General features: G+C 63.0%; 101 protein-coding genes and 1 tRNA gene (1 of these 102 running past the window's edge). 72 read left to right on the top strand and 30 right to left on the bottom strand.

What is annotated here, in order from left to right:
• Positions 1 to 832 carry the 3' portion of a phosphoglucosamine mutase gene (gene glmM, locus PV760_RS00510; protein WP_026266997.1) on the top strand. Its footprint begins 533 nt before the window's first position, so only the last 832 of its 1365 coding nucleotides appear in the window; its start codon lies beyond the left edge, outside the window; the stop codon is at positions 830 to 832.
• Between the two features lie 8 nt (positions 833 to 840).
• Here glmM and PV760_RS00505 read toward each other — a convergent pair whose 3' ends face one another.
• On the bottom strand, positions 841 to 1707 hold the full coding sequence (locus PV760_RS00505) for a M15 family metallopeptidase (protein WP_502921413.1): 867 nt from the start codon (positions 1705 to 1707) through the stop codon (positions 841 to 843).
• Positions 1708 to 2679: a type I pantothenate kinase gene (coaA, locus tag PV760_RS00500; RefSeq protein ID WP_018776649.1), complete on the bottom strand. Its 972-nt coding sequence runs from the start codon at positions 2677 to 2679 to the stop codon at positions 1708 to 1710.
• A gap of 139 nt (positions 2680 to 2818) precedes the next feature.
• Between coaA and glmS the strand changes: the two genes are divergently transcribed.
• From glmS to PV760_RS00460, 8 genes are all read left to right on the top strand, one after another.
• Positions 2819 to 4702 (top strand): glutamine--fructose-6-phosphate transaminase (isomerizing), encoded by a 1884-nt coding sequence (glmS, locus tag PV760_RS00495; RefSeq protein ID WP_018776648.1) that lies wholly within the window; start codon positions 2819 to 2821, stop codon positions 4700 to 4702.
• 4 nt (positions 4703 to 4706) lie between these two features.
• Entirely contained in the window at positions 4707 to 5054 is a 348-nt protein-coding gene (locus tag PV760_RS00490) for a holo-ACP synthase (RefSeq protein ID WP_018776647.1), read from the top strand.
• 14 nt (positions 5055 to 5068) lie between these two features.
• Positions 5069 to 6646, top strand: a complete 1578-nt coding sequence (locus PV760_RS00485; RefSeq protein WP_354626912.1) for an NAD(P)H-hydrate dehydratase — start codon at positions 5069 to 5071, stop codon at positions 6644 to 6646.
• A gap of 68 nt (positions 6647 to 6714) precedes the next feature.
• Complete coding sequence (gene glgX / locus PV760_RS00480; RefSeq protein ID WP_039242365.1) at positions 6715 to 9027, top strand: glycogen debranching protein GlgX; 2313 nt, start codon at positions 6715 to 6717, stop codon at positions 9025 to 9027.
• Entirely contained in the window at positions 9024 to 11336 is a 2313-nt protein-coding gene (treY, locus tag PV760_RS00475) for a malto-oligosyltrehalose synthase (protein WP_354626911.1), read from the top strand. The genes glgX and treY overlap by 4 nt, the downstream gene beginning before the upstream one ends.
• A gap of 52 nt (positions 11337 to 11388) precedes the next feature.
• Entirely contained in the window at positions 11389 to 13161 is a 1773-nt protein-coding gene (gene treZ / locus PV760_RS00470) for a malto-oligosyltrehalose trehalohydrolase (protein ID WP_354626910.1), read from the top strand.
• A gap of 82 nt (positions 13162 to 13243) precedes the next feature.
• Positions 13244 to 14281 carry an L-glyceraldehyde 3-phosphate reductase gene (gene mgrA / locus PV760_RS00465; protein ID WP_018776642.1) on the top strand — a complete coding sequence of 346 codons (1038 nt, stop codon included), beginning with the start codon at positions 13244 to 13246 and terminating at the stop codon, positions 14279 to 14281.
• A gap of 168 nt (positions 14282 to 14449) precedes the next feature.
• Positions 14450 to 15535 carry an inositol-3-phosphate synthase gene (locus tag PV760_RS00460; protein ID WP_018776641.1) on the top strand — a complete coding sequence of 362 codons (1086 nt, stop codon included), beginning with the start codon at positions 14450 to 14452 and terminating at the stop codon, positions 15533 to 15535.
• Positions 15536 to 15925: 390 nt separating this feature from the next.
• Here PV760_RS00460 and PV760_RS00455 read toward each other — a convergent pair whose 3' ends face one another.
• Positions 15926 to 17614 carry a formate--tetrahydrofolate ligase gene (locus PV760_RS00455; protein ID WP_354626909.1) on the bottom strand — a complete coding sequence of 563 codons (1689 nt, stop codon included), beginning with the start codon at positions 17612 to 17614 and terminating at the stop codon, positions 15926 to 15928.
• A 103-nt stretch (positions 17615 to 17717) separates the two neighbouring features.
• Complete coding sequence (mshA, locus tag PV760_RS00450; RefSeq protein ID WP_064721605.1) at positions 17718 to 18962, bottom strand: D-inositol-3-phosphate glycosyltransferase; 1245 nt, start codon at positions 18960 to 18962, stop codon at positions 17718 to 17720.
• Between the two features lie 110 nt (positions 18963 to 19072).
• Between mshA and PV760_RS00445 the strand changes: the two genes are divergently transcribed.
• Positions 19073 to 19591, top strand: coding sequence for a GNAT family N-acetyltransferase (locus PV760_RS00445; RefSeq protein WP_039242338.1), 519 nt, complete (start codon positions 19073 to 19075; stop codon positions 19589 to 19591).
• Positions 19592 to 19604: 13 nt separating this feature from the next.
• Here PV760_RS00445 and PV760_RS00440 read toward each other — a convergent pair whose 3' ends face one another.
• Complete coding sequence (locus PV760_RS00440) at positions 19605 to 20984, bottom strand: family 4 glycosyl hydrolase (protein WP_354626908.1); 1380 nt, start codon at positions 20982 to 20984, stop codon at positions 19605 to 19607.
• Between the two features lie 47 nt (positions 20985 to 21031).
• Here PV760_RS00440 and PV760_RS00435 point away from each other — a divergent pair, with 47 nt between their 5' ends.
• From PV760_RS00435 to tsaD, 6 genes are read left to right on the top strand one after another with little or no spacing between them, the layout of a single operon-like run.
• On the top strand, positions 21032 to 22126 hold the full coding sequence (locus PV760_RS00435) for a carbohydrate kinase family protein (protein WP_354626907.1): 1095 nt from the start codon (positions 21032 to 21034) through the stop codon (positions 22124 to 22126).
• 57 nt (positions 22127 to 22183) lie between these two features.
• Positions 22184 to 23437: an alanine racemase gene (gene alr, locus PV760_RS00430; RefSeq protein ID WP_039242334.1), complete on the top strand. Its 1254-nt coding sequence runs from the start codon at positions 22184 to 22186 to the stop codon at positions 23435 to 23437.
• On the top strand, positions 23434 to 24045 hold the full coding sequence (tsaE, locus tag PV760_RS00425; protein ID WP_354626906.1) for a tRNA (adenosine(37)-N6)-threonylcarbamoyltransferase complex ATPase subunit type 1 TsaE: 612 nt from the start codon (positions 23434 to 23436) through the stop codon (positions 24043 to 24045). Before alr ends, tsaE begins: the two co-directional genes overlap by 4 nt.
• Positions 24045 to 24716: a tRNA (adenosine(37)-N6)-threonylcarbamoyltransferase complex dimerization subunit type 1 TsaB gene (gene tsaB, locus PV760_RS00420; protein ID WP_018776633.1), complete on the top strand. Its 672-nt coding sequence runs from the start codon at positions 24045 to 24047 to the stop codon at positions 24714 to 24716. Before tsaE ends, tsaB begins: the two co-directional genes overlap by 1 nt.
• A gap of 13 nt (positions 24717 to 24729) precedes the next feature.
• Complete coding sequence (gene rimI / locus PV760_RS00415; RefSeq protein ID WP_064721609.1) at positions 24730 to 25233, top strand: ribosomal protein S18-alanine N-acetyltransferase; 504 nt, start codon at positions 24730 to 24732, stop codon at positions 25231 to 25233.
• The gene (gene tsaD / locus PV760_RS00410; protein ID WP_354626905.1) at positions 25230 to 26387 is read left to right on the top strand and encodes a tRNA (adenosine(37)-N6)-threonylcarbamoyltransferase complex transferase subunit TsaD; all 1158 of its coding nucleotides are present in this window, start codon (positions 25230 to 25232) and stop codon (positions 26385 to 26387) included. The genes rimI and tsaD overlap by 4 nt, the downstream gene beginning before the upstream one ends.
• A gap of 11 nt (positions 26388 to 26398) precedes the next feature.
• On the opposite strand, the gene PV760_RS00405 is transcribed toward tsaD, so the two are convergent.
• Positions 26399 to 27550: a glutamate--cysteine ligase gene (locus PV760_RS00405; protein WP_026266994.1), complete on the bottom strand. Its 1152-nt coding sequence runs from the start codon at positions 27548 to 27550 to the stop codon at positions 26399 to 26401.
• A gap of 200 nt (positions 27551 to 27750) precedes the next feature.
• Between PV760_RS00405 and PV760_RS00400 the strand changes: the two genes are divergently transcribed.
• The 3 genes from PV760_RS00400 to PV760_RS00390 are packed head-to-tail and all read left to right on the top strand — an operon-like array spanning position 27751 to position 29909.
• Positions 27751 to 28905, top strand: coding sequence for a GTP-binding protein (locus tag PV760_RS00400; RefSeq protein WP_354626904.1), 1155 nt, complete (start codon positions 27751 to 27753; stop codon positions 28903 to 28905).
• 30 nt (positions 28906 to 28935) lie between these two features.
• The gene (ykgO, locus tag PV760_RS00395) at positions 28936 to 29058 is read left to right on the top strand and encodes a type B 50S ribosomal protein L36 (RefSeq protein WP_011775528.1); all 123 of its coding nucleotides are present in this window, start codon (positions 28936 to 28938) and stop codon (positions 29056 to 29058) included.
• 38 nt (positions 29059 to 29096) lie between these two features.
• Positions 29097 to 29909 (top strand): shikimate 5-dehydrogenase, encoded by an 813-nt coding sequence (locus tag PV760_RS00390; RefSeq protein WP_018776628.1) that lies wholly within the window; start codon positions 29097 to 29099, stop codon positions 29907 to 29909.
• Between the two features lie 13 nt (positions 29910 to 29922).
• On the opposite strand, the gene PV760_RS00385 is transcribed toward PV760_RS00390, so the two are convergent.
• A complete protein-coding gene (locus PV760_RS00385; RefSeq protein ID WP_064721611.1) occupies positions 29923 to 31158 on the bottom strand; it encodes a THUMP-like domain-containing protein in 1236 nt (411 codons plus the stop codon).
• A gap of 67 nt (positions 31159 to 31225) precedes the next feature.
• Here PV760_RS00385 and PV760_RS00380 point away from each other — a divergent pair, with 67 nt between their 5' ends.
• The 7 genes from PV760_RS00380 to PV760_RS00350 all read left to right on the top strand — a co-directional run bounded on the left by PV760_RS00380 (position 31226) and on the right by PV760_RS00350 (position 41934).
• Positions 31226 to 31588, top strand: a complete 363-nt coding sequence (locus PV760_RS00380) for a hypothetical protein (protein ID WP_018776626.1) — start codon at positions 31226 to 31228, stop codon at positions 31586 to 31588.
• Between the two features lie 191 nt (positions 31589 to 31779).
• Positions 31780 to 32076 (top strand): co-chaperone GroES, encoded by a 297-nt coding sequence (gene groES / locus PV760_RS00375; RefSeq protein WP_018776625.1) that lies wholly within the window; start codon positions 31780 to 31782, stop codon positions 32074 to 32076.
• A gap of 84 nt (positions 32077 to 32160) precedes the next feature.
• The gene (groL, locus tag PV760_RS00370; protein WP_354626903.1) at positions 32161 to 33774 is read left to right on the top strand and encodes a chaperonin GroEL; all 1614 of its coding nucleotides are present in this window, start codon (positions 32161 to 32163) and stop codon (positions 33772 to 33774) included.
• 253 nt (positions 33775 to 34027) lie between these two features.
• Entirely contained in the window at positions 34028 to 36127 is a 2100-nt protein-coding gene (locus tag PV760_RS00365) for an acyltransferase family protein (RefSeq protein ID WP_354626968.1), read from the top strand.
• Positions 36124 to 38199, top strand: coding sequence for an acyltransferase family protein (locus tag PV760_RS00360; RefSeq protein WP_502921412.1), 2076 nt, complete (start codon positions 36124 to 36126; stop codon positions 38197 to 38199). The genes PV760_RS00365 and PV760_RS00360 overlap by 4 nt, the downstream gene beginning before the upstream one ends.
• Positions 38200 to 38409: 210 nt before the next feature.
• Positions 38410 to 39921, top strand: a complete 1512-nt coding sequence (guaB, locus tag PV760_RS00355) for an IMP dehydrogenase (RefSeq protein WP_018776621.1) — start codon at positions 38410 to 38412, stop codon at positions 39919 to 39921.
• 114 nt (positions 39922 to 40035) lie between these two features.
• Positions 40036 to 41934: an ABC transporter ATP-binding protein gene (locus PV760_RS00350; protein ID WP_018776620.1), complete on the top strand. Its 1899-nt coding sequence runs from the start codon at positions 40036 to 40038 to the stop codon at positions 41932 to 41934.
• Here the strand turns inward: PV760_RS00350 and PV760_RS00345 are convergent.
• Genes PV760_RS00345 through PV760_RS00335 form a run of 3 tightly spaced genes read right to left on the bottom strand, consistent with a single transcriptional unit; the run spans position 41931 to position 44192 of the window.
• A complete protein-coding gene (locus PV760_RS00345; protein ID WP_052247246.1) occupies positions 41931 to 42581 on the bottom strand; it encodes a hypothetical protein in 651 nt (216 codons plus the stop codon). The genes PV760_RS00350 and PV760_RS00345 overlap by 4 nt on opposite strands.
• Positions 42578 to 43216 (bottom strand): hypothetical protein, encoded by a 639-nt coding sequence (locus PV760_RS00340; RefSeq protein WP_018776618.1) that lies wholly within the window; start codon positions 43214 to 43216, stop codon positions 42578 to 42580. Before PV760_RS00340 ends, PV760_RS00345 begins: the two co-directional genes overlap by 4 nt.
• A gap of 49 nt (positions 43217 to 43265) precedes the next feature.
• A complete protein-coding gene (locus tag PV760_RS00335) occupies positions 43266 to 44192 on the bottom strand; it encodes a WXG100 family type VII secretion target (protein WP_354626902.1) in 927 nt (308 codons plus the stop codon).
• Between the two features lie 223 nt (positions 44193 to 44415).
• Here PV760_RS00335 and PV760_RS00330 point away from each other — a divergent pair, with 223 nt between their 5' ends.
• The 7 genes from PV760_RS00330 (at position 44416) to PV760_RS00300 (ending at position 55459) form a co-directional block, all read left to right on the top strand.
• The gene (locus tag PV760_RS00330; protein WP_018776616.1) at positions 44416 to 45549 is read left to right on the top strand and encodes a GuaB3 family IMP dehydrogenase-related protein; all 1134 of its coding nucleotides are present in this window, start codon (positions 44416 to 44418) and stop codon (positions 45547 to 45549) included.
• A gap of 162 nt (positions 45550 to 45711) precedes the next feature.
• A complete protein-coding gene (locus PV760_RS00325; protein ID WP_018776615.1) occupies positions 45712 to 47466 on the top strand; it encodes a glycerol-3-phosphate dehydrogenase/oxidase in 1755 nt (584 codons plus the stop codon).
• A 47-nt stretch (positions 47467 to 47513) separates the two neighbouring features.
• Entirely contained in the window at positions 47514 to 48002 is a 489-nt protein-coding gene (locus PV760_RS00320) for a PTS sugar transporter subunit IIA (RefSeq protein WP_018776614.1), read from the top strand.
• A gap of 72 nt (positions 48003 to 48074) precedes the next feature.
• Entirely contained in the window at positions 48075 to 48941 is an 867-nt protein-coding gene (locus PV760_RS00315) for an SURF1 family protein (RefSeq protein ID WP_354626901.1), read from the top strand.
• Positions 48938 to 49438 (top strand): DUF3817 domain-containing protein, encoded by a 501-nt coding sequence (locus PV760_RS00310; RefSeq protein ID WP_018776612.1) that lies wholly within the window; start codon positions 48938 to 48940, stop codon positions 49436 to 49438. The genes PV760_RS00315 and PV760_RS00310 overlap by 4 nt, the downstream gene beginning before the upstream one ends.
• A gap of 109 nt (positions 49439 to 49547) precedes the next feature.
• The gene (gene guaA / locus PV760_RS00305) at positions 49548 to 51137 is read left to right on the top strand and encodes a glutamine-hydrolyzing GMP synthase (protein WP_026266989.1); all 1590 of its coding nucleotides are present in this window, start codon (positions 49548 to 49550) and stop codon (positions 51135 to 51137) included.
• Positions 51138 to 51298: 161 nt separating this feature from the next.
• A complete protein-coding gene (locus PV760_RS00300; RefSeq protein WP_354626900.1) occupies positions 51299 to 55459 on the top strand; it encodes a DUF4011 domain-containing protein in 4161 nt (1386 codons plus the stop codon).
• 14 nt (positions 55460 to 55473) lie between these two features.
• Here the strand turns inward: PV760_RS00300 and PV760_RS00295 are convergent, their stop codons facing one another.
• The 3 genes from PV760_RS00295 to PV760_RS00285 form a co-directional block, all read right to left on the bottom strand.
• Positions 55474 to 56010: an RcpC/CpaB family pilus assembly protein gene (locus PV760_RS00295; protein WP_018776609.1), complete on the bottom strand. Its 537-nt coding sequence runs from the start codon at positions 56008 to 56010 to the stop codon at positions 55474 to 55476.
• Between the two features lie 322 nt (positions 56011 to 56332).
• Positions 56333 to 56605 carry an FmdB family zinc ribbon protein gene (locus tag PV760_RS00290; protein ID WP_018776608.1) on the bottom strand — a complete coding sequence of 91 codons (273 nt, stop codon included), beginning with the start codon at positions 56603 to 56605 and terminating at the stop codon, positions 56333 to 56335.
• A gap of 167 nt (positions 56606 to 56772) precedes the next feature.
• A complete protein-coding gene (locus PV760_RS00285; RefSeq protein ID WP_018776607.1) occupies positions 56773 to 57387 on the bottom strand; it encodes a 5-formyltetrahydrofolate cyclo-ligase in 615 nt (204 codons plus the stop codon).
• Positions 57388 to 57486: 99 nt separating this feature from the next.
• On the opposite strand from PV760_RS00285, the gene galU reads away from it, so the two are divergent.
• The 5 genes from galU (at position 57487) to PV760_RS00260 (ending at position 60988) form a co-directional block, all read left to right on the top strand.
• Positions 57487 to 58422 (top strand): UTP--glucose-1-phosphate uridylyltransferase GalU, encoded by a 936-nt coding sequence (galU, locus tag PV760_RS00280; protein ID WP_018776606.1) that lies wholly within the window; start codon positions 57487 to 57489, stop codon positions 58420 to 58422.
• Positions 58423 to 58427: 5 nt separating this feature from the next.
• Positions 58428 to 59054, top strand: a complete 627-nt coding sequence (locus PV760_RS00275; RefSeq protein WP_018776605.1) for a GNAT family N-acetyltransferase — start codon at positions 58428 to 58430, stop codon at positions 59052 to 59054.
• 130 nt (positions 59055 to 59184) lie between these two features.
• Positions 59185 to 60072, top strand: a complete 888-nt coding sequence (locus PV760_RS00270; RefSeq protein ID WP_354626966.1) for a hypothetical protein — start codon at positions 59185 to 59187, stop codon at positions 60070 to 60072.
• Between the two features lie 6 nt (positions 60073 to 60078).
• Positions 60079 to 60879, top strand: a complete 801-nt coding sequence (locus tag PV760_RS00265) for an SDR family oxidoreductase (RefSeq protein ID WP_354626899.1) — start codon at positions 60079 to 60081, stop codon at positions 60877 to 60879.
• 36 nt (positions 60880 to 60915) lie between these two features.
• Positions 60916 to 60988, top strand: a tRNA-Ala gene (locus PV760_RS00260).
• 132 nt (positions 60989 to 61120) lie between these two features.
• Here the strand turns inward: PV760_RS00260 and PV760_RS00255 are convergent.
• On the bottom strand, positions 61121 to 62251 hold the full coding sequence (locus PV760_RS00255; protein ID WP_018776602.1) for a DUF8462 domain-containing protein: 1131 nt from the start codon (positions 62249 to 62251) through the stop codon (positions 61121 to 61123).
• 149 nt (positions 62252 to 62400) lie between these two features.
• On the opposite strand from PV760_RS00255, the gene PV760_RS00250 reads away from it, so the two are divergent.
• Positions 62401 to 64095 carry an FG-GAP-like repeat-containing protein gene (locus PV760_RS00250; RefSeq protein WP_354626898.1) on the top strand — a complete coding sequence of 565 codons (1695 nt, stop codon included), beginning with the start codon at positions 62401 to 62403 and terminating at the stop codon, positions 64093 to 64095.
• A gap of 598 nt (positions 64096 to 64693) precedes the next feature.
• Here the strand turns inward: PV760_RS00250 and PV760_RS00245 are convergent.
• A complete protein-coding gene (locus PV760_RS00245) occupies positions 64694 to 65578 on the bottom strand; it encodes a helix-turn-helix transcriptional regulator (RefSeq protein ID WP_354626897.1) in 885 nt (294 codons plus the stop codon).
• Between the two features lie 231 nt (positions 65579 to 65809).
• Here PV760_RS00245 and PV760_RS00240 point away from each other — a divergent pair, with 231 nt between their 5' ends.
• Positions 65810 to 67219 (top strand): MFS transporter, encoded by a 1410-nt coding sequence (locus PV760_RS00240; protein WP_354626965.1) that lies wholly within the window; start codon positions 65810 to 65812, stop codon positions 67217 to 67219.
• Here the strand turns inward: PV760_RS00240 and PV760_RS00235 are convergent.
• Positions 67202 to 67861 carry a DedA family protein gene (locus PV760_RS00235; protein WP_354626896.1) on the bottom strand — a complete coding sequence of 220 codons (660 nt, stop codon included), beginning with the start codon at positions 67859 to 67861 and terminating at the stop codon, positions 67202 to 67204. The two genes, PV760_RS00240 and PV760_RS00235, sit on opposite strands and share 18 nt — an antisense overlap.
• A 183-nt stretch (positions 67862 to 68044) precedes the next feature.
• Here PV760_RS00235 and PV760_RS00230 point away from each other — a divergent pair, with 183 nt between their 5' ends.
• From PV760_RS00230 to PV760_RS00200, 7 genes are all read left to right on the top strand, one after another.
• Positions 68045 to 68386: a YciI family protein gene (locus PV760_RS00230; protein WP_055971757.1), complete on the top strand. Its 342-nt coding sequence runs from the start codon at positions 68045 to 68047 to the stop codon at positions 68384 to 68386.
• 111 nt (positions 68387 to 68497) lie between these two features.
• Positions 68498 to 69010, top strand: a complete 513-nt coding sequence (locus PV760_RS00225) for a PadR family transcriptional regulator (protein WP_018776595.1) — start codon at positions 68498 to 68500, stop codon at positions 69008 to 69010.
• A gap of 4 nt (positions 69011 to 69014) precedes the next feature.
• Positions 69015 to 70727 (top strand): ABC1 kinase family protein, encoded by a 1713-nt coding sequence (locus PV760_RS00220; RefSeq protein WP_354626895.1) that lies wholly within the window; start codon positions 69015 to 69017, stop codon positions 70725 to 70727.
• A 39-nt stretch (positions 70728 to 70766) separates the two neighbouring features.
• Positions 70767 to 71291 carry a universal stress protein gene (locus tag PV760_RS00215; RefSeq protein ID WP_354626894.1) on the top strand — a complete coding sequence of 175 codons (525 nt, stop codon included), beginning with the start codon at positions 70767 to 70769 and terminating at the stop codon, positions 71289 to 71291.
• Complete coding sequence (locus tag PV760_RS00210) at positions 71278 to 71721, top strand: fluoride efflux transporter FluC (RefSeq protein WP_354626893.1); 444 nt, start codon at positions 71278 to 71280, stop codon at positions 71719 to 71721. Before PV760_RS00215 ends, PV760_RS00210 begins: the two co-directional genes overlap by 14 nt.
• Entirely contained in the window at positions 71718 to 72089 is a 372-nt protein-coding gene (gene crcB / locus PV760_RS00205) for a fluoride efflux transporter CrcB (RefSeq protein WP_354626892.1), read from the top strand. Before PV760_RS00210 ends, crcB begins: the two co-directional genes overlap by 4 nt.
• Before the next feature lie 53 nt (positions 72090 to 72142).
• On the top strand, positions 72143 to 72673 hold the full coding sequence (locus PV760_RS00200) for a ferritin (RefSeq protein WP_018776590.1): 531 nt from the start codon (positions 72143 to 72145) through the stop codon (positions 72671 to 72673).
• Between the two features lie 52 nt (positions 72674 to 72725).
• On the opposite strand, the gene zapE is transcribed toward PV760_RS00200, so the two are convergent.
• From zapE to PV760_RS00180, 4 genes are read right to left on the bottom strand one after another with little or no spacing between them, the layout of a single operon-like run.
• Positions 72726 to 73883 (bottom strand): cell division protein ZapE, encoded by a 1158-nt coding sequence (zapE, locus tag PV760_RS00195; protein ID WP_354626891.1) that lies wholly within the window; start codon positions 73881 to 73883, stop codon positions 72726 to 72728.
• The gene (gene corA / locus PV760_RS00190) at positions 73874 to 74869 is read right to left on the bottom strand and encodes a magnesium/cobalt transporter CorA (RefSeq protein ID WP_018776588.1); all 996 of its coding nucleotides are present in this window, start codon (positions 74867 to 74869) and stop codon (positions 73874 to 73876) included. The genes zapE and corA overlap by 10 nt, the downstream gene beginning before the upstream one ends.
• Positions 74870 to 74879: 10 nt before the next feature.
• Positions 74880 to 75305 carry a DUF1761 domain-containing protein gene (locus tag PV760_RS00185; protein ID WP_055971777.1) on the bottom strand — a complete coding sequence of 142 codons (426 nt, stop codon included), beginning with the start codon at positions 75303 to 75305 and terminating at the stop codon, positions 74880 to 74882.
• Positions 75306 to 75324: 19 nt separating this feature from the next.
• Positions 75325 to 75840: an Lrp/AsnC family transcriptional regulator gene (locus PV760_RS00180; RefSeq protein ID WP_026266981.1), complete on the bottom strand. Its 516-nt coding sequence runs from the start codon at positions 75838 to 75840 to the stop codon at positions 75325 to 75327.
• A 171-nt stretch (positions 75841 to 76011) separates the two neighbouring features.
• Here PV760_RS00180 and PV760_RS00175 point away from each other — a divergent pair, with 171 nt between their 5' ends.
• Entirely contained in the window at positions 76012 to 77247 is a 1236-nt protein-coding gene (locus PV760_RS00175) for an MFS transporter (protein ID WP_354626890.1), read from the top strand.
• A gap of 34 nt (positions 77248 to 77281) precedes the next feature.
• On the opposite strand, the gene PV760_RS00170 is transcribed toward PV760_RS00175, so the two are convergent.
• The 3 genes from PV760_RS00170 to PV760_RS00160 are packed head-to-tail and all read right to left on the bottom strand — an operon-like array spanning position 77282 to position 79745.
• The gene (locus PV760_RS00170) at positions 77282 to 77788 is read right to left on the bottom strand and encodes an Lrp/AsnC family transcriptional regulator (RefSeq protein WP_011775479.1); all 507 of its coding nucleotides are present in this window, start codon (positions 77786 to 77788) and stop codon (positions 77282 to 77284) included.
• 54 nt (positions 77789 to 77842) lie between these two features.
• A complete protein-coding gene (locus PV760_RS00165) occupies positions 77843 to 78484 on the bottom strand; it encodes a TMEM175 family protein (RefSeq protein ID WP_026266980.1) in 642 nt (213 codons plus the stop codon).
• A 31-nt stretch (positions 78485 to 78515) separates the two neighbouring features.
• On the bottom strand, positions 78516 to 79745 hold the full coding sequence (locus PV760_RS00160; RefSeq protein WP_354626889.1) for an MFS transporter: 1230 nt from the start codon (positions 79743 to 79745) through the stop codon (positions 78516 to 78518).
• 98 nt (positions 79746 to 79843) lie between these two features.
• Here PV760_RS00160 and PV760_RS00155 point away from each other — a divergent pair, with 98 nt between their 5' ends.
• Positions 79844 to 80818: a LysR family transcriptional regulator gene (locus PV760_RS00155; RefSeq protein ID WP_354626888.1), complete on the top strand. Its 975-nt coding sequence runs from the start codon at positions 79844 to 79846 to the stop codon at positions 80816 to 80818.
• On the opposite strand, the gene PV760_RS00150 is transcribed toward PV760_RS00155, so the two are convergent.
• Positions 80793 to 81827, bottom strand: a complete 1035-nt coding sequence (locus PV760_RS00150) for a nitronate monooxygenase (protein ID WP_354626887.1) — start codon at positions 81825 to 81827, stop codon at positions 80793 to 80795. The genes PV760_RS00155 and PV760_RS00150 overlap by 26 nt on opposite strands.
• A gap of 41 nt (positions 81828 to 81868) precedes the next feature.
• Between PV760_RS00150 and PV760_RS00145 the strand changes: the two genes are divergently transcribed.
• Positions 81869 to 82816 carry an N-acetylglucosamine kinase gene (locus PV760_RS00145; protein ID WP_064721632.1) on the top strand — a complete coding sequence of 316 codons (948 nt, stop codon included), beginning with the start codon at positions 81869 to 81871 and terminating at the stop codon, positions 82814 to 82816.
• Between the two features lie 3 nt (positions 82817 to 82819).
• On the opposite strand, the gene PV760_RS00140 is transcribed toward PV760_RS00145, so the two are convergent.
• Positions 82820 to 83851, bottom strand: coding sequence for a pirin family protein (locus tag PV760_RS00140; RefSeq protein ID WP_354626886.1), 1032 nt, complete (start codon positions 83849 to 83851; stop codon positions 82820 to 82822).
• 50 nt (positions 83852 to 83901) lie between these two features.
• On the opposite strand from PV760_RS00140, the gene PV760_RS00135 reads away from it, so the two are divergent.
• From PV760_RS00135 to PV760_RS00095, 9 genes are all read left to right on the top strand, one after another.
• Positions 83902 to 85698 carry a glycoside hydrolase family 35 protein gene (locus PV760_RS00135; protein ID WP_354626884.1) on the top strand — a complete coding sequence of 599 codons (1797 nt, stop codon included), beginning with the start codon at positions 83902 to 83904 and terminating at the stop codon, positions 85696 to 85698.
• 30 nt (positions 85699 to 85728) lie between these two features.
• Positions 85729 to 86190 (top strand): NUDIX hydrolase, encoded by a 462-nt coding sequence (locus PV760_RS00130; protein WP_018776577.1) that lies wholly within the window; start codon positions 85729 to 85731, stop codon positions 86188 to 86190.
• 269 nt (positions 86191 to 86459) lie between these two features.
• A complete protein-coding gene (gene rsgA, locus PV760_RS00125) occupies positions 86460 to 87584 on the top strand; it encodes a ribosome small subunit-dependent GTPase A (RefSeq protein ID WP_018776576.1) in 1125 nt (374 codons plus the stop codon).
• A 155-nt stretch (positions 87585 to 87739) separates the two neighbouring features.
• Positions 87740 to 88834 (top strand): ABC transporter ATP-binding protein, encoded by a 1095-nt coding sequence (locus PV760_RS00120; protein WP_039242277.1) that lies wholly within the window; start codon positions 87740 to 87742, stop codon positions 88832 to 88834.
• The gene (locus PV760_RS00115) at positions 88834 to 89574 is read left to right on the top strand and encodes an ABC transporter permease (RefSeq protein ID WP_018776574.1); all 741 of its coding nucleotides are present in this window, start codon (positions 88834 to 88836) and stop codon (positions 89572 to 89574) included. Before PV760_RS00120 ends, PV760_RS00115 begins: the two co-directional genes overlap by 1 nt.
• Positions 89571 to 90320 carry an ABC transporter permease gene (locus tag PV760_RS00110; RefSeq protein ID WP_354626883.1) on the top strand — a complete coding sequence of 250 codons (750 nt, stop codon included), beginning with the start codon at positions 89571 to 89573 and terminating at the stop codon, positions 90318 to 90320. The genes PV760_RS00115 and PV760_RS00110 overlap by 4 nt, the downstream gene beginning before the upstream one ends.
• A complete protein-coding gene (locus PV760_RS00105; protein ID WP_354626882.1) occupies positions 90317 to 91270 on the top strand; it encodes an ABC transporter substrate-binding protein in 954 nt (317 codons plus the stop codon). Before PV760_RS00110 ends, PV760_RS00105 begins: the two co-directional genes overlap by 4 nt.
• A 120-nt stretch (positions 91271 to 91390) precedes the next feature.
• A complete protein-coding gene (locus PV760_RS00100) occupies positions 91391 to 92611 on the top strand; it encodes a pyridoxal phosphate-dependent aminotransferase (protein ID WP_018776571.1) in 1221 nt (406 codons plus the stop codon).
• A gap of 55 nt (positions 92612 to 92666) precedes the next feature.
• The gene (locus tag PV760_RS00095; protein WP_018776570.1) at positions 92667 to 93521 is read left to right on the top strand and encodes a polyphosphate kinase 2 family protein; all 855 of its coding nucleotides are present in this window, start codon (positions 92667 to 92669) and stop codon (positions 93519 to 93521) included.
• Between the two features lie 20 nt (positions 93522 to 93541).
• On the opposite strand, the gene PV760_RS00090 is transcribed toward PV760_RS00095, so the two are convergent.
• Together PV760_RS00090 and xseA are read right to left on the bottom strand one after the other, a co-directional pair.
• Positions 93542 to 93799 (bottom strand): exodeoxyribonuclease VII small subunit, encoded by a 258-nt coding sequence (locus tag PV760_RS00090; protein WP_018776569.1) that lies wholly within the window; start codon positions 93797 to 93799, stop codon positions 93542 to 93544.
• Between the two features lie 37 nt (positions 93800 to 93836).
• A complete protein-coding gene (gene xseA / locus PV760_RS00085; RefSeq protein WP_354626881.1) occupies positions 93837 to 95114 on the bottom strand; it encodes an exodeoxyribonuclease VII large subunit in 1278 nt (425 codons plus the stop codon).
• Between the two features lie 181 nt (positions 95115 to 95295).
• On the opposite strand from xseA, the gene PV760_RS00080 reads away from it, so the two are divergent.
• Positions 95296 to 96159: a hypothetical protein gene (locus PV760_RS00080; RefSeq protein ID WP_026266975.1), complete on the top strand. Its 864-nt coding sequence runs from the start codon at positions 95296 to 95298 to the stop codon at positions 96157 to 96159.
• 24 nt (positions 96160 to 96183) lie between these two features.
• Positions 96184 to 97269, top strand: coding sequence for a 4-hydroxy-3-methylbut-2-enyl diphosphate reductase (locus PV760_RS00075; RefSeq protein ID WP_018776566.1), 1086 nt, complete (start codon positions 96184 to 96186; stop codon positions 97267 to 97269).
• Between the two features lie 80 nt (positions 97270 to 97349).
• On the opposite strand, the gene PV760_RS00070 is transcribed toward PV760_RS00075, so the two are convergent.
• Entirely contained in the window at positions 97350 to 98582 is a 1233-nt protein-coding gene (locus tag PV760_RS00070) for a DNA recombination protein RmuC (RefSeq protein WP_018776565.1), read from the bottom strand.
• Positions 98583 to 98694: 112 nt separating this feature from the next.
• On the opposite strand from PV760_RS00070, the gene ychF reads away from it, so the two are divergent.
• The 6 genes from ychF to PV760_RS00040 all read left to right on the top strand — a co-directional run bounded on the left by ychF (position 98695) and on the right by PV760_RS00040 (position 108385).
• Positions 98695 to 99780 (top strand): redox-regulated ATPase YchF, encoded by a 1086-nt coding sequence (gene ychF / locus PV760_RS00065; RefSeq protein WP_026266974.1) that lies wholly within the window; start codon positions 98695 to 98697, stop codon positions 99778 to 99780.
• Positions 99781 to 100088: 308 nt separating this feature from the next.
• Positions 100089 to 102485 carry a hypothetical protein gene (locus PV760_RS00060; protein ID WP_354626880.1) on the top strand — a complete coding sequence of 799 codons (2397 nt, stop codon included), beginning with the start codon at positions 100089 to 100091 and terminating at the stop codon, positions 102483 to 102485.
• A gap of 421 nt (positions 102486 to 102906) precedes the next feature.
• A complete protein-coding gene (locus PV760_RS00055; protein ID WP_354626879.1) occupies positions 102907 to 104544 on the top strand; it encodes a peptide ABC transporter substrate-binding protein in 1638 nt (545 codons plus the stop codon).
• A 211-nt stretch (positions 104545 to 104755) separates the two neighbouring features.
• Complete coding sequence (locus PV760_RS00050; RefSeq protein WP_018776561.1) at positions 104756 to 105685, top strand: ABC transporter permease; 930 nt, start codon at positions 104756 to 104758, stop codon at positions 105683 to 105685.
• On the top strand, positions 105675 to 106658 hold the full coding sequence (locus tag PV760_RS00045; protein ID WP_018776560.1) for an ABC transporter permease: 984 nt from the start codon (positions 105675 to 105677) through the stop codon (positions 106656 to 106658). Before PV760_RS00050 ends, PV760_RS00045 begins: the two co-directional genes overlap by 11 nt.
• 11 nt (positions 106659 to 106669) lie before the next feature.
• Complete coding sequence (locus tag PV760_RS00040; RefSeq protein ID WP_354626878.1) at positions 106670 to 108385, top strand: ABC transporter ATP-binding protein; 1716 nt, start codon at positions 106670 to 106672, stop codon at positions 108383 to 108385.
• 89 nt (positions 108386 to 108474) lie between these two features.
• On the opposite strand, the gene PV760_RS00035 is transcribed toward PV760_RS00040, so the two are convergent.
• Positions 108475 to 109356 (bottom strand): SGNH/GDSL hydrolase family protein, encoded by an 882-nt coding sequence (locus PV760_RS00035; RefSeq protein WP_370874698.1) that lies wholly within the window; start codon positions 109354 to 109356, stop codon positions 108475 to 108477.
• 244 nt (positions 109357 to 109600) lie between these two features.
• Here PV760_RS00035 and typA point away from each other — a divergent pair, with 244 nt between their 5' ends.
• Together typA and PV760_RS00025 are read left to right on the top strand one after the other, a co-directional pair.
• On the top strand, positions 109601 to 111517 hold the full coding sequence (typA, locus tag PV760_RS00030) for a translational GTPase TypA (protein ID WP_018776557.1): 1917 nt from the start codon (positions 109601 to 109603) through the stop codon (positions 111515 to 111517).
• A gap of 35 nt (positions 111518 to 111552) precedes the next feature.
• Positions 111553 to 111969, top strand: a complete 417-nt coding sequence (locus tag PV760_RS00025) for a hypothetical protein (protein WP_354626877.1) — start codon at positions 111553 to 111555, stop codon at positions 111967 to 111969.
• Here the strand turns inward: PV760_RS00025 and PV760_RS00020 are convergent.
• Positions 111917 to 112153: a putative acetyltransferase gene (locus PV760_RS00020; protein ID WP_082499713.1), complete on the bottom strand. Its 237-nt coding sequence runs from the start codon at positions 112151 to 112153 to the stop codon at positions 111917 to 111919. The two genes, PV760_RS00025 and PV760_RS00020, sit on opposite strands and share 53 nt — an antisense overlap.
• 134 nt (positions 112154 to 112287) lie before the next feature.
• Here PV760_RS00020 and fdxA point away from each other — a divergent pair, with 134 nt between their 5' ends.
• The 3 genes from fdxA (at position 112288) to PV760_RS00005 (ending at position 115293) form a co-directional block, all read left to right on the top strand.
• Positions 112288 to 112614 carry a ferredoxin gene (gene fdxA / locus PV760_RS00015; protein WP_018776555.1) on the top strand — a complete coding sequence of 109 codons (327 nt, stop codon included), beginning with the start codon at positions 112288 to 112290 and terminating at the stop codon, positions 112612 to 112614.
• A 14-nt stretch (positions 112615 to 112628) separates the two neighbouring features.
• A complete protein-coding gene (dapC, locus tag PV760_RS00010) occupies positions 112629 to 113777 on the top strand; it encodes a succinyldiaminopimelate transaminase (RefSeq protein ID WP_079580638.1) in 1149 nt (382 codons plus the stop codon).
• A 232-nt stretch (positions 113778 to 114009) separates the two neighbouring features.
• On the top strand, positions 114010 to 115293 hold the full coding sequence (locus tag PV760_RS00005; RefSeq protein ID WP_018776553.1) for a citrate synthase: 1284 nt from the start codon (positions 114010 to 114012) through the stop codon (positions 115291 to 115293).
• Positions 115294 to 115343: the final 50 nt, after the last annotated feature.

Here is a 115343-nt window from a genome sequence, read left to right as displayed (position 1 = left end):
GCTTGACTGCGCCCACGGTGCCGCGAGCGGATGCTCACCCCAGGTATTCAAGGACGCCGGCGCGGACGTGGTGGTCATCGGAGCAGAGCCTGACGGGCTGAACATCAACGAAGGCGTAGGTTCAACCCACCTGGGTCCGTTGAAGGAAGCCGTGGTCAAGCACGGCGCAGACCTTGGCGTGGCGCACGACGGCGACGCGGACCGCTGCCTGGCCGTCGACCACGAAGGCAACGAAGTGGACGGTGACCAGATCATGGCGATCCTGGCGCTGGCACTCAAGAAGGCCGGCAAACTCAAGGATGACATCCTGGTTGCCACGGTCATGAGCAACCTCGGGCTGAAGATCGCCCTTCGTGATGCCGGCATCACCATCCGGGAGACCGGCGTCGGCGACCGCTACGTGCTTGAAGAAATGCGCGACGGCGGTTACAACCTTGGCGGCGAACAGTCCGGCCATGTGATCTTCTCCGATTACGCAACCACAGGCGACGGCGTCCTGACCGGACTGCAGCTGGCAGCCCAAGTGGCCCTCACCGGCCGCACGCTCCAGGACCTTGCCGGTGCGATGACCAAGCTTCCGCAGCTCATGATCAACGTCAAGGGTGTCGACAAGGCGCGTGCCGCCACTGACGAAGGCGTTGCCGCGGCAGTGGCTGCAGCCGAGCTCGAACTCGGTGAGACCGGCAGGGTGCTCCTCCGCCCTTCAGGCACCGAGGCCCTGGTCCGCGTCATGGTGGAAGCGGCGGACATGGAAACGGCCGAGCGCATCTGCACCGAGCTCGCTGCCGTGGTCAAGGAGCGCCTGGGCGCCTCCAGCGAACTGGCTGTCTAAGAACCGGGCTACAGGTAGTCCGGAGCAGCTTCAAGCCCGAAGTACTCTTCGAGAGTCGTGATGCCGCGTGTGGCCATGTCCACCGCGGCATCCACTCCGATGTACCGGAGGTGCCAGGATTCGTAGAAGTAGCCTGTGGTGTCGTGGAACATCCAGGGGTACCTGACGACGAATCCGAACTTGCGCGCATTGGCTTTGGCCCAGACCGCTGCAGGCTGCTCGGCGAAGCATGGCTGGAAGCTGCAGGCTCCGCCTCCGTCGCCGATATCGAATGACCAGCCTGTCTGGTGTTCGGAGTGTCCGGGCCGCGCGGAGGCGCGATCGGCTGCGGCCTGCCCTGTGCTGGCAACATATCCGTTGTAGGTGGACACCTGCGTTGTGTAGGAACGGTAGCCCGAAGCCAGCGTCATGATGACGCCCTCCGATGCCGCTGCCCCGAACATCCTCTCTGCGGCAGCCGCCGTCGTGCTGTTCAAAAGGGCCGCTTCGCCGCTGACGGCGAGCCGGATGGCCGGCTGCACCAAGTCGGCCGGCACGAAGTCCTGAGGATTCAGCGGCCTGTGCTTGTTGACGATCACCCAGGGGCTGGTCGGATCCGTCAGGGAGTGCTGGGTCTTGATGGTGCTGGAAGGGGCCGGGCCCGGGCTGGTGGCTGCGGTGGGCTCTGCTGTGGCGGACGGCGTCGGCGTTGCGGCAGCGGCGCTTGAAGCAGGTGCAGGAGCCGCCACGTCGGTCTGGGCCGGCATGCTGGCGGCAGCAGGGGAGGGAGCCCCGTCCTGTGGCGTGCACGCCGTCAGGGCGGCGAGGCCGGCACTGACTGTGAGCAGCCCGGCGAAAGCCCGGCGGCTGGGCATCGGTGTGATTTCGTTCGGCAACTAGACCTTCCTCAGCAGCATGCGCCTGATGGAGTGGTCTGCATCCTTGGTGAGCACCAACTGTGCCCGACCACGTGTCGGCAGCACGTTTTCCTTGAGGTTGGGCTCGTTGATGCGCTTCCAGATACCCCGGGCGGTGGACTCGGCGTCGTCGTCCGACAATGTGGCGTAACGGTGGAAGTATGACTCGGGCTGGGCGAAAGCCGTACTGCGCAGCTTCCGGAAGCGGTCCACGTACCATTCCTCGATGTACGAGGTCTTGGCGTCGACGTAAATGGAGAAATCGAAGAAGTCGCTGACGGCCAGGCCCTGTTTACCGTCCATGCGGGGCCGTGCCGGTGCCAGCACATTCAAACCCTCGACGATCAGGACATCGGGGCGGCGCACAACGACTTCCTTGCCCGGCACGATGTCGTAGGTAACGTGCGAGTACCAGGGCGCCCGGACTTCCTCTGCGCCGCCTTTGACCTCCGAAACGAAGCGAAGGAGCCCCCGCCGGTCGTAGGACTCCGGAAAGCCCTTGCGCTCGAGCAGGTGCCGGCGTTTGAGCTCGGCCAGGGGGTAGAGGAAGCCGTCCGTCGTGATGAGCTCCACGTTCGGCGTTCCTGGCCAGCGGCGCAGCATCTCGCGGAGAACGCGGGCGATGGTGGACTTGCCTACTGCCACGGAACCGGCCACGCCGATCACGAATGGCGTGCGCTGGGTTTGCTCACCAAGGAAGGTGGTGGTTGCGGCGTGAAGCTGGTGGGATGCCTGGACGTAGAGGTGAAGGAGCCTTGAGAGGGGGAGGTAGACCTCCCGGACTTCCTTCATGTCCAGGGGATCGCCGAGCCCGCGCAGACGGAAGATGTCCTCTTCGTTGAGGGGCTGCTCCATCTGTGCTGCAAGCCTGGACCAGGTCTGGCGGTCCAGCTCGACAAACGGGGAAGCGCCGTCGCCATTAGCTTCGGTGCGTTGCAAAGTCACGATCATGATTCTGCCCTCCGCGCGGCTGATCAGGAAATGCGCGATGGCTGGGGGATGAATTATGGGTGCCGTAAAGGTCGCCAGGGACCCCATGAAATGGGATGTCCCACATCAGTTGTTTGCGTTAGCCGTTAGGCTTGTACCCATGTGTGGAATCGTAGGCTATGTTGGCAATTCGTCTCGCGAGGCAGCTGGTTACAGCGCCCTTGACGTCGTGGTGGAAGGGCTGCGCCGTCTGGAGTACCGCGGCTATGACTCCGCCGGCGTCGCAGTAGTGGCTGATGGGGCCATCTCATCCCGTAAAAAGTCCGGCAAGCTGAGCAACTTGATCGAGGAACTGGAAGCGCATCCCGTTCCCAAGTCCCTGACAGGCATTGGCCACACCCGGTGGGCCACGCACGGCGGCCCCACCGACCGCAACGCCCACCCGCACCTTTCCGACGGTGGGAGGTTGGCTGTCATTCACAACGGAATCATCGAGAACTTCGCCGAGCTCCGTCAGGAACTGCTCGCCAAGGGCGTCACGTTCGAGTCCGAAACGGACACCGAGGTCGCTGCGGCACTTCTGGGAGACATCTTCCGGAACCAGCTCAACGGCGACGGCGGCAACCTCACCGAAGCGATGCGCCTCGCCTGCCAGCGGCTCGAGGGTGCTTTCACGCTCTTGGCAGTGCACGCTGACCAGCCGGACGTAGTTGTTGCTGCCCGCCGTAACTCTCCCCTGGTCGTGGGATTGGGCGATGGCGAGAACTTCCTCGGCTCCGACGTCTCCGGCTTCATTGACTACACGCGCCGCGCTGTGGAACTGGGCCAGGACCAGATCGTCACCATCACCGCGGACAGCGTTGAGATCACCGACTTCTTCGGTGCACCGGCTGAAGGCAAGGAATACCACGTTGACTGGGACCCGGCTTCGGCTGAAAAGGGTGGCTTCAGCTCCTTCATGGAGAAGGAAATCAACGACCAGCCCGACGCTGTGGCACAGACCCTCCTGGGACGCTCCGACCTCAACGGCAAGCTGACGCTGGACGAACTCCGTATCGATCCCGAGCTCCTCAAGCAGGTGGACAAGATCATCGTCCTCGCCTGCGGTACGGCAGCCTATGCGGGCCTGGTGGCCAAGTACGCCATCGAGAACTGGTGCCGCATCCCCACCGAGGTGGAGCTCGCCCACGAGTTCCGTTACCGTGACCCGATCGTGGACTCCAACACCCTGGTGGTTTCCATCAGCCAGTCCGGCGAAACCATGGACACCCTCATGGCCGTCCGTTACGCCCGGGAACAGGGTGCCAAGACGATCTCGATCTGCAACACCAACGGTTCCACCATTCCGCGCGAGTCCGACGCCGTGCTCTACACGCACGCCGGTCCGGAAATCGCTGTCGCCTCCACCAAGGCGTTCCTTGCGCAGATCACGGCTGCCTACCTCCTGGGCCTCTACCTGGCCCAGCTGCGCGGCAACATCTTCTCCGGCCAGATCAAGGATGTCCTCGCCGACCTGAACAAGATCCCGGCCAAGATCCAGACAATCCTGGACAACGCAGGACCGCTGCGCGAGCTGGCCCGCAGCATGAAGGACGAAAAGTCCGTGCTGTTCCTCGGCCGTCACGTTGGCTACCCGGTTGCCCTCGAAGGCGCCCTGAAGCTCAAGGAAATCGCCTACATCCACGCAGAAGGCTTCGCCGCCGGCGAGCTCAAGCACGGGCCGATCGCCCTGATCGACGACGGCCAGCCGGTCTTCGTCGTCGTGCCGTCCCCGCGTGGCCGTGACTCCCTGCACTCCAAGGTGGTCAGCAACATCCAGGAAGTCCGCGCACGTGGTGCACGCACCCTGGTCATCGCCGAAGAGGGCGACGAGTCGGTCAAGGACTACGCAGAGCATGTCTTCTACGTACCGGAGACGCCCACGCTGCTCATGCCGCTGCTCACCACGGTTCCGTTGCAGATCTTTGCTGCCGAACTGGCCGGAGCGAAGGGATACGACGTCGATCAGCCGCGTAACCTCGCCAAGAGCGTGACCGTAGAATAACGGCATGATTGTTGGCATTGGCGTAGACGTCGTAGACATTGAGCGGTTTGGCCGGCAGCTTGAACGGACTCCCGGGCTGAGGGATCGCCTGTTTGTGCCCGCCGAGCGTGAACTCAACACACGGTCCCTGGCTGCCCGTTTCGCAGCCAAGGAAGCAGTGGCCAAGGTCCTGGGCGCACCGGCAGGCATGAACTGGCAGGATTGCTGGATCGGCCTTGACCAGAATGGTCCAACCATCCAGGTCAAGGGAACTGTGCTTGCCGTCGCTGAGGCCAAGGGCGTCAAGCGTTGGCACCTGTCGATGAGCCACGACGGCGGCATCGCCACGGCAACCGTCCTCGCTGAGGGCTAGACGGACACTTAACAATGATCAGCGCCTTCACCGGACAACAGATCAGGGACGCGGAACAGCCGCTCCTGGACTCCGGTGAGGGCGCTGTTCTTATGCAACGGGCAGCGTACGGCCTCGCCCAGGCCGTGATCCGTGAGCTGAAGAAAAAACGCCGGTTGGCCGGTGCATGCGTCACGGTTCTCGCCGGCAAAGGCAATAACGGCGGCGATGGCCTCTATGCTGCCGCGTATCTCGCCCGACGCGGAATGCGTGCGACGGCGGTACTCGCTGGCGATTCCGTCCACGCGGAAGCATTGGCTGCTCTTCTCGCCGCAGGTGGGCGGGTTTTGCAGCTCGGTCCTTCAAATGCCGAAGAGCTCGCGGTTCTGTGTGCCGGTGAGGACGTGATCATCGATGCTCTGCTGGGTACCGGCGCCCGCGGGGGATTGCGCGAAGCCCCGGCCGAGCTGATTGCCGCGCTGCAGGAACTCGGACCACGGCTGGTTGTCGCCTGTGACGTCCCAAGCGGGCTGGATGCAGGCACCGGGGAGGTCCACTGGCCCGTGCTGGATGCCGATGTAACGGTCACGTTCGGTGGTGTCAAGGCAGGGCTCCTGACCGATCCGGGTGAGGGCTGCGCGGGGCGGGTCGAACTGGTGCAGATCGGCATCGAGGCCGCGCTTCAGGACCAGGCGCCGGAGTTGCGCCGCCTAACCGACCCGGACCTTGGCGCCTTGCTGCCCCGCCCCGGCCGGAGGTCACATAAATACTCCCGCGGTGTCCTGGGAATTGTTGCAGGCTCGTCCCGTTTTGCCGGCGCCGCTGTCCTGGGTGTGCACGCCGCAGCCCTCGCCGGGGTGGGCATGGTGCGCTACGTCGGCCCCGGTTCCGCGGCGCGAATGGTTCTCTCCCGGACCCCGGAGGCCTTGTGGGAGGACAAGGATCCGGGCCGGGTCCAGGCATGGGTAGTGGGTCCGGGCGTCGACGGAGAAGAGCAATTGGGCCGTGCAGGGGCTGCCGTGGAGGCGGCCCTGGGCCATGACCTTCCGGTAGTGGTCGATGCCGGGGCGCTGAGCCTCCTCCCGGACCGTTGCCCGCCCCAATGGATCCTTACCCCGCACGCCGGCGAACTCGCGTCCTTGCTGGATTCGCTGCCGTCCACGGGCGAAGTTGCGGTGACCCGGGCCGACGTCGAATCCCGGCCCCTGCACTTCGTACGCCAGGCGGCCCAACAAACCGGAGCCACAGTGCTCCTGAAGGGTGCCACGACACTTGTGGCGTCGCCGTCGGGAATTGTTTTCAGCCAGTCGGAGGGCATCCCCTGGATGGCGACCGCCGGCAGCGGCGATGTCCTGGCCGGAGTGCTGGGAGCGTTGCTGGCTCAGGCCGCTGAAGAGATAGGCGGCGACGACGGCGCGTATGCCGGCCTGGGCCTGGACGCTGCGGACCGCTGGGCTGCTGTGGCGGCCGTAGCGGCGGGCATCCACGGCAGGGCAGGGGCCCTGGCGTCGGCGGATTGCGACGGTGGCCCCCTTACAGCCTCGGCAATTGCTGCGGCTGTGCCGCGCGTTATCGGTTCGCTCAGCGCGGAATACGACCGAACAATACCGTAAGGTTACTGTCGTTGTCAGGGTACTGAGTAGGCTTGCAACAGTTGTTCGCATCATCAAGAGGAGAACGCATGGAAGTCTGGCCTGGATCGGCTTATCCGCTGGGTGCCACCTTTGACGGCACCGGCACCAACTTCGCGCTATTCAGCGAGAAGGCCGAAAAAGTGGAGTTGTGTCTCTTTGACGACGACGGCGGCGAGGTCCGCGTAGACGTTACCGAGGTAGATGGTTACGTATGGCACTGCTACCTGCCGCAGGTGCAGCCGGGACAGAAGTACGGCTACCGGGTTCACGGGCCCTACGATCCCGATGCCGGTCAGCGTTTCAACCCCAACAAACTGCTGCTGGATCCGTACGCAAAGGCCATCCACCGGCAGATCGACTGGGATCCGTCCCTTTTCTCCTACAACCTGGGAGACCCCGATTCGCGGAACGATGAGGACTCAGCGCCGCACATGATGCTGGGCGTCGTCATCAACCCGTTCTTCGATTGGGACGGCGACAAGCTCCTGAGGATTCCCTACCACAAGTCGGTCATCTATGAGGCCCACGTCAAAGGCTTGACCCAGCTGCACCCGGAAGTCCCCGAAGAGCAGCGCGGCACCTACGCCGGCGTGGCACACCCTGCGGTCATCTCGCACCTGCAGAAGCTCGGGATCACCGCAATCGAACTGATGCCGGTGCACCAGTTCGTCAACGACGGCATCCTGCAGGATAAGGGCCTGAACAACTACTGGGGCTACAACACCATTGGTTTCTTCGCGCCCCACAACAGCTACAGCTCCAAGGGCGACACCGGCCAGCAGGTCCAGGACTTCAAAGCCATGGTCCGTGCGCTGCACACCGCGGGAATCGAAGTCATCCTGGACGTTGTGTACAACCACACCGCCGAAGGCAACCACCTGGGGCCCACGTTGTCGTTCAAGGGCATCGACAACTCCGCGTATTACCGCTTGGTGGAAGATGACCAGAAGTACTACATGGACTACACGGGTACGGGCAACTCGCTGAACGTCCGCAGCCCGCACTCCCTGCAGCTGCTGATGGACTCCCTCCGCTACTGGGTCACGGAAATGCACGTCGACGGCTTCCGCTTCGACCTCGCCTCCACCCTGGCACGCGAGTTCTACGACGTTGACAAACTCTCCACCTTCTTCGAACTCATCCAGCAGGATCCCGTGGTTTCGCAGGTAAAGCTCATTGCCGAACCGTGGGACGTTGGTCCCGGTGGTTACCAGGTTGGCAACTTCCCGCCGCAGTGGACGGAATGGAACGGCCAGTACCGCGATACCGTCCGTGACTTCTGGCGCGGGGAACCCTCGACTCTGGGCGAATTCGCTTCCCGGCTGACCGGGTCGGCTGACCTGTACGAACACTCAGGTCGGCGGCCGGTGGCATCGATCAACTTCGTTACCGCCCACGACGGCTTCACGCTGGCGGACCTCGTCTCCTACAACGAGAAACACAACGAGGCCAACGGCGAAGACAACAACGACGGCGAGTCCCACAACCGTTCATGGAACTGCGGCGAGGAGGGGCCGACAGACAACCCCATCGTCCTCGGCTTGCGGGCGCGTCAGCAGCGGAACTTCATTGCCTCCCTGTTCCTGTCGCAAGGCGTTCCCATGCTGCTGCACGGTGATGAACTTGGCAGGACGCAGAACGGCAACAACAACGGCTACTGCCAGGATTCCGAACTTACGTGGATCAACTGGGACAACGTGGACCAGCCCCTGATCGAATTCACCGCGGCCGTGAGCGCACTGCGTGCCAAGCACCCCAGTTTGCGGCGCAGCCGGTTCTTCGACGGACGCCCTGTCCTGCGTGGGGAGGGCGAGCGGCTCCCGGACATCGTATGGCTGGATGCTGACGCCAGCACCATGAGTCCCTCGGATTGGGATGAAGCCCTGGGCCGCTCCGTTGGCGTGTTCCTGAACGGTGACGGCATCCATGGCCGCGACAACCAGGGCCGCCGCATTACAGACGTCAACTTCCTGCTGTACTTCAACGCCGACCAGGAAGACGTCGACTTCCGGATTCCCTCGGATGAATACGCGCCAGCCTGGGATGTCATGATCGATACTGCCGGAGAGGGAGCCGAAGCGGGTGTCATCAAGCCCGACCAGATCCTTTCCGTTGGCGGTAAGTCGCTGGTGGTCCTCCGTGCGCACAGCACTCCCGAGATCGAGCCGGACCACTCCGTCGCTGCCTCGCTTGCAGCATTGACGCAGACGAGCACCCCTGAAACGGCCTCGATTACGGCTCCCGCCGTCACGTCGCTGCCGTATGACTACAAGGGCCCCGATGAAGGGGACGACGCCGGCGAAGCTGCGGAAGCGGGCGAGGTTACGGAAGCGGGCGAGGCGAAGGAGACCGAATCATGAGGACGCCGGTCTCCACCTACCGTCTCCAGATCCGTCCCGGCTTCACCTTGCAGGATGCCGCCGGACTCACGGGTTACCTGCACTCCCTGGGCGTCGATTGGGTGTACGTCTCGCCCATCCTGACCGCGGAGCAGGGCTCGGACCACGGCTATGACGTGACCGATCCCTCCACGGTGGACCCCTCCCGGGGTGGCCCCGAGGGTTTGGCTGCCCTGTCCAGGGCCGCCAAGGACAACGGCATGGGAATTCTTGCCGACATCGTGCCCAACCACATGGGTGTTGCCACTCCCAAGCAGAACGCCTGGTGGTGGAACCTCCTGAAAGACGGGCGGGATTCCAAATACGCCGAGGCCTTCGACGTGGACTGGGAATTCGGCGGCGGCAAGATCCGGATCCCGGTCCTGGGCAGCGACGACGACCTCGACCAGCTCAAGCTGGTGGACGGCGAACTGCACTACTACGACCACCGCTTCCCCTTGGCCGAAGGAACGTTCGCCTCAGGAGACAGCCCCAAGGATGTCCACTCGCGCCAGCATTACGAATTGATCGGATGGCGGCGGGCAGATGCGGATCTGAACTACCGCCGATTCTTCGCCGTGAATACCCTGGCCGGCATCCGGGTCGAAATTCCCTGGGTGTTCGACGAGTCGCACGCCGAGGTTGTCCGCTGGTTCCACGAAGGCCTGGTGGACGGACTCAGGATCGACCATCCGGATGGGCTTGCCGATCCGGAAGGCTACCTTGCCAGGCTTCGCGAGGCGACCGGGGGCGCTTACCTGCTTGTGGAGAAAATCCTCGAACCCGGCGAGCAACTTCCGGAGACGTTCAGCTGCGAAGGAACAACCGGTTATGACGCCCTCGCGGACGTAGACCGCCTGTTCGTGGATCCGACCGCCGAGGAATACCTCAATTCCTTGGACGCGCGGTTGCGGAACTCGGAGAAAGCGGCCGATTACGCCGAGATGATCCATGGGACCAAGCGGCGGATCGCTGACGGCATCCTGCGTTCAGAGATCCTGCGGCTTGCCCGCTTGGTACCGGTCTCCCTGGAACTGCCGTTCGCCAAGGTGGCCGACTCCCTTGCCGAGGTCATCTGCTGGTTCCCCATTTACCGGACATATTTGCCCTACGGCGGGAAAACCCTCGTGGAAGCAATCGAGCGGGCCGGCCGACACCGCCCCGAACTCGAACCCGTCCTTGGGAAGCTGCAGCCGCTCCTGCTGGATCCCGAAAGTGCTTTGGCGCGGCGGTTCCAGCAGACATCGGGAATGGTCATGGCCAAGGGCGTGGAGGACACGGCATTCTTCCGCTACACCCGATTGGGCTCTCTCACCGAAGTCGGCGCAGACCCCACGGAGTTCTCGTTGCCCAGCGGGGTCTTCCACGAACGGATGGCCCGGCGCCAGCAGCTCCTGCCGCTCTCCATGACCACCCTGAGCACGCACGACACAAAGCGGAGCGAGGACGCCAGGGCGCGGATATCGGTTATTTCCGAGGCCGTGCCGGAGTGGGAACTTTTCCTTGGAACAGTTCAGCAGCTCGCGCCGATTCCGGACGGACCGTTGGCGGCGCTGGTCTGGCAGTCGATCGTGGGTGCCTGGCCGGCAGACCGCGGGCGGCTTCAGTCATACGCGTTGAAGGCGGCGCGCGAGGCCGGCAACTCCACCAACTGGACCGACCCGAACCCGGAGTTCGAAAGGCAGCTTGCAGCCGCCGTCGACGCCGCGTTCGACGTTCCCGAGGTCGCGGCCGCCTTGAAGAACTTCGTGGCTGAGCTGGAACCATACGGGACCTCCAACTCGCTGTCCGCCAAGTTGATCCAGCTCACCATGCCCGGCGTCCCTGACGTTTACCAAGGCACGGAGTTCCGGGACGGATCACTGACCGATCCGGACAACCGACGGCCGGTGGACTTCAAGGCACGCAAAGAAGCTTTGGCAGCATTGGACCAGGGAGCGACACCGTCGTTCACGGAGGAATCGGCCAAGTTGCTGGTGCTCTCCCGGGCGTTGAGGTTGCGTAGGGACCGGCCCGAGCTGTTCGAAGGTTACTTGCCCGTCGCGGCGCAGGGAGCGGCAGCACCACATGTGGTGGCCTTCGACCGCGGGTCTGGTCGTCGTGGCGCGCTGACTGTCGCCACGCGCCTTCCCCGTCGTCTTGCACGGGAAGGCGGCTGGCGGGACACCGTCATCGAACTCACGGTGAACTGCAGGGACGAGCTCACAGGGGCGAGCTATGCCCCGGGTGCTGTCCAGTTGAGCACCCTGCTGGAGCGGTACCCTGTGGCGCTGCTGGTACCCACTGACTGACGCCACCACGAATCACGGCAACGCACGCTTAAGGAACGTACAGGGGAACATCATGCTGAAGCACGCTGCTGGAAAGAATCTCTTTGATGTCTGGGCGCCGAACGCAAAAACTGTTCGGCTGGTGGCCGGAGGCCACGAATACGGCATGGAGCAATACGACGACGCCGCTGCCCACGGCTGGTGGCACGCGCCGGCTGAGGCGGTGGCAGGGGGAGTCGACGGCGTGCCGTACGGCTATCTTGTGGATGGAGAAGGACCGTTCCCTGATCCGCGTTCGCGGCGGCAGCCGGACGGCGTCCATGGCCTGTCTTCAACGTTCGACCCGTCCATCCACGAATGGAAGGATTCCGGCTGGAAGGGACGGAACCTCAAGGGTTCCGTCATCTACGAACTGCACCTGGGCACGTTCACGCCGGAGGGCACACTGGATGCCGCCGCTGGAAAATTGGACTACTTGGTGGACCTCGGCGTCGATTTCATTGAACTCCTGCCGGTCAACGGGTTCAACGGTGTCCACAACTGGGGTTACGACGGCGTCCTTTGGTACGCCGTGCATGAACCCTATGGTGGTCCCGCCGCCTATCAGCGCTTTGTTGACGCGGCGCACGCTGCGGGGCTTGGCGTCATCCAGGACGTCGTCTACAACCACCTCGGTCCGAGCGGAAACTACCTGCCAAAGTACGGTCCTTACCTGAAATCGGGGGAGGGCAACACCTGGGGTGACTCCGTCAACCTTGACGGCCCGGGCTCCGATGACGTGCGCCGCTACATTCTGGAGAATGCGGCGATGTGGCTCCGCGACTACCACGTTGACGGACTTCGGCTCGATGCCGTCCATGCACTCCGGGACGAACGGGCCGTGCACATCCTGGAGGACTTTGGTGCGCTGGCTGACCAGATCGAGTCTGAAACGGGGATACCGAAAACCCTCATCGCAGAATCGGACCTGAACAACCCGCGCCTCATCTATCCCCGCAAGGACAACGGCTACGGGCTGGAGGGGCAGTGGAGCGACGACTTCCACCACGCCGTCCACGTCAACCTCAGCGGAGAAACCACCGGCTACTACTCGGACTTTGAATCGCTGTCCGTGCTTGCCAAGGTCCTGGAACACGGCTTCTTCCACGATGGCAGCTACTCGAGCTTCCGGGGTCGCCATCATGGCCGGTCAATCCGGCATGACCTCGCGCACCCATCGGCCCTGGTGGTCTGCCTGCAAAACCATGACCAAATCGGAAACCGGGCCATAGGTGACCGACTCACCGCGACGTTGTCCTATGGCAAGTTGGCCATAGGTGCCGTGCTGACCATGACCTCTCCCTTCACCCCCATGCTGTTCATGGGAGAGGAGTTCGGTGCTTCAACGCCGTGGCAGTTCTTCACCTCCCACCCGGAGCCCGATCTGGGCAAGGCCACAGCCGAGGGACGGATCAAGGAGTTCGAGCGGATGGGGTGGGATCCGGCCGTTGTCCCCGATCCACAGGATCCCCAGACGTTCGAACGCTCCAAGCTCAAGTGGGAGGAGGCCGGCGAGGGAGACCACGCCCGCCTGCTCCAGTTGTACAGGGATTTGGCACAGCTGCGCCGAAACACGCCTGAACTAGTCGACGGCGGCTTCGGGGACACCTCCGTCGAGTTCGACGACGAGGAACAGTGGCTGCAGATGTCCCGGGGGAAAATCCGTGTTGTGTGCAACTTCGGTGACGACGCACTCGTGACGGCCCTCGAGGGGTCCTTGTTGCTGTCTACCGATTCCGAAGCTGCCCTGGACGAGGACACGCTGACGCTCCCGGGCGCCAGCGCCGCCGTCGTACGCGTCAACTGACACCAGCAGTGAACCGGGGTGACGGCGCCCACATGGCGGACACCGCCGTCGCCCCGGTTTCCACAGTGGCAGGATGGTACGTATGACTTATTCGGCCGCGGAAAACCGCTACGAAACCATGCCCTACCGCCGTGTCGGACGCAGCGGACTCAAGCTGCCCGCCATCTCGTTGGGCCTTTGGCACAACTTCGGCGACGACAAGCGATTCGACGAGCAACGCGCCATCCTGCGCAGGGCTTTCGACCTCGGCGTCAATCACTTCGACCTCGCCAACAACTACGGTCCGCCGGACGGATCGGCCGAAACGAACTTCGGACGCCACTTGAAGGACGACTTCAAGCCCTACCGCGACGAACTCGTCATCTCCACGAAGGCCGGCTACTACATGTGGCCTGGTCCGTACGGCGAATGGGGATCCCGCAAGTACCTGATTTCCAGCCTCGACCAGTCCCTCGAACGCATGGGCCTGGAGTACGTGGACATCTTCTACAGCCACCGCCCGGACCCCGAAACACCCTTGGAAGAAACCATGGGCGCCCTGGACTACGCGGTCCGTTCAGGCAAGGCGCTCTACGCGGGCATCTCGTCCTACACCCCTGAGCAGACCCTCGAAGCGGCCCGGATCCTCAAGGAACTCGGCACCCCGCTGCTGATCCACCAGCCGAGCTACTCCATGCTGAACCGGTGGACCGAGAATGGCTCACCCAACCTCTACGAGGCATTGGACCAGGTGGGCGCAGGCTCCATCGCTTTCTCGCCCTTGGCCCAGGGGATGCTGACCGACCGGTACCTCAACGGTGTGCCGGCCGACTCCCGCGCAGCAAAGGAACGTTTCCTGTCCGAGTCGCAGCTGACCGAGGACAAGCTTGACCGGGTGCGCGGGCTCAACGCAATCGCCCAGGGCCGGGGACAGACGCTCGCCCAAATGGCTGTGGCCTGGATCCTCCGGGATCAGCCTAAGGGCTCGCCGGTGACGTCGGCACTGGTGGGAGCTTCCAGTGTGAAGCAGCTGGAAGACACGCTCAGCGCCATCCAAAACCTGGAGTTCACCACGGAAGAACTGACGGCGATCGACGAGTTTGCTGTTGAATCGGACATCAACCTGTGGGCGCAAAAGTAGCCGTTCACGATTGACATAAACGGGAGGGGCCGGTCGGGAACAAAGGCGGCCCCTCCTGTGTTGGCTACAATGCAAGTGTGCGCCGAATGGCGCCGTGCCAATCAGTCGTGCCCTGGACTCAGCCAGCGGTGCGCCTGGCACCTGAGGTTTAGTTCTCAAAGGAGTTCCGTGTCTTCACATCCGATTCGTGTTGCCATTGTCGGCGTAGGTAACTGCGCCGCATCGCTGGTCCAAGGTGTTCAGTACTACCGCGACGCTGACCCCAAGGCCACGATCCCGGGTCTGATGCACGTCGAGTTCGGCCAGTATCACGTCAACGACGTCCACTTCGTTGCTGCTTTCGATGTCGACAGCAAGAAGGTTGGACTGGACCTGGCGGACGCCATCGGCGCCAGCGAAAACAACACCATCAAGATTGCCGACGTCCCCGCTACGGGCGTCACCGTCCAGCGCGGCCACACACTGGACGGACTGGGCAAGTACTACCGCGAAACCATCGTTGAGGCTCCGGAAGAGGCCGTGGACATCGTCGCTGCATTGCGCGAAGCCAAAGCGGACGTCATGGTCTGCTACCTGCCTGTTGGTTCGGACCAGGCCGCCAAGTTCTACGCCCAGTGCGCCATCGACGCCGGCGTCGCTTTCGTCAACGCACTGCCCGTGTTCATCGCCGGCACCAAGGAATGGGCCGACAAGTTCACTGCTGCCGGTATCCCGATCGTGGGCGACGACATCAAGAGCCAGATCGGTGCCACCATCACCCACCGTGTCATGGCCAAGCTGTTCGAAGACCGCGGCGTCACCCTGGACCGTACGTACCAGCTGAACGTCGGCGGCAACATGGACTTCAAGAACATGCTGGAGCGCGACCGCCTGGAATCCAAGAAGATCTCCAAGACCCAGGCCGTTACTTCAAACGTCGAGGCCGAGCTGCACGCCGACGACGTCCACATCGGGCCTTCCGACTACGTCGCCTGGCTTGATGACCGCAAGTGGGCCTTCGTCCGCCTCGAAGGCCGCAACTTCGGCGACGCCCCTGTATCCCTGGAGTACAAGCTCGAGGTATGGGATTCCCCGAACTCTGCCGGCGTGATCATCGATGCCATCCGCGCCGCCAAGATCGGCCTGGACCGCGGCATCGGCGGCCCGCTGCTCTCCGCTTCCAGCTACTTCATGAAGTCGCCGCCGGAGCAGTTCAACGACGACATCGCCCGCGAAAAGGTCGAAGCCTTCATCCGCGGCGACATCGAACGCTAAACACCGCAGGACCCCTTTGTCACCTGACGCCCCCGCACTGTGTGCGGGGGCGTCAGTCGTCTCCGGGACCCTCGCTCACATCCCCATGGTTTCCCACGGTCGCTTGCTCACATCCCCATGGTTTGGTGGCGACGCTCGCTCACATCCCTGGGGTTTGACGGCGACGCTCGCTCACATCCCTATGGTTTGACGCCGACGCTAACTCACATCCCTGCGGTTTGACGCCGACGCTTACTCACCCCTTCAAACGCGTGCGGGAGGGTTTGGTTGAAGGGCGTGGGTTGTGCGGGAGGGTTTGGTTGAAGGGCGTGGGGTGTGCGGGAGGGTTTGGCTGAAGGGCGTGGGGTGTGCGGGAGGGTTTGGCTGAAGGGCGTGGGGTGTGAGGGAGGGTTAGAAAAGGCCCATGGGGTTGCCGTCGGCGTCGACGTCCATGCGCATGGCTGCCGGTTCCTTCGGGAGCCCGGGCATGGTCATGACGGCCCCGGTCAGTGCCACGATGAAACCGGCACCGGTTTTCGGGATGAGGTCGCGAACGTGCACCCGGAAACCCTTGGGTGCCCCGAGCCTGGAGGCGTCGTCAGTGAAGGAGTACTGGGTTTTCGCCATGCAGACGGGAAGGCCGGACCAGCCGTTCTTCTCAATCTCCGCAAGGCGTTTGAGGGCCGGCACGGAGAACTCCACGCCATCGGCCCCGTATATCTCCTGCACGATCGTCCGGATCTTGTCCTCCACAGGCAGCTCCAGCGGGTAGAGGTGATGGAAACTGGACGGCGCATCGAAGGCAGCTGCCACCTTGGCGGCCAGTTCGTCCCCGCCGTCGCCGCCTCCACCGCGGCCCCAGACATCTGCGACGGCGGCCTCCACCCCTTCCGCTGCACACCATGCAAGGAGCCAGTCGAGTTCTTCCGCAGTGTCGGTGGCGAACTTGTTGATGGAGACAACCGGGGTGATACCAAATTTGACCACGTTCCGGACATGCCTCTTGAGGTTCTCCACTCCGGCAGCCATGGCATCCATGTTGGGCTCGCCGAGGTGTTCCTTGGGAACCCCGCCTTGCATCTTGAGGGCCCGGATGGTGGCAACAACCACGACGGCGGATGGCGCCACTGCTGCGATCCGCGCCTTGATGTCCATGTACTTTTCGGCGCCAAGGTCCGCCCCGAAGCCGGCCTCGGTGACCACCACGTCAGCCAGCTGCATGGCCGTCCTGGTGGCGATCAGCGAATTGCATCCATGGGCGATGTTCGCAAACGGACCCCCATGTACCAGCGCCGGAGTTCCTGCGATGGTCTGGACAAGGTTTGGCTTGATGGCGTCCTTCAGGAGCATCGTAAGTGCGCCTTCAACACCGAGATCCGCCACGGTGACCGGTGCCCGCTCATAGGTGTACCCGAAAGTGATCCTGCCCAGGCGGCATCGGAGATCGTCCAGGTCCGTGGCCAAGCAGAAGACGGCCATGATCTCGGACGCCACGGTAATGTCGAATCCATCCTGCCGTGGCACGCCCTGCGCGGGGCCACCAAGGCCGATCACCACTTCCCGCAGGGCACGGTCGTTCATGTCAAGGACGCGTTTGAACGTCATGCGGCGGGGGTCGATTCCCAGCTGGTTTCCTTGGAAGATGTGGTTGTCCACCAAGGCCATGAGGGCGTTGTTTGCTGAGGTGATCGCGTGGAAATCCCCGGTGAAGTGCAAGTTGATGTCGTCCATCGGCAGGACCTGGGAGTAGCCACCTCCCGTAGCCCCGCCCTTCATCCCCAGGATCGGCCCCAAGGAAGGTTCCCTAAGCGCGATCATGACTTTGTGTCCGGCGCGGGCCAGGGAATCGGCGAGTCCTACTGTGGTGGTTGATTTGCCTTCTCCGGCGGGAGTGGGGGACATGGCTGAAACAAGCACTACTTTCCCCGGCACCTTGTCGGCAGGGAACGCCAGCTTTCCAGGGTTGATCTTGGCTTTGTAACGCCCGTACAGCTCAAGGGCATCCACGTTGATGCCCGCTCTTTGGGCGATCTCCTCAATGGGGAGCATGGCGGCATTGCGGGCAATCTCAAGATCACTCATGGCCTTGTTTTCAGACATCGTTGTCCTTCGGCTGGATGTTCCCGTGTCGCGGCTGACGCTTATGGCGCGCTAACGCTGTGCGCGACAATCTACCAGCCGCGAGGCTCGACGCTGAGGAACCTCAGGTCCTCGGAAGCAACAGGCCCCCGACGGCTTCACGGTAGCTGTCCAAGGTGATCGCAGCTGTGCGCTGCCAGCCGAACGATTCGGCATGGGTGGCCGCGAGCCGGCCCATGTCCTCGCGGGTCTGGACGTCGTCGTAGAGGTCCTCGAGGGCATCGGCCCAGTCCGTGGGGTTGTGTCCGTCCACCAGGATTCCGGTGCGGCCGTCCGAGATTGCCCGGGACAGACCACCGACGTTGGTGGCGACTACGGGTGTACCGCACGCCTGTGCTTCCAAAGCCACCAGGCCAAAGGACTCGCTGAACGATGGCATCACGACGACGTCGGCCGAGCGGAACCACCCGGCGAGTTCGGGCGCCACCACCGGCGGACGGTGGGTGACGACGTCGTCGAGTCCTGCTTCGTGGATGATCTGTTGGAGGTTGAAGTCTTTGGCGCCGCTCAGCGAGCCCAGGATGGTCATTTCCAGGTCGATGTCCGGCCTGCGCTTGCGGAGGATTCCGGCGGCCTTGACGAAAATCTGGGGACCTTTGAGCCGCTGGATCCGGCCGGCAAACAGAATGTGGAAGCTCTCCGGCCGCACCTCCAGCCGGGCGCGTGACTTCTTTCGGAACGACGGCGTAAAGACGTTGAGGTCTACGCCGGGCGGAGCGATGTCGATCCGGTCGCGGTCCGCCCCGTAGTGCGACACGAGTTCATCGGCTTCAGCTGGGGTATTGGCTATCAGGCGGGCCGCGCCATCGACGATCCGCTGCTCGCCGTTCTCGCGGCGCCGCGGCTCCGGGTGTTCGCCGGGTTGCAGCACGAGGTTCTTTACCTTCGCCATGGTGTGCATGGTGTGCACCAGAGGAACTCCCCACAGTGAGGCCAACTCAAGCCCCGCAACGCCGGAGACCCAATAGTGCGAGTGGATGGCGTCGTAGCGGCCATGCAGTTGCCGGTTCCGGATATTGTCGATCTCCACCACCATGTGGTGCAGGAGTTCGGGCAGTTCTTCCTTGGGTATCTTGCGGCGTGGTCCGGCCTTGACGTTGTGGACGCATACGCCGGGACCGGGATGCTCGACGGCGGGCTGGCTGGCTTTGGTAGCGCGCGTAAAGATCTCCACTTCAACACCCGACTCGGCAAGTGCCATGGCCAAAGCCCGGACGTAGACGTTCATCCCACCGGCGTCACCGGCCCCGGGCTGCTCCATGGGGGAGGTGTGCAGTGACAAGAACGCCACTCGACGGACCATCGGCATCGCACCCCTCCTGACTTTCACCGCACGTGGCTTTTGCCCTGCAGAAAACACTACTCCTGCCAAACCGTGCCTCAATAAAGCGGCCCCGCTATGTGGACAAGGCTGCTAGCGTGTGGGCTGTGAGCCAAGAACAAAGCTTTGACATCCGCATCGCAACACCGGGCGACTGGGCCGGCATCTGGTCCATCCTGGAACCCGTGATCCGGGAAGGCGAGACCTTCACCTGGGACCGCGGCACACCGGAGGACGAAGCGAAGGCGAAGTGGACCAAGGAAGAGCCCGGCCAGACGTTTGTGGCCGTCGACAGGGAATCCGGCAAGATTCTCGGGACCGGCGAATTCCACCCCAACCAGGGCGGTGGTGGCAGCCATGTCGCCAACGCCGGTTACATGGTGGCGGCCAACCACTCGGGCCAGGGCATTGCGCGGGCGCTCTGCGCGTACTCGCTCCAGGAAGCCAAAGCTGCGGGGTTCTACGCCATGCAGTACAACGCGGTGGTGGAGAGCAACGTCAGGGCCGTGTGGCTGTGGCAGTCCATGGGATTCCGGATCCTTGCCACGGTGCCGGAGGCCTTCAACCATCCGGAGATCGGCTACGTGGGCCTGCACGTGATGTACCGCAAACTCTAGCCTTGTCCCGCCCTTACCCCCAGAGCCCGGCCATCCCGGGGAATGCCTCCTCATAGCCTGCCAGCAGCTGCGTGCCCAGCAGCTCCGATCCCACCAACGGGTGCGACGCAAACGCCTGGACGGCTGCTTCCCGGTCGTGGTCACGGACGGCGCGGATCGTCAGCCGCTCCACCTCCTTGACGCGCTGCATCAAGGTGAGGAACGGGCCCGGCGGCCTTTCCTGCGCGACTGCCACGGCGCCGTCGGGCGTCACCTGGGAGGGGACTTCGACGACGGCGTCCGGCGGCAGCCCGGGCACGGCCACCTCCGCCGGGTGAAGACTCCCGGTGGGCAGCACGGGAGCGTTCGGCACGTTGAGGATGAGCTGGGCGGTCCCGCCGCCCGAGAGGGCCCGCATTACGGACAGAGCCACCCTCTCGTAGCCGCCACCAGCGAGATCGGACTCGTCGCGCTGTTCCCCGTGGGTGCGGGCTTCGGCGAGGTACCCCTCTTCGCGGGATCGCCGGGCCGCATCCCATAGCGCATAGGCGTCCTCCGCCCGCAGCAGATCGGGGTAGAGCGAATGCTGCTGTTGGTGGATGGACGCCCCACGCGTTTGCCGTTGTCCACGGATAGCCTGGGTGGCCTGCGACGTCTGGTAGTAGTAATAGAGGTACTCGTTGGGCAGGCAACCGAGCTTTTCCAGGGTGTGCTGCCCGAACAGGCGCCCTTCTTCAATCGACTCAAGGGCGGCAGGATCCGCCAGCAGCCCGGGCAGGAGGTCCGCGCCACCTGGTGCCAGCCGGTAGAGCCAGCCGAGGTGGTTCAGCCCGTAGTAGCCCACGCCGTCGAGGTTTCCTTCCTCCAGCGGGACACCGGCTGCCCGGGCCGCCCGCTGGGCCAGGCCCCCAGCGGAATCACAGATCCCAATCACCCGGTTCCCAAGCAGCGGCACCAATGCCTCGGTGACCATTCCGGCGGGGTTGGTGAAGTTGATAAGCCATGCACCGGGGCAGTGACGCCGCATGGCCTGGGCGAGTTCGAGCATCCGGGGGATGGATCGCAGGGCGTAGGAAATCCCGCCTGCTCCGGTGGTCTCCTGGCCCAGCAGCCCCAGATCAAGTGCAACACGCTCATCGGCGATCCGGCCGGCCGTTCCACCAGGCCGGATGGCCGCGAAAACCACGTCGGTTCCCGTGAGCGCCTGGCCAAGGTCGCTGCAGGCGACGACGGCGGGACCGGAACCGGGGCCTGTGGGCATATCGCGGAGTACGGCCTGGATTGCTTGGAGCCGTTGCCCATCGACGTCGAAAAGCACCAATTCGCTGACCAGGCCGGCGAAGGGGCCAGTACACAACGCCCGGTACACAAGGGGAACCCGGAATCCGCCACCGCCGGCGATCATAAGCCGCATGATCCGAGTCTATGCAGCTCCGCAAGCTGCAGCGTAGTCTGCCGTTCATGGACGCTATGCCGCAGCGACGATTCGACCCCCTTGCCTCCGTAAGGTCAGACGCTGACGCCGGGTGCGACCTTCTCCTGACCGGCACGGTTTTCCAGGACATCATTTTCACCGGCCTTCCCCAAGCGCCGGAACCGGGCACGGAAGTGTGGAGCGAGGGCATGGGAAGCTGCCCGGGAGGGGTGGCCAACCAGGCCATTGCGGCAGCGCGGCTCGGGTTGCGGACCAACCTTGCAGCGACCTTCGGAGACGACGGTTACGGCGACTACAACTGGCAGATCCTGGAGAAGCAGGAGCACGTGGACCTGTCGTTGTCGCAGCGGGTTCCCGGGTGGCACTCACCAGTGACTGTTTCCATGTGCGTGAACCAGGACCGCTCCATGGTCACCCACGGCCATCCCGCCCCGATCTCTGCTTCCCAGCTGATTGGCCAGCCTCCGCGGGCGCTCGCAGCCGTTGCGGACCTGGAGGAGGAGATGGAGCCGTGGATGCTGGCCGCAATGAAATCCGGTACCAAGCTTTTTGGGGTGGTGGGGTGGGACCCTACCGGGAAATGGTCGGAGCGCCGGCTGGACCAGCTGGAGAACTTTTATGCTTTCCTGCCCAACGCTCCCGAGGCCATGGCGTTCACCGGCAAATCCGACCCCTGGGCGGCGCTGTACTCGCTGGCTGACCGCGTGCCGGTAGCCGTGGTGACCTTGGGTCCCCAAGGGGCAGTGGCGGTGGACTCGGAGAGCGGCGAGGAAGAGTGGGTGCCTTCTTTGCCGGTCTCGGCTTCTGATCCAACGGGAGCAGGGGACTGCTTCGGTGCGGCCTTCATCGTGGGGTGCCTCGCAGGATGGCGGCTGGGTGACCGCCTGCGCTTTGCCAACCTGTGCGCTTCGCTTGCCGTCCAGGAGGTTGGCGGGTCCCTGGCCGCACCCGGCTGGGGAGACATCGCGGACTGGTGGCAGCGGGCGAACGCGCGGAAGGAGCGGCAAAGCAGCCAGTGGCTGAGGCGCTTCGCGTTCCTGGAACCGATCGTGAAGGACATCCCCGCTGAAGCCCAACGACGCGCCCGGGCCACCATCGCGCACTTGTCGGATGCCCAGTAGGGGTGAACGACCGTGCGCAGTTAACCCGAATTCACCGGCACCACTAGAATCTCTAGGGTGACTTATGAAGCAGCAGCAGATATCGGGATCGGCGAAAAGGCCTCAATAGCCAAGTCGGCGGTCCTGGAACGGTCCGCGGTGATCGATCTCGAAGCTGTACGCCACAACGTGCGGCAATTCGTCGCCATCGCCTCTCCTGCCGCGGTCATGGCCGTAGTGAAGGCCGACGCGTATGGTCACGGAGCCGTCCAGGTTGCGCGGGCAGCCCTCGACGCCGGTGCGGCATGGCTCGGGGTGGCGCACATTTCCGAGGCCCTTGCCTTGCGGGCCGCCGGTATCGACGCTCCGTTGCTTGCCTGGCTGCACACCCGCGAGAGCAACTTCCAGGCAGCCGTCGCCGCGGGCATCGACGTCGGAATCTCCGGCTGGGAGCTGGATGCCGTAGTTGCGGCAGCCCGCGAACAGGAACGGCCTGCACGGGTACACCTCAAGGTGGACACCGGCCTGGGCCGCAACGGCTGCACCATTGCCGACTGGGATCAACTGCTGGGCCAGGCCATGGACTACCAGGACCAGGGCCTGCTGCGCGTGGTGGGGATCTTCTCTCATCTCGCCGTGGCCGATGAACCGCACCGCCCCGAAACCGATGAGCAGCTCGCTGTCTTCCGTGAAGCCATCGCCATGGCTGAAGACGCCGGTGTGGACACGGAGGTCCGGCATATCGCCAACACTCCCGCTGCGTTGTCGCGCCCGGATTCGCACTTCGACCTGGTGCGCGTGGGCCTCGGCGTCTACGGATTGTCGCCCTTCGAAGGCGCGACGTCGGCCGAACTTGGCTTGCACCCCGCCATGACCGTCCGCACGCTCCTGTCCAATTGCAAGCAGGTCCCGGCAGGGCAGGGCGTCTCCTACGGCCTGAACTACCGCACCAGCGAAGAAAGCACCCTTGGCCTGGTCCCGTTGGGCTACGCCGACGGGGTTCCGCGGATCGCCACGGGCGGACCGGTCCGCGTCAATGGCGTCAACTACCCGGTAGTGGGCAGGATCGCCATGGACCAGATGGTCATCGACCTGGGCCCCCTGACTCCTGAGGCAGCCGCGGAGCTTCGGGGCGCCGAAGCCGTCATGTTCGGCAATGGCTCCGATCACGGCCCCACGGCCGACGATTGGGCCGCAGCTGCCGGAACCAACAACTACGAAATCGTCACGCGCATCAGCCAGCGGGTGCCTCGCAGCTACGTCAATGAAGTACCCTCCCAGCCGGCATCGCAGACCGACGTTGCCACCGACGCCAAAGCAGCAGCGCTGTGAGCGAACCCCTGTGGGAACGCACGTTGAAGGTCACGACGGCGGAGCAGACACACGCGCTCGCAGCAGCGCTCGGTGAGGTGCTTGAGACCGGCGACCTCCTAGTCCTGACCGGGGAACTGGGCGCTGGAAAGACCACGTTCACCCAGGGGCTGGGGGAGGGCCTGGGTGTAAGGGCCGGCATCATCTCGCCGACCTTTGTGCTGGTCAGGATCCATCCGAACCTTCCGGACGGTCCCAGGCCGGGTGGGCCTGACTTGGTCCATGTTGACGCGTACAGGCTGGACTCGGCCGCAGAGATCGACGACATCGACCTCGAAAACACCATGGACACCGCCGTCACGGTGGTGGAGTGGGGGCGGGACCGGGTGGAGCATCTCTCGGATAGCCGCCTGGAAGTGGAGCTGCACAGGGCCGTGGGCGGCGGCGCCTCGGCAGGAACGGTGACGGATGACGTCCTGGACTTTGACAGCGATGACGACGACGAGCCCCGCACCATCGTGTTCCGGGGATTCGGTCCACGGTGGGCGGATGAGCCACGGCTCCTGGCCACCGCAGGACAGCCGGACAGCGCAGCGCAACCGGACACCGCACACGAGGGAGATAACTGATGTTGATCCTGGCCATTGATACTTCCGCCGTTGCCAGCGCAGCCCTGATCTCCGACGACGCCATGGAAGGCGTGGTGGATTCCTTCGCTACGGAAGATACCCGTAGCCACGCCGAAGTTCTTGCCCCGGGTATTGAGAAGCTGTTGACCGGAGCAGGCGTTACCGGCGCGGACATCGATGCGATCGTCACCGGTGTTGGCCCGGGCCCGTTTACCGGGCTCCGCTCCGGTATCGCGACCGCCCGCACCTTGGCGTTCGTGTGGAACAAACCGTTGTACGGACTGATGAGCCTGGACGCCATTGCCCTTGAGGTGGCCGAATCCACAGCGGCAGTTCCCGGGTTCCTGGTGGCAACAGACGCCCGGCGCAAAGAGGTCTACTGGGCCCGCTACTCCCTGAAGGAGGGCCAGCTGCCGGATCTCGTGGATGGACCGCACGTGGGCTTCGCCTCCGAACTGCCCGACTTGCCGGTGTTCGGTGCCGGCGCCGGCCTGTACGCGGATGTACTCAGGGCCGATGAAGACTTTGCGTCCACGCAGCCCGACGCCGCTTCCCTTGGCCAGTTCGCCCTTGCCCGGCTCGCATCAGGCCGGCCCCTTCTGGATTCGACCCCTCTGTACCTGCGGGAATCCGACGCCCAAGTACCGGGACCCCGGAAGCGCGCACTGTGATGGGACGGGAACTGTGAAATTGTCACCCAAACTGGAGCTCGCCGGGGTTTCCCTGCGCGACATGACCGAAGCCGACATCCCGGCCGTAGAGGCTTTGGAGCGCCGGTTGTTCCCCGTGGACGCATGGCCGCTGCAGATGTTCTTCGACGAACTGGCCCAGCCCGAAACCCGCCGTTACGTGGTGGCCGAGGCCGCAGGGGAGATCATCGCTTATGCGGGATTGATGTGCATCGAGCCCATCGCGGACGTCCAGACGATCGCCGTCGTGCCTGAATTCGAAGGCCGGGGCATCGGCTCCGCGGTCCTCGCGGAGCTCATCGATGAGGCGCGGCGACGCCGCGCGGCAGACGTGTTGCTGGAAGTGCGGGCGGACAATCCCCGCGCGCAGCAACTCTATGTGCGTTTCGGGTTCGAGCAGATCCACGTCCGTCCCCGCTATTACCGCGACGGAACAGACGCCTTGATCATGAGGCTGACCTTGAACGAACAACACCCTTCCGAAGGAGCCCCAGCGTGAGCGGCCTTAATCGACAGCAGCCGCTGGTGCTCGGCATCGAGTCGTCCTGCGACGAGACCGGTGTGGGCATCGTCCGCGGGACAACGTTGCTGACCAACACTGTGTCTTCCTCCATGGACGAGCACGTGCGTTTTGGCGGCGTCATCCCGGAAATCGCTTCGCGGGCGCACCTGGACGCCTTCGTGCCCACGTTGCAGGAGTCGCTGCTTGAAGCCGGGGTCACCCTGGACGATATCGACGCCATTGCCGTGACGTCCGGCCCGGGCCTCGCCGGGGCGCTTATGGTGGGTGTTTGTGCTGCGAAGGCCCTGGCGGTTGCCACGGGGAAGCCGCTCTACGCGATCAACCATTTGGTGGCGCACGTTGGCGTTGGCCTGCTGGATCAAAGGCGAACCCCGGAAGGAAAGCCCGACGCCGGTGCTGCCGCCGGCCTGGGTTCGGGGCAGTTGCCGGAGAACCTCGGGGCGCTCCTGGTGTCCGGGGGCCACACTGAAATCCTGCGCATCCGGAGCATCACGGACGATGTCGAGCTGCTGGGTTCAACCATCGATGACGCCGCCGGGGAGGCCTACGACAAAGTGGCGCGCATCCTTGGTCTGGGCTATCCGGGCGGACCCGCAATCGACAAACTGGCACGCCAGGGCAACCCCAAATCCATCCGCTTCCCGCGTGGCCTGACGCAACCCAAGTACATGGGGACCGCCGAGGAGAAGGGGCCACACCGTTATGACTGGTCTTTCAGCGGTCTGAAAACTGCCGTGGCCCGCTGCGTGGAACAGTTCGAGGCCCGCGGCGAGGGAGTGCCGGTGGCGGATATCGCTGCCGCGTTCCAGGAAGCCGTAGTGGATGTCATCACCTCAAAGGCGGTTCTGGCCTGTAAAGAGAACGGCATCACGGACCTCCTGCTGGGCGGCGGCGTCGCTGCCAATTCCCGGCTCCGGGAACTGACCGGACAGCGCTGTACCTCGGCCGGGATCAGGCTTCACGTTCCGCCGTTGGATCTGTGCACGGACAACGGGGCCATGGTGGCGGCGCTGGGCGCCCAGCTGATCATGGCCGGCATCGACCCCAGCGGAGTGGAGTTCGCACCGGATTCCTCCATGCCTGTCACCACAGTGTCAGTACCTGCCCAGGCCGCCGGCCCGGGCAGGTAAACCGGGAACCGCTAGGCGTCGGGACCTTTTCGCATCTGCTGGACGAGGTCCATGACCACTGCCTGCAGGTCGCCGTTGTGTTCGGCGGCGACGCGGCGCTGCCGCTGGTAGCTGGCACCGCGTTCGACGATCTTCAGGACATCGGCCAGTTCTTCGGAGCAGCCAAGCTTGGCTGCCACAGGCTCAAGCCGCGCGACGGTTTCGGCCAGGTGCTCGGTAACGAGCTGCTCGTTGCCAGCGGCATCGAGGATGATGATGGCTTCCATGCCGTAGCGGGCAGCGCGCCACTTGTTTTCCTGCACGTGCCACGGAGGCATGGTGGGGATGCTGCCCCCGGCATCAAGAATGGAGGAGAATTCGTCCACCAGGCACTGGGTCAGGGCCGCGATGGCACCGACTTCCTCAAGGGTTGCCAGGCCGTCACAGATGCGCATTTCGATGGTGCCAAGGTTGGCAACCGGGCGGATGTCCCAGCGGATTTCGGAGGTTGAGTCGATCACTCCGGTGGTGAACATGTCCTGGACGTAGGACTCGTACGCCTCCCAGGTTTCGAACTGGAACGGCAGGCCGGCTGTCGGAAGCTGCTGGAACATTAGCGCGCGTTGTGATGCGTACCCTGTTTCCTCACCGGCCCAGTAGGGGCTGGAAGCTGACAATGCCTGGAAGTGCGGAAAGTAGTTGACGAGGCCATCCAGGACGGGGAGGACTTTTTCTTTCCTGTCGATGCCCACGTGGACGTGAACGCCGTAGATGACCATTTGGCGTCCCCACCATTGGGTCCGCTCGATCAGTTTGGCGTAGCGCTCTTTGTCGGTGACCGGCTGCAGCAGGGGAGGGCTGAAGGGGTGGCTGCCGGCGCAAAACACTTCGACACCCATGGGATCGGTGACTTCGCGCACTGCGGCGAGGGACCGGCTGAGGTCCTCTTTGGCTTCGTTGACGGTCTCGCAGATGCCCGTGACGAGTTCCACCGTGTTGAGGAGCAGTTCGCGCTTGATATGGGGGTGTTCGTCGTCCTCATTGAGGTCCGGGTGGTTTGCCGCAACGCCTTTCAGGACGTCGTTCGCGACGGATACCAGTTCCCCTGTGCGTGCATTGACGAGCGCCAACTCCCATTCCACACCCAGTGTCGATTGCCTGGATGGCGCAAAATCAATCTGCACGTAGTCCCCTCGGTTTGTACTGTCCGGCTATGTGTACTGTCCGGCAATGTGTTGTTTCGGCCGGACACGGTTCCCCGCTGCGGGGCCGCCAGCGGTCGGATCAAGTCTAATGCAGCCGGAACTCGCATGATTGCGGCGGGTGCGCGGGAGAAATGACCCGTCATTTGCTAATGCGAACCATTCGCATTAGAGTGTGTGCCATGCACCTCACGATCGTCAGTTCCCTGGACAGCCAATGCCGTGAGGCAGCCACCGAAAGGCTGGGGCGGACCCATGCCAATTCCGTGGTGGTCCTCCACGATCTCCTGGATGGCTCACTGGTCCTGCGGCGCGTTTACCGCAACGGCCGGTTGTTCGAACGCGGGACGACGGTCCTGGAGCACGGTTGCCTGAGCTGCACCGTCCGGCTTGACGTGGTCCCGACCGCCGAACGGCTCGCCGCATGCGGCTTCGACCACGTCGTCCTGGGCCTGCCGCCAGGCGTCGCAGCCGGAATGGCCGTGGCGGAGCTCCGCAGTGGGCTCAGCCGCCCGGCGGTCATCGACAACGCCGTGCTCGCCTTGGACCCCGCAGAGTTGGACGACCACATCTGGGACCGCCACACCCTGTTTGAGTCCGGCTTCACGTCCATGCCCCAGGACGAGCGGACCAGTGGCGAATTCCTGGTCGGCGAATTCGGGCACGTGGACACCGTGATGGCCTATCCGGGATTGGGTGCCGTGCTGACAGGGGATCCCCGCGAGGGTTCGCCGCAGTGGGTGTCGGGGGTGGAGTTACTTGGCGAATTGGCACCCCATGCAACCGTTGCCGCAGCGGCCGATGATTTCCGGCCGGGCTGCTTCGACCCCGCCGAAGCAGCTGCCCGCAACCGTCCCGGCGTCGTGCGTGTGCCCCTGGCTGAAAGGGAAGGTTCCTTCCGGACCGTGCTCCATCGGGCTGCCCGGCCACTTCATCCGGGCCGTTTCCGGGAGGCGCTTCCGCGCTTGGCTGTCGGCATGCACTGGATGCGGGGCCGACTGTGGATCGCCTCCGCTCCCACCAAGCGGATAGCTGTCCAAGGCATCGGTCCACGGATCTGGCTCGAAAGCACGGGCAACTGGATGGCCGATTCCACGGAAGCAGCCCCCATGGGAGAAGGCCTGCGCGGAGAAGTGGGTGCCGACGTCGACGCTTTCCTCGACTGGCACCCCAGCCACGGGGACCGCGGAACCGTCCTGGCCATCACTGGGCGGGCCGACGATGTTGACGCCGCGGAAATCCGTGAACTCCTGGAAGGCTGCCAGCTGACGGAGGCCGAAATGGCCATGGATGCCGACGCGTGGGATGACCCCCTGGAACTCAGCGACGCCCTCTAAGCCAAACACCAACAAAAAAGGAGAAACACCATGAAGGTCCGAAACTCGCTGCGTGCACTCAAGAAGATCCCCGGGGCGCAAATCGTCCGCAGGCGTGGCCGCACGTTCGTCATCAACAAGAACAACCCGCGCATGAAGGCCCGCCAGGGCTGACCGCACGGAAGCCTGGAGGGGCGTTGTTTAATGGGTGGATGCCCATCCTGAACAAAGACATGTCATTGTGCATTTCGCTCGCGGCCCGGCCCAGCAACATCGGGACGAGGTTCCATAACTATCTGTACGATCTGCTCGGCCTGAACTTTGTCTACAAGGCATTCGCCCCCGCGGACATCACCCTTGCGGTGGCGGGCATCCGCGGCCTCCCGATCCGGGGTGCCGCGGTGTCCATGCCCTACAAAGAGGCAGTCATTCCGCTGGTTGACGTCATGGATCCGTCGGCCAAGGCCATCGATTCGGTGAACACCATCGTGAACAACGACGGCGTCCTCACTGCCTACAACACCGATTACATCGCGATCGCCAGGCTTCTGAAGGACCATGAAGTCCCCAGCGGCCATACTGTCTTGCTCCGCGGCGCCGGGGGAATGGCCAAAGCTGTTGCGGCCGCCCTGAGGGACGCCGGGTTCACTGCCGTCACCATCGTGGCCCGCAACGAAACCACCGGCCGAGCGCTCGCCGACCTCTACGGCTTCGATTGGCAGGACGACGTCAACGGAGCCACCGCGGACCTCATCATCAACGTCACCCCGCTGGGCATGGCCGGCGCGGACGAAACCGCCCAGTCCTTTGACGACGCCACCATCGCAGCCGCGCAGGTGGTGTTCGATGTGGTGGCCCTTCCCTCCGAAACGCCGCTCATCACCGCCGCGCGCGCTGCGGGCAAGCCGGTCATCACAGGAGCCGAGGTCATCGCCATTCAGGCCGAGGAACAGTTCGTCCTGTACACCGGCGTTCGCCCGACGCCCGGCCAAGTACGGGAGGCCTCGGAATTCTCGCGTCGCTGACGCCGCAGGCCTGCTAAGCCTGGGCGGTCACCGGTTCCACCACGACAGCCACTCTTTCCTCGCCGATCCTGGTGAGGACAAGGGTGGCTGTTTTCGCATCTTTGCCCTTGGCGGGTTTGGCGGGGAGCAGCTGCTTCCGCAGTTCCTCGGGTGTCACTGCCGTGCCGCGCTTCTTGATATCCAGCACGGTGATGTTGTTTGACTTCACCCACGCTTTGAGGGCCTTGACGTTGTACGGCATCACGTCCAGCACCTTGTAGGCCCGGGCAAACGGAGTGTCGTGGAGTTCCGGGGCGCAGATATACGCGATGTGCTCGTCCACCAGGTGCCCGCCCAGCCGCTCGGCGACGTCGGCCACCAGGCCCGCGCGGATCACCGCACCGTCGGGTTCGTAGAGAAAGCCTTCAACAGGCCCGACGGCGGCTTCCGGGCCACCGCCGAAGTCCTCGCCGCTGGTGATTTCGGCGGCGCCCTGGCTGCCAAGGAGCAATGCGGCGCGGCGGACGCCCGGGCGGGCTACTGAGTTGAACCACAGGGTGGCCTCGGTGACATCGCCGCCCACGGAAACCCATTGGGCCTCGCAGCCCGAAGGCACCGAGTCGTGGGGGATGCCCGGGCCCATCTTCACCCCTACTGCACGCCCGGTGGCCGCCACGCTCTCCACGAAGGACAAGGGGGGCGAGAACGCCTCCGGGTCCCAGATTCTTTTGGTTCCCGACGTGGACGTGGTGCGTCGGGCAGGGTCCATCCACACGCCGTCGATGCCCTCGAGGTCCATTGATTCCGCGTCCGAGTGCACCACCGTTGCATGCGGGAAAGGCATGAGGTTGATCATGGCGCAGGCAGCGGTGGTTTCGTCCATCTCCACAGCGGTGACAGCAATGTCCATGGAAGCCATCGCCATGGAATCGGCGCCGAGGCCGCAGCCGAGATCGGCCACGTGGGTGATGCCGGCCTGGGCAAAACGTTCGGCGTGGCGGGCGGCGACGTTCAGCCGGGTTGCCTGCTCCAGGCCCGCCTGGGTGAACAGCATCTGCCGGGCGAATTCGCCGAACTTCGCCTCAGCCCGGGTCCGTAAACGGGACTGCGTGAGCACGGCGGCCACGAGTTCCGGGGAGTGGCCGGCCTTGCGGAGGCTGGCATTGACGCTGAAGGCATCAGCCTCACGGTAGGGTCCCAGCGAGGCAAGAAGCTCCCAACCTTCAGTGGTCAATAAAGGTGCGATCTGTTCCTGCGGTGCATGAGGCATGGGAACAAGCCTAACGTCGCGCGTCATGGCTGCGTGACTGGGGAATCAGCCGGATAGGGTTGTTTTCATGGAAGACAACGCAGCACCACAGCCCTCCCGCCTCACCACGTATGCCCGTCCCGCCCTGATCGCGGGCGCTGTCATCGCGGTGGTCTGCATAGGCTTGCTGATCGTTATTTTCGCGCTGGATTCCTTCAACGCAGCGGCCTACTCCGTCAGTGGCAAGAGCGTGAACGATGCGACGGATGAGGCACGCGACATCCGCGACCTCTACGCCGGTGCGCGCCTCGGCGGGATCATCGCGCTGGTGGTTTCCGGCGTCGTGGCGGTGGCTTCGGCGGTGGTGCTTTACCTGAACCGCGGCAGCGCTTCCTTGGATGAGGACGACGACGGCGAAGACTACGACCTTGATGACCTCCGGGACCAGTGACAACGTTCACCGATGACGAAATGCTGGCACTCACCTTGACCGAGTGCTAACGCCTTACATAGAGTCTAGTTAGCACTCTCCCCTTGAGGGTGCTAATCACGCCAGGCGTCCACCGGCACCGCGACGACGGTTGTACGCCACGGCACCCTAGTTCTTAGTCCATGAATCAGCTCATGAAAAGGAGAGTCCGAGTGTCGGTCTCGATTAAGCCTCTTGAGGATCGTATTGTTGTTCGCCCGCTCGAAGCAGAGCAGACCACGGCTTCCGGCCTGGTTATTCCGGACTCCGCGCAGGAGAAGCCGCAGGAAGGCGAAGTTGTTGCAATCGGCCCCGGCCGCTTCGATGACAACGGCAACCGCGTACCGGTTGACGTAGCTGTTGGCGACGTCGTCATCTACTCCAAGTACGGTGGAACCGAAGTCAAGACCGGCGGCAGCGAGTACCTCGTTCTGTCCGCCCGCGACGTCCTTGCGATCGTCGTAAAGTAACTTCCTGGAGCCCCGCACCGCCGTCGCGTTGGAATCATTCCGAGCGTCAGCGGTGCGGGTTTTCTGTCTCGAAAGGACACAACCATGGCAAAGCAGCTTGCTTTTAACGATGCTGCCCGCCGGTCTCTTGAGGCCGGTATCGACAAGCTCGCCAACACTGTCAAGGTGACGCTGGGCCCGCGCGGCCGCAACGTCGTCCTGGACAAGAAGTGGGGCGCCCCCACGATCACCAACGATGGTGTCACCATCGCCCGTGAAGTTGAGCTTGACGACCCCTACGAGAACCTTGGCGCCCAGCTTGCCAAGGAAGTAGCCACCAAGACCAATGACGTTGCCGGTGACGGCACCACTACGGCAACCGTGCTGGCCCAGGCCCTGGTCAAGGAAGGCCTGCGCAACGTTGCTGCCGGCGCAGCTCCCGGCGAGATCAAGCGCGGCATCGAAGTTGCAGTGGAAGCCGTCGCTGCACGCCTCCTGGAGAATGCCCGCGAAGTCGAAGGCACCCAGGTAGCCAACGTCGCAGCCATCTCCGCGCAGAGCGATGAAGTCGGCGAGCTCCTCGCCGAGGCCTTCGGCAAGGTAGGCAAGGATGGTGTCATCACCATCGAAGAGTCCTCCACCACGCAGACCGAGCTGGTCCTGACCGAGGGCATGCAGTTCGATAAGGGCTACCTCTCCCCGTACTTCGTCACCGACGCAGAACGCCAGGAAGCTGTCCTCGAAGACGCCCTCATCCTGATCAACCAGGGCAAGATCTCCTCGCTGCAGGACTTCCTGCCGCTGCTCGAGAAGGCCCTGCAGGCCAACAAGCCCCTCTTCATCATCGCTGAGGACATCGAAGGCGAAGCCCTTTCCACCCTGATCGTCAACCGTATCCGCGGCACGCTCAACGTCGTTGCCGTCAAGGCTCCGGGCTTCGGCGATCGCCGCAAGGCCATGCTCCAGGACATCGCTACGTTGACCGGTGCGCAGGTAGTTTCCCCGGACCTGGGCCTGACGCTGGACTCCGTTGGCCTCGAGGTACTCGGTACCGCCCGCCGCATCACGGTCACCAAGGACAACACCACCATCGTTGACGGTGCCGGTTCGGCCCAGGACGTTGCCGACCGCGTTGCACAGCTCCGCGCTGAGCTGACCCGGACGGATTCCGACTGGGACAAGGAAAAGCTGCAGGAACGCCTGGCCAAGCTCGCTGGCGGCATCGGCGTCATCAAGGTTGGCGCAGCCACCGAGGTTGAGCTGAAGGAAAAGAAGCACCGCATTGAGGACGCCGTTTCCTCGACGCGTGCAGCCCTCGAAGAAGGCATCGTTTCCGGTGGCGGTTCCGCCCTGATCCACGCCCTGAAGGCCCTGGACGAGTCCCAGGCAGTCAAGGACCTCGAAGGTGACGCTGCGGCCGCTGTAGGCATCGTTCGCCGCGCACTGGTCCAGCCGCTGCGCTGGATCGCGCAGAACGCCGGCTTCGACGGTTTCGTGGTCACCGCCAAGGTTTCCGAACTCGAAGCCAACCACGGCTTCAACGCCAAGTCCGGCGAGTACGAGGACCTGATCGCCGCCGGCGTGATCGACCCCGTCAAGGTCACCCGCTCTGCACTCCGCAACGCCGCTTCCATCGCTGCCCTGGTTCTCACCACCGAGACCCTGGTTGCCGAGAAGCCCGATGAGGAAGAAGACGCACACGCAGGCCACCAGCACTAAGCGCCTGTCCCACGGAAACCCCGGTCGCACCTAGTTGTGACCGGGGTTTCTGCTGTTAAGATCCTGTGCGATGCATCACAACTTCCGGGCCGGCGTATCGCTGTGGCCGCAGGGACCCGAATGACGCATCGGCACAGGTCACACACAGGAAGAGCTGCAAGAATGGATGGCTGAACCGGGCCCGGGGGAGGTGCGGAAGGCGGTCAGCAGCATCCTCGAAGTGGGGGCGGGTGGGCTGAACCGCGTATTATGGATGCTTTGTGCCAGCCGCTTTAAGGAACTGCCTAACGTGACTACCCCAGCGATTACAGCCCCTGCCCACCGCGGTAGGCGGGCTTCCGGTCCCGTTGGAAAGTCCAAGTTCCGCCCTGAAATCCAAGGTCTCAGGTCACTGGCCGTCCTCATGGTGGTGAGTTATCACATCTGGATCGGCCGGGTTTCCGGAGGGGTGGATGTCTTCCTCCTCATCTCCGCGTTCCTCATGACCCTGCAGTTCACGGGCCGTTATAAACAGGGCCGCCCCATGGACCTCCTGCGGCACTGGCTGCACCTATTCAGGCGGCTGCTGCCCGCCGTCGTGGTTGTCCTTCTGGGAACGCTGACAGCCACCTTCGTCCTCCTGCCACCTACACGGTGGGCTGAAATTGTCCAGCAGGCCTGGGCGTCCTTGTTCTACTACGAGAACTGGCTGCTCCAACAGCTTGCGGTGGACTACTACGCCACGGACCACAGCATGGCCAGCCCGGTGCAACACTTCTGGTCACTGTCCATCCAGGGCCAGGTGTTCATCATCTGGCCGGTGATCTTCGCAGCGGTCGCGCTTCTGTGCCGCCGCTTTGCCCTCAGGTACCGGGCGACCCTCGTGTATGTCTTCGCCATAATTTTCCTGGTCTCGTTCGTCTACTCCATCATCTTCACGGCCACCAACCAGGCTGTGGCGTACTTCGATACCTTCGCCCGTCTGTGGGAATTTGCCTTGGGCACCTTGCTGGCCCTGGTGCTGCCGGGCTTGAACTTCTCCAAACCCGTCCGCGTACTGATGGGCTGGATCGGCGTCATTGCCATGCTCACCTGCGGCATCGTGCTGCAGGTCCAGACGGCTTTCCCGGGTTTCGTGGCATTGTGGCCCACCCTGGCAGCCGTCGCCGTCATCGCGGCAGGCCAGACCGGCAGCCGCTTCGGTGTCGACCGGATCCTGAGCTCCAAGTTCCTGGTCCGCCTGGGCGACAATTCCTACGCCCTGTACCTCTGGCACTGGCCCATCCTGGTCATCGCGCTGGGCTGGAGCGGCAAAGAGCACGCTGGATGGCTTTCCGGCACTGCCATCATCGCCCTCTCGCTGACGCTGGCGTTCCTCACCACCAAGTACATTGAGAAGCCTTTCCGCCAGTGGAAGTGGCCCGAGATGAAGCGCCGCCGTTCGTTCATCGCGATCGTTGCCTGCCTTGCCGTGGTCACTGCGCCCCTGATGGGCTTTCAATACAGGCAGGACCTTGAACAGCAGGCTGCTGAAGCCCGGATGGTCTTCGACAATCCCGGCGCCAAGGCACTGCTGCCCACGTATGTGAACGAGGTTGCCCCCAACGCCCTCACCCAGCCCACCGCGGAACGGATCGGGCGCGACTGGGCCAAGCTTCCGGACGGTTGCTCCGGCGATACCAAACCGGAGTCGCAGCTGCTGCGCGACAACTGCCAGCAGAACAACGTGGGCTCTGATGCCACCAAGACTGTCCTCGTCCTGGGCAACTCGCATTCCCAGCAATGGCTGGCCGCGCTGGGCCAGATGGCTGAAGAACACCACTGGCGCTTGTATGCCTTGCTGTACGGGGCCTGCCCGTTTGCGACCGACGATTCCGATGTCGAGCCCGAGTGCAATGAGTTCAACAGGGAAGTGCGCAAACACATTGAGGAGCACGCCCCCGACGCCATCTTCACGGTGGGCACCAAGGCCGAACCCTCGGAGCCGGACGAGAAGCTGACGCATGGATTCGAGGAACTCGTCTCGGAAGTCACGGCCCGCGGCACTGAGGTCATCGCAGTACGGGACAATCCCAGGTTCACCTACAGCCTGACGGACTGCACCCTTTCGAAGGGAGTGGACAGCCCGGACTGCCGGCCGCTGAAAGCGGACGTACTGGCAGAGCCGAGCCCCTTTGAGGAAGTCATGGGCAAGTACAAGGACCTGTTCCTGATCGACATGACAGACCTGATCTGCATCGGCCTCTATTGTCCGCCCATCATCGGCAATACCTTCGTCTACCTGGACGACAACCACTTGACCAAGACCTATGTGAAGAGCATGACGGACATGCTTGATGAGAGGTGGTTTGCCGCGACGGGGTGGCAACGATGATGAGCACCCGCACCAGCACTCGCAGCGTGGATAAAATCACGACGCCGGAACGCGGCTTCCGTCCGGAAGTCCAGGGCCTCCGCGCCCTGGCTGTGCTCATGGTCGCTGCCTACCACATCTGGCTTGGCCGGGTCTCGGGCGGGGTGGACGTGTTCCTCCTCATCTCGGCTTTCCTTCTGACGTTGTCGTTCACGCGGAAGCTCGAAGCCGGTTCGCCGCTGAAACTGCTGCGGCACTGGCTCCACGTGTTCAAGCGACTCCTGCCCGCCGTCGTCGTGGTTTTGCTGGGTGTTCTGCTGGCGACCTGGGCATTCATTCCGCAGAGCCGTTGGCCGGATGTCCTGGCCGAAGCCTGGGCGTCCCTGTTCTACCGGCAGAACTGGCAGCTCGCGGACAATGCCGTGGATTACTACGCGCAGGACCACTCCGGTGCCAGCCCGCTCCAGCACTTCTGGTCCCTGTCTGTCCAGGGCCAGGTGTTTGTCCTGTGGCCCCTGGTCTTCGCTGCCGTGGCGCTGCTGCAGCCAAGTTTGGCCCGGCTTCTCCCGAAGGGGCGGACGCTGAGTCACCGGAGCCTGCTCTTCTTCGCGTTCGGCGCGGTCTTTCTGGCCTCCTTGGTGTTTTCCATCGACCAGACCGCCAACAACCAGGAGTACGCGTACTTCGATACCCGTGCCCGGCTCTGGGAGTTCGCGCTGGGTTCCCTGCTCGCCCTGGCACTCCCGTACCTGAAGCCCGGGCGCAGGCTCCGGGTGTTCCTCGGTTGGGCTGGAATCTCCGCCATGCTCGCCTGTGGCCTGGTCCTGACAGTTGACCGGTCCTTCCCGGGATTCATCGCGTTGTGGCCCACGCTTGCCGCCGCCGCTGTCATCGTCGCCGGGCAGAGCGGCAGCCGTTTCGGCGTCGATCGCCTCCTGAGCTCACGGCCGTTGGTCCTGGTGGGTAACAACTCCTACGCCCTTTACCTGTGGCACTGGCCGGTCCTGGTGTTCTTCCTGCTGGTCAGCGGCACCACGGCTCCGAGCCTCTTGCAGGGCCTGGGCATCATGTCGGCGTCCATGCTCCTTGCGATCGGCACCACCAGGTTCGTGGAGGAGCCCATGCGCCGCTGGCAGTGGCCGGACGTGCGCTCCTGGCGCGCCGCCGTCGTGATAGCCGCCTGCGGTGCGTTGCTCGCCATGCCGGTGACCGTTTGGCAGGGTGCCATCGCCGCTGAAGATGCAGCGATTGCCGGCCAGCCCAAGGAACTGACGCCAGGGGCTGCAGCCTTGTCGCCGGAATTCGTCGGGCAGCCGGCCCAGGAGGCCATGATCATTCCGGCCCCTGCGGCCATGAAGGACGAGTGGGCTGACATCGACGGCTTGTGCACCGGAGACAACGTGCCCAGCGACCCCTTGCTGCAGGGCTGCCTCCAGAACGACGAACCCGACGTCGTCACCAAGGAAATAGTGGTCCTCGGTGATTCGCACGCCCAGCAGTACATGGCGGCGCTCGGCCCCATCGCCAAGCAGCACGGCTGGGAAGTGGTGACGTTGCTCAAAGGCAGTTGCCGCTTCGGCGCCGAATCCGTCGAACGTACCGACGAGTGCAATGAATTCAACAAGGCCAGCGCCAACTACGTGATGGAACACAAGCCTGACGCCGTGTTCACGGTGGCGTCGCTGACGCACGCCGATGCCCCGTTCGAGACGGAGGTGCCCGGCTACCTCGAAGGCATCAAACCGTTCACGGACGCGGGGATCGATGTTGTGGGAATCCGCGACAATCCCAGGTTCAGCATCAACATGCCCGAATGCGTGCAGAAAAAGGGCCCAGACTCGCCCGATTGCAAGGCGCCGCTGGAAGAGTCCCTTGCGGAATCTTCACCGTTGGATGATTACGTCGGAAAAGTCGACCGGCTGTACTTGATGGACATGAGCGACTTCATCTGCGAGCAGGGCACGTGCCCGGCAGTCGTGGGAAATGTCTATGTCTACAAGGACGACAACCACCTCACCAAGACCTACGTGCAAAGCATGATCCCGATGTTCGAGGAGCGGCTCCTGGCGGCCACCGGCTGGTCACGCAGCTGATTTTCGTTCCCCGGGGACTTGAAAACCGGCGACGGCGGCCTGCCGCCAGTGCTGTTGCTCACACTCCGGCGTTACGGAATATGGCGATTGCCGCGGAGGTTCTACTATTTATTCAACACTTATGCACAGGCCAGTCCCGTAATGACGGGCTGGTCATCAGTTGCAACCCCTACCAGTTAAGCCCCCGGAACCAAGGTAAGAGGCGCACTCATGACCCAGCCCGAACACAATCCCTTCGGCCTTATCGGCCTGACCTACGACGACGTCCTGCTGCTTCCCGGACACACGGATGTCATCCCGTCCGAAGCGGACACGTCTTCCCGGATCTCCAAGCGCATCACCGTGCAGACGCCGCTGCTGTCCGCCGCCATGGACACCGTGACCGAATCCCGCATGGCCATCGCCATGGCGCGGCAGGGTGGCTTGGGCGTGGTTCACCGCAACCTCGCCATCGACGACCAGGCGGAGCACGTTGACCGCGTCAAGCGCAGCGAGTCCGGCATGATCACCAATCCGTTGACCATCGGTCCGGAAGCCACCTTGCAGGAACTGGACGAGCTCTGCTCCCGGTACCGCGTGTCCGGCCTGCCGGTTGTTGACACCGACGGCCGCCTCCTGGGCATCGTGACCAACAGGGACACCCGCTTCATCCCGGAATCGGACTTCCCGTTCCGTAGTGTCAGCGACACCATGACCAAGATGCCGCTCATCACCGGGCACGTGGGCATCAGCCGCGACGAAGCCTCGCACAAGTTGGCCACCAACAAGATCGAGAAGCTCCCGCTGGTGGACGAACAGGGCCGGTTGAAGGGCCTCATCACCACCAAGGACTTCACGAAAGCCGAGCAGTACCCGCTCGCCACCAAGGACGATGAAGGCCGCCTGCGGGTCGGCGCTGCCATCGGCTTCTTCGGTGACGGCTGGGAGCGCGCCATGAAGCTCATCGACGCCGGCGTTGACGCACTTTTCGTTGACACGGCCAACGGCCACTCCCAGGGCGTCCTGGACATGATCCGCCGCCTGAAGTCCGATCCCGTTGCAGCACACGTTGACGTGATCGGTGGCCAGGCCGCCACCCGTGAAGGTGCGCAGGCTCTGATCGACGCCGGTGCCGATGGCATCAAGGTTGGCGTCGGACCCGGATCCATCTGCACCACCCGCGTTGTTGCAGGCGTGGGCGTTCCGCAGATCACCGCAATCCATGAATCCGCCAAGGCTGCCATCCCGGCAGGCGTCCCGCTGATCGCCGACGGCGGCCTGCAGTACTCGGGCGACATCGGCAAGGCGCTGGTCGCCGGCGCCGACACCGTCATGCTCGGATCCCTCCTGGCAGGTTGTGAGGAGTCCCCGGGCGACCTCATTTTCGTCAACGGCAAGCAGTTCAAGAGCTACCGCGGAATGGGCTCGCTGGGTGCCATGCAGTCCCGTGGCAAGAACACGTCCTACTCCAAGGACCGCTACTTCCAGGCTGATGTTTCCGGCGATGACAAGCTCATTCCGGAAGGCATCGAGGGCCGCGTTGCCTTCCGTGGCCCGCTGGCATCGGTCGCCTACCAGCTGGTTGGCGGTCTCCGCCAGACCATGTTCTACACGGGTGCGCCCACCATCCCCGAACTCAAGGCCCGGGGCAAGTTCGTCCGCATCACCCCGGCAGGCTTGAAGGAATCCCACCCGCACGACATTCAAATGACCGTGGAAGCCCCCAACTACGGCTCCCGCTAAGCACCTCCTGTTCCCCGCGGATTTCCGCGGGGAACAGTTGTTTAACCACCCGACTGTGTAACCGCCCGGTATCCGCCCGACGGTAATGTCGGCCCTCGGGAATAGGCTGGGCACATGTCAGAGAAGTCCGCGCAACCGCGGCACCCGGAGTCGATCCCGCTGAATCCGGGCCAACCGGGGAAAGCGCCGCCCCGCAAGCTGGCCCTGCGGCCGTACGCACGCGCCGTCGGGCAGGTCCTGAAGGTGAGCTTCAAGGCCTCACCGGTGGCGGTCATCATGAAAGTCCTTGGCTCGGTGATCTCAGCGACCCTGCCGCTTGTCACCACGTACTTTGCAGCGTTGACCACCACGGCCCTGGCTGCCGGCTACGCAGGGGACCCCGACGCGGGCCCCCGCGCAGTGCTTTACGTCGTCATCACTGCCGCCCTGGGCCTGTTCTGGGGTGCGTTCAGCAGTGTGGACCGCTACATCCAACAGCTGATGAGCTTCAAGGTGGGCGCCATCGTGGGCGACCTGATGTACCAACGGTTCCTGGCACTGGAATTCTGGCGCTACGACGACAAAGAGACCGTGGATCTCTACGACCGCGCAAAGCGTTTCTCCGACTCCTATGCGCGGGTCCTGGACAGGATTGCGGCCATCTTCACCCAGCTCGTCTCGGTGATTCTAGCCGTCGGCGCGTTGCTGTTGGTGAGTTGGTGGATTGCCGTGATCGTGCTGGTGGCGATCGTGCCCAGCGTCTACCTTCAGTTCAAGCTGTCGCGTGAACAGATCGCCCACTGGAACACCCAGGTGGATTCGCGCAGGCAGCGCCGGATGATCGAGCAGAACCTGCTGCGGCCACAGCACATCGCTGAAATGCGGCTGTACGGCATTGTCGGCTATCTCATGGAACTTCGCTCCAGGTTGAGGGATGCCGACGAACGCAGGCGCCTGGACTTCCAGAAACGGTACATCCCCAAGCAGCTGGCTGCCGACGCCCTGCAATACGGCGCTGAAGTGGTATCGCTGGTGTGGGTGGTGGGGCAGATCATTGCCAGGGCCCAGCCGGTGGGTCAGTTCCTCTACGTCCAGCAGATCGTGAGCCGTGCATTGTCAACGGCGAACAACCTGGTGTCCTCGCTCAGTTCCATTGACGAGGACCTGGCCAACCTGAAGGACTACGAGCTTTTCATGGCGTTGCCGGTGCCCAGCGGAAACGAACAACCCTTGGAAGTGTCGCCCACCACCGTGGAACTGCGTGATATCCGCTTCAGCTATACGGGAAGTGACATCGAGGTCATCAAGGGTATTTCCATGACCATCAAGGCGGGGCAGCACATCGCCATCGTGGGGGAGAACGGCGCCGGGAAATCCACGCTGATCCGGATCCTGGCCGGGCTCTACCGGCCCGACTCCGGCCAGGTCTTGTTGGACGGGAAGGATCTCGCCGGAATTGACGTGACCAGCTGGCACCGGCACCTGGCAGTCCTGAGCCAGGAATTCCTGAAGTACGAGTTCGCCACGGCCGCAGAGAACATCTACCTCGGCGACGTCGACTTGCCCCGGGACGATCTGCGCATCCGGAAGGCGGCATCCGACGCGGAGGCCATGGAGTTCATCGACAAGCTGCCTAACGGGCTGGAAAACCATGTCAGCAACTGGATGGAAGATCCACGCGGGCGGAAGGGAAGCGGGCTCTCCGGCGGCCAGTGGCAGCGGCTGGCAATGGCCCGCAACTTCTACCGTGACGCCTCATTCATGGTGATGGACGAGCCCACCTCAGCCATTGATGCCCTGGCCGAGCACCGGATTTTCACGAGGCTCTTCGCCGATCGCAACAGCACCATCATCGCCATCAGCCACCGCCTTGCCACCATTGAGAAGGCGGACATCGTCTACATGCTGGAGGACGGTCGAATCGCCGAACAAGGTACGCACAGGGAACTGGTGGCCCTCCGCGGACGGTACTTCAGGATGTTCGAGTCCCAGCTTTCGGTGGATGAGGCCAGCCGGGAGAGTCCCGAGGCTTAGAGCGGCCCGTAGCCGGCATTGCCCACGGGATCGCGCCAGGTGGCAAGATCCTGTTCCAAAAGCGCCCGGAAGCGTGGATCACTAGCAGCTTTCCGACGCAGGGATTCCCGTGAACGGCCCATGATGGTGGCCGGGACGAGGATCGCGGCCACCAAAAGGAAGATCATGAACGCAAGAACCGTTGCCAGTGTCAGCAGCGTCCCGGGGTCCTGCCACGTTGAGGGTTTGGCCGTGAAAGCGAACAGTCCCGCGAAGACGACCAGGACAAACGCTACGAAGGAGAGCGCCCCCCGCAGGCTCCCGGGCCCACGATTGACCAGCGCACGGCTTGTCCGCGGCAACCGGTCCCGCACCCGGACGTAGAAGACGCCGCAGAGCACTGCGACTGCCGCGCCGGGAAGGCTGAGGGCGGCAATAGTCGCGAAGGTGCCAAGCCGGACCGCGAGGACGACGCCCAAAAGGACGAGGACTGCTCCGATTCCGGTCCCGGCAGCCCAGGCACCCATGTAGGCGCCGCGCGCGCCGGCGATTTCGCGCAGGCGGGAGCGCGCATTCGCCGGAGTGATGGCGGAGAGCTCAGGGGAAAGCCAATAGTCCAAGGGGCGGTCGGAATGGAAAAGTGGAGCGGGGCCGGACTGGTAGCTCACGCGTTCTGCTGCTCCAGTCCTGCGCGGATCCGGGAATCGAGCTGCTCACTCGCGAGGGCCGACGAGTCGAGGTTTTCGCCCTCGCCTTCAGCGATGGAAAGGGAACCGTCGGCCTCCGCTTTGACGTGGACTGCGCGGGAGGTTCCGTCCTTAAAGTGCCGGCGCGTTGTGGCGGCCGCGGGGTATCCGTCCGGTGCTTGCTTCAGGTAGTAGTCGGCCATCTGGATGGCCGTGGTGACCATGCCTTCGGAGCCCGTAATGGGGTGCAGCTCGTGAACGCCGTACTTGCTCAGGTTGAGCAGCAGGGCGCCCTGCTCTGCGCCAAACATGAAGGAGACATGTTCAGACGACGGGGTCACGAGGGCCGTTTCCAGCCACGACGTGGAATCTGCAAGCACCGCTGTCACCGTGGCAGCCGGGCCGACGGGCTGGAGTGCGTCGTTTTCGATCTTCATCAACCCACGCTCCAACAGCGTGGATACCCCTGCCTGTTCCAGGGGAGCCCCGGCTGCGTGGTCGAGGCGGAAGAGGGTCTGGCACCTCAGCGCGCCGTCGGTGCCAGCCAGTGCAATAAGTGCGATGAGCTCATGTTCGGTAATGAGCAATGCCTGGGTTTCTTCGGTCTGCGTGGTCATTTCTGCCTTCTCTTGAGCGGTTCTGTGTCCAGTCTAGGAAGTCGCGGGGTCATGTGAGCCATCCCCAGACCTTCTTCGCGCCGTCGGCTATCGCTCCGGCGGCGTCCTGCGCTCCCTCCCAGACATGTTTCGCGCCATCAGCGATCATGGAAGACGCGGAATCGTAGCCCATGTTGGTGGCCAATAGACCCAGGCCGCCCCACGCGATGCCGGCGATGGCGCAGGCAGGGCCGATAACCGGGACGAAACTGCCCACGGCCAGGGCAGCGGAGATGCCGCCGTCCACGGCCATTCCGGGGTGTCCCGTCTGGATGCCTTGATAGACCTGCAACCCGCCGGTCACGACGCCCAATGCTCCCGAGACACGGCCGAGCATCGAACTGCCGTTGAGCAGTTGGGTGCCCCTGACATACCCGGCGCCGGCAGCCTGTCCGTACTGGGCACTCAGCCACGGCCACCTCGTCAGTTCAGTCACCAATCCGCCCCTGGCCATCTGGGCCAGGATGGAGTCCGCCACCACGCCGTTGGCAGTCACGAGGGCGTTTCCGGCCCACCATCCCTGGCTGCCGCTGACGCCGAGCACGCCTTCCAAGCCAGTGGTGGGGGCGACTTGACTTCCATTGCTACCGGGGACCTGGGGGACGTTCGGTCCGCCAGACCCGCCGGGACCGCCAGATCCGCCCGGTCCGAAGCCGGCAACGCCGCCATCAGCACTGGCCTTCTGCTGTTCGTCGGCCTGGGTGCGGAGCATCTTGGACGCGTCATCCAGGGAACGGGAGGCTTTGTGCAGCATGGGGCGCAGGGTGCTGCTCCACTCGCGTCGGAAGCGCTCGCCGTCGTTTCCTTTCCACGCCACGCTGGTGATCAGGCTGTTGACCTGGAGTTCCTGGTTCTGGAGCCGGCTCCCGGCTTGTCCCATCTGCATGGACAACGAGCGGAGCTGTTCGATGTCGGCTCCGTAGAATCCGGGCGCCATGGTTCCCCCTTGCATGGTGTGGTGTGTTTCCGCAGGCTATCGGATTTGTCCGGGATCCTGCCATGGGCACCTCTGCCCATGTGGAAACTGCCAGGCGGGCACCCTTGGTAGCCGGTGGCCCCGCAGCCGGCCGGGAAGGGCGCGGCTTCTTTCAGCGCTTTGTGAAGCGCCCACGCCATTTGCCGAATCGGGGTTCGGCAAGGGGTCCAGTAAAGTAAGAGCCGTGACTTATGAGATTGAGATTGGCCGTGGCAAGCGTGGGCGTCGTGCCTACTCCCTGGACGACATTGCGATCGTCCCCAACCGCCGGACCCGCGATCCCAAGGACGTCTCCGTCTCCTGGCAGATCGACGCCTACAAGTTCGACATTCCGGTGATCGCAGCGCCGATGGACTCGGCCATGTCGCCGGAAACCGCCATCGCCCTGGGCCGTTTGGGCGGCCTCGGCGTCCTGGACCTCGAGGGCCTGTGGACCCGCTACGAAGATCCCCAGTCCGTGCTGGATGAGATCTCAGCGCTCGCCGGCGAAACCGCGAGCCCTGCCGTTACCCGGCGCATGCAGGATCTCTACAAGGCACCCATCCAGCCTGAACTCATTACCAGCCGCCTTGCCGAGATCCGCGCCTCCGGCGTCACGGTGGCAGGTTCCCTGACGCCGCAGCGCACCCAGGAGCACTACAAGACCGTCCTCGCCGCCGGTGTGGACATCTTTGTCATCCGTGGCACCACGGTCTCCGCCGAGCACGTCTCCAAGAACCACGAGCCACTGAACCTGAAGCAGTTCATCTACGAACTCGACGTTCCCGTGATCGTCGGCGGTGCCGCCGGATACACCCCGGCGCTGCACCTCATGCGCACCGGCGCTGCCGGCGTCCTGGTCGGTTTCGGCGGCGGTGCCACCACAACTACGCGCCGCGCCTTGGGCATCCACTCGCCGATGGCGTCGGCCATCAGCGACGTCGCCGCCGCCCGCCGTGATTACCTCGATGAGTCCGGCGGCCGTTACGTGCATGTCATTGCCGACGGCGGCATGGGCGCCTCGGGCGACATCGTCAAGGCAGTTGCCATGGGCGCCGACGCCGTCATGCTGGGCAGCGCACTGGCACGGGCCGAGGAAGCCCCCGGCAAGGGCTGGCACTGGGGCCAGGAAGCCCACCACCTTGAACTCCCGCGCGGCGACAGGGTTAACGTTGGAACTGTTGGCCCCCTGGAAGAAGTTCTCTTCGGTCCCGGGCACCACACCAACGGCACCTCCAACCTCATTGGTGCCCTGCGTCGCTCCATGGCGACCACCGGCTATTCGGACCTGAAAGAGTTCCAGCGGGTCGACGTCGTCGTTTCGCCGTACCTCGGCTAGGCCTAAAACAGAAGGAGGGCCCCGGGAACAGACCACACGCTGCTCCCGGGGTCCTTTTTTGCCGGATTCTGTCCGGATGCACCTCATCGGCAGCCCTGCCCAAGGCGACGAGCAACAAGTAGGGTAGGGGATTACCAGCTGTTGCGTTTGAGGAGGGGTCCGATGAGCAATGTCGCAGGCGGTCCGCAGGTGAATTCTCCGGGGGCACTGAGCCCGGAATCCCGTGCCGCATCCATTGATGTCCTGAAAGCCACTGCCGAGCCAGGCAAGGAGTTGGACATCCTGATTGTCGGTGGCGGCGTGGTGGGCGCTGGTGCTGCCCTGGACGCGGTCACGCGCGGGCTCACAGTTGGCATCGTCGAAGCCAGGGATTGGGCGTCCGGCACGTCATCCCGCTCCTCAAAGCTCATTCATGGTGGCCTCCGCTATTTGGAGATGCTGGACTTCGGGCTGGTCCAGGAAGCCCTGCAGGAACGCGGATTGCTGATCCAGCAGATCGCACCCCACCTGGTCCGGCCCGTTCCGTTCCTCTACCCGCTGACCCACCGTTTCTGGGAACGCCCCTACGTGGGCGCAGGCATCATGCTGTACGACACCTTGGGTCTGACGTCCGGCCACAGCCGTGGTGTCCCCATGCACAAGCACCTCTTCCGACGCGGCACCCTGCGTGCGGCTCCCAGCCTCAAAGACGATGCCTTCGTGGGATCGATCCGTTACTACGACGCCCAGGTCGATGATGCCCGGCTTGTGGTCAACCTTGTCAGGACAGCGGCGCATTACGGGGCACACGCGGCCAACAGGGTCCGCGTGGTCGACTTCCTCAGGGAGGGCGAACGCGTGGTGGGTGCCAAGGTGGAAAACCAGGAGGACGGCAGCGTCTTCGAGATCCGGGCCAAGCAGGTGGTGAACGCCACCGGCGTGTGGACAGACGAAACGCAGGCCATGGTCACAGACCGTGGCCAGCTCAAGGTCCGTGCCTCCAAGGGAATCCACCTGGTGGTGCCACGGGACCGCTTCCAGTCCACTGTGGGTCTGATCCTTCGTACTGAAAAGTCGGTGCTCTTCGTGATTCCCTGGGGCCGGCACTGGATTATCGGTACTACCGACACGGACTGGACGTTGGATAAGGCCCATCCGGCTGCCTCCAGCAAGGACATTGACTACGTGCTGGAGCACGTCAACAAGGTACTCAAGCGTCCCCTGACCCGTGAAGATGTTGAAGGTGTCTATGCGGGACTCCGTCCGCTTCTGGCAGGTGACAATGACTCCACCGCCAAGCTGTCCCGCGAGCACGTAGTGGCCCACCCCGTCCCCGGTCTGGTGGTGGTGGCCGGTGGGAAGTACACGACCTACCGTGTCATGGCCAAGGATGCCGTGGACGAAGCAACGAGGGCCATGGACGAGCGTGTCCCTTCCAGCTGCACCGACACCATTCCTTTGCTGGGAGCGGAGGGATTCAAAGCGGCCTGGAACCGGCGGGGGAGGTCCGCCGAGCAAGCAGGTGTGCACGTGGCACGCGTGGAGCACCTGCTCAACCGCTTTGGGTCCATGGCATCGGAAGTCCTCGCCACGATCTCCGACAGGCCCGAACTGGGCGAGCCGCTTCCGGGCGCCGACGACTACCTGGCAGCCGAAGTCGTCTACGCAACAACCCATGAAGGCGCTCGGCACGTCGACGATGTTTTGACCCGCCGTACCCGGATCTCCATTGAAGCGTGGGACCGGGGTGTGTCTGCGGCGCCCGTAGTGGCTAAGCTGATGGGAGAAATCCTGGGCTGGAGCGATGCTCAGCGTGAAAGCGAGATCAAGCACTACCTTGCACGTGTGGAGGCTGAACGACTCAGCCAGCAGCAACCCGATGACGAATCGGCGGATGCCGCACGCATGGGAGTGGATGACATCGTTCCCCTCCGCTGACAGGCGCAGGGAGTTGAGGCCGGGAGGCCACATGGAGGGAACACGACTTGGCTGAACCACTGGACCGATATGATGCGGAACTGACCACCCCGGACACGGTCATTCTTGAACTTGTTGCCGAGGACAAGATCGACGCCGCAGCACAGTTGGCTCAAAAGCTCCATCAGGCCGGACGGATCTCGGACCTTGATGGTTTCCTGGAGCAGGTACATTCGCGAGAACACCAGCTGGCCACCGGGCTTCCCGGCGGAATCGGTCTTCCGCATGCCCGCAGCGAATTCGTGGACCGGATCTCCATCGCCGTAGGCGTCACCAAGTTTGGCCATGCGCTGGACTTCGGTGCTGCAGACGGCCCTGCCACACTGATCCTCCTCATCGCCACACCGGCCAGCTCCTTCTCGGACCATCTTGAAGTTCTGGCCACGCTTGCGCGTTCCCTCTCCAAGGAATCATTCAGGGAGTCCCTGCGCCGTGCGCACGATCCCGAAGTGATTTCCGAGCTCATCAACTCCAGCCTGGTCTTCTTCGACCACTAAGGATTGGTGCCCCTCCAGGCGGCCCCAGCCCTCGTTTCGTTGTTCTACAGCCGGACGAAGTACGGTTAAGGGGTGTTGAAAACCGCTCTGAAACCCCGCTGGATCGCAGGACTGGTCTTTGCGCTTCTGTTGTCCGGGGTGTTCGTGCTGCTTAGCCAGTGGCAGCTCGGCCGGTCCACCCAGCACGAGAGCCCTGCTGCTTCCACCACTGAAGAAGTCAAACCCCTGGTCGACGTCCTGAAGCCGGGCCAGTTCTTTCCCGGCTCTGTTTCCGACCAGATGGTCACCGCCACCGGCTCCTACGATCCAGGCAAGCAGGTCCTGGTCGAGGGCAGGCTTTACAACAACCAAAAAGGTTTCTGGATCGTCACGGCCTTCGAGGTCAACGGCGCTCCTACGCTGAAGGGTGTCGCCGCCTCGCCGCAGACCTGGATTCCCGTAGCACGCGGCTGGGTGGCTGATGCCGCCCAAGCGGGCCCGCCGCCGTCGGGCACTCTTACGCTGACCGGTCGCCTGATACCGTCCGAAGCGCCCGTACCAAATGTCGACGCCGGCCCGGGCCGCGCGTCGGCGGTCTCCACCGCGGAACTCATCAACAGCTGGGATGTTTCAAGCTACCCCGGTTTCATAGCGGCCACATCCGAGGTGGCTGGCGGTGTGAGCGTCCCACTGGGCGACAACGTCAAAGCCCTCAATATTCCACCCCAGCCACCGGCAGAGCAGATCAACTGGCTGAACCTCTTCTACGCCGTGGAATGGGTGGTGTTCGCCGGATTCTCCGTCTTTATCTGGTGGCGGCTGGTGCGTGATGACTACCGCCGGGACCTCGAGGACGACGAGGACGACGACTACTACGATGAGGTCCCTGAAGACCCCCATGCCTTGCCCGCAACTACCGAACCTTCAAGTCCCGACCCAGAACATAAGGTGCAGCAATGATTGAGCCCAAACCTGCCATCCAGCCTGAGCAGTCAGGACCGAAGCCCAAAAAGCGGCGGTTCGGCGGGACGGAAGCGCAGATCCGTTCGGCCTTGAAGTTCTACAAAGTCATGGCCTACCTGACTGGTGCCATGCTGCTCCTGCTGTGCGCTGAACTGATCGCTCGGTACGTTTTCGGTGTTTCACTCTTCGCCGGCGGAACCAACGCCGTGACGGGCCAGCCCTTTGGCTTTGGCTTTGCCGAATCCGAGCCCAAGGGCGTCATTGGTGGATTCAACATCTCCACCACGGTGCTGATCGTGCACGGCTGGATGTACGTGGTTTACCTCGTCTCCAACTTCCGCTTGTGGTCGTTGATGCGGTGGCCGTTCTCCAAGATGGTCCTGCTGGCATTGGGCGGCGTGATTCCGCTGTTGTCCTTCATTGTGGAGAAGAAGTTCCACGCACAGGTGGAAGCAGAACTGGCAGCCAATCCCCAGGCTTCCAAGCGCTACTAGGCGCCACTGGCCGTTCCCGATGTGAGATGCCTAACGGGAGTGCCCGTTTTGGCCTCCGGCCGCCCTTGTCAACGTGCGCGGGGGCGGTCCGGCAAAGTAGTCTTGGTTGGTGACTACTCCCACCGCACCCCAGACTTCCCAGAAGCCGGTGCTGGTTGTTGACTACGGTGCCCAGTACGCGCAGCTGATTGCCCGCCGCGTCCGTGAAGCAAATGTGTATTCGGAAATTGTTCCGCACACCTTCACCACCGAGCAGCTTCTGGCCAAAGACCCGGCAGCCATCATCCTTTCCGGCGGACCCTCCAGCGTCTACGCTGAGGGCGCACCGTTCGTAGGCGCCGACCTCTTCGAGGCCGGGGTTCCCGTTTTCGGTATCTGCTACGGATTCCAGGCCATGGCAAACGCCTTGGGTGGCAAAGTGGCCCAGACCGGGCTGCGTGAGTACGGCGCAACCGAGGCGCTCCTGGTGGGCGATGCACGTTCCATTCTCGACGGTGTCCCGGCGTCCCAGAACACCTGGATGAGCCACGGCGACTCCGTCCACGAGGCACCCGAGGGCTTCGAAGTACTGGCAACGACGGCCGGCGCCCCCGTGGCTGCCTTCGCCAACGATGAGAAGCGCCTCTACGGTGTGCAGTGGCACCCGGAAGTCAAGCACTCCGTTCTGGGCCAGCATGTCCTGGAGAACTTCCTGTTCAAGGGCGCCGGTCTGAGCCCCAACTGGACCACCGGCAACATCCTTGAAGAGCAGGTGGAGCGCATCCGCCAGCAGATTGGCGACTCCAAGGTCATTTGCGGCCTTTCCGGTGGCGTCGACTCCGCAGTTGCCGCTGCACTTGTCCAGCGTGCTGTCGGCGACCAGCTCACCTGTGTCTTCGTAGACCACGGCTTGCTCCGTGAAGGCGAAGCGGAACAGGTCGAACGTGACTTCGTGGCCGCCACGGGCGTCAACCTCTATGTTGCCAACGAGCAGGAACGCTTCCTGTCGGCTCTTGCCGGCGTCAGCGATCCCGAAACCAAGCGCAAGATCATCGGCCGCGAATTCATCCGCGCCTTCGAGGAAGCAGAGCGGGCCATCATTGCCCAGGCTGCTGCCGAAGGCGAGAAGATCAAGTTCCTGGTCCAGGGGACGCTGTACCCGGACGTCGTCGAGTCCGGTGGTGGCGAGGGTGCTGCAAACATCAAGAGCCACCACAACGTCGGTGGGCTCCCCGACGACCTGCAGTTTGAGCTGGTTGAGCCGCTTCGCGCCCTGTTCAAGGACGAGGTTCGTGCCGTAGGCGCGCAGCTGGGTCTGCCGCAGGAAATCGTAGGCCGCCAGCCGTTCCCCGGCCCCGGCCTGGGTATCCGCATCGTGGGCGAAGTGACCAAGGAACGGCTCGATCTGTTGCGCAAGGCCGATGCCATCGCTCGCGCCGAACTGACGGCCGCTGGCCTCGACAACGACGTCTGGCAGATGCCGGTTGTCCTCCTGGCCGATGTTCGCAGCGTTGGCGTGCAGGGCGACGGACGTACGTACGGCCACCCGATCGTGCTGCGTCCGGTGTCTTCCGAAGACGCCATGACGGCGGACTGGTCGCGTTTGCCCTACGACCTCCTGGCGCGCATCTCCAACCGCATCACCAACGAGGTCGATGGGGTCAACCGCGTGGTGCTGGACGTCACCAGCAAGCCACCGGGAACCATCGAGTGGGAATAGCATTCTAAGTGGCCGGCTTCCATCGGGAAGCCGGCCACTGTGCTTTTCCGGCAGTTCCCTGCCGGTGAGCGATTGACATGTTGCAGTGAAAACCGGGCAATTTCGCGTCGGAACAGCGTTGCGGAGCGGGCTCGCCGTGGATTCCCGCTACCCTCGAAAGTATGCCGGTATGGTCCAAGGCGTCTAAAGCTAGTACAGAAAAGAAGGCAGAAGTTGTGTCAGTAGGTCAAGGCCAGGAAGAGGGCTCCGAAGAGCTCCGCAAATGGCTGTCTGGTCTCAAACCCGTCACCGGGGCAGACACTATGCTGCGTTTCGTCAAGACGCCCGAAGGCGCCATTGACCTCAGCAACGCGCACCCTTCGGGGCTGGCGCAGTTGCTGGCAGGGCGTCGGACGCGCCTGTCGACGCTCATCAGGGACCGCCAGCAGTACTTGGTCGCGGCACGTGCGGCGCGCAATATCCGATCCAAGATTTTCGAGCTCAGCAACGACCGCGGTATCGAAGCCGGGTATCTTTCTGCCGGCACCGTGGTGTGGACCTCTGCGGTGGGCGGCAAGCCACAGCGCGTCTCCGCACCCGTGATGCTCACGTCCATCGTCCTGACGGTCCGGCCGGGGGAGGACGACTTCGAACTTCAGCTCACTGAGCAAGCCCGGATGAACCCCGCCCTGGTGCGTCACCTCAAGACCGTCCATGGCATCGTCTTTGACGTCAATGCCGTGGCGCGAATGGCTTACAACACCGCACGTTTGGATCCGCAACCCGTCCTGGATCGCCTGTCCACGCTGGTTCAGCCGATCCATGGCGCTGAGGTTGAGTTCAATCTCCTGGTGACAACCCTGGCCGATCTGTCGGGCAACCTGGATGATCCTTGGATCAACCTGAACAACCCCACCGTGGCGGCCTTGGCGACGGCGGCCAACGGTGGCGACATCGAGCCGGAACCCATCAAGGCAGGCAGGTTCCCCAGCTTGGACCTCCGTGACCCGGCCGAAGAGTTGCTCCTGCTCGACGCCGACACGGACCAGCAGTACGTGGTTGACGCCGTTCGGGCTGGAGACTCCCTGGTGGTCAGCACACCCCCGGGCAGCGGACAAACGCAGACTGCCATCAACGCCATTGGCGCACTGGTGTGCGAAGGAAAATCGGTCCTGGTGGTGGGGGACAGGCAGTCCAGCCTTGCCGGGCTTTCCGCTCACCTCGAATCACTGGGGCTGGATTCGCTTCTGTTCCGGCCAGGCAATGGAGCCACCCCCCAGCAGCTCAAGGGCCAGCTGGTCCGGGCCATCATGCGCAACGAGAAGGCTCTTGAGCCCCAGCTCGGCAACCTTCACCAGACACTGACCGGGCATCGGCACGCCCTCATGGACCATGTCGCCTCCCTGCATAACGTGCGCGAGCGATGGGGATGCTCGCCGTATCAGGCCATGCAGTCACTTGCTGAACTGACTTCGATCCATCCGGCGCCCTCCACGACAGTTCGCTTGAAGCGCAGTGTCCTGGACAACATCAAGGACCGGGAAGAGCTGGCGGCCCGGCTCCGTCGCGCTGCCGAACTTGGCAGTTTCAGCCGGGCTTCGACCAACAGCCCTTGGTACGGTGCCCGATTGGTCACCCGCAAGGAAACCGAGGAAGCGCAGCAACTTGCCCGCTTGGCGGCTGAGAAGCTTCCTGTCCTGCGTGACCGCATGAAACAGGTGTCCGATCACGCTGAGATCCGCCTGGGAGAAACCTTTACTGAGTGGGGCGCGCAGCTCGAACTCCTGATTGCCGTGCGCGAGAGCCTGGACAAGTTCACGCCGGACATCTTTGACCGTCCGGTTCACGATTTGATCTCCGCGACGGCCAGTTCTGCGTGGCGCCGCGAGCGGAACATCGAGATGCCTTCCATGCAGCGGTCCCGGCTGCGGCGGGTCGCCAAGGAGTATGTGCGGCCCGGTGTTCATATCGCCGATCTCCACAGCTCGCTGGTCCTTGTCCAGGAGCAGCGTGCGTTGTGGGCCGGTTACGCCACTACGCAGCGGCACCCGGCCGTTCCTTCCGGCCTGGCCGACCTCGGCGCACTGTACCGGGAGCTGGACGCTGAGCTGCGGCGCCTCGGTGAGGCGCTCAAACACACGTCGGCCGGAGGCTCGCTCCACGGTACGCCTTACGCGGAGCTGATGGAACGCTTGGAACAGCTCGTAGCCGACACCGCCACGCTGGAAACCTTGCCCGAACGCACGCTCCTCATTGAAGAAATGCGCGAGCACGGCCTCGGGGAGCTTTTGGCGGATCTGGCGGAGCGGGAGGTACCTGCGTCCTCGGTGGCCGCGGAGCTGGACCTGGCTTGGTGGCAGTCCGCGCTGGAAGCAATGATCAGCGGCGACGACTATCTTGCGATGTCCGACGGCGACTCCCTGAGGCGCCTCGAAGCTGAGTTCCGGCTTGCTGACCAAGCCCACATCGCCAGCGGTGCTGCGCGGCTCCGATGGCAGCTTGCCCAAAGGTGGCGCCAGGGATTGGTGGAGCACCCTCGCCAGGCTGAACTGCTGCGGGCCTTGCTGAAAGACGGCCGGGTTACCCTGCCTGCGCTGAGCGCCCAAGCCCCGGACCTCGTGCCGTTGCTTGTCCCGGTGTGGTCGGTCAGCCCGTACCTGCTGACCGGCGTCCTGCCGGCTGAGCAGAAGTTTGATGCTGTTGTGGTCATCGACGCTGAGTCCACCTCGTTGCAAGCGGTCCTTCCCGCGATCGCCCGTGCACGGCAGGTAGTTGCTTTCGGCGACGCGAAGATTGCCAATGCGCGGACCTTCAGCGTGGCCGTCGAACCCCCGGTTGCCGGAGTCGCGAGCCACGAGACTGTGGAGAGTGCCTTCAAGGCCTTGGCCAGGGTCTTGCCATCGTGGCAGTTGAATTGGGTGTATCGGGCAGTGGATGAAGACTTGATCCTGCAGCTGAGCAAGAACTACTACGACGGCGGCCTGAAGCGGCTGCCCGACGGCAACTCGGTTACGGGATTGGATCGCTCGATCCTTGTGGAGTACATCCCTGACGGCACCGGCCTTCCGGGCGCCGATCACGAGGGGGTCGAGTCCGTCACTGCCGAGGTCAACCGGGTGGTGGATCTTGTCTTTGAACATGCCACGCTGCGTCCCCGCACCAGCTTGGCTGTGGTGACGGCAAGCCTGCGCCACGCTGCCAGGATCGGCGAGGCCATCAGGCTCCAACTGCCGAACCATCCATTGCTGTCTTCCTTCTTCGCCGCCGGCCCCGAATCCTTCCGCGTGGTGGATCTGGAACGCGCGCAGGGCTTGGTGCGGGACCATGTGATCTTCTCCCTCGGGTATGGACGCACCCCGCATGGCCGGGCGCTCCACTCCTTTGGACCGCTGTCCACTGAGGGTGGGCGTAACCGCTTTGCCTTGGCCATGACCAGGGCCCGGCGCTCCATGCACGTCCTGAGCTGCTTCCGGCCCGAGGACCTCGACCTCGATCGCCTGGCGCACGGCGCAGTGGACTTCTACGAGTTGCTGGACAGGGAGCTCTCGGGGAACAGCAATCTCGGAACCCCGGCATCCCGTGCCGTTGCCAGCGAGCAAGCACTTGGCGAGGACCCGTTGGTGGCGGATCTTGGCGAACGACTGCGTGCCCGCGGCGCCCGTGTCTGGCACCTTTACGACGGTGTGCTGGACATAGCCGCAGCCGCTGATCCTGTGCACACCATTGGCAGGGAAGGTGCTGAAATTCCCACGCCCGTAGCCATCGAGTCCGATGGCACGGAACGATACCGGCGCATGAGTGTCCGTGAACGCAGCCGGCTGCGGCCTCAACTGCTGGAGCGCATGGGGTGGCGTTATATGTCGCTGTGGACGATCGAAGTCTTCACGGACCCGTCCTCCTGCGCCGATCGCATCGGTTCCTACCTTGGACTGGAAAACCACATTCCGAAGGCTGCCGAGTCGTCTCAACATGGCTTCCTGGACATGGATGTTGAACAATTGAATCTGGACAAGGCTCAGCCTGTGTTCACCCGTTCCCCGGCCACCGGCCCGGATCACCAACCCGAGGAGGATGCCAAGGGGACGCGGGACCAGACAGGGGACAGGAAAGAAGCACCAATGACGGAACAAGGAAATAGTTCCACCGACGGCTCTGCCGGGGAGAACAGTGGATCGGACAACACGGCAGCTGAAAAAGCCGCCGAGCCGACGGCTGCCAAGCACAGCTCGGGCGGCATCCCCCCCACCAAGGCCGCGGAGGACGATCCCCGCAGATGGGGCGATGAAGCAGGCTATGACCACGAGCAGTGGTTGAAGGAACAGAAGCCCCCGCACTGGGGATGAGCGATTGAGCAGCTTCATGGGCTGACCAGAACAAAGAAAAGCTTGCCTTGCGTGGATGCGCCGGCAAGCTTTTCTGCTTGTTGGGGGTTGGCAGCGACCACCACCAGCCCTTCTGTATCGCTGGTGCCAAGCCATTCGCCGGCCTTGCCGCCCTGGGCCGAAGTCCAGAGAACAGGAACAGGGCCAGCCAAAACCTGGCTCTGGCGGGATTCGTCATAACTGCCGGACGCTGTGAGGACAACGGTCACCAGCTGCCCCGGCGACAGAAGCTGGATGGAAGAAGGATCTGCCATGCGCAGGGGGACGGCAGCGGAACCTGCAGGAGTGCCCGCGAGCAAGCCAGGGCCCAGGAGGCTTGAGTCCGTGGGTGTTTGTCCCTTGCCCAAAGGCGAGGCCAGCTGGCGCCCAACCAGGGTCGCGACATCATCCACCCTTGCGGAGATGGCCAGTTCGGCTGCGACATCGACCCTGGTGAAATCTGACTCCTTCAGGCTCGCGCCGGCCGGTAGATCACGGGCTGCGACCAGGACGCTGACCCGGGCGGCCGACACAGGAGTCAGCTGCTGTACCGCCAGACCGGCAGCAAGGCATAGAAGCAGCGCGACGCAAAGCCGCCGGTTGCGGGAAAGCCACGCCCTGAGTGTGGGCTTTCGCTTTGGAGGTCCGTTGCGCCGCGCACGGCCGAACCCCCGTGGAAAGCGCCTGGGGGAGGGCGAGGGGTGGTACGGCAACCGTTCATGTCCAGCTGTTCCAGCTGAACGCTCGGCATGGGCAAGGAAGGCGCTACGGGCGGAGTGTGACATGCCGCCACGGTAGTCAGCAGCCCCGGCCGCCTAACAGGGGCCGGGTTGCCTATGTGGAAAAGTTCCGGAGCTAGCTCGCCGCGGCGGCCGGTGCGGGAGCGGGCGTGGCCGCAGCTGCGGGTGCAGCCGGTGACGTGGGCGCAGCGGATACTGTGCTGCCCTTGGCGTCACGGGAGTCAGTGCGGTAGAAACCAGAGCCCTTGAAGACGACGCCCACGCTGTTGAACTTCTTGCGCAGCGTGCCTTTGCATTCAGGGCACTCTGTCAGGGAGCTGTCTGAGAAGGACTGGACGATGTCGAAGGCATGGTCACAGTCTTTGCAGGCGTATGCGTATGTGGGCACTGAGTTCCTCCTTTAGGACAAAGTTCAGGTCCTGCTCCGCCGTGCCGAATAACTTCCGCATTAGCAGTCCCAGGGCCTGAGTGCCAATTCTATCATCCGTCCCCCTGCGGTGTGCCAGCACTTGTGCCGGAGCTCACCAACCGGAACCCGCCGGAAATGACCGGGAGTCAGACGGGCTCCGCTGCGTTGTCGAGAACCACAATGCCCGAAGGTGTCAGCACTTCCCGCACGGGGCGATCGAAGGCCTCGGCGGGTATGGAGCCTGAAGGCAACAGATCGTCGTCGTACACCACCGCGATGGTGGGCGGCCGCCGGCCGGACGCGTCCAGGCCCTGCAGGAGCCGGTCGTAATAACCGCCGCCTTGGCCAATCCTGTTTCCGTCCCGGTCCACTGCGGTGGCCGGCATGAAGATTCCGGCCGTCGAAGCGACGACTGAACTGTCCAGGCGCTCACCGGTGGGTTCGTCGATGGGAGCGTAGGCGGACCTTGTGAAGACCGTGGACGGCGTCCAATACACCCAACTCAGTTGCCGTTCCGGTTCGCAGACGGGGAGCAGGACTTCATGGCCCGCTTCGTGGAGGGCTTCAAGGAGTGGCATGGTGGGTGGCTCGAAGGCGACTCCCACGTACACCGCGAACGACGACGGTGTTCCGGACGTGACGGAGCTGGCCCACGAGGAACCGTGCCGGGCTATCGCTTCGCCCGCATCAGCGATTTGCCCTGGTGTCAGGGCCCTCCTGTACAGCCGCCGGTTGCGGCGGATGTCTTCTTTCGACGCCATCTGTATCCAATCCTGGGGGTTCGTCGGGTCCGGTTAAAGTGTTTCCTTGTGTGTTTCCGGCAATAAAATGTGCGGCCCGCGCGGCGGGGGGTTTACCTGATGCTCTCTTCCTTCCGTTACATTAGTCCGGTGACTCTCGATAACAACGCTGTCCGTAAGGCCGTCATCCCCGCAGCGGGTCTTGGTACCCGGTTCCTTCCCGCCACCAAGGCGATGCCGAAGGAAATGCTGCCTGTGGTCGATAAGCCCGCCATCCAGTACGTCGTCGAAGAAGCGGTGAAGGTTGGCCTGCACGACGTCCTCATGATCACAGGACGCAGCAAGCGCGCCCTGGAAGACCACTTTGACCGTGTTCCGGCGCTTGAAGCGACCCTGGCTGAGAAGGGCGACACCGCCAAGCTGGAAGCGATTCAGTCGGCTACCAACCTGGGCGACATCCACTATGTCCGCCAAGGCGACCCGAACGGCCTCGGCCACGCAGTCCTTCGTGCAAAGCAGCACGTCGGCTACGAGCCTTTTGCCGTCCTGCTGGGCGATGACCTCATCGACGCCCGCGACGACCTCCTGAGCGAAATGATTGCGGTCCAGCAGAAGACCGGCGGTTCCGTGGTAGCCCTGATCGAGGTCGAGCCTTCCAAGATCAGCGCTTACGGTTGCGCCGACGTCGAGGACATCGGCGAGGACGGTTACGTCCGTATCAAGCAGTTGGTGGAAAAGCCGTCGCCGGAAGAGGCGCCGTCAAACCTCGCCGTGATTGGCCGCTACGTGCTGCACCCGGCCGTCTTCGAAGTCCTGGAGCAGACCGGCCCCGGCCGCGGTGGCGAAATCCAGCTGACCGATGCGCTTGAGGTCCTGGCTGCGGGCGAGGGCGAAGGCTATGGCGTGTACGGCGTGGTGTTCCGCGGCCGCCGCTATGACACCGGCGACAAGCTCAGCTACCTGAAGGCGTGCATCGAGCTCGCGTGCGAACGCGAAGACCTTGGTCCTGAGCTGCGCGAGTGGCTGCCGAACTTCACCGCCACGCTTCCCCAGTAACACGGATGTACGGGTCTGCGATCTGGCCGGTAACGCTGGAGTGCGGAGACCTGGCCCTTCGGCCCATCCGCTATCGCGACAAGCGGGAATGGTCCGAGGTCCGTTCCCGGAACAGTGATTGGCTGGCACCGTGGGAGGCGTCCAACCCGGCTCCGGGTGGCCGCCTCCCCAGCTACCGCCAAATGGTTTCGTCCCTGAACGAGCAGGCCCGACAGTCCACCGCATTGCCGTTCGTCATCGTTGAACGCACGGCAGGCGCGCGGGAGCCCGCCATCGTTGGCCAATTGACGGTCTCGTCGATTGTGTGGGGATCGGCCATGATGGCCACGCTTGGCTATTGGGTGGACAAAGACCGGGCCGGGCGCGGGATCGCTCCCACAGCTGTAGCCATGGCCACCGACCACTGCTTTACTGTGTTGGGTCTGCACCGGATGGAAATCAATATCCGCCCCGAAAACGGGCCCAGCCTGCGCGTGGTGGAAAAGCTCGGATTCCGCGACGAAGGGTACCGGGAAAGGTATCTGCACATCAACGGACAGTGGGCTGACCATCGCTCCTTCGCGTTGACCTCCGAAGAAGTCCCGGAGGGTCTCTTGCGCAGATGGCTCAAAGGACAAACGGGCAGGTCATAGGGCTTTTCAGCTTTATCTCCAGTCATTTGCGGACTCGACCACGACACACCGGCCGCAATGCCGCCACCCCCGGTGATTTGCTTCTACGGTTTTGAATGTGGACTTCCCTCTCAGCAGCTCAGTGATACTCGTGGTCACTGTCGCGCTGTGGATGGTCTGGGTGGCGCCGTACGTTCTTCGGAACAGGCGGCAACAAGTCCAAGCGGCCGCTGTTCCAGCAGAGGCTTTCGACGACGAACCAGACGAACCGCAGGCAGGGGTGGTACTGACTTTGGCACCTCAGCAGGAGAAACCGATGGAGACCATGCACAGCAAAGCACAGGCGTCGCCCCAGGATTCCCGCGCGTCAGAGCCGTCCCTGGGGAAGTCGTCCAGCACTCCGTTCACCATCCGCTACGCGCGGCTCACACTGGCGGTGTCCGGACTTGCCTTGCTCGTGACGGCAATCGTTTCCGGCATACTCCGTCTTTTCGGCACGGGCTCTGTCTGGTTGCCCCTGGTCTCGTTCATCGGTGCGGTGGTCGCCGTCGTCGTTTTGCGTAAGCTCGCCCTTCGGGATCTTCGTGAACGACGCGCACGCCGTGCAGCGCAGGCGTCGCCCATTCCGACACCAGCACGCTACTTGCCGAAGGAGCCGGTTGTAGAGGCGAAGGAAACCACAGTTTTCGACGCCGAAGCCACCAGTCGTGAGGCCGCCCGCCTGTCGGCGGTCGAACTTCGCCAAGCGGCGTTGGCCGTCGCAGTTGCGGCCGGCGACGAGTCGGCGCAGGCCGCCGTTGACTCCAAAGGTGCGAGCTGGAAGCCCGTAGAGGTTCCCAAGCCCACGTATGTCGACGCTGCCAAGGCGCCCCGTCCGGCGCCGGAGCCCCTTGACCTTCCGGAGGCCCCGAAACCTGTCGGCAAGCCCGTCCTGAAGCAGGCCGCCGGGCAAACTGACGCTGCTACCGCAGTCGCTTCAGCCAAGGCCCCGAGTGCCCTGAGCAACCTGGACGATGTCCTGCAACGACGCCGCGCGTAACGAACCATGAGTTCCATCTGCGTCGCTGGTGGCACCGGACAGGTGGGCCGCGAGGTTGTCCGGCTCGCTTTGGCGGCAGGGCATAAGGTTTCAGTCCTCAGCCGGCACGTTCCGCCGGTCGGTTCGGCAAGTCATCACGACGGCGCCACTTACTTCGCCGGCGACGTCACCACAGGTGAAGGCCTGGCGGCCGCTATGGCGGGTGCCGACGTCGTTATTGACTGCCTCGAAGGCCAGTTCGGCAAGACGCAAAAACAATTCGCCGACGGCGGCGCGAGGCTTCTGGCTGCCGCCCACACCAGCGGCGTCCCAAGAGCCGTGATGCTCTCCATCATCAATTGTGATATCAGCAGCTTTCCCTATTACGTGTCCAAAGCCGATAAGGAACGAAAGTATGCCGGGGCGCCGCTGGAAACCGTGGTGGTCAGGGCGACCCAGTTCCACAGTCTGGTTGCTGGGGTCTTCGCTGCGGGTTCCCGGGTCGGGCTGATCCCAGTGTTCAAAGGCGTGGATTTCCAGACGATTTCTCCGGCGGATGTTGCAGCAGTTCTGTTGGAAGAAGCGTTGTCGGATTCTCTTCCTTCGCTGCACCACCTGCGGACGGTAGGCGGTCCGGAGGTTCTCTCCATGCGCGCCCTGGCCGGGTCCTGGAAGGCTGTGACCGGCGCGCGGGGTTTGATTCTCACCGTTCCGTTGCCCGGCAGCATGGGGGCCTTCCTGCGCTCCGGACACAACCTCGCACCGGAGAAAGCGCTTGGCGCGGAGACGTTCGTGTCGTGGTTGGAAAAGCGCCGGGAAAGTTTGTAGCCTAGGGACACTGGTCTGGCGGAAACGTCTGGTCCGGGGGCTATAGCTCAGTTGGTAGAGCGCTTCGTTCGCATCGAAGAGGTCAGGAGTTCGAATCTCCTTAGCTCCACAGTTTGCAAGGAATTTGAGCCGTCGGACCTGACGGAATAAACACATACGTAACGCTTTGGCTTGGATAGGGTCATATAGGCACCAGTGAAACGGCTGACCCCCTCCGGAGCAGAGCGCTACAGCGTGGCTCTCAGTGTTTTGGGTGCTGCAACCGAAGTCCATAAGCGGGTGTGTCGCGGAGGAATTCGCGGAATGTCGGGACAGCGAAGTCCACGTACCCCCTGCTTGTTGTTTCAATGACCCCTGCGGCCAGAAGTCGGAGCCGGTATTGGCCGCCGTATACGGCGTTCACACCCAAACGCTCCGCGATTGCCGTTGTGCTGGATGGGCCATCGTCTTCAGCCATGGCCAGCAGGTACGACTGATCGACATCGGATAGAGCCGAGTAGGCAGACTGCAGGACGGTGGCACCCATACGGCGGCGGGCTTTCTGTACACCGGCAGCCAGCGCCTCGTCGGTGACTACGGCCCCTGATTTTCTCGCTTGACTCCACACGTGGTAGCCGACGAGCTGGATCAGGAATGGGTAGCCGCCGGTCGCTTCGGCCAGCTGCCGGAGATGTTCGTCGCTGATGCTCACGCCGCTTTCGGAGAAAGTATCTCTAAAGGCTTCGGCGACCTCGTCTATCGAGGTCCTGTGCAGGTCGTACTTTTCGGCGCGGCGAAGGAAGGTGGAGACGCCTTCGTTGAGCAGGTCTTCGACAGATTTAGGCAGACCAGCAAGGACCAGGCCAATGGGAAGGCTCTCCCGGATCAGATGTTGGACGACCGCTGCGATTTCGGAGAGCTCCGTCCGGTCCACGGCATGAATCTCGTCGATGCTGATCAGCAACCCGGTGTCCTGCTCGCTCAACTTTTCCAGCAGTTCGGTAATCTGCCGCCGCCAGTGAACCTCACGCACAGCCGGAAGCTGGGTATCCACGCGGAGGATTCCGAGCGTCACGCCGGTAATCCGGCGGCCGGCAGGGCCGTCCCCGAGCTCTTCAGCCGCGGCGCGGACGGCGCTGCCGATGCGGTCCACGAGTCCGGCCGTGGCGGTTTCCGAGATGACAATCCAGCCGTGCTCGATGGCTTCGTCTTCAATTTCCCCCAGCATGACGGTCTTGCCGATGCCGCGGGGTCCGGTGAAGATGGAGAGCAACCCGGGGGCTCCGGGCCCATTCTCGATGCTCTCGGCGAAATCTTGGCGCATGTCGTCCCGGCCGATAAGAAGCGGTGGGCGGGCACCAGCTGTCGGTTTGAACGGGTTTTTCGCGGCCACTTTTACACTCCTATAAATTCTTTAAAGTCTTTATATTTCTTATAGTAGTGCGTAATAGGAGACGGGTCGAGAGCGGCTGCAACGGCACGTTCACGCCCGATCGTCGGGATAACCCCGTGAGGCTCATGACTGACGGTAGGGTGAGCCGCATGCGCAGTTACCTGGCTCGAATCGTCAGCGTTGTGGTCCTGGCTCTCGTTTCCGCCGTTGCCGTTCAGAGTGGTAACCCTGCGGTGGCGGCTCCTGAAGTGAGCGATTCCTATGAGGGCTCCGGCACGTTCACGTCCGTTGCCTATGATCCCGCGACGGGACTGTTTTACGCTGCCGATTTGTTAGGCGATACCGTCTCAGTGTTCAGGAACGGAGTGTTGACAACGAAGGTAGTCGTCGGGCAACACCCGGCCGCAATGGCACTGGATCCGCTGACGCACTCCGTGTATGTGGTCAATTCGGCAAGCGACTCGGTGTCGATCATCAATGGCACAACGGTGACAGCGACCATTCCGGTGGAGCACCAGCCGATGGATGTTGCCGTGGACCCTGGCACCGGGAAGATCTACGTTGCCAACGGGATGACGGGCCTGACTGTCATCGAGGGCGATCAGGTGACCGGCACGATACCCATCGATGGCGGCTATGTGTGGGCGGTTGCACTGGATACCTCGACCCACACCGTCTACGCGGCCAACTATTCCAACAGCAAAGTTTCGGTCATCAACGATGGCGTGGTCACACAGACCATTCCCACGACGAGCGGCGGTCCTTTGTCGATCGCGGTGGATTCGGTCACCCACGACGTCTATGTTCCGGGAGTCTTCGCCGGGACCATCTCGGTGATCAACGGGGACCGGGTCGTCAGGACCATCGAATTCGACCTGTACATGGATTTTCCGCGCTTCGTGGCGGTAGATTCCGCAACCCATACGCTATACGTAACTCACATCGGACTAAACACGGTGTCAGTGATCCATGGCAGCACCACCACACAGACTCTTTATGTCACGGATCCGGGCACGCCAAAGATCGATCCCGAAACACACGCGGTCTACGTACCTTCGCGGAACGGGTCAGTAGCGGTCATCCGGGATCCATCCAACCGGGATTTCACGACCGACGGTCGCGCCGATGTGCTGGCCAGAGACACCAACGGAGCCCTGTGGCTGTACCCGACCAATGGTGCCGGAGCTTGGCTCCCGCCGGACCGTGTGGGTCAGGGATGGAACTCCATGGCGTCCATAGTGGCTGGCGGCGACTTCAACAGTGATGGACGAGCGGACGTGCTCGCCACGGATGGAGGCGGGGCGCTGTGGTTGTACCCGGGCGACGGAGACGGCGGCTGGCATCCGCGGATTCAGGTCGGGCAAGGCTGGCAGTCGATGACTGCCATTGTCGGCCCGGGCGACTTCAACAGCGACAGCTTTCCCGACGTCCTGGCCCGTGACCAAGCCGGGGTTCTTTGGCTCTATCCGGGAAATGGGGCCGGCGGTTGGTCCGCCAGGGTTCAGGTGGGTCAGGGGTGGAACGTCATGTCGACAATTCTTGGCGGCGGAAACTTCGCCGGAGATGGGGAACCTGATGTCCTGGCACGGGACACGTCCGGTGTGCTGTGGATTTATCCCGGCGACGGGGCAGGTGGCTGGTACCCGCCGGTGCGGTCCGGTCAGGGGTGGAACGTCATGACTGCCATCATCGCTCCCGGAGACTTCAACGGTGACGGCCGAGCCGACGTGCTGGCCCGTGACAGCGCGGGAATTTTGTGGTTGTATCCTCGGGCCAGCGCCACTGGGTGGATGCCACGTGTTCAGGTTGGGCAGGGCTGGAACGTCATGAGCACCATTGTCTGACCTCTCGGAGCACCGAAACGAGTACGACTGGGCGGAACCAAACCCAGTCGCAGCGCGAGAAGCCAGCACGGGCGAGCAGGATGATGAGTGCGTCAAAAGATGGCATGACCGCGCCGTGTCCGCCGGGGAGGAACGCATTCTTGCCCGGACGGTGAATGGTGGACTTCACAGTTACCGCGCGGAAGAGATCACGCTGTATCGCCAAGGAAACCGCTGGTACGCGGTCGGTCAGCTGCCTACTTCGAACATCTGGACCGAAATGCATCCAGATTGCCGAGCACGCCAGAGAACGATGATGATGTTGAACTCTTGCTGATGAGCAAGGGGTTTGCGGACGACGGCTCGGTTATCGGCGGGGAGCAGAAAGCATCTGGCGGTGAAGGGAAAGGCCACCAGCCGCAGTCAGGGATGAAGGGCTGGTTCTCTCGCCTTTTCGGTCGCGCGACCTCCGGCAAATAGCCCGGCCACCGCTTGTCCGTTAGTCGGTGACGTTGACGTCTGAGGAAATGAAGAGAACCAAGTACTCCCGGGTGGGAGTTCGCATCGAAGAGGTCAGGAGTTCGAATCTCCTTAGCTCCACAGTTTAGGTGTACCGCAGCTATCTTGGCTGCAGTGAACGCGTTTCCTCGGGAACTTCGCCCACTTGGCTGGACGCCAGCAGTTGAAGGGCTCCTTCGGCGGAAGAACCAGGATCAGTCGCATACATGAGAATCCGGTGACCTGATTCGTCCGGAGGGGTAAGAACCTCGAAATTGAGCACCAGATCCCCGACGTCCGGGTGATGAAGGTGTTTCAGTCCGGACATGCAGTTCTCGACCGGATGCCGGGCCCACAGGGCTGCGAATTCTTCGCTTTTCATGGTCAGCTCTCCAACCAGGGAGGCCAGTTCGGGATCGTCCGCGGATTGGCCGGCAACCAGGCGCAGCGACGAAACAGCCCGCTTGGCTTCCTCGCCCCAATGTGTGTACAGCTCACGGGTGTGGGGGTCGAGGAACAGCATCCGGGTCAGGTTCGGCCTTGTCGCCGGCGTTGAAGGCGCAGAGAAGTCCAGATGACCGGCGACAAGCCTGTGGCCGAGGGCATTCCATGCCAGCACTTCGCTCCGGCGGCCCAAGACAACAGCCGGCGTGGACGGCATCGAATGAATCAGCCGCAAGGTGCCGGGTCTGGCTTTGTCCGGCTTCATGGTTGTTCGCCGTTTGGTGGTCGTTGCCCGGGCAAGGTTGAACAGGTGCGTGCGTTCATCGCTGTTCAGGTTCAGGGCCCGGGAGATTGATTCGATGACAGCCTCGGAGGCGTTGCTGCTCTGGCCCTGCTCAAGGCGCGTGTAGTACGTGCTGCTGACTCCGGCAAGCATCGCCAGTTCTTCCCGGCGGAGCCCCGGTACGCGGCGGATGCCGTAGTTGAGGAGGCCGACATCCTCCGGCTGCAGGGAAGCGCGCCGGATACGAAGGAACTCCCCAAGTTCGCTTTGACTGGTCATGAACCCATTCTGCCGGTCCTGCCTGAAACTGTCCTGTCCCTGCCAGGGGTAGGCAAGAGGGGGTGTGGTTGATGCGCTGGCATTCGGTGAAGGTGGAGATCCGAGACACTGCCGACGGACGCAGCAAGTACTCCACGGAAGGAAACACCCATGACCTCGCACCAGGACTTAGCCACAGGATCGGCTCCACCCCCATCAGAGGCCCGCCGGATTACCACGCCGTCTGCCCGAATGGCAGGCAGGCAACGACTCGCCCTCATCATCCTGCTCGCGGCCAGCTTCACCCTCGCCGTTGATTTCTCCATCCTCAACGTCGCCCTCCCCGCCATCGGTGCCGACGTCGGGTTCAGTTTGGAGAGCCTCCAATGGATTGCGACGGCGTTCGCCTTGTGCGCCGCCGGACTGACCTTACTGTTCGGACGTGTTGCCGACATCGTTGGCCGCCGCACGATGTTCCTCATAGGGATGGCGCTGCTCGGTGCAGCCTCCCTGGCCGGTGGCATGGCAGTCGACCCAGCCGTACTGCTGATCGCCCGTGTGGGCCAAGGTACCGCCACAGCCATCGTCGTGCCCGCTGCCTTGTCACTATTGCTGGCTTCGTTCCCGGAAGGACCGCTCAGGGACAAAGCCCTGGGACTCAACGGTTCCCTTATGGCCGCTGGGTTCACCACCGGCGCCATCCTGGGAGGCCTTCTGACAGACCTTCTCAGCTGGCGGTGGGCCTTCTTCCTGAACGTTCCCGTGGCCGTTGGAGTGCTTGCCATCGCTCCGATCGTCCTGGCCGAAAGCAAGCCCGCTGCCAAGCTGCGGTTGGACGTACCGGGGGCAATGACCGTAACTCTGGGCCTTCTGGCCTTGGTTTTCGGACTCACCAACGCTGCCGAGCACTCGTGGACCGATCCGCTGACCTTGGGTGCCCTGGGGGCCGCCGTCGTGTTCTTCCTTGCGTTCGCAGCCGTCGAGCGGCGTGCTGCGTCGCCGTTGGTGCCGCTGGAGATACTGAAGCGGTCGACCGTGGCCTGGGCGAACATCGCAGGCATTTTTGCGTTTGTCACGGAGACGTCCCTGGTTTTCCTCCTGACCCTGTATCTCCAGCAGGTCCTCGGCTACACACCTTTCGGTGCAGGTCTGGCCTTTGCAGTATTGGGTCTTGGTACTGTCCTGGGCGGCGTCCTCGGGCCGAAGATCATCGGCATGATCGGGAGCAAGAAGGCGATCGTTTTTGGATTCCTCGTTCAGGCAACGGCCACTGGCCTGCTTGTGTTGCTCAGTGCTGACCCTGCCTCCATCGGCCTGCTGCTGACTGCAACGTTCATCGGGGGAGTCGCGAACCTTGTGGTCATTGTCGGGTTCATGGTCACCGCAACCTCGGGCCTGCCTGAATCCGAGCAGGGTTTGGCCACGGGGCTGGCAACCATGAGCCAGCAGATCGGCATCACCCTGGGCATTCCGGTCATGAGCGCTGTCTTCACCGCGCATATTCTGGCCATCGGCCGGCAAGATGCCCTTTCGGTGCTCAGCGGCGTGACAGCCGCCGTCTGGGTCAATGCCGGGCTGTGCCTCCTGGCGGCACTTCTTGTGGCTGTGTTCCTGCGGAGACCGATGCCGGTCACCCCGCAGTCGCTACCGGCGGTCAGCTGACTGCCGGCGGCGCCTGACGTTTCGAATAACGAGCCATCCCAGAAAAACCGCCAACGCTGCGTACACGGCGTAGTTGAGGAACCGCGAGTACTGGTCGATCAGGTGGTACTGCTTGCCAAGCAGTGACCCCAGGCCGATCAGTACTGCGTTCCACAGTCCCGCGCCGGCGATCGTGAAGACGGAGAACGTCATGAGGTTCATCCGTTCGGCGCCTGCGGGCAAGGAAATGAGGCTCCGCACTCCGGGGAGTAGCCTGCCGAAGAAAATCGCGGACTTGCCGTGGCGTTCGAACCAGCCGGAGGCTTTCTCGATGTCCTCCCTGTCCACCAGCGGAAGTTTCGAAAGCAGCGAGATGGACCTCTCCAAACCAACCTTGTATCCGAGCCAATACAGGAACAACGCCCCTGCGTATGCGCCAAGCGTGCTGGTGACGAAGACCAGAACAATGTTCATGCTTCCCTGCTGGGTCAGGAACCCCGCGAGGGGGAGTATCACCTCGCTGGGGATGGGAGGGAACACGGTCTCCAGGAACGTCATCAGGCCGACGCCCCATTCGCCCAGGGCAACAATCACCTGGGCGGCGACCCCCACAATGCCGGTCAAGTCTTCGGTGGAACCTTGGGCTCTCGGTACACTGATCAACTCTTTGCCCTTTCATGGACTTCGCCACAGTAAACGCTATTGCCACGAGTGCTTTTGGGCAAAGTTGCCTGCTTGGACGCGCGGCTGCCTCTCTGATCCCGGCAGGGTGTCGTGCCCTTTACGGGCCCCGGAGGATCGGCAAGGATGACGAGATTACCCAGCCGTGCCTGAAGGAGCATCGCGATGACCAAGTACCTGATCTCTTTTCCCAGTGCTGCCATGGACATCACTGAGGAAGAACTCCCTGCAGTGGCTGCAGCGGCCCACGCCGTAGTGCAGGAGGCCAAAGACGCAGGAGTGTGGGTGTTCGGCGGGGGTATCGATGAAAGCATCCCGCCGGTCATGGTCGACGGCGGCGGCTCGGTTCGGGAGGGAACGTACCCGCAAACGTCGCAGCTCGAAGGTGGCTATTCCATCCTGGAGTTGCCCTCCTACGAGGCCGCACTGGAATGGGCCACAAGGATGGCGGCGGCGTGCCGCTGTGCCCAGGAAGTCAGGGCTTTCCAGTACGATCCTGCCAGCTGATGCCCATTGTTTTGGACCCCCGTCACCTATATCGTTGACTATATCGTTCAGTATCGTTCGCGAATCTCAGAGGTGAGCTTGATGCACAATTCATTCCCTTCAAATGGCTTTATGGGCAACAACCTGGATGGCATGTGGCAGGCCGTGGAAGAGTTCCGGTCACGCTTCGAGAAGCGCTCCGGGGGCCGGGCCGGGCGCGGCGAACTAAGGACCGCGATTTTGGCCCTCCTGGCTGAGCGTCCCATGCACGGTTACCAGATCATCCGGGAAATCGAGGAACGCAGCGGCGGAAGCTGGAAGCCCAGCGCGGGTTCCGTATACCCAACGCTTCAGCTGCTCTCTGATGAGGGATTCGTCAGTTCCGAGGAATCCAGCGGGCGCAAGATCTACGCCCTGACCGAAGCAGGCAGGGAAGATGTAGCAAGCTCCGAGACGTCCGCACCCTGGGGCTCCGTGGGCGCTGCATCGGGTCCCGGGTTCGCTGCATTGCCCAAAGCCGGGGTCGAGCTCGCCCAGGCCGCAGCGCAAGTGGGCCGGACAGGCACGCCACAACAGGTTCGGGAAGCGGTGACGGTGCTCGAAGAGGCTCGCCGCCGTCTGTACTCGATCCTCGCCCAGGACTGAAGGGGTGACGTCGGTTCGACCGGATCAGGCAGAGCACGTCCCGGGCGCTGTGAGTGCACGTGCCCGTTACCGTCGCATCCTGCGGTTCGCTGCCTGGCATCTTGCGGTGACGTGGTGGTTCGAGCTTTTCCTGCCAAGGTTGGGCCTGCGCCGGCTGACTGAACGCAATCGTGCCCGGCGAATGACGCGTTTCGCTCAACGGTTCCACGAACTCGCGGTGGAACTTGGCGGCCTGATGATCAAAGTGGGACAGTTCATGTCCTCGAGGCTCGACGTCCTGCCGCCCGAGATCACCGCCGAGTTGGAGGGCCTGCAGGACGAAGTGCCGCCCGTCCCGTTCCAAGCCATCCGCCAACTCGCGGAGGCCGAACTCGGCGCACCCTTGGAGTCGGTGTTCGCCTCCGTTGAGGAGGTGCCCATCGCGGCGGCCTCACTCGGACAAGCCCACCGTGCCAAACTCTTGGCAGGCAACGCGGAGGACACTGGGCTGAGCAGCGTGGTTTTCAAAGTCCAGCGGCCCGGGATCCAGACCATCGTCGATATCGATCTTGCCGCACTGCGCAGGGTGGGAGGCTGGCTAAGCCGGATCCGCATTGTGTCCGACCGTGCCGATGTTCCCGCGTTGATCAAGGAATTTGCCCAGACCAGCCTTGAGGAGATCGACTACCTGAACGAGGCCGCGAATTCGGAGCGGTTCGCCGCTGACTTTGCCCATGACCCACGCGTGACGGTGCCGGGAGTGGTGTGGGAGCGGACCACCCGCCGTGTGCTCACCCTTGAAGACGTGACCGCCATCAAGATCACGGATACCGAGGCACTGCGGTTGGCGGGAATTGATCCCGCGACTGTCGCGCCCGTTTTCGCGTCAGTGATGTTTGACCAACTGTTCACCAATGGCTTCTTTCACGCCGACCCGCACCCCGGAAACATCTTCGTCACCCCGAACACCGGCACCTCGGAACATCCGTGGAAGTTGACGTTCATCGATTTCGGCATGATGGGCGAGGTTCCGGCGAAGACACGGTCCGGCCTTCGGAAGCTCCTGATCGCAGCAGCCTCACGGGACGGCAAGGGGCTGGTGGCCGCCATCAGCGACGTCGGCGTGCTGATGCCCTCTGCGGATACGGTCGAATTGGAGCGGGCCATGACACAGCTCTTTGCCCGCTTTGGAGGCATGGGTTTCGCCGAACTGCGTGACGTGGATCCGCGGGAGTTCCGCGATTTCGGCGCAGAGTTCGGAAGCGTCATCCGTTCACTGCCGTTTCAGTTGCCGGAGAACTTCCTGCTTGTTATCCGGGCGATGTCCCTGACGTCCGGGGTTTGCAGTTCCTTGGATGCCCGATTCAATCTGTGGGATTCGGTCGAGCCCTACGCGGCACAGCTCCTTCGTGATGAACGCGGCAATCTGGTAAATGACATTGCCTCCCAGGCGATGGAGGCCGCGACGCTGGCCTTGCGCCTACCGAAACGCCTTGACAGCTTGATCACCCGGGTCGAGGACGGGTCGCTGCAGGTTTCGAACCACAAGCTGGAACGCCAGCTGGCGCGGCTCATACGTTTGGCCCGTTACGGGGTGGCTGCTGTGCTCTTCGCTGCGTTGCTCATTGCCGGTTCCGTGGTCAGGGGAGGGGATGCGGTTCTTGGCGACGTGCTGATGTTTTCGTCAGTGATCCCGTTGCTGGGTGCGCTGCTGACGGGGCGCCGACACAGGTCCTGAGGGCACGGCCAGTGCCGTGCCGCGCCGTAGAATTGCCCTGTGACTGAGACCCCTGCCCGTCGTCGTGAGGTATCCGGCGGCATGAACGGACCCATTCTGGTGGGCGTCATGCCTGGGCAGCATCCGTCGGTGGTGGAGCAGGCAGCCGTGGTTGCCGACGGCACACACCTTCCGTTGGTGTTCGCCTACGCCGATGTCACCGTCTATCCCGTGGATGGAACCACAGGAGGATCGGCGGCACCCATTGATCCCGATGGCGTGGACGGCGATTCCCGCAACGCCATCGAAGCGCTGAAGAAGACCATCGCGGATCAACTGTCCGGACTTGATATCCAATGGTCGATCACGCCGCTGGCGGGGGAACCTGCGCGTGCCCTGGCCCGCGAGGCGGAGGCCATTGGAGCGTCGATGATTGTGGTGGGTACACGCGAACACCGCCTGACCGCGGCACTCAAGGACGCAACTGCCGGTTCCGTGGCCCGCCATCTGTCTCACCGGCAGAACCGCCCTGTGCTGGTGGTGCCTGTGAACCCGCGGGTCCCGGACGACGATGACGACGAGTAAAGCCACACGCCCGGTACATCTGCACTGGCGGTTCATGGGGATAGTGGCCGCCGGAGGGGTGCTGGGGGCAATGACACGCTATGGCCTGGGAATGGTGATCCCCGCGCCCGGAGCTTGGCCCCTTCCCACCCTGATCATCAACCTTTCCGGGGCTTTGGCCCTTGGTGCCCTTCTGGAGGGGCTCTCCCGCAGGGGTCCCGACGTCGGAAACCGCCGGGTCTTGCGGCTTGCGCTGGGAACGGGGTTCTTGGGCGCCTACACCACCTACAGCACCCTGGCCGTGGACGCCGTGCATTTGCTTAACGCTGGCGCAGTTCCCGCAGCTGCGGGCTACCTGACGGCAAGCCTGCTGGGCGGGGCCGCCGCTACGACTGCGGGAATATGGCTCGGCGCCTGGCATCACAGACTGACGGAGCGGGCCCGATCATGACGGTCCTTCTGCTTGGCTTGGCTGGAGGAGTGGGCGCAGTCGCCAGATTCATGGTCGATGGCCTCTTTCGCGCAAGGCTGAAGACCGCCCTCCCCTGGGGCACCATCCTGATCAACATTTCGGGCTCTTTAGTGCTCGGATTTTTGGCTGGGTTGATGATGCGCGGCGAGGTATCCGACACCCTGTACCTTGTCCTGGGCACTGGTTTCCTGGGAGGCTATACGACATTCAGCACGGCAAGCCTGGAGACCATCAGGCTTATCCAGAGCGGCAGGGCAGGGCTGGCCCTGATCAACGGTGTGGGCTCCATGGCCGCCTGTGTCCTGGCTGCCGCGGCCGGTGTCGGACTCACTTTTCTCCTGCCCTAAGCCGTGTGTGTCCGCCCGTCTAGGACGCAGTCGCGCGGCTGTAGGATCTAGCCATGGCTAACAAGACTTTCAATGAACTGTTGTCCGCCCAGGTTGCCAATGAGTTTGCAGCCTCCCAGCAGTACATCGCTGTGGCTGTGTACTTCGACGGTGAGGATTTGCCACAGCTTGCCCGGCATTTCTACCGCCAGTCCCTGGAAGAACGCAACCACGCCATGATGATGGTCCAGTACATGCTGGACCGTAACGTCCACGTGGAGATTCCGGGCATTGCCCCCGTGCGGAACAACTTCACCAACGCCAAGGAACCCATCGCCCTTGCCCTGGAACAGGAGAGGGAAGTCACCCGCAACATTGAGGAGATGTTCCGTGCTGCCCGTGCCGAAGGCGACGCCCTGGGCGAGCAGTTCATGTTGTGGTTCCTCAAGGAACAGGTTGAAGAGGTCGCTTCGATGACCACGCTGCTCAACATCACAGAACGCGCCGAGAATCTCTTCGACATTGAGAACTACGTCGCCCGCGAAGCAGTGGGCGACGGCGGTCACGACGCCAGCGCGCCCTCCGCTGCCGGTGGCGCCCTTTAGGAACCGGCAACAGCCCGACGCAACGCGCATGACGGGGAAGGTCGCCGGAAGCTCAGCTTCCGGCGGCCTCTTCGCGTGCAGCGTCGTCGTCCGCGTGGGACCGTCCGAGCAAGGACAGGCGGCTCGCGATGCGGGCGAAGTCCATCGGAAGGCCGCTGCGGGCGGCCCCGACGTCCCAGTCCAGCGGGCCGGGGCCGATCAGGAACAACATGATGTCCTGATCGTGCAGCACGTCCACCACGTTGCTGAACCTTTGCCAGGCCGGCGCGGATGCCGCATCGGCGGCCGCAGGTGAGGGGACGCCGTCGATCACCCAGGTGGTGAACGTTTCGGCCAGTGCCAGATAGTCGGACGTGGAGGTCAACCCGCCGCACAACTCCTCGAATCCAACCCACAGGAGGTCGGGATCGGAGTTCTTGACGACGATCGGCTGGGTGGTGGGGGTCAGCACCCGGCTCTGCGACGGGGACGGGATGAACAGGCCCAGCCGGCCCAGCTGGCGGGACGTACCGGGTGTCACGATGCGTCCTGCCCGGAAGGACTCCCTGCCTTGGGGCTCTGCGGACCCGGCTGCGGGGAAGCGTCGAAAATCTGAAGAACCATCGATTGTCACTATGTCCATCATCTCCTTGATGGCCTCAATGGTGGGCAGGAAATGGTCGTGCCAAAGAGGGTTGGGCAGCAACTCGTCCGGCGCGTAGTTGGACGTGACCGCCAAGGGGATGCGGCGCTGCGCGGCAGTTCGCAGCAGACGCGCAATGAACATGCCATCGCCGACGTCGTGGACGTGAAATTCGTCAAAGAAGAGCACCTCAATGTCATCCAGCAACGAGTCCACCGAATGCTGGATGGCCGTCGAGCTGCCGGCATGGGAACCGTGGGTTCCGGCGTGGAGGCTGCGGAAGAAGTCGTGGAAATGCACCCGCCTTTTGCGCACATCGAGCTGCCCAAAGAAGCTGTCCATCAGCCAGGTCTTTCCCCGTCCCACAGGTCCGTGCAGGTAAAGGCTCCGTGGCATCTTCCGCGAAAGAGTCCGACGCCGGACCGTCACCTCCGCACCCATGGCCGCCAACCGCCCGGCTGCACGCTGCTGGCTGTCTTCGAGCGCAAAGCCGGACTGTCCGGCGTCGAGGTTTATTCCTTCGAGCAACCTCCGGGCGATGTCCCGGGTTGCTCGTGGAGTTGGCCTCAAGAGTGGCGTCACAGCCATCCTTTGCGCTTGAAGATGACGTACATGAGCAGTGCCACGCCCACCATGAGGCCGATCGCCATGGGGTAACCAAGGTCCCAGTGGAGCTCGGGCATGTGGTCGAAGTTCATTCCGTAGATTCCTGCCACGAACGATGGCGCGAAGAGGATGGCAGCCCAGGAGGAGATCTTCTTGACCTGCTCGTTCTGGGCCGCGCTGGCCTCGTTCTGCCGGTTTGCGGTCAGTGTGCCGTCCAGGGTCAACGCGTTCTGGAGGAGGTCCCGGAACGAGTTCACACGGGAAATGACGCGTTGCACGTGGTCTTCGACGTCCCGGAGGGAACGCTGCAGCTCGATGTCCACGCCATATTTCTCGAAACCCTTCTCCAGAAGCGACATGATGTCCGGCAGGGGTTGGATCGCCCTCTGGAACTGGATCACTTCGCGGGCGAGTTCGTAGATCCTGCGGGAAACGGCGCTGTCACCGCTGAAGAGCTGGTCTTCGATTTCATCGATGTCGTTCTCCAGGCCGGCGACCACGGGCGCATAATCATCCACCACCTGGTCCAGCAGCGCGTACAGCACCGCTTCCGGGCCGTGGCAGAGAAGATCCGGCCGTGCTTCCAGGCGGTGGCGGACACGGGCAACCCCGCCGGTTTCGGCATGGCGGATGGTCACCACAAAGTTGACGCCGGTAAAGATATGGAGTTCCCCGAACTCCACGGACTCGGAGTCATCCAGATACCTCGCCGGTCGGAGAACCGTGAAGAGGTTGCTGTCGTAGCGCTCAATCTTGGGCCGCTGGTGCGCCGAGACGGCATCCTCCACAGCCAGCCGGTGGAGGCCGAACTCCCGGGCCACCGCGGCCATTTCTTCCTGCGTGGGGCGGTAGAGGCCGATCCAGGCCATGCCGCCGTGCTTGGCCAATGTCTCAAAGGTTTGCTCGAGGCTGTGGGGGGTGGCAGTGCGGACGCCGTCCACGTACACGGCGTTGTCGATAATGGTCACAGGTTGAACGCTACTGCATGGCCCCGATGATCGCCCCGGCAACAGTCATGGCAAGAATGTCGTGGCCGGAATCGATCACGGTAACCGTCGAGGGGCGTCCCGCAAAGCCGTTGTGGATCACGTGGCCACCGGCACGGAAGACCACGGCGATGATCAGGGCGAAGACGGCGCCTGCCCAGAAAGTGTTGATGTCAAGCGCGCTGAGCAGGATCGCCAGGAGGATGCTGGTCACGGCCGCTGCGAGCATCATGGGTACCCAGATCCCGGCTCCGCCGTCGATGTTCTTCAGATCGTCCTCGGTCTTGCCGATGGCCTGCATCCACCTGCGTCCAAGAACGGCCGGCATGTACCAGACAAAGCCGATCACCATGCTTGAAACGAAGGCCAGGAGAACGGCGAGCCAGTTGATCTGGGAGATATGTGAGAGCCAATCCATGCCTAAGATCCTAGTTCGTTCAGGCCTCCGCGCCCGGGCTCTGGTTCTCGTTCCTGCTGCGTGTTGGTACTGAGGCCATCCGGCCGATGAGCGGTTCCGTGCGGTAAGGGATGTGCGTGTGGAGCGCCAGCACCGTTTCCGTCCTGATCACTCCTTTCGTGCGGAGGACCGAGCGCAGTGCGGACTGCAGATTATGGGTGTCGGTTGCCACCACCCGGCACCACAAATCTCCCCGGCCGGAGATCTCGTGCACTTCGAGGACCTGGGGGATGAGGCGCAGGGCGCCGATGACGCCGTCGAGTTCGCGGTGGGTGACCTCGATCGTGACGAAAGCGACGACGTCGTATCCCACCTTCTCCAGGTCGACCTCCCGTCCCGCGGCCTGAAGGACGCCGGTGCGGAGCAGACGCTTAAGGCGGCTTTGGGCGGTGTTCCTCGCGATGCCCAGACCGTCGCTTAGTTCGGCGATCTGGATGCGCGGATCCTTGATCAGTTCCAGGAGGATCCGCAGGTCCATGGGGTCGAGGGTGTTCAAATGGTCACTCCAGATCACTCGGCTGCTAGGTCTTTGAGTATTTTGCTCAATCCTTGCATGTTTACAGCTCCCAAAGTTCAGTCCTCCTGCATTCTATTGCCATCAATACTTAGCCGGCCTGCGTTTCCCACAAGGAGGCCAAAACCGGCAACCGAGTCCGAAGGCATGGAAATGACTGTCTTGAGCGAACTCCGCATGCGTCCGGCCACCGCCGAGCGCTGGGGATGGGATGCCTCCACCACGGCCAGGCTGGTCCTGGCAGGGGTCGTGATCTTCACGTTGCTGGTTGGCGCGAACCTCGCCACACCCCTGTACCCCTTGCTCCAGGCCAGGATCGGCTTGTCATCGCTTGACGTGACCGTGGCCTTTTCCAGCTATGTGCTGGCGTTGGTGGCTGTCCTCATGGTGGCAGGGCACTGGTCGGATCACATCGGCCGACGGGCGGCACTGGTGCTCGCGGTCCTGGTGGGCCTGGCGGGCGGGGTGATCTTCGCCAACGCAGATTCCCTCCTTACCCTGTCTGTCGGCAGGGCGCTCCAGGGGGTCGCCGTCGGCCTCGCTACCGGAGCAAGTTCCGCGGCGCTGCGGGAGTTGCTGCCCCAACGCCCGGACTGGGCTTCTCGCTTCACGCTGCTTTCCTCGGCAGGTGGCGTGGCTGCAGGTCCTGCCATTGGCGGTCTTTTGTCGCTCCTCCCGGAGCCCACCCGCACGCCGTACTACGTCCACTCGGCCGTGCTGCTGGCCGCCCTCATTCCCCTGTGGCTGCTGAAAGCCAGGCCCGCGATCGCCCCCGCAGAAGGTCCAAAAGCCCATAGGGTGCTGGCGCCCCGGAAACCGTCCATTTCACACGAGGCCAGGGGAGCTTTCTGGATGGCGGCCACCACTGGATTCCTGAGCTTTGCGGTCTTCGGTTTCTGCTTGTCGCTCGCTCCCGGATACTTCGCCACAGTGGTTCACGCAGACTCCCGGCCCTTGATCGGAGTGCTTGCCGGAGTCACCCTTGGCGCATCAGCACTCAGTCAATTGCTGGGTGTCCGTGGGCGTTTCGTTGTTCCCGCGGCGCTCGCAGTACTGGGTGTTTCCGTGGTCCTCGTGGGAGCTGCCGCCGCGTGGTCAAGTCCTTGGCTGCTGGTGGCAGCGAGCATCTCGGCCGGCATGGGCCAGGGAATTGCCTTCCGGCAGGTATTCAACGAGGTCGCCGGAAAGGTAGAGGCGGCCCGGCACGCGCAAGTCATCAGCACGGTGTACGTCATTACCTACCTTGGAAGCGCTGTTCCGGTGATTGGGCTGGGACTTGCCGTGACGGCACTTGGCCTGCAGGCCGCCGTCGTGGGCTTCACCGCGCTATGTGGCCTCGCCGCGCTGACGCTGGCCGCCGTGTCCATGAAGAGTGCCCTGCGGATCTGATGCTGCGGGGGCCGGTGTTGGCAGGGATCCGGTGTTACTCGGGGAGTGGTCCCCGGTTGCCCGGGATGTGCTGGAACACCATGGTGGTTTCCGTGTGGCCGACCACGGGGTCGGTGGCTAGGTTGTCCAGGAGCCAGTTGCGGAGGTCGTCGGTATTTGCGACGGCGATGTGCAGCAGATAGTCCACCGAACCGGTGGTGTGGAACGTTGAGATGACGGCCGGGAGCTTGGGCACGCGCGCCGTGAAACGGTCGATCTGGTCGCGGTCGTGGGCGCGGAGGCGGACAGCGATCAAAGCCTGTACCGAGCGGCCAATGGCCGGCAGGCTCAGCACCGCCTCGAAGCCTTCAATAATGCCGCGCTCGGACAGGGCCCTGGTACGCATCAGGGCCGTGGACGGTGCGATCCCCACGAGTTCTGCCAACTGCTTGTTGGAAATGCGGGCGTCATCTACCAAGGCAGCGAGGATCCGCTCATCGATCGCGTCCAACGGCTCTGCGCTGCCCGTGCTCGACCGAACATTCTTCGTGGGGTTGCTCACGGATCCTCCTGAAATTGCCTTCCACCCATCCTAAGCGGTGAATTCTTCAGGTGACTATCGTTGCGCGGGCTTGCTGCGGTCCCTCCGGCGGTCCAAGCGCTGGAGTGGCTCGCTGAGCAACATCAGGAGCAACGGAAGATTTCCCGCGGATGGAATCACAAGGGCCAGCACGAGGGCGGCGAGGAAAAGCCCGGCCACTATCGCCCCTGCCCGGATTCCGGAGCGTGCCTCCACCGCGTCCATTTCGTGAAGCTCGGGATGTGAACGGAGATAGATGCGTGCCAGGAGAAGCGTGAGGCTGGTGGCAAACAATGTCCCGATGTACACCAGGGGTTGGGCCCAATCGGCGTCCATCTGGGTGGAGAGCGACGTGGACACGGGCATGACCACAATGAAGAACATCCAGGCTACCGTCAGCCACAACAAACCCGAATCGATCTGCCGGACCTTGCGGAACATGCGGTGATGATGCGTCCAGAACACGGCAATGAGGATGAAGCTGAGGGCAAAGCCCAGCAAAGCGTATTGTTCCTCGACGAGCCATTCCGCCGTGGTTCCGTGATGATCGGCCAGTTCCCCCACGCTCTCCATGAGGGGAAGGATCAGCAGGGTCAAAGCAATCGCCACCACGGCATCGGTAAACGCCTGCAAACGTTCCGGCGACGACAGTACCCGTGTACTCGCGAGCTGTGTCATGCCTCCGATTGTAGGACCAACACGGCCCGAATCAGGGGGAAATCCGTGGTGAACGGTGCACTGCCAAGGTGACTGCCGCCGTCGTGCATGACAGGGCGATGACGCCCGCCGCCAAAGCGGTCCAGCCGAAGTGCTGGAAGACCAGGCCTCCGGCCCATCCGATCACGCTGGAACCGAGGTAATAGGACAGGTTGTACAGGGACGCTGCCTGTGCCCGGCCGGTAGTGGCAATGGCGCCGGTCCAGCCGGAGCCCACGCTGTGGGCCGCGAAGAAACCGCCGGTGAAAACTACCAGCCCGGCAAGGATGGCCACAAGGTTATCCACCAGGGTCAATGCCAACCCGGCCGACAAAACGGCGATGCCCGCTACCAGGACGTTCCGCCGTCCGAACCTGGTGGTGAGCCCGGCCGCCCAGCGGGAACTTACCGTGCCCGACAAGTAGGCAAGGAATATGAGGCTGACCAGGGTGGCTGGCAGCCCAAAAGGCTCGGCATGCAACCGGAAACCCAGGTAGTTGTAGACCGCTACGAAGCCACCCATGAGGAGGAACGCCTGCAGGTACAAGGACAGGAGTTTTGGATTGCGTGAATGTCCGCCCAACGTACTGAGGGCGCCACGGAACCCTGCGGCCGGGGCTGGCGTGAAGCGCCGCTGTTTGGGAACAAGCACCAGGAACAGGACGGCGGACACGGTGGCCAGCAGGGACACGGCAAGGGTCGCTGCACGCCAGCCCCACAGTTCGCCGGCGGGACCCGCCACGAGTCGCCCGGCAAGGCCGCCCAGGGTGGTGCCGGCTACGTAGCTCCCGGCGGCCAGGGCGGTATGGATCTTGGTGACTTCCTCATTGAGGTACGCGATGGCGATTGCGGGTATGCCGCCCAGGGCCATGCCTTCCAGCATCCGCAGACCCAGCAGCATGGGCACATTCGGGGCCAGCGGAACAAGCAGCCCCAGGATCGTAGCGGCAGCGATGCCGATGGCCATGGCACGGACCCTGCCGATCCTGTCGGCAACAAACGACCACGGAAGCACGGTGGCGGCGAGACCAACCGTGGCCAGCGAAATGCTGAGTGCGGCTTCCGCTGCAGTGATCCGGAGGTCCGCTGCCATGAGGGGCAGCACGGCCTGGGTGGAATACAGCTGTGCGAACGTCGCGACGCCGGCCAGGGCCAATGCCGCCAGAACACGGCTGTAGCCGCGGGACCCCTTGGCGTGCCCGTCCCAGCTTTCGGTTTCAGCCTCAATGCTCGTTCTGTTCACCGGCCCAGAGTAGGACGACCTCGACTACCCATTCCAATGCATGGGTTACGTATAATTGATGCAGATATGCATGAGTTGTGTTGCTGAAAGGGAACGTCGTGGAACCGGATCACCAGCAGCTTGTCCAACTCCTCCCGCTCCTGCCGGTCCTGGCAGAACTGGGCCGCACCGAACATATGACGGAAACCGCGGAATTGCTCGGGGTACCGCAGTCCACGGTCAGCAGGGCCGTGGCTCGGGCCAGCGCGATCGTTGGGATGGACCTGTTGGTGCGGGACGGACGCGGTATACGTCTTACCTCCGCCGCGAAGGCCCTCCTCCCGTACATCGACGCTGCGCTGGAGGATTTCCAGGCAGGCCTGGACCGGGTACGCCACGAATCGGACGTCGTGCGGGGGAGGATCGGAGTCTCGTTCCAGCACACGTTCGGCGAAGCCACCCTCCCTCTCCTGATCAGTGCGTTCGGCGGCCGCCATCCCCACGCAGCGTTCGAACTCTGGCAGGGACCCCGCGACGATTGCCTGCAACAGTTGGCCAGTGGGGAGATGGACTTCGCCTTGACGGCGCCCATAGCGCCGGAGGGCCGTGGCATCCGCTCCCATCCGCTGTACCGGGAGCCGCTGAGGGCTGTGCTGCACTACCGGCACCCCTTGGCCGGGCGGCCCAGCGTCAAGCTCTCGGAGCTGCGGCACGACCCCTACGTGACGCTGCCGGCCGGAGTCGGCTTGCGGGCACTGGGGGAGGCACTGTTCCGTGAAGCAGGGTTCCGGCCACGCATTGCCTTTGAGGTCCAGGAGTCCACATCTGCCCGAGGGCTGGTCTCGGCAGGGTTGGGGTTCAGCATCCTCCCGCCCGCCGGGCCCGGCTCCGGCACCGGACAATATCTGCCCAAGACGGAACTGGGGCTCGTCGAGGTGCCCATTGAATCCGATCTGGCGTTCCGGCAGATTGGCATCGCCTGGCGGGAGCGGACTTTCGAGCCGGACGCGGTTCGGCTTTTTCGCGAACTGGTGGTGACCGAAGGCGGCGAACTGTTGGCCGAACTCGTTAGAGCCCGTTCAGGAACTCCCTGACAACATCCCTCGCTGATCCTGTCCGCGCCTGCTTCCAGCCCGTTCCTGCCCACAAGTTGAGGCGGTGCGGATCGCCCGCCGCGGACGCCGCAGCACGGACCGGGGCAGTGAGGTGGTGGATGGCCGGGTAGCCCTTGGGGGCATCCTGATGATCCTGCACGAACTCGTTCACCAGGGAACGTGCCGGACGTCCCGTGAAAGCCCGGGTCATGGCGGTTTCAGTGAACTCAGGATTCCCCAACGCGTCTTTGTGCGATTGGCGCGCGCCGCTTTCGTCCGTGCGGAGCAGGGCGGTGCCAACCTGGGCGGCTGTTGCACCGGCAGCCAGGACCCCGCGGAGCGCATTGCCGTCCATGATCGCGCCGGCAGCTATCAGCGGAAGCCCGACGGCGGCCCGCACCCGGGCGACCAGGTCCGCCGTCGTACTGGCTGGCGATGTATCCGGAATGCCGGCCAGGAAGGCCGCAGTATGTGCCCCTGCGGAGGCGTGCTGGACGACCAGTGCGTCAGGGCCCTCCTCGGCAGCGGCGAGGGCTTCCTGAACACTGGTCACACTGGTGACAACGAGTGTTCCGGCCTTCTGCAGGGACCCGACTACTTCGCGCCCAGGGAGGCCGAAAGCGAAACTCACCACTTCCACCGGGTCCGTCACGAGGATGTCGATCTTCTCCTGCCAGGCGTCATCGTCATCGAGGCGAAGCGGGGGCAAAGTGACACCGTAGCGCGCAGCCTCTGGTTCCAGCTCGGCGCGGTAGGCTTCCAGCCGTGCCCGCTCCTTGGGCCCCGGCGACAGTGCGTCCGGGTCCGGAACAAAGACGTTCATGCCGAACCTGATCCCCAGCGCCCTCGCAGCGGAGATCTCCGCAGCCATGGACCCGGGACTCTTGTACCCGGCAGCGAGGAAGCCCAGCCCGCCGGCCTCATGAACAGCGTGTACCAACTTCGTTGTTGATGTCCCTCCTGCCATCGGGGCCGCAATAAATGGTGTGCCAAACAGGAATTGAGGCATGGTCGGTTCCTCCTCAGGACGCTCCAAGCTAGTCTTTCACGGTGAACAATCATGACTCCGCACTGCATTCCCCTGCCCCCTCCGCGGCCGCGAGCGGCACCGTTATCGGGCTCGACATAGGCGGCACCAAGACCCGCGGTGTGAGGTTTCAGGACGACGAACCGGTCCGGGATGAAACGTCAGGCAGTGCCAACGTCCAGAATGTCAGCCGGGAGCAGGCTGCGGCGAACCTGGCCGAATTGTTCGGAAAAATCGGTGGTGGCCGGATCGACCAGGTATACGCAGGTGCCGGCGGAATCGATACGCAAGAAGATGCCCAGGCGCTCGCAGACCTGATCGCCCCCCACGCGCCGGGGGCGCGCATCACCGTGGTCCACGATTCGAGGCTGCTGCTGGCGGCCGGGGGAGCTGGCACTGGTGTGGCCGTCATTGCCGGGACCGGTTCGGCGGCGTGGGGAAAGAACGACGCCGGTGAGGAAGCCCGGGCGGGTGGCTGGGGCTACCTCCTGGGGGATGAAGGAAGCGGGTACTGGCTCGGAAGGGAAGCCGTCCGGCACAGTTTGCGGCGGATGAATCAGGGCTTGGAGCCTGACCGGCTGAGCCGCGCTCTCCTGGATTCCTGCGGAGTGGATGAGCCGGGGAAGCTCATAGCCCTGTTCCATTCACCTGACACCGGCCGCCGCTACTGGGCACAACAGGCCCGGGTTGTGGTGGAAGCCGCCGACGCCGGTGACGAGGCCAGCCAGGCAATGGTGGTGCAGGCCGGGCGTGACCTCGCCGACCTCGCCGGACAGGCCACCCGCCAGCTGGGCCTGAACGGTCCGGTCATCCTGGGCAGCGGACTGGGAATGAACGTTCCACGTTTGCAGGAAGCGTTCACGGCGGCACTCGCCGAACAAGGCATCACGGATGTGCGGATCCTGCGGCAGGATCCCGTCTTTGGCGTTCCCCGTCTGATTGCCGAGCAGCGGGCATCAAGCCGGAAATAAGGCTCAGCCGCGCGTACGGGGACGCAGCTTGACCCCGGGAAGCGGGGGAGCCGGAATGCGGCCGGCTTCGGGACCAGCATCTGGTCCGTGGCCATGGACATGGCCGAAGCGCGAGGCCGCGGCAGCATCGGCGTCGAGCAATCCTTCGGCCTCCCATTCTTCGCGGGCCTGTTCTACTTCCTTGTGCGTCCGCCCAACGAAGTTCCACCACATGAGGAGGTCTTCACCGAAAGGCTCGCCGCCCAGGAGCATGAAGCGGGTGTCGGGTTGCGCTTCCACGGCGAGGCTGCTCCGGCCGGCGCCAAGATAGGCCAGGGGACCGGCCTGCACCTCCTGGCCGTCAATGACGAGGCGGCCGTCCAGGACCAGTACAGCGTGCTCGAAGTCGGGCCGCAATGGAAGTTCCAGCAGGCCCGATCCCACGATGTCGGCGCCAACGATGGGGCTGAACATGGTGGCAGGGGACCGCTGTCCGGCAAACTCGCCCACCATCACCGTGGCGGAGAAGCCGTCTCCCACGGCCACCGGCAGATCCCGGACCTGCTCGAACGACGGCGCGCGGTGGCGATGCTCATCCGGAAGGGCAACCCAGAGCTGAAGTCCCCGTGACACCGGCAATTCCTCGACGAGGGGGCTGGAACCGTCTTCGGTGGTGGCCGGAAGGACCGAGAACTCGGAATGCGAAATACCGTTGCCGGCGGTCATGATGTTCAGCTCGCCGGGCCGCACCACAACGTCGCTCCCGACGCTGTCACGGTGCCGCACGGCACCTTCCAATGGCCAGGTGACTGTCTGCAGACCACAGTGGGGGTGGGGAAGGACGCTCATCGCCACCCGGTCCGGGCCGAAGCTGTCCAGGAAGCACCAGGCCCCTACGGTGGGCAGTCCACGCTGCGGCAGCGTCCTCATGACGTTCATCGCGCGGACGCCGCCCAGGGGGACTTCGCGTTCGGGCCACAGTTGAACGCATGGACCCTGCCCTTCGGGTGCGGCAGGGCAAACTTCCTGTGCAGGGGAAGTATCAAGATTGGTCACGTGTTCATCACCTGTGCATAAATGTTGGAAATTGAGCTAATCTGTTCCGTGTGAACAACGCCCTTTTGAGCTACCACGACGCTGTCCTTTACCGTTCGGGTGAACCGTACCGCATCCTCGCTGGAGCCATCCACTACTTCCGGGTTCACCCCGATCTGTGGCGGGACCGCTTGCGTCGACTCAAGGCCATGGGGGCCAACACTGTTGACACCTACGTAGCCTGGAACTTCCATCAGCCGCAGCGTGATGCGGCACCGGACTTCACTGGCAGGCGGGATGTTGGCCACTTCATCGACCTCGCAGCAGAGGAAGGTCTGGACGTCATCGTCCGCCCGGGTCCCTACATTTGCGCAGAATGGGACAACGGAGGCTTCCCGTCATGGTTGACCGGCATCCCGGGCATCGGGCTGCGGTGCATGGACCCGGTATTCACCACCGCCATTGAGGAATGGTTCGACCACCTACTGCCGATCGTTGCTTCCCGGCAGGCCTCCTTGGGCGGGCCGGTGGTGGCCGTGCAGATCGAGAACGAGTACGGCAGCTACGGCGATGACCATGAATACATCCGCTGGAACCGCCGGGTCCTCGAAGAGCGCGGCATCACGGAGCTGCTGTTCACGGCCGACGGCGGCACGGACTACTTTCTGGACGGCGGCTCTGTCGCGGGAACGTGGGCTACAGCGACGCTGGGAAGCCGGGGAGATGAAGCCGTGGAGACATGGAAGCGGCGTCGCCCAGGTGAACCGTTCTTCAATGTCGAGTTCTGGGGCGGCTGGTTTGACCATTGGGGCGAACACCACCACCGGCGCGATGCCGCCGATGCAGCGCATGAAGCCCGCAAGATGCTTGATCTTGGCGGCTCCGTTTGCGTCTATATGGCCCACGGCGGGACCAACTTCGGCCTCGGATCCGGAAGCAACCACGATGGCTCCCGCCTGCAGCCGACGGTCACGAGCTACGACTCCGACGCGCCCATCGCGGAGAACGGTGCCCTGACGCCTAAGTTCCATGCCTTCCGGGCAGAATTCTTCCGTGCGCAAGGCATTGAGGAGATGCCCGGGCTCCCCGCCGAATTGCTGGCGGACCCTCCGGTGGTCCCGGCGCAGTCGCTGCCATTGTCGGCCGGACCGGACGTGCTGGAGCTTGCACGCAGCTCCGGCAAGCCCGTCAGCAGTGTCAAGCCCCTCAGCTTCGAACAGTTGGGGCTCGACGCCGGTATGGTCCTGTACTCCGCCGACGCCATCTTGCCGGGCCGCGCCGACTCTCCCAGCGAGTGCCGGTTGAAGATCACTGGCCTGAACGACCGCGCCTACATCTGGGTGGACGGCGCTTTTGCCGGAGTGCTGGACGATACGAGCGGCGCAGAAGGCTTGCCCCTGACAGGGACTGGTGCCTCCGCCAAGCTGGACATTCTGGTGGAGAACCTGGGCCGCATCAACTACGGGCCCCTCACCGGGCAGGGCAAGGGAATCCTGGGCGGAGTCCTCATCAACCAGCGCTACACGTTCCACTGGACACAGGTTCCGGTGGCACTCTCCGAGTGGGGCAGCGAGGAGTTGGAAGACCTCGCCGGGGCCGACTTTGACCTGCGGGAACCGGCTGATACTTACGTTGCCCTGCCCGATTCCGGGAAGGGCTTCGTCTGGCTCAATGGTTTCCTTCTCGGACGGTACTGGGAAAAAGGACCACAGGCCACCCTGTACGCGCCCGCACCGTTGCTGAACGTTGGCCTCAACCGCATCAAGGTTCTTGAACTCGGCAAGCCGGGGACCGTCGTCGAGCTTCGCGAGCAGCCGGACCTTGGTCCCGAAGAGCCCGGCCCCATCGCCGCCGCCGAACTGCCCTAGGGATCAGGCAAAGCGAATTATGCTGGCACGATGAGCCCGCAGTTCGACACCCGCCCCGCAGCCTACGCCGTAATCGTCAAGGAGGAACGGATCCTGCTGGCCTACTGGAAGCAGGATGACAAGGAGGGGTGGACCCTGCCCGGCGGAGGCTTGGATTTCGCCGAGCACCCCGTTGATGGGTGCCGGCGCGAAGTCCGGGAGGAAACCGGCTACGAGGCCAGGGTTGACCGGATGTTGGGGATCGACGTCGGACACTGGCCCGGGGAGACGCAGGCGGACGGCTCCGTTCGGGGCTTCGAGGCCCTGCGTATTGTCTACGAGGCAACCGTGGTGGGCGGAGAACTGACCTACGAGGTGGATGGCAGTACTACCCATGCCGCGTGGATTCCTTTGCATGACGTCGGGAAGCTGAACAGGGTTTCCCTGGTCGACACGGCACTGCGCCTCCACAGTGAGCGCCCGGCAGACGGAAAGCCCGGCACGGAGGGCTAGCCAAGCTGCCCAACGGTTGGCTAGGCTTGGCATCGTTGCCGGCCTTCCATGCCGGCCCTGATGCCCAAGGAGGTGGATTTTGATGATTGCCATAACTTCGCGCGCCCCGCACGCGGCGGCGCACCGTCATCACACCACTCATCCTGTCCCGGCATCTGCCCGCCAGTAGCAGGCAACCGGGCCTCAGCAGAGGCATCCCATTGAATACTTCCGCGAATAACTACGCGAATACTTACGCTTCTTCAAGCGACCCTTCATTGAGCAGCACCATGCCATTCCGCGGACCTGCGGAATACGGCTTTACAGCCAAGACAGCAGCGCTCTTCAGCGCCAATCTTCCGGCGGACAACCAGGACGCAGCCAGCCCCGGAAGGGTGGTCCGCCTGGACCGCAACCGCGTTCTCGTTGCCTCCGGTGAAGGCCTGCTGCATTTGCCCTATCCCACCCAAGGACTGGTGCCCGCCACGGGGGACTGGGTCTGGGTCGGCCGGAACAGTGCAGGCGAGCCGGCCGTCGTCGCCGTCCTTCCACGCTATTCCGCGCTGAGCCGCAAGCGGGCCTTCGAGGCGTCCTCCGAGGAACAAATCCTGGGCAGCAACATTGACATCGTCGCAGTGGTGGTCCCTGTGGACCGGCCCCTCACGCACAACCGCCTGGAGCGCACCCTGGTGGCTGCTTGGGACTCAGGGGCCACACCGCTGGTGGTCATTACCAAAGCCGACCTGGCGGACCTCGCGGATGACGTCGTGGGGGAGGTCATCCTCCAGGCTGCGGGCGTGGAGGTGGTCACCACCTCCGCCGAGCACGGCGATGGGCTCGACGAACTCATGCAGCACATCCCCGACGGCGCCACCCTGGTTCTGCTGGGTCCGTCAGGAGCGGGGAAATCAACGCTCATCAACGCCTTGGCAGGCCGCGACGTCCAGCAGACCGGTGCCGTCCGCGCCGGCGACGGCAAGGGCAAACACACCACAACGGCCAGGGAACTGGTGCCCCTCAGCGGCGGAGCTGTCCTGATGGACACTCCCGGGGTGCGCGGGTTCGGGCTCTTCGACGCGGAGGACGGGATGGAGGAGATGTTCGGTGACCTTGATGAACTCTTCGCCCAGTGCCGTTTTGCCGACTGCGCCCACCAGGCGGAGCCGGGCTGCGCCGTGCAGCAAGCGCTCGCCGAGGAGGCCCTGGATCCGCGGCGATGGGCCAGCTACTTGAAACTGCAACGCGAGCTCGCTGCCCTGAACCGCAAACATGATGCCGCGGCCCGCCGCGCCTACCAGCGCGAATGGCACCAAAAGGTGATGTCGGCAGACAGGGGCCAACGCGCCGTCGAACGTTACAAACATGACCAGGCCCAGGAACGGTCCGGCAGGGGAGCCAAACGAAGGAAGCGGTAAACATTGCCGATTGATTACGGAAATCGTGCCGCCGCTGACATCGTCGGTGGTGCTGGCTACGCTGGGGTGAAGATTGCTTTGCAGCCAAGTAATAAGAGTGCATATGATCATCAGGCTCTACCGATGTTCTCGACCACAGATAGGTAAGCCCGGGTATGGCCGAAGCCATGATTGAGTTCCAGAGCGTCACCAAGCGATACCAGGGCGGGCAACCGGCGGTGGACGATCTCACCATGTCCATCGACAAAGGTGCCATTACCGTGTTCGTGGGGCCCTCGGGCTGCGGCAAAACCACGTCACTGCGAATGATCAACCGCATGGTGGAGCCCACCAGCGGGACCATCACCGTGGCCGGTGAGGATGTGTCCCAGGTTCCGGCGGCAAAGCTGCGCCGCTCCATGGGTTACGTCATGCAGTCGTCGGGCCTCTTGCCGCACCGCTCCGTGCTGGACAACATCGCCACCGTCCCGCGGCTTAATGGCGTATCCAAGGCAGCGGCGCGGAAACGCGCGGCGGAACTGCTTGACGTCGTCGGCCTGGCATCGGTTCTCGGGAAGCGTTACCCGAGCCAACTCTCAGGTGGGCAGCAGCAGCGTGTCGGGGTTGCCCGGGCGCTCGCTGCTGATCCGCCCGTCCTGCTCATGGACGAACCGTTCAGTGCAGTGGATCCAGTGGTGCGCGACGAACTCCAGCAGGAGTTGCTGCGCCTGCAACGTGAACTTGCCAAGACCATCGTGTTCGTCACGCACGACATCGACGAAGCCACCGTGCTCGGCGACAAAGTTGCGGTGTTCGCCGTCGGTGGCAAGCTGGCCCAGTACGCCGCGCCGGAGGAAATCCTCAGGGCACCGGCAAACGACTTCGTTGCCTCCTTCGTGGGCCGCGACCGCGGTTTCCGGCACCTCGCCTTCAACGCCGCGGACGCCGTGACCCTGCACCCGGTGACCATGGTCAGCGCCAACGACGGCCACAGTGCCGGGCGTCGCTCGGGGGAATGGGCGCTCGTGGTCGACGAAGACACCCGTCCGCTGGGGTGGTCCTCGCCGCGTGACGGCGCCGGCCTGATCCCCGGCGGATCGCTCTTCCGCAAGGGGGACACGCTGCGTCGCGCCCTGGATGCGGCGTTGTCGTCACCGTCGGGTCTTGGCGTGGCGGTAGACGACGACGGCCGGGTTGCCGGAGTCCTGAAGGCGCCGGAGGTCCTGGCCTTGATCGAGGAAGTCCGGCACCACAGGGAGGACGCCACCTGATGGAGTGGTTCCTTGCCAACAGCGGCATGGTCCTGGGCCTGGCCGGCCAGCACCTGGTTCTCGCGATCATTCCGATGGTCCTTGGACTGCTGATTTCCATTCCCCTGGCCCAGCTGGCCCGGCGGAACAGCACACTCCGTTCGGTAGTGGCTACTGCTACGTCACTGCTTTACACCATTCCTTCGCTTGCCCTGTTCATCATCCTGCCCACCATTCTGGGGACCAGGATTCTGGACCCCCTGAATGTGGTGGTGGCGCTGACCATCTACGCCGTGGCCTTGCTGGTCCGCGCAGCGATGGATGCGTTCGACTCGGTGGACGACGATCTCCGGAACGCCGCCGTTGCCATGGGCTTCAAACCCATGGCCCGCTTCTTCCAGGTAGACCTCCCGTTGTCCCTCCCGGTCATGTTCGCCGGTCTTCGCGTGGTGTCGGTCAGCAATATTTCCCTGGTCAGCGTTGCGGCATTGCTGGGCGTAGGGAACCTTGGATTCCTCTTCACCGACGGACTGCAGCGGACCTTCATCACTGAAGTGGTGGTGGGAATCCTTGCCATCCTGGTGCTGGCCTTGCTGATGGATGCTGTTCTTGTGGTGTTGGAACGACTCCTGACGCCTTGGACCCGTGCGGCAGGTGGCAAGTCTTCGGGAGCTGACGCCACCACCTTGATCACTGAACCCAAGTCCGGTCCTGGCCTGCCGCGTGCAAGCCTTCGGCCCGATACGGGGGCGTCCGGATGAATATTTTCGCTGAAACCATTGCCTGGCTGCTCGACCCCAAGCACTGGACCGGAACCGGCGGGATTCCCACCCGGCTCTTCGAACATCTGCAGTACAGCGCCCTGGTGTTGCTCATTGCGGCCGTGATCGCTATCCCGGTGGGCCTCTTCATCGGGCACACGGGACGTGGCCGGGTTGTGGCTGTCGCTGTGGCCGGCGCGCTCCGGGCGTTGCCTACCCTCGGATTGCTGGTCCTGTTCGCCTTAATCGCCGGCAGCGGCCTGATGCCGCCGGTCTGGGCGCTGGTGATCCTCACCGTGCCGCCACTCCTGGCAGGTACCTATGCCGGTATTTCCAGTGTTGACGCCAACGTCGTTGACGCTGCGAGGGCCGTGGGCATGACCGAACTGCAAATCCTGTTCCGAGTGGAATTGCCCAACGGACTGCAAGTGATGTTCGGCGGTATCCGCACGGCGGTGTTGCAGGTCATTGCCACTGTTTCCGTGGTTGCCTATCTGCCGCTGGGAGGGCTGGGCCGGTACCTGTTCGACGGCCTTGTCCTTCAGGACTTCCCCAGGATGCTGGGCGGCTCGTTGCTTATCGCCGGACTTGCGATCGCCGTGGACCTGATCCTCGCCGGTGTGCAACGGCTTGTCCTCTCACCGGGACTGACCCTCGACTCAAAAGCAAAAGGCAGCCACAAGGCGGCCGAAGATCTCACAGCCACGGCGCCAGCCGGGGCTGCCGTTCAAGGAGGTACACCATGAAGAACCCCGTCCCAATGACCCTTACACGCCGTGGTCTTGGCGGCCTCGCAGCCGGTGTGGGTGTGGCCCTCGCCTTGAGCGCCTGCGGTGGCAGCCCCTTGGCCACCCCTTCCTCGGCGGCGCCCGGTGGCTCTGCCGGAGGCTCCCTGGTAGTGGGCTCCGCTGACTTCCCCGAGAGCCAGGTCATTGCCGAGATCTATGTCGGCGCTCTCAACGCCGCAGGCCTCACGGCTACGTCCAAGCCGAACATCGGTTCGCGCGAGATCTACTTCAAGGCCGTGCAGGACGGGTCCATTGACCTCGTTCCGGACTACTCCGGGAACCTCCTTTCCTTCGTCGACACAGAGGCCGCGGAGGTCTCGGCCGATGATGTCTACAAGGCGCTCCCCGGCAAGCTTCCCGAGGGCCTGGGTGTCCTGGAGGCTTCCAAAGCCGAGGATAAGGACGCGATGGTAGTTACCAAGGCGACGGCCGAGAAGTACCAGCTGAAGTCCATCGAGGACCTGGCCAAGGTGTGCAAGGACTTCACCATGGCTGCCCCGGCCACGTTCGAGACCCGCTCGTACGGTTTCCCCGGTCTGAAGAAGAACTACAACTGCGAACTCAAGGGCCTGCAGCCGTTCAGTGACGGCGGCGGCAACCTGACCCTGCAGGCATTGCTGGAAGACAAGGTCCAGGTGGCCGACATCTACACCACCACGCCGTCCATCGTTGACAACGACCTCGTTGTTCTTGAAGATCCCAAGAACAACTTCAAGGCCCAGCAGGTCCTGCCGCTCTACAACAAGGCAAAGATGACGGACAAGGCCAAGGAAGCACTCAACAACGTCTCCAAAATCCTCACCACCGACGATCTGATCAACCTGAACAGGGCCGTCAGTGGCGACCAGAAGCAGGCACCCAAGGACGCCGCAGCCGCTTGGCTGAAGGACAAGGGCATCGTTAAGTAGCATCCGCATAAAACCGCGTACGACGGCGGTGACGGACCCGCGCGGCTCCGTCACCGCCGTCGTCGTATATGTGAGTTAAGTCTCAGCTGAACTGCATCACCCGTGTGGCATATTTGAGGAATGGCGAAATTCAAGCAGTCCACCAAGCTTCATAATGTCCTCTACGACATCCGTGGACCGATTCTTCAGGCCGCCCAGCAGATGGAGGCGGAGGGTCACAGAATCCTCAAACTGAACATCGGAAACCCGGCCCCGTTTGGTTTTGAAGCGCCTGACGCCATCTTGGTGGACATGATCCGCCACCTCCCGAACGCCCAGGGCTACAGCGATTCCCGCGGTATCTTCTCGGCCCGGACAGCGGTATCGCAGTACTACCAGACCCGTGGCATCCAAAACATCCACGTCGACGACATTTACCTGGGCAACGGGGTCAGTGAACTCATCACCATGTCCCTCATGGCTTTGCTCGAGGACGGCGACGAGGTTCTGATCCCCACCCCGGACTACCCGCTGTGGACGGCCTCGGTTGCACTGGCCGGTGGCCGCCCGGTGCACTATCTCTGCGATGAGGAGTCCGGCTGGCAGCCCGATCTTGACGATCTCGAATCGAAGATCACTCCACGGACCAAGGGCATCGTGGTGATCAACCCGAACAACCCCACGGGTGCCGTTTACCCGGAGGAGACGCTCAAGAAGATTGTGGCCGTGGCGGAGAAGCACGGCCTGGTGCTTTTCGCCGATGAGATCTACGAAAAGATCTTGTACGAAGACGCCGTGCATGTGAATTTGGCTGGACTGACCGGTGACGACGTCCTGTGCCTGACGTTCAGCGGCCTGTCAAAGGCCTACCGTGTGTGCGGTTACCGTGCCGGGTGGATGGCTATTTCCGGGCCGAAGAAGGACGCTGCGGATTACCTCGAAGGCATCAACCTCCTGGCCAACATGCGCCTGTGTGCCAACGTCCCGGCGCAGCACGCCATCCAGACTGCGCTGGGCGGCTACCAGAGCATCAACGACCTCATCCTGCCCGGCGGCAGGCTGCTGGAACAGCGCAACAAAGCCTACGACCTCCTCAATGCCATCCCGGGAGTCAGCACCCAGCAGGCCCGGGGTGCCTTGTACCTGTTCCCGAAACTGGATCCTGAGGTTTACCACATCAGGGACGACGAAAAGTTTGTCCTTGACCTCCTGAAGGAGCAAAAGATCCTGGTTTCCCACGGGCGTGCCTTCAATTGGGTTCGTCCGGACCACTTCCGGATGGTGACCTTGCCCAACGTCAAGGACATCGAAGAAGCGATTGGCCGCATGGCGGACTTCCTGTCGAGGTACCCGGGCAACTAGCCTGAGGTGCATAGCCGCGCCATCGGGGCGCGGCCGGACAGAAGGGTACCGCCACATGGCTGCTGCAGTTGAGTTCGCCAAGAGTCCGGCCGAAGTTCTGAAGGTTGGCCCGGGCTTTTCGCTGGCTGGCGTTGACCCCCAATCCACTCCCGGCTACCCGGGGGCCAAGGCTGACGGCAAGGCGCTGCTTGCCGCCCAGGACGACCGGTTGGCCGGGCTGCAAGAGCAACTCTTCGCCGAGGGCAAGTTCGGCAGCTCCAAACGGCTCCTGCTGATCCTGCAGGCCATGGATACTGCGGGCAAGGGCGGGATTGTGAGCCATGTGGTGGGCGCCATGGACCCACAGGGCGTACACCTGGCCGCTTTTAAGGCACCCACGGAAGAGGAAAAGTCCCACGACTTCCTGTGGCGGATTGAGAAGCAGACACCTGCTGCGGGCATGGTGGGCGTTTTCGACCGTTCGCATTACGAGGACGTCTTGATCCACCGCGTTCACGCCTGGGCGGATGGCCAGGAACTGGAGCGGCGGTATGCGGCAATCAACGATTTTGAGGCACGCCTTGCAGAGCAGGGCACCACTATCGTCAAAGTCATGCTGAACATCAGCAAGGACGAACAGAAAGAGCGTCTCATCGCCCGGCTTGACGATCCCGCCAAACACTGGAAGTACAGCCGGGGCGACCTCGCCGAGCGCGCCTACTGGGACGACTACATGGCGGCCTACGACATCGCTTTTGAGAAGACCTCAACGGAAGTCGCTCCCTGGCACGTCGTGCCGGCAAACAAGAAGTGGTACGCCAGGATCGCTGTTCAACAGCTTCTGCTGGACGCCCTCGGAGGCCTGGAACTGGACTGGCCCAAGGCCGACTTCGACGTCGCCGCCGAACGCGCTCTGGTGGCAGCCTCCTAGGGCTTCCGTTCCTGCTGGCGTCAGTCGGAGCCGGCGGGAGCTCCGGCGTCGTTCCCTGCGTCGCGGGCGGTCGCCAGGCGCTTGCGGGCGCCTTCCAGCCAGTCCTCGCAGCGTTTTGCAAGGGCCTCGCCGCGTTCCCAGAGGGCCAGGGACTCTTCGAGGCTGGCCCCTCCGGCCTCGAGCCGACTGACGACGGCGACCAGTTGTTCGCGGGCTTCTTCGTAGCTCAGTGAGTCCAGGGGATCGGTCCCGGGAGCTGATGGATTGTTGTCGGTCATGATGTCCTTTGCGTGGGTTTGCAGGGCTGTGGGGAAATCAGGGATCCAGGATTTCCCCGTGGCCGGCGGAGACGGCCTTGAATCGTCCGTGGGCTACCCGAATGGCGAGTGCAGTCCCGTCCGGAGCCTCATCGGGAGCGCTGACCACATGGTGCCCTGCCTGGTCCTCTCCAAGGAGCTGGACAACGGCGTAACCGCGGTCCAAGGTTTTCTGGGGTGACAGTGCCCGGACCTGGGCCCGCAGGTGATGCACTTGGTCCAGTGCCCTCACAACGGCCGTGCTGACCGCTGAATGTGTTCTGCGCTGGAGCCGATGGATATCCTCGGCGCGGGCGTCCACCATGGTTGCCGGGGAGGCAAGGACAGGGCGTGATTTCAGGGAATGAAGCCTGTCCATTTCGCGGTCCACCATGCGGCTGATGCCGCGCCGCAGGTGCTCCCTCGCTTGCCGGACCATGGCCAGTTCTTCTGCGACGTCCGGAACGATCCTCTTGGCGGCATCCGTGGGCGTGGAAGCGCGGAGGTCCGCAACATCGTCGAGGATTGGCCTGTCGGCTTCATGGCCGATGGCACTGACCACCGGGGTGCTTGCCGCCGAGACCGCGCGAATAAGGTCCTCGTTGCTGAACGGCAGGAGGTCTTCCAATGCGCCGCCACCACGGGCCAGTACGATGACGTCCACCTGGGGATCGGCATCAAGTTTCTTCAAAGCGGCAATGATCTGGGAAACAGCGGTGTTGCCCTGGACGGCCACCTCCCTGACATCGAACTCCACTGCGGGCCACCGCAGGGCGGCATTACGCATGACATCTTTCTTGGCGTCCGAGTCCCTGCCGGTGATCAGGCCAATGCGGTGGGGGAGCAGCGGCAGCTTCCTCTTCCGGGAATCGGCAAACAGGCCTTCAGCTGCCAAGGCTTGGCGCAGCCTTTCAATTCTCGCGAGCAAGTCACCGAGGCCTACCGGTCTGATGTCCTTGACCGACATGTTCAGGCGCCCGGTTTTGACCCAGAAGTCCGCCTTCACCAGCGCCACCACCCGTGAACCGCGCTCCAACGGAATTTTTTGCCGGTCCAGCACGGTGGACCATACGGAGGCCGGCAAGGAAATCTCGGCGTCGACGTCGCGGAGAGTGAGGAAGGCGTTGCCGCCCCTGCGGTTCATTTCAATGACCTGGCCCTCGATCCAGGCCGCCGGTGCACGCTCGATGTGGGCTTTGAGTTTCCGGGACAGCAGTTGCAGAGGCCAGGGATTGTCCGGGCTGGTTTCGGCAGCGGTCCCGGGGAGGGTTGATTCCGGCGTCGCTTCAGCGGACATGGCTGATCCGTGCCTGTTCCGGTCGCTGCGGTTGTGGCTGCATTCTTGTCGTCCTCATTCAGGGGTGCGTCCTTGGATGCCGGCCGCCTTCCAACTCTATCCATAGCTTTACCGCCGGCTCCGACATTTTTCCTATCATGTGGACAGACCTAGGATGGTGGCACTGCCCCCAACCCCAAGGATGACCTTGCGTACTTTTGTCTCAGCAGTTGGAGTGGTCCTCGCCGTGCTCCTCACGGCCGTCGCCGTTCCCACCGCGTGGGTGGACCAGAACATCGTCAAGGAAGAAGGGTTTGTCCGTATCGCCGGATCCCTTGGAAATGACCCCGGATTCCAGGGCAGGCTGGCTGCGGCCGCTGTAGGGACCTTTGAGTCCTCAGTGGATCTCCCCGATCCCATTCAGTCGTTGGCCGCCGATGCCCTGCGGAAAGCTGCCTCGGGCATGCAGTCGTGGAGCGACTATCCGAAGGCCTGGGAGGACACCGTCAGGAACAGCCACAAACTCAACTTCGGCACAGTGGACCAAGCCGAGGAAGCCCGTGGCAGTACCGCACTTGTCCTGGACATCGGTCCCATGGTCAGGCTTGTTCGCGACCACTTCGCCGAGGCCACCACTATTCGCATTGATGTTCCGGCCGAGAGCCTGGTATCGCTGGGGCAGCCTTCCCACCGACAACTCGTCGAGCGGGTCGCGACGTTCGCTCCCTTGTGGTGGGTGGCGGCCCTTGGCGCTGTAATTTCGGCCCTTCTGGCGCTCGTTGCCTCTCGACGCCGTTCCCTGGTTCTGGTGTTCCTCGGACTTGGCGGGCTCGCCCTTGCAGCCCTTTGGACTGTCGGGGCTGATCTTGCCGGGGGAGTGGTGGGGAACCTCGACAGCGCCAACGGTGTGGCGGAGCTGTTCAAGGATGAGTTCCTCACTGCGGCCCGCGCAGGCTTCGGGCAATGGGTTGTGATTGCAGCGGTCGTCTCCGGCGTTGTCCTTGTGGTGGGCGTCATAGCAGCTGTGGTCTCAGGGCGACAACGGTCACGTTCTGCCCTGAGCTAAAGGCCGGGCCGGTAGCATGGAGGCATGACCAGCACAGCAGTTTCCATCCCGATGCCAACGGTGCCCCGCAGACGGCGATCTCCGGAAGAGGTACAGGCAGCGGCTCCCGTTACGGGTCCCAAGAAGGTCCTGCTGGCAGCTCCGCGCGGCTACTGTGCCGGTGTCGACAGGGCTGTCATCGCTGTTGAGAAGGCCCTGGAGCACTACGGGCCGCCTGTCTATGTCCGGAAACAGATCGTCCACAATGTCCATGTGGTCAGCTCCCTGGAAGAACAGGGAGCCATTTTCGTGGAGGAAACCGACGAAGTTCCCGAGGGCGCCTTGGTGATCTTCTCGGCACACGGCGTTTCCCCCGCTGTTGTCCAGTCTGCTGAGGACCGTGGCCTGCGCACCATCGATGCCACCTGCCCCTTGGTCACCAAAGTCCATAAAGAGGCTGTGCGCTTCGCCAAGGAAGACTACGACATCCTGCTCATCGGCCACGAGGGCCACGAGGAAGTCGAAGGTACGGCCGGCGAAGCTCCCGAGCACATCCAGATCATCAACGGCCCCCACGAGGTAGACAAGGTCACCGTCCGTGACCCAGAGAAGACCATCTGGCTTTCGCAGACCACGCTGAGTGTGGACGAGACCATGGAAACGGTCCGTCTGCTGAAGGACCGCTTCCCGACGCTTCAGGATCCGCCCAGCGACGATATCTGCTACGCCACCACCAACCGCCAGGTAGCCATCAAGAAGATCGCTCCGCAGGCCGACCTCGTGATCGTTGTGGGTTCAGCAAACTCCTCCAACTCAGTACGCCTGGTTGAAGTTGCCCTCGAATACGGGGCCAAGAGTTCATATCGCGTCGACTTCGCGAACGAAGTTGACGAATCCTGGTTCGAAGGCGTGGCTACCGTAGGCGTGACCTCCGGGGCCTCCGTTCCTGAAGTCCTGGTGCAGGACGTCCTGCGACTGCTCGCGGACTATGGCTATGGCGAAGTCCAGGAAGTTGTCACGGCAGAGGAAGACCTCCTCTTCTCGCTGCCCAAGGAATTGCGTGCCACGTTGAAGAAGGCAGGCGACGTCACGCGTGCCCTGGGCGGGCGCGGAAACCGCCCCTCATCCTAGGTCTCAAACCCAGACACTGGGATCCGGACATTTGACCCGTTGCGGGACGTCTACGGACGGCCCGCAACGGGTCTTTTCAGTCAGGCTGCTGAATCCCGATCTTCCCTGTTTTCAAGGAGTTCAGGTGCAGCCAGCGCCCTGGGGACGGCTTCCACCGACGGCGGGGCCGTAAGTCCGGCATCGTCCATGGTGTTGAGCTTGCGGGCCGTGGGGAGCACTCGCGCTTCCAAGGTGCCTACCATGGCGTTGTAGCGATCAACTGAGGTCTTGAGAGAGCTTCCCAGCTTGCTGACGTTCTCGCCCAGTGTGCCCATCCGTTCGTACAACTGCTTGGAGAGCTCAAACAGCTCGTGGGCGCTGTCCGTGAGGACATCCTGCCGCCAAGTAAAGGCCACTGATTTGAGGACTGCCAGCAGCGTGCCGGGGGAGGCAAGCACGACGTTCCGGGACAGAGCGTGCTCCAGCAAGGCCGGGTCGGCCTCAAGGGCGGATGCCAGGATCGACTCCGCCGGAAGGAAGCAAATCACCAGCTCGGGGGAGTTACCCGGAATGTCCCAGTACTTCTTGGTTGCCAGTGCATCGATGTGGGCCTTGAGCGCTTTGGCGTGCTGTGCAAGGAGTGTCTTCGAGTCCTGGTTGCTGGCAGGGGCTACCGATTCACCGAAGGCCCCGTCTCCATGCAACTGCTCCTGGGCAGCGAGGTAGGAGGCCAGCGGTACCTTGGCGTCCACCACAAGTTGCTTGCCGCCAGGCAGCTGAACCACGAGGTCCGGCCGCAACGTATTCTCGGTTCTGCCCGAATGCACCTGTTCGTGGAAGTCGACGTGCCGCAGCATCCCTGACGCCTCCACTACGCGCCGAAGTTGCACCTCGCCCCACTGGCCACGCGCGCTGTTGGAACGAAGGGCGGAAGCCAGCGCGTGTGTCGACCTGAGGAGTTGTTCATCGGAGAGGCGTGCGTCCTGCAGCTGTTGGGCAAGCTGTCCGTACTGCTCCACGCGGTCGCGCTCCAGCAATGACACCTGCTGCTGTACCGCCGTAAGTTTCTCAGCTACGGGAGCCAACGCCCGCAGAACACTGCCGTCGGAGTTCCTGGCCGCGCTCAACTCGCGGTTCTGCGTAAACAAAAGCCGCCGCTCGGCGTCGGCCGCTGCCAACTGCGCCGTCACCTCCGAAAGCCGCGACGAGACGGCGTCGAAGTCCTCTTCCAAGCCAGCGCCCCGGCGTCGGAAGGCAACGTAGCCGGCAGCGAGACCAACCGCAGCGCCAACCAGCAGCATCAGCAAGGCCAAAACCAATCCAAATCCATCCATAAGGCAACCCTGTCACAGGGGTGCGACAGTTTTAGCGAGGCGGACCGGCAGTACGCGTGCTGACCGTGCAGGGCAAGCGGGGACGGGCTTCCTACGGGTAGAATCAATGCTCGTGGCTCTTACTATTGGCATCGTCGGACTGCCCAACGTCGGCAAATCAACCCTTTTCAACGCACTGACCCGCAATCAGGTGCTCGCTGCGAACTACCCGTTCGCCACGATCGAGCCCAACGTAGGCGTCGTGAACCTGCCTGACCCCCGTCTGGCGAAGCTGGCCGAAATCTTCGGTTCGCAGAAATTGCTGCCCGCTCCCGTGTCTTTCGTGGACATCGCAGGCATCGTGAAGGGCGCGTCCGAAGGCGAAGGCCTGGGCAACAAATTCCTGGCCAACATCCGCGAGGCTGAAGCCATCGCGCAGGTCGTCCGCGTTTTTGACGACCCCGATGTCATCCACGTCGACGGCAAGGTCGACCCGCGCTCCGATATGGAGACCATCAACACCGAGCTGATCCTCGCTGACCTTCAGACCATCGAAAACGCCATTCCGCGCATCGAAAAAGAAGTCAAGATCAAGAAGCGCGATGCCGCTGAGCTGGCAGCCATCAAGGCCGCCCAGACGGTGCTGGAACGTGGCGACACCATCTTCTCCTCCATCAAGAGCGACAAGCTCGAAATGGGCCACCTCAAGGAGCTTGGACTCCTGACGGCCAAGCCGTTCATCTACGTCTTCAACGCCGACGAAGGCATCCTTGGCGATCCCGCCAAGCAGGAAGAACTGCGCGCCATGGTTGCCCCGGCCGACGCCGTGTTCCTTGACGCGAAGCTCGAATCCGACCTCGTCGAACTGGACGAGGAAGAAGCCCGAGAGATGCTGGAAATGAACGGCCAGTCCGAATCCGGCCTTGACCAACTGGCTCGCGTCGGTTTCCACACGCTCGGCCTGCAGACCTACCTCACCGCCGGTCCCAAGGAAACCCGTGCATGGACCATCCGCCAGGGCGACACCGCGCCCCAGGCAGCAGGTGTGATCCACTCAGACTTCCAGCGCGGTTTCATCAAGGCCGAGGTGGTCTCCTTCGATGACCTCATCGAGGCGGGCTCCATGGCCGAAGCAAAGTCCCGTGGCAAGGTCCGCATCGAAGGCAAAGAGTATGTGATGGCCGACGGCGACGTGGTGGAGTTCCGCTTCAACGTCTAGATTTTAATTGATGGAAATATGCCGCCCCCGTGAATCGGAGGGCGGCATATTTTTCGTGGTGTCTGCCGGAGCGGTCCGCCGGTTATGACGACCCCATGAATTATGTCTGGCTATGGCACCATGAGCAGTAGAGAAAACAATAGGGGGAAATTGTTATGACCGAACCACATCAACCGACTGCCGCTCCGGACGGGCCGTCGCCGAATACAGTCCCGCACAATGCGGCACCGGACAGCCATTCAGCCATCGGTGCAGAAAGCGGCACCAAAAATATTGGCCCTACCAACGCCGGCCTCAAAACTGGGCCGGTGTCCAGCGTCGTCAGTTCTTTTGACGCAAAGTCGCTGATTCCGGGGGCCCTGGTGGGGGCCATTTCCTATGCAGCCGTTCTCATCACCGCATTTCTCTTCCTGATTCTGGCTCTTATAGGTGTGGCCATCAGCAACGGCGGCAACACCGATCTCCCGTCCAATTCGATGGTTTCCGGCGGTAATAGCAGCAGCATGCCGTCCCCGTGGTCCCTGATGGGTCAGTTGGCCGTTCAATTGGTAGTCATGAGCCAGCTTGGGGCGCTCGGCACGAGCATCGACGCAACATTTCCGTTAGTCGGAAGCGTCCAGGGTTCGGCATCATTCTTTGCCGTTCCACTGTTGTTGACTGCCATCTCAGTTGCAGTCCTGTTCCTTGCCGCACGGATTGCCGCAAAGCGGTCCGAAGCCCACACCACAGCCGGAATCTGGATCGAGGCAGCAACAGCCGGCCTCGTCTTCACCCTCTTGGTCAACGCCTTCGGTGCGATATTTGCCGTGAACCTGCCCATTCCCAATGTGAAGGTCAGCTCGATCGGGGCCGTGACCTTTGGCTCTGTGATTTTTGCGCTGATCCTCGGAACCCTCGCCGCATATTTGGGGCGGATGTCGGGTAAACCGCGCGTCCCGGCCCTTAGTGGGCCGGGTGCCGCAATCGGTCGGGCCTTCGAAGCTGTGGCCGTTCATTATGGTGTATTTCTTGCCATTGCGATTCCCGTCCTGGTAATTGCCATCGGCATTAAGTCCGGATGGCAGGCCTCGCTCTCTTCACCTTTGTGGGCGCCCACCGCAGGCTTTTTCATGTTCGGATTGGGCCACCTGAGTGCCGTTAGCCGCACCTGGAATTCCGGTTCCAGCATGTCTTCGTCGTCTAATTCATCAGGCTCGGATATCAGCTTTGGATTCGGCAATGCGCTCACCCAATTCGGCGTGCCGGGCTGGGCCGGGTGGCTGATGCTTCTCCTGGCATTGGTCTCCGTCGTGGTGGCTTCTGTTTTCTGGTACCTGCGCCGGGGGCCGGTGGTCAGCAACAAGATCACCGACTGGGTCCTGCTTCCCGCTTCTTTCCTGGTGGCCGGGACGTTGATGACGTGGCTCAGTGGCGTAACAGGAACGTTCGACGCCGGGTCGCTGGCTTCGGGGGCCGTCAGTATGACGCTGGCGTGGTGGACGCCGTTCATCTTGCTGCTTTGGGGCGGCGCAACGGAAGTTTCAGCACGTTTCCTGGCGCCACAGTTGAGCAGGTATGTGCCCTTGTCCCTGGCGGGCAGGATCGCTCCCGCCAAGCCTGTCGTTGCTGAACAGGCTGCCACCGCACCTGGTGACGGTCAATCCGTGCCGGCTCCCGCTGCGGCTCACCCGGCCCTGGCACCCAGAGAGCCCATGACTGCCCAAGCGAAGCGCAAGCTTGGTCTGATCCTGGGAGCAGCTGGTCTGGTCGTCGTACTGGTCGTCGGGGCATTCATCGCCGTCGATGTGATCAAGGGCAACAACGGACCAGACAAAGCCGTCGCCGGCTACCTCCAGGCGCTGCAGAATGGCGAGGCGTCCAAGGCGATGGCCATCGCCGATCCCGGCGTCGCCACTGACCAGCGAATTCTGCTGACCGATGAGGTCTATTCCAAGGCGGGCAAGCGCATCGACAGGTTTGAGATCGTGTCTACGAATGTCTCAAACGACACAGCCACCGTGGTTGCCGCCATGTACCAGGACGGCCGGAAACAGCAAACGACCTACCGTTTGCATAAGTCCAACCCGGAGTTCTTGGATGATCACTGGGTCATGGACTCCGCGTCTCCCCGGACTTTGCGCATTTCGTCCGACACCCCGGTGAAGACCCTCCTGATCAATGGACAGTCAGTTGATGTCAACCTCTCTGACAGCCGCTCCGTGACGTATCCCGCCTTGCCTGGCGAGTACACGGTGGAGTTGCCGTCCTCGGAGAAGTATCTGTCAGCTCCGAAGCTGACCACGATGGTGACCATCGGCACCGTGTCGACTTCTTCAACGGCCAGCCTGAAGGTGGAAGCTTCAGAAGCATTGAAGTCAGAGGCAATGGCCCAAATCGATGCCTACCTGGCTGAATGTGTGAAGTCCACCGAGGCCCGGCCGGCCAACTGCCCCTTGAACAGCTACAGTTCCTCGCGCTACACAAAGAACTTCCGCTGGGCACTCACCACCAAGCCCACGTTCGTTGTCAGCAAGGGCTACGGCGAAGCCCCGTGGCGTGTACGCACGTCGAATCCGGGGAAAGCGACCGTCACTTATGAGAAGGACAACTCATATGGTTTCGGGACGCCGGACTGGAAGACCACAACGGACACCACCTCAGTATCACTGAGCGCCAACATCAGCCTGGATGGCGGCAAGGTAAAGGTGTCGTTCAACAACTACTAGCATCCACAGCTTGAGGCCCTTCCCGGTTCGCCGGGAGGGGCCTCAACAGTATGGAGATCTTTTAGGTTCGGGAAAGTCAGCGGGAACAGCGGGCACGGACAGCCGTTGCCATTGACCCAGCCCATCCATGGGGCGAAAGATGAAGCGGGGACCAGGCTGCTTCTGCGGCTGAAATACGTCCTGTCCTGCTGTCAGACAGCGAATGCTACCACCGAGTAGTGTTTGACTTGAAATTCCCGTCGTTTTAGGCATGTAGAGGTTGCGGAACGGTTACAGTTTGGCCAGCACGTTCCAACATCCGGACGCAATGTGGGTAGGCTTACACTCACATGTAGGCAACGTCACAGTAGGAATCTGTGCCTTGCCTTGGGGGAACCTACCAAAATTCCCCTGATCAACTTCCCGACTCATAGGAGGCGGAATGCGTTTCTCGCGCACTTCCAAAGCTCTAGGCGTAGCGGCGGTCATCGCCCTCGCAATGACCGGTTGCGGCGGCGGCGGCAACAACGACTCCGGCGCATCCGGCGGTAACCCCAACAAGGTCATCATCGCTGACGGTTCAGAACCGCAGCGGCCGCTGATGCCGGCAGATATCAACGAGGTCGGCGGCGGAAAGATCGCAACGCTGATCTTCTCCGGGCTCGTTAGCTACGACCCCTCCGGCAAGCCGGTCAATGAACTGGCCGAGTCCATTGAGGCACCTGACGCGCAGAACTTCACCATCAAGATCAAGAAGGATCAGAAGTTCACCAACGGCGACCCCATCACGGCCAAGACGTTTGTTGACTCCTGGAACTATGGTGCAGCAGCGAAGAACGCTCAGCTGAGCGCAACCTTCTTCGAAAGCATCAAGGGCTACGACGAAACCAGTGCCAAGGGTTCCACCGTCGACACCATGTCCGGCTTGAAAGTTGTGGATGACACCACCTTCACGGTCGAACTCAAGCAGCCTGAGTCGGACTGGCCGTTGCGACTCGGCTACACCGCCTTCATGCCGGTCCCTGCCGCAGCACTCGCGGACCCGAAGACGTACGGCGAGAAGCCGGTAGGCAACGGTCCGTACAAGATGGCTGAGAACGGTTGGCAGCACAACGTGCAGATCCAGCTCGTTCCGAACGCCGACTACAACGGTCCCCGTAAGGCCAAGAACGGTGGCGTGACGTTCAAGATCTTCCAGAACGATGACGCCGCCTACCAGGATCTCCTGGGCAACAACCTGGACATCCTCCAGACGATCCCCACGAGCGCCCTCGCGAACTTCAAGACCGACCTCGGCGATCGCTTCATCGAGAAGCCGTATGCCGGTAACCAGACCATCGCCATTCCCGAGTACCTCCCCGAGTGGAGCGGAGAAGCGGGCAAGCTGCGGCGCCAGGCAATCTCCATGGCCATGAACCGTGAAGAGATCACCAAGGTAATCTTCAGCGGTGGCCGTCAGCCCGCCAAGGACTTCACGGCACCGGTTCTGGACGGCTACAGCGACAGCATCCCGGGCTCCGACAACCTCAAGTTCGATGCTGCCAAGGCCAAGGATCTGTGGGCCAAGGCCGACGCCATTCAGAAGTGGGACCCGAACACGGTCTTCACCATTGCGTACAACGCTGACAAGGGCGGCCACAAGGCTTGGGTTGAGGCCGTTACCAACCAGCTGAAGAACAACCTTGGTATCAAGGCTGAGGGTCTTCCGTTCGCTACCTTCAAGGAAGCCCGCGACCTTGCAACGTCTGGTAAGTTGACCGGTTCGATCCGTGCAGGTTGGCAGGCAGACTACCCGTCGCTGTACAACTTCCTGGGACCGATCTACAAGACCGGCGCAGGCTCGAACGATGCCCGCTACGAGAACCCCGCCTTTGACAAGGCCATCTCTGACGGTCTCTCGGCCCCCTCGGTTGCAGAAGGCAACAAGGCCATGAACAAGGCCCAGGAGATCCTTCTGCAGGACCTCCCGGCTATCCCGCTGTGGTACCAGGTATCGCAGGGTGGCTGGAGCACCGGCGTCTCGAATGTTGACTACGGATGGGACGGCGTCCCGCTGTACTACAACATCACTGGCAAGTAAATAACGATCGGCGGCGGGGGCGCTCTAGAGGCGCTACCGCCGCCGTATCGCGTTGCAAATCAATGACGCCCAACTCCGGTTGGGCGTCCTTGTGCAGGCATACTTGGACCGTCGGCCCTGAACTCCTGCACATCGAACGAAAAGGTTCTTCGATGAACAACTCCGCTGCACCCCTGGACCGGGTGCCTGCTGTTCGGGGTGTATTGCGCTAATGGCCACATACATCCTGAAAAGATTCCTCCAGCTGATTCCTGTCTTCCTGGGGGCCACCCTCCTTGTGTATTTCCTGGTCTTCAGCCTCCCGGGCGACCCCATTGCGGCACTTTTTGGGGACAAGCCTGTCAATGAAGCCGTCGCGGCAAAGCTCAGGGCGCAATACAACCTGGACCAGCCGTTTATCGTTCAATACTTGCTCTACCTCAAGAGCATTTTTACGTTTGATCTGGGCCAGGACTTCTCCGGGCGTCCCATCGCTGCCGTCCTTGGCGAAGTGTTCCCGGTTACGGCCCGCCTGGCTGTCATGGCACTGATCTTTGAAGGTGTTTTTGGCATTGCGTTTGGTCTCATCGCAGGTCTGCGCAAGGGCAAGCTTTTTGACGGCACTGTCCTGATCGCTTCGTTGATCGTCATCGGTATCCCGATTTTCGTGCTCGGTTTCCTTTTGCAGTTCTTTATCGGCGTCCAGCTGGGGTGGGCTAAACCTACCGTGAGTTCGGCTGCGACCATACCGGACCTTATTCTTCCGGCGATCGTCCTGGGGCTGGCCTCTTTCGCCTACGTTTTGAGACTGACCAGAACCAGTGTTATCGAGAACATGAACGCCGACTACGTTCGGACGGCCACTGCCAAGGGGCTTTCCCGTTTCCGTGTGGTCAACGTGCACATTCTGCGCAACTCGCTGATCCCCGTTGTCACGTTCCTGGGTGCTGACCTTGGCGCCCTCATGGGTGGCGCGATCGTCACCGAAGGTATCTTCAACGTACCTGGCGTAGGCAACAGGTTGTACAGGGCAGTCCTGTCCGGCGAAGGACCTACCGTGGTATCGATCGTCACAGTTCTGGTGCTTGTCTACTGTGTCTCGAACCTGATTGTTGACCTTTTGTACGCCTGGCTTGACCCGAGGATCCGCTATGACGCCTGATAACAACCTGACGGGGCAGGACACAGCCCCGCGTCACATCGAGCACTTCGTTGCGGACCTCGAAGAGACGCCACTGCAAGCCACTGACAAGGTAAAAGAAGACCAAGCCCCTTCCAGTCTTTGGGGAGAGGCCTGGAAGAATCTGCGTAAGCAGCCTCTGTTCATCATTTCGGCCTTCATGATCCTGGTCGTAGTCGTCGTCTCTCTGTTCCCGGGCCTTTTCTCACCGATCGATCCCTCTGGCGAAGCTTGCCAGTTGGCCAACTCGAACGGCGGACCTGTCAGCGGCCACCCGCTCGGCTTTAACAAACAGGGCTGCGATGTCTACGCACGCGTCATCTTCGGAACGCGCTCGTCTGTGACAGTTGGCCTCTTCACCACGCTTGGAGTTGTCATTTTCGGCGGCACAGTGGGTGCCCTCGCCGGTTACTACGGTGGCTGGGCTGACGCACTCCTGGCTCGGCTCACTGATATCTTCTTTGCTCTGCCCCTCATCCTTGGCGCAATCGTCATGATGCAGCTTCCCGTCTTCCGGGCCAACCGCACGGTGTGGACGCTCATCCTGATTCTGATTACCTTCGGATGGCCGCAGATTGCCCGAATCACCAGAGGCGCCGTCATTGAGGTGCGGAATGCGGACTTCGTCATGGCTGCAAGGTCATTGGGTGTTTCGCGCTTCCGCTCCTTGCTTCGCCACGTGCTGCCCAACTCTCTGGCTCCGATCATTGTTGTTGCCACCATCTCGCTGGGCACATTTATCGTGGCGGAATCCACCCTGTCGTTCCTCGGCATCGGATTACCACCAAGCGTGATGTCTTGGGGCAACGACATCCAGGCAGCGCAGGCATCGTTGCGATCCAATCCCATGCCTTTGCTCTACCCGGCTATCGCCCTTTCCATCACCGTTCTGAGTTTCATCATGTTGGGTGACGCCCTTCGTGATGCTCTGGACCCGAAAGCGCGTAAACGATGAAAGGCCAAGCCATGAACCCTTCCGTTCACATCAAAGAAGAATCCGCTGGCCTCGAACGTCCGTTGCTGGAGATCAGGGACCTGGCAATCAACTTCGCGACAAGCAACGGCGAGGTTAACGCCGTCAGGAACGCGCACTTCACTGTCATGCCGGGTGAGACCGTGGCGATTGTGGGCGAGTCCGGATCCGGAAAGTCCACCTCCGCCCTTGCAGCCATTGGTTTGCTTCCGGGCAATGGGCGGGTGGCTGCCGGAGAGATCCTTTTTGACGGCGAAGACATTGCCCATGCGAGCGAAAAGCGGATGATTGAGCTTCGTGGCAACTCCATTGGAATGGTGCCGCAGGACCCGATGTCCAACCTCAACCCGGTGTGGAAGATCGGTTTCCAGGTCAAGGAAACGCTGAAAGCCAACGGCCTTCCGTCCGGGCCGGAGGATGTCGCCAAGGTCTTGTCCGAAGCTGGTCTTCCCGATGCGGCGCGTCGTGCCAAGCAATATCCGCATGAGTTTTCGGGCGGAATGCGCCAGCGCGCGCTTATTGCCATTGGCCTTTCCTGCCAGCCGCGTTTGCTGATCGCGGATGAGCCCACGTCGGCACTCGACGTGACCGTCCAGCGACAGATTCTGGACCACTTGGACAAGATGACGTCCGAATTGGGGACCGCTGTACTCCTCATCACCCACGACCTCGGGCTGGCTGCCGAGCGGGCGGACAAGGTGGTGGTGATGTACAAGGGACAGGTTGTGGAATCCGGTCCGTCCCTCGAGTTGCTGCGTAACCCGAAGCACCCGTACACCAAGCGCTTGGTCTCCTCGGCCCCGTCCTTGGCCTCCCGGCGTATTCAGGTTGCCAAGGAACAGGGCGTTGAGTCCGACGAACTGTTGGCGCCCAGCGAACCTGTGGTCGTTGAATCCGCGCTGCCTGAAGAGGTCCTGAAGGTTGAAGACCTGACCAAGGTTTTCAAACTTCGTGGCGGCATCGGCAAAACCACGGACTTCAAGGCTGTGGACGCAGTGTCATTCTCCGTTCGTCGAGGGACTACCACAGCCATTGTGGGCGAGTCCGGCTCCGGTAAGTCGACTGTGGCGCAGATAGTGCTTAACCTGTTGGAACCCACCTCGGGGAAGATCATTTTCGACGGCGTTGACACATCAACGTTGAACAGCAAGGACTTGTTTAAGTTCCGCCGCAGGGTGCAGCCGATCTTCCAGGACCCTTACGGTTCCTTGGATCCGATGTACAACATCTTCCGAACCATCGAAGAGCCGCTGCGTACTCACAAAATCGGCACCAAGGCCAGCCGCGAAAAGAAGGTTCGTGAGCTGTTGGATCAGGTGGCGCTTCCGCAGTCGACCATGCGCAGATACCCGAACGAGCTCTCCGGCGGCCAGCGTCAGCGTATCGCCATCGCGCGTGCACTGGCATTGGACCCGGAAGTCATTATCTGTGACGAGGCCGTCTCCGCATTGGACGTCCTGGTGCAGGCCCAGGTGCTTAACCTGTTGGCCGACCTGCAGGACAACCTCGGGCTGACCTACCTATTCATCACCCACGACCTCGCTGTGGTCCGTCAGATCGCAGACCACGTTTGCGTCATGGAAAAGGGCAAGCTCGTGGAAACGGGGAGCACGGACGAGGTCTTCGACAATCCCCGCGAGGCCTACACGCAGGCCCTCTTGGATGCGATCCCCGGTGGTTCGCTGTTGCTGCCGCCCGCGGTGGCCTGACCGGCGTCGTAATCCTGCTGCCGTACAGCAGAAGAGCCGGTGGTTCCCTGGAAAGGGAACCACCGGCTCTTGCCGTTTAGTACGGTCGCCTACTTTGCCGGCTGCGGGTTGTCCGGGCGGGCAGTGAGGCCCAGGGCCGTTAGCTCGCGCGCCAGGGCGACACCAAGCTTCGCGTGTCCGGTCGCCCTCAAATGAACGCCGTCCTGTAGGTCACTGATGGCGTCGTATCGGGTGAGCCAATCGCCGGCACTGACGAAAGGAATGCCGTGCTTGGCGGCGATCCGGCCCAGGAGGGCGTCCACTTCCGTGCGTCGTCCGCCTCCGTTGCTGACGCCGCGGGCCAGGGTGCCGATCATGGCCAGGCGTGAGCCCGGGTAGCGGGTCTTCAAGGCGGCCAGCAGCCGCTCGGCGTTGCCGGTGATCTGAGCATCCGTGGCGCGCTGCGTGGCGTCGTTTCCGCCGCCCTCCACCACGATCAACGGTGGCTCGCCATAGGGGAGAACCCAGTCGCCGCGTTGCAAGGCGTCAATGTAGTTGCCGGTCTTGCCGTTGGTGGCGACGTATCCGGTACCGCCCATGCCCACCACATGCAGTTTGTAGCCGAGGGCTGCGATGCCTTGCTGCGGCCAGGAACCCGCCGGCATGGCTTGGGAATCACCGATCAATACGGCGGTGTGGCGGACATCGGCCAGCACCAGTTCGTTGCGGTTGTTCGTCGGATTCTTGTACAGGGAACCTGCCGGGAGATTCAGGGCGCTGGGTTGCGGGGCAACCCTGAGTGGTTTGTCAGCGGCGGCCGTCTGGGCGGGCGCGGGCGCAGCGGATCGTGAGGGGGCACTGGTTGGCACTGGGCTTGGTCCGCAACCGACCGTAAGGACGCCAACGGCGATCAAAGGTGCGATCATGCGAAACACGGCCGAAGATTGGCGCATTGATTGGTCTCCGTGGGGCACTGGTTCTGCTGCAATCATGGGGCACGGGAGCGGGAAAATCCAGCATCTTGACTTGTGTTTACGAACACGTGACCTGCTGTGACTGACGCCACAATTCATGGCCCGATGGCTTGCTTTTTAGGCTCAGAAATGCATCTGCGTTTAGACTGGATGCAGGTGCCCTGTGTCCCGGGGTCTTTTCGCTGTGTGTTCCGATCAAGTCGATCAGGTATGCGCGCGGATACAAACAGCTGACTTCACCACTGAATCGAGTCATTAACGCATGTCTGAAACCATCACCAACACTGCGTCGCGGAGCGATCTGCGCAACGTCGCGATCGTCGCACACGTTGACCACGGTAAGACCACCCTGGTCGACGCCATGCTCAAGCAGACCAACTCCTTCGCTTCCCACGGTGAGGTTGAGGACCGCGTCATGGACTCCGGTGACCTGGAGCGCGAAAAGGGCATCACCATCCTCGCCAAGAACACCACGGTTGCCTACAACGGCCCGTCGTCCAACGGCGAGACCATCACCATCAACGTGATCGACACCCCTGGCCACGCCGACTTCGGTGGCGAGGTGGAGCGCGGTCTGTCCATGGTTGACGGCGTTGTCCTGCTGGTTGACTCTTCCGAGGGTCCCCTCCCGCAGACCCGCTTCGTGCTCCGCAAGGCCCTTGCTGCGCACTTGCCGGTCATCCTCCTGGTCAACAAGACCGACCGCCCTGACGCCCGTATCGACGAGGTTGTCCACGAGTCCATGGACCTGCTCCTGGGCCTCGCTTCCGACCTCGCGGACGAAGTTCCGGACCTGGACCTGGACAAGGTACTCGAGGTTCCGGTTGTCTACGCCGCCGCCAAGGTCGGCCGCGCATCCCTGGACCAGCCGGCCAACGGCTCGGCCCCGGACAACGAGGACCTTGAGCCCCTCTTCAAGACCATCATCGAGCACATCCCGGCTCCGACATACAACCCGGACGGCGTGCTGCAGGCTCACGTGACCAACCTGGACGCATCGCCGTTCCTTGGCCGCCTCGCCCTGCTCCGCATCTACAACGGCACGCTCCGCAAGGGCCAGACCGTTGCCTGGGCACGCGCCAACGGCGAACTCAAGAACGTCAAGATCACCGAACTGCTGGCCACCAAGGCCCTGACCCGTGTTCCTGCCGAAGAAGCCGGTCCCGGTGAAATCGTTGCAGTTGCCGGCATCGAGGACATCACCATTGGTGAAACCCTCACGGACGCCGAGAACCCTCAGCCGTTGCCGCTGATCACCGTGGATGATCCCGCGATCTCCATGACCATCGGTATCAACACCTCGCCGCTGGCCGGTAAGGTCAAGGGCGCCAAGGTCACCGCCCGCCAGGTGAAGGACCGCCTGGACAAGGAACTCATCGGTAACGTCTCCATCAAGGTTCTCCCCACCGAGCGTCCTGACGCCTGGGAAGTCCAGGGCCGTGGCGAGCTCGCCCTCGCCATCCTGGTGGAGCAGATGCGTCGCGAAGGCTTCGAGCTGACCGTTGGCAAGCCGCAGGTTGTTACCAAGACCATCGACGGCAAGATCCACGAGCCGATGGAGCACATGACCATCGACGTCCCCGAAGAGTACCTCGGCGCCGTAACGCAGCTCATGGCAGCCCGCAAAGGCCGCATGACCAACATGGCCAACCACGGCACCGGCTGGTGCCGCATGGAATTCATCGTTCCGGCCCGAGGCCTGATCGGCTTCCGCACGAAGTTCCTCACGGACACCCGTGGCGCCGGTATCGCAGCTTCCATCTCCGAGGGCTACGAGCCGTGGGCCGGCCCCATCGAATACCGCACCAACGGTTCGATGATCGCCGACCGCGCCGGTGTTGTGACCCCGTTCGCGATGATCAACCTGCAGGAACGCGGCTCCTTCTTCGTCAAGCCCACGTCCGAGGTTTACGAGGGCATGATCGTTGGCGAGAACTCCCGCGCCGACGACATGGACGTCAACATCACCAAGGAAAAGAAGCTCACCAACATGCGTGCAGCTTCCTCCGACACCTTCGAGAACCTGACGCCGCCGCGCGATCTGACCCTCGAAGAGTCCCTCGAATTCGCCCGCGAAGACGAGTGTGTTGAGGTGACCCCGGATGCAATCCGTATCCGCAAGGTCATCCTGGACTCCAACGAGCGCGCAAAGGCCAACCGTGCCCGCGCCAAGTCCTAACACCCGCTGGTTCTGAACCGGTCAAGGACAGCTGCATGAAGAAGGGAGTCGCCGGTACGGTCCGTGGCATAGCCGCGGCCGTACCGGCGGCTCTTTTCGTTGCTGCGGCAGGAACGGCACTGCACCGCCAGGCCATCCAGTGGGCCGGCGTCGAGATCTTCTGGGGCGTTGCTGCGGCTCTGCTGCTCGTCGCTTCGGTCCAGTTATGGCTCGCAGCCTGGTCGCGCTCAATCGTCCCGACGGCGGTGGCCGGCGTGGTGGGCTATGCCGCCGTCGGCGTTTTGTCGTCGGCGGGGCCGTCCAAGCAGTTGGTGCTGGGCGACGCCGTCGGAAACGTCTGGGTTTTTGGGATCGGCGCTGTGACACTGGTCATGCTCGTGGCGGCCAGCCGCCTTCGAACTAGGACGCCTGTCGCCGCGGCGGTGGCGGCGGAACCTCTTTCGCCGCGATGACCAACGCCAAGGGAATTTCGACGTCGGCGGTGCGGGTCCGTACCGTGCAAACGGTGTCGTTGCTGCCCAGCAAGTAGCCCAGGGCGTCGGTGAGGCCTTCCTCGATCTTGTACCGCACCACCACCCGGATGCCCGGCGTTGCGTTGAGCAGGAACTGGCGGGGAGGCAAGTGTGGCGGATTCACCGTTTCATACTAAGACGCGGGCTAGGTTGGCGTGATCGCACTGTTGGATAATAGGCTCAGAAGTTGAGTGCCCGGCATCATGCCGGCAGTATTACCCGGCCATCGCCGGGACAAACCGTGGAGAGGTCTGGGACGTGACGTACGTAATCGCGCAGCCGTGTGTGGATGTCAAGGACAAGGCATGTATTGAAGAATGCCCTGTCGACTGCATTTACGAAGGTGAGCGTTCCCTCTACATCCACCCCGACGAGTGCGTCGACTGTGGTGCCTGCGAACCCGTATGCCCGGTAGAGGCCATCTACTACGAGGATGACACCCCGGAAGAGTGGGCCGACTACTACAAGGCCAACGTCGAGTTCTTTGATGACCTCGGTTCTCCGGGTGGGGCTGCCAAGATCGGCAACACGGGCAAGGACCACCCGTTCATCGCTGCCCTGCCCCCGCAGAACCAAGACCACTAAGGGCGGTAGCTAGGTTGATCTCAGCGGCACCGGCTTTCGGCCTGAACCTGCCTGACTACCCTTGGGAAGCCATGGCGCCGTATGTCGCCAAGGCTGCCAAACACCCGGGCGGCGCAGTGAACCTTTCCATCGGAACCCCGGTGGATCCCACCCCCGGACTGATCCGGGACGCGTTGGCCAACGCAGCGGACGCCCACGGCTATCCGACGGTGCACGGCACCGAGGCACTGCGCCAGGCTGTCGTCGACTGGTTCGCCGCCAGGCGCGGGGTGCCCGGGCTGGACCCGAAGGACGTCATGCCTACGGTGGGCTCCAAGGAACTGGTGGCCTGGCTGCCGTTCCTGTTGGGATTGAGCGCCGGTGACGTGGTCGTCCGGCCCACGGTCGCCTACCCGACCTATGACATTGGCGCCTCATTGGCAGGTGCCACGGCCGTTGCTGCCGATGACCTGGATGAGCTGGATCCGGCAACCCGTGCAAAGGTCCGGTTGGTCTGGATCAACTCTCCGGGCAACCCCACAGGAAGTGTCCGGGATGTCGGGTCGCTTCGTCGGATCGTAGCCCAGGCCCGCGAATTGGGCGCAGTGGTGGCCTCGGACGAGTGCTACGCAGAACTGGGATGGGGAGAATGGGATGCCCAGCGCGGGGGAGAGGCTGTCCCCAGCATCCTGGATCCCAGGGTCACAGACGGCTCCACCGATGGCCTGCTGTGCGTCTACTCGTTGAGTAAGCAATCCAACCTTGCCGGTTACCGGGCAGCCTTCGTCGCCGGTGATTCCGCGATCATCGCCAACCTGGTCAACAGCCGCAAGCATGCCGGCATGATCGTGCCGTTCCCCGTCCAGGAGGCCATGCGCGTGGCGTTGGGCGATGCCGGCCATGTCCTCGCCCAGAAAGATCTGTACAGGGGGAGGCGCGAGAGGATCGTGCCCGCCCTGGAGAAATTCGGGCTGCAGATCCACCAGTCCAAGGCCGGGCTTTACCTGTGGTCCACAGCCGGCGAGGCCACCTGGGACACGGTGGCAAGGTTCGCGGAACTGGGCATTGTGGTGGGGCCGGGAGTTTTCTACGGAGACGCCGGTAACGGTTTCGTCCGCGTCGCCCTGACCGGCAGTGACGAGCGAATCGATGCCGCCGTTGAGAGGCTTGTCGCCAACGCATAACAATGCTGTGACTTGCGCCACTTATAGCGCCATTCCGCCAGTAACCGGAGGCTGCGGATTAGTTCCGCGGGGTTACTGGAGGTAGCTTTTTAACTGACTATCAATGGTGGCCTTCTCTAAGAATGCACTCCGGCCGTTGGAGCCCTGCGACAGCGGGGCCGAAGGCGGCGGCACCAGAAGGTGGTTGGACAAGCGTTCGATAGAGGCCCAAAGGCCTCATGAAGGGGACTCCATGACTGAGACCACCAGCGCGACACTGCGCCATGCCGGCGGCGAACTCGAACTGCCGCGCATCAAGGTTGTAGAAGGAAACGAAGGCTACGACGTTTCCAAGCTGCTGAAGCAGACGGGCGCCGTTGCCTATGACCCCGGCTTCATGAACACAGCGGCCACCACCTCGGCCATCACATACATCGACGGCGACGCAGGCATCCTGCGGTACCGCGGTTACCCCATCGAGCAGCTCGCGCAGCACTCGAGCTTCCTCGAAGTTTCCTACCTGCTGATCTACGGCAACCTTCCCACCCCCACGGAGTTGGAAGAGTTCGATCAGCGCATCCGTCGCCACACGCTCCTGCACGAGGAACTCAAGGGCTTCTTTGGCGGGTTCCCGCGCGACGCCCACCCCATGCCGGTGCTTTCCTCGGCTGTTTCGGCGCTGTCCACGTTCTACCAGGACTCGCTGGATCCCTTCAACGCGGAGCACGTGGAAGTTTCCACCATCCGCCTCATGGCCAAGCTGCCCGTCATCGCCGCTTACGCACACAAGAAGTCCATCGGCCAGCCCATGCTGTACCCGGACAACTCCATGAACCTCGTGGAGAACTTCCTGCGCCTGAGCTTCGGCCTCCCGGCTGAGCAGTACGAAATGGACCCGGTTGTCGTCAAGGCGCTGGACCTCCTGCTCATCCTGCACGCAGACCACGAGCAGAACTGTTCAACCTCCACCGTCCGCCTGGTGGGTTCGTCCAACGCGAACCTCTTTGCTTCGGTGTCCGCCGGCATCAACGCCCTCTTCGGACCCGCCCACGGTGGCGCCAACGAGGCCGTCCTGAAGATGCTCCGCCAGATCCAAGCCGACGGCATCAAGCCCGAGGACTACATGGAGAAGGTCAAGAACAAGGAAGACGGCGTCCGCCTCATGGGCTTCGGACACCGTGTCTACAAGAACTACGATCCCCGCGCCAAGATCATCAAGGCAACGGCACACGAAGTCCTGGGCAAGCTCGGCGGCAACGACGAACTGCTGGATATCGCCATGCGCCTCGAAGAGAAGGCCCTGGCCGACGATTACTTCATCCAGCGCAAGCTGTACCCGAACGTCGACTTCTACACCGGGCTGATCTACAAGGCCATGGGTTTCCCGGAGAAGATGTTCACCGTTCTGTTCGCCATTGGACGCCTCCCGGGCTGGATTGCCCAGTGGCGCGAAATGATCAACGACCCCCAGACCAAGATCGGCCGCCCGCGGCAGCTCTACACAGGGGAGCCGGAGCGCAACTACCCGGCCAACTAGTTTCAGGCCAATAACGACGGCGGCCGTCCCACCTCACGCGAGGTGGGACG

Source organism: Paenarthrobacter sp. CC6, from assembly GCF_040560085.1.
In the GTDB taxonomy this organism is placed as follows: domain Bacteria; phylum Actinomycetota; class Actinomycetes; order Actinomycetales; family Micrococcaceae; genus Arthrobacter; species Arthrobacter nicotinovorans.
This window is presented reverse-complemented; position numbering and strand designations above follow the sequence as displayed.

What these genes read in the sequence shown, in the direction of transcription:
- PV760_RS00025 (WP_354626877.1), top strand. Translation starts at nt 111,553, where the DNA reads ATGAAGAAGGGAGTCGCCGGTACGGTCCGTGGCATAGCCGCGGCCGTA.
- treZ (WP_354626910.1), top strand. Translation starts at nt 11,389, where the DNA reads ATGCTGAAGCACGCTGCTGGAAAGAATCTCTTTGATGTCTGGGCGCCG.
- galU (WP_018776606.1), top strand. Translation starts at nt 57,487, where the DNA reads ATGCTCTCTTCCTTCCGTTACATTAGTCCGGTGACTCTCGATAACAAC.
- groL (WP_354626903.1), top strand. Translation starts at nt 32,161, where the DNA reads ATGGCAAAGCAGCTTGCTTTTAACGATGCTGCCCGCCGGTCTCTTGAG.
- PV760_RS00275 (WP_018776605.1), top strand. Translation starts at nt 58,428, where the DNA reads ATGTACGGGTCTGCGATCTGGCCGGTAACGCTGGAGTGCGGAGACCTG.
- glgX (WP_039242365.1), top strand. Translation starts at nt 6,715, where the DNA reads ATGGAAGTCTGGCCTGGATCGGCTTATCCGCTGGGTGCCACCTTTGAC.
- PV760_RS00300 (WP_354626900.1), top strand. Translation starts at nt 51,299, where the DNA reads ATGCCGGTATGGTCCAAGGCGTCTAAAGCTAGTACAGAAAAGAAGGCA.
- PV760_RS00490 (WP_018776647.1), top strand. Translation starts at nt 4,707, where the DNA reads ATGATTGTTGGCATTGGCGTAGACGTCGTAGACATTGAGCGGTTTGGC.
- mshA (WP_064721605.1), bottom strand. Translation starts at nt 18,962, where the DNA reads ATGCCGATGGTCCGTCGAGTGGCGTTCTTGTCACTGCACACCTCCCCC.
- PV760_RS00165 (WP_026266980.1), bottom strand. Translation starts at nt 78,484, where the DNA reads ATGACACAGCTCGCGAGTACACGGGTACTGTCGTCGCCGGAACGTTTG.
- PV760_RS00115 (WP_018776574.1), top strand. Translation starts at nt 88,834, where the DNA reads ATGGAGTGGTTCCTTGCCAACAGCGGCATGGTCCTGGGCCTGGCCGGC.
- PV760_RS00335 (WP_354626902.1), bottom strand. Translation starts at nt 44,192, where the DNA reads ATGGCGCCCGGATTCTACGGAGCCGACATCGAACAGCTCCGCTCGTTG.
- ykgO (WP_011775528.1), top strand. Translation starts at nt 28,936, where the DNA reads ATGAAGGTCCGAAACTCGCTGCGTGCACTCAAGAAGATCCCCGGGGCG.
- PV760_RS00400 (WP_354626904.1), top strand. Translation starts at nt 27,751, where the DNA reads ATGCACCTCACGATCGTCAGTTCCCTGGACAGCCAATGCCGTGAGGCA.
- PV760_RS00095 (WP_018776570.1), top strand. Translation starts at nt 92,667, where the DNA reads ATGGCTGCTGCAGTTGAGTTCGCCAAGAGTCCGGCCGAAGTTCTGAAG.
- PV760_RS00350 (WP_018776620.1), top strand. Translation starts at nt 40,036, where the DNA reads ATGTCAGAGAAGTCCGCGCAACCGCGGCACCCGGAGTCGATCCCGCTG.
- PV760_RS00075 (WP_018776566.1), top strand. Translation starts at nt 96,184, where the DNA reads ATGACCAGCACAGCAGTTTCCATCCCGATGCCAACGGTGCCCCGCAGA.
- crcB (WP_354626892.1), top strand. Translation starts at nt 71,718, where the DNA reads ATGACGGTCCTTCTGCTTGGCTTGGCTGGAGGAGTGGGCGCAGTCGCC.
- PV760_RS00230 (WP_055971757.1), top strand. Translation starts at nt 68,045, where the DNA reads ATGACCAAGTACCTGATCTCTTTTCCCAGTGCTGCCATGGACATCACT.
- PV760_RS00200 (WP_018776590.1), top strand. Translation starts at nt 72,143, where the DNA reads ATGGCTAACAAGACTTTCAATGAACTGTTGTCCGCCCAGGTTGCCAAT.
- treY (WP_354626911.1), top strand. Translation starts at nt 9,024, where the DNA reads ATGAGGACGCCGGTCTCCACCTACCGTCTCCAGATCCGTCCCGGCTTC.
- PV760_RS00080 (WP_026266975.1), top strand. Translation starts at nt 95,296, where the DNA reads ATGACCTTGCGTACTTTTGTCTCAGCAGTTGGAGTGGTCCTCGCCGTG.
- PV760_RS00340 (WP_018776618.1), bottom strand. Translation starts at nt 43,216, where the DNA reads ATGACCACGCAGACCGAAGAAACCCAGGCATTGCTCATTACCGAACAT.
- PV760_RS00455 (WP_354626909.1), bottom strand. Translation starts at nt 17,614, where the DNA reads ATGTCTGAAAACAAGGCCATGAGTGATCTTGAGATTGCCCGCAATGCC.
- PV760_RS00325 (WP_018776615.1), top strand. Translation starts at nt 45,712, where the DNA reads ATGAGCAATGTCGCAGGCGGTCCGCAGGTGAATTCTCCGGGGGCACTG.
- PV760_RS00005 (WP_018776553.1), top strand. Translation starts at nt 114,010, where the DNA reads ATGACTGAGACCACCAGCGCGACACTGCGCCATGCCGGCGGCGAACTC.
- xseA (WP_354626881.1), bottom strand. Translation starts at nt 95,114, where the DNA reads ATGTCCGCTGAAGCGACGCCGGAATCAACCCTCCCCGGGACCGCTGCC.
- mgrA (WP_018776642.1), top strand. Translation starts at nt 13,244, where the DNA reads ATGACTTATTCGGCCGCGGAAAACCGCTACGAAACCATGCCCTACCGC.
- PV760_RS00380 (WP_018776626.1), top strand. Translation starts at nt 31,226, where the DNA reads ATGGAAGACAACGCAGCACCACAGCCCTCCCGCCTCACCACGTATGCC.
- PV760_RS00360 (WP_502921412.1), top strand. Translation starts at nt 36,124, where the DNA reads ATGATGAGCACCCGCACCAGCACTCGCAGCGTGGATAAAATCACGACG.
- PV760_RS00225 (WP_018776595.1), top strand. Translation starts at nt 68,498, where the DNA reads ATGGGCAACAACCTGGATGGCATGTGGCAGGCCGTGGAAGAGTTCCGG.
- PV760_RS00090 (WP_018776569.1), bottom strand. Translation starts at nt 93,799, where the DNA reads ATGACCGACAACAATCCATCAGCTCCCGGGACCGATCCCCTGGACTCA.
- PV760_RS00210 (WP_354626893.1), top strand. Translation starts at nt 71,278, where the DNA reads ATGACGACGAGTAAAGCCACACGCCCGGTACATCTGCACTGGCGGTTC.
- PV760_RS00130 (WP_018776577.1), top strand. Translation starts at nt 85,729, where the DNA reads ATGAGCCCGCAGTTCGACACCCGCCCCGCAGCCTACGCCGTAATCGTC.
- PV760_RS00440 (WP_354626908.1), bottom strand. Translation starts at nt 20,984, where the DNA reads ATGCGGCTTATGATCGCCGGCGGTGGCGGATTCCGGGTTCCCCTTGTG.
- PV760_RS00105 (WP_354626882.1), top strand. Translation starts at nt 90,317, where the DNA reads ATGAAGAACCCCGTCCCAATGACCCTTACACGCCGTGGTCTTGGCGGC.
- PV760_RS00175 (WP_354626890.1), top strand. Translation starts at nt 76,012, where the DNA reads ATGACTGTCTTGAGCGAACTCCGCATGCGTCCGGCCACCGCCGAGCGC.
- PV760_RS00365 (WP_354626968.1), top strand. Translation starts at nt 34,028, where the DNA reads ATGCTTTGTGCCAGCCGCTTTAAGGAACTGCCTAACGTGACTACCCCA.
- PV760_RS00070 (WP_018776565.1), bottom strand. Translation starts at nt 98,582, where the DNA reads ATGGATGGATTTGGATTGGTTTTGGCCTTGCTGATGCTGCTGGTTGGC.
- zapE (WP_354626891.1), bottom strand. Translation starts at nt 73,883, where the DNA reads ATGGCTGTGACGCCACTCTTGAGGCCAACTCCACGAGCAACCCGGGAC.
- rsgA (WP_018776576.1), top strand. Translation starts at nt 86,460, where the DNA reads ATGCCATTCCGCGGACCTGCGGAATACGGCTTTACAGCCAAGACAGCA.
- PV760_RS00150 (WP_354626887.1), bottom strand. Translation starts at nt 81,827, where the DNA reads ATGCCTCAATTCCTGTTTGGCACACCATTTATTGCGGCCCCGATGGCA.
- PV760_RS00245 (WP_354626897.1), bottom strand. Translation starts at nt 65,578, where the DNA reads ATGACCAGTCAAAGCGAACTTGGGGAGTTCCTTCGTATCCGGCGCGCT.
- guaB (WP_018776621.1), top strand. Translation starts at nt 38,410, where the DNA reads ATGACCCAGCCCGAACACAATCCCTTCGGCCTTATCGGCCTGACCTAC.
- PV760_RS00050 (WP_018776561.1), top strand. Translation starts at nt 104,756, where the DNA reads ATGGCCACATACATCCTGAAAAGATTCCTCCAGCTGATTCCTGTCTTC.
- PV760_RS00310 (WP_018776612.1), top strand. Translation starts at nt 48,938, where the DNA reads ATGATTGAGCCCAAACCTGCCATCCAGCCTGAGCAGTCAGGACCGAAG.
- coaA (WP_018776649.1), bottom strand. Translation starts at nt 2,679, where the DNA reads ATGATCGTGACTTTGCAACGCACCGAAGCTAATGGCGACGGCGCTTCC.
- glmS (WP_018776648.1), top strand. Translation starts at nt 2,819, where the DNA reads ATGTGTGGAATCGTAGGCTATGTTGGCAATTCGTCTCGCGAGGCAGCT.
- PV760_RS00120 (WP_039242277.1), top strand. Translation starts at nt 87,740, where the DNA reads ATGGCCGAAGCCATGATTGAGTTCCAGAGCGTCACCAAGCGATACCAG.
- PV760_RS00250 (WP_354626898.1), top strand. Translation starts at nt 62,401, where the DNA reads ATGCGCAGTTACCTGGCTCGAATCGTCAGCGTTGTGGTCCTGGCTCTC.
- PV760_RS00035 (WP_370874698.1), bottom strand. Translation starts at nt 109,356, where the DNA reads ATGATTGCAGCAGAACCAGTGCCCCACGGAGACCAATCAATGCGCCAA.
- PV760_RS00040 (WP_354626878.1), top strand. Translation starts at nt 106,670, where the DNA reads ATGAACCCTTCCGTTCACATCAAAGAAGAATCCGCTGGCCTCGAACGT.
- tsaB (WP_018776633.1), top strand. Translation starts at nt 24,045, where the DNA reads ATGTTGATCCTGGCCATTGATACTTCCGCCGTTGCCAGCGCAGCCCTG.
- PV760_RS00045 (WP_018776560.1), top strand. Translation starts at nt 105,675, where the DNA reads ATGACGCCTGATAACAACCTGACGGGGCAGGACACAGCCCCGCGTCAC.
- typA (WP_018776557.1), top strand. Translation starts at nt 109,601, where the DNA reads ATGTCTGAAACCATCACCAACACTGCGTCGCGGAGCGATCTGCGCAAC.
- PV760_RS00185 (WP_055971777.1), bottom strand. Translation starts at nt 75,305, where the DNA reads ATGGATTGGCTCTCACATATCTCCCAGATCAACTGGCTCGCCGTTCTC.
- PV760_RS00100 (WP_018776571.1), top strand. Translation starts at nt 91,391, where the DNA reads ATGGCGAAATTCAAGCAGTCCACCAAGCTTCATAATGTCCTCTACGAC.
- PV760_RS00110 (WP_354626883.1), top strand. Translation starts at nt 89,571, where the DNA reads ATGAATATTTTCGCTGAAACCATTGCCTGGCTGCTCGACCCCAAGCAC.
- PV760_RS00385 (WP_064721611.1), bottom strand. Translation starts at nt 31,158, where the DNA reads ATGCCTCATGCACCGCAGGAACAGATCGCACCTTTATTGACCACTGAA.
- PV760_RS00435 (WP_354626907.1), top strand. Translation starts at nt 21,032, where the DNA reads ATGGACGCTATGCCGCAGCGACGATTCGACCCCCTTGCCTCCGTAAGG.
- PV760_RS00485 (WP_354626912.1), top strand. Translation starts at nt 5,069, where the DNA reads ATGATCAGCGCCTTCACCGGACAACAGATCAGGGACGCGGAACAGCCG.
- PV760_RS00285 (WP_018776607.1), bottom strand. Translation starts at nt 57,387, where the DNA reads ATGGCGTCGAAAGAAGACATCCGCCGCAACCGGCGGCTGTACAGGAGG.
- PV760_RS00055 (WP_354626879.1), top strand. Translation starts at nt 102,907, where the DNA reads ATGCGTTTCTCGCGCACTTCCAAAGCTCTAGGCGTAGCGGCGGTCATC.
- PV760_RS00240 (WP_354626965.1), top strand. Translation starts at nt 65,810, where the DNA reads ATGGCAGGCAGGCAACGACTCGCCCTCATCATCCTGCTCGCGGCCAGC.
- PV760_RS00265 (WP_354626899.1), top strand. Translation starts at nt 60,079, where the DNA reads ATGAGTTCCATCTGCGTCGCTGGTGGCACCGGACAGGTGGGCCGCGAG.
- PV760_RS00390 (WP_018776628.1), top strand. Translation starts at nt 29,097, where the DNA reads ATGCCCATCCTGAACAAAGACATGTCATTGTGCATTTCGCTCGCGGCC.